Raw genomic sequence first — 108,167 nt, forward strand, 5'->3', positions numbered from 1 at the left:
GAAGGTGCCCCGCCGCGACCGGGGCACGGCGCTGCTGTGCCCGTTCGATCCACTGGTCTTCTTCCGGCCCCGGATGGAGCGCCTGTTCGACGGGTTCCACTATCGGATAGAGATCTACACGCCGGCCCACAAACGCCAATTCGGTTACTACGTGTGGCCTTTCCTGCTCGATGGCGATCTCGTGGGTCGCGTCGACCTCAAGCGCGCCGACGGGGTGCTCAACGTGGTGGGCGCGTTCACCGAGGACGGCCGGGATCGGTCCCGGGTGGCCGCGGGGATGGCCGCCGAACTGCGATCGATGGCCGGGTGGCTGGGCCTGCAGGACGTGGTGGTCGGTGATCGCGGCGATTTGGTGACCGAACTGCGGGCGGCCTTGGTTAGCTGAGCCATGGACGTTCTGCGCACCCCCGACGACCGCTTCGCCGATCTGCCGGACTTTCCGTTCGCGCCGCACTACGTGGAGGTGGACGGGCTGCGGGTGCATCACCTCGACGAGGGTCCCGCCGATGCGCCGGTGGTGCTGTTGCTGCACGGCGAGCCGTCCTGGAGCTATCTGTACCGCTGGATGATCCCGGTGCTCGTCGATGCCGGACTGCGCGCGGTGGCGATCGATCTCATCGGATTCGGGCGCAGCGACAAACCCGCGGCACGGGAGGACTACACCTATCAGTCGCATGTCGACTGGACCTGGGCGGCCGTCGAGGCGATCGGGCTCACCGACATCACCCTGGTCTGCCAGGACTGGGGCGGGCTCATAGGGTTGCGCCTGGTCGGCGAGCACCCGGAGCGCTTCGCCGGGGTGGTGGCCGCCAACACCACCCTGCCGACGGGCGACCAGCATCCCGGCGAGGCGTTCCTGGCCTGGCAGCGCTTCAGCCAGGAGACGCCGGAGTTCCCGGTCGGCGCCATCGTCAACGGCGGCTGCGTATCCGAGCTGTCGGCCGAGGTGATCGCGGCCTACGACGCGCCGTTCCCGGACGACACCTTCAAGGCCGGCGCGCGTCAGTTCCCGACGCTGGTGCCGACCAGCCCCGACGACCCGGCCGCCGGTCCCAACCGGGCTGCCTGGGAGGGGCTGCGGCGGTTCGACCGGCCGTTCCTGTGCGCGTTCTCCGACGCGGACCCGATCACCCGCGGCGCTGATGCGCCGCTGCGAAAACTCATCCCCGGCGCCGCCGGGCAGGCCCATGTCACGATCGGCGGCGGCGGCCACTTCCTGCAGGAGGACAAGGGCCGCGAACTCGCCGGCGTGGTGGCCGACTTCGTCCACCGCGGGGCGCCGGGTACGGGGTGACGGATACGTAAATAACGGGCAGACTGTTCCAGATGGCGGGGCGGGGCGGCCGATGGTGGCAACAGGCCGACCAATTCCATTGGTTCAGCGTCTACCTGCAGGACCGCGGTCTGGACCTGCCGTGGCGGCTGGCCACCTTCGTGTTCACCCTGTTGTTCGCCGCGGTGCCGGTGGTGATGCTGACCAGTCCCTATGGGCCCGACACGGCGCCGACACGTGCCGCGGCGATCGTGGCATCGGTATGTGGCCTGGCGGTGAGCTCCATCTGGTTGGTCGGCTGGCCCACCCGCAGACAGTCGCTGATCTATCACGCGGTGTGCTGCCTGTCGATCGCCGCGGGCACCTTGACGCTGTCGACCTCCTACGGCGCCCTGATGGGCTGCGCGATGTTCGCGGCCATCGGCGGCCTGCTCGCCTACTTCCATGCGCTGGTGCACGTGTTCGCCAACTTCGCCGTGGCGGTGGTCTGCGCGGTGGTCGCGGCCGCCCGGTTGTTCGCCGACACCGGTGACCCCGCGGTCGTGGTGGCGTCGCTGCTGCTGGTGCTGGGGCTCAATCTCGGGGTGCCGTTCGGCATCCATGCGCTCGTGCATTCGTTGCACACGGAGTTGCGGTCATCGGACTTCGACCCGCTGACCGGGCTGCCCAACCGCCGGTCCTTCTACAACTCCGTGCACGAGATGCTCCTGGCGCGCCGCGGCGAACACACCGAGCTGAACGTGACGATGATCGACATCGATGACTTCAAGCGGCTCAACGACACCAGGGGACACGCGGCCGGTGATGAAGCGCTGGTCGGCATCGGTGCGGTGCTGATCCAGAACTGCGGTGCGGAGGCGGTCGTGGGGCGCCTGGGCGGCGAGGAGTTCATCATCGCCGACACGGCGAGTGCTGAGCGCCACGCCGAGACCGTCGAACGGATCCGGCTCGGGATTGCCGCGCTGCCCGTGCACATCACCGCCAGCCTGGGCACCTGCGGCACGGTGATCGGCCCCGGCGCCACGGCGGATCCACCGGAATTCCTAGACCAGCTCATCCGGGCGGCCGATCTGGCGATGTACCGCTCGAAACGCGCAGGTGGAAACCGGATACACCGCAGCGACGCGACCGCTGCCTCACCGTGACCTTAAAGATCTCTTATTTTTCTTAAATTGGGTGTACCGTGAGCCGAGTACGTGACGTGACGGCCTGGTGAAAGGACCCAACATGCACGAACCACAGATCGCCCTGGTGACCAGCGCATCGCGCGGAATCGGCGCGGAGGTCGCACACCAGCTCGCCCATCCGGGCACCCATGTGATCGTCAACTACCGGGAGAAGGCGGGCCGGGCACATGCGGTGGCCGACGCCATCCGGGAGGCCGGGGGACACGCCTCCGCGGTGGCTGCCGACATCTCCGATCAGTCGGCCGCCGAGGCGATGATCGCCGGCATCCGGCAGCGCTTCGGCCGGCTGGACACTTTGGTGCTCAACGCGTCCGGTGGCCTGGAGCGTGACGCCGAGCCCGGTTACGCCATGCGGCTCAACCGCGATGCACAGCGGCGCCTGGTCGCGCTGGCGTTGCCGCTGATGCCGGCCGGTGCCCGCGTCGTGTTCGTCACCAGCCACCAGGCGCACTTCTACCCGCACAAGGCGGTGCCGATGGGGTACGCCCCGATCGCGGCGAGCATGCGTGCGGGCGAAACCGCGATGTACGGCATGCGCTACGAATTCGCCCGACGGGGAATCCATTTCACGGTTGTCTCCGGTGACATGATCGACGGCACGAACGTGCTGACCCGGCTCCATGGCCCGGCGCTCGAACCGCGCCGCAGCACACCGCTGCCGTCGACGGACGAGTTCGCGGCCGCCATCGCCGGGGCTGCCAACTCTCAGTACCACCCGGGCATCGTCTACGTGGGCGGCTCGGAGTACCTGCGCACGGCGTAATCAGACTCCAGCTCGCCGAGTGTGGGGCCCGTGTACGGAATTCCCCCATTGTGCGTGCGCGGGGCCCACAGTCGCGCTGTGCGGGTGGCTCAACTCAACGGAATGTCGCTGTCACCCTTGGTGTCCTGATACCGCTGCGACAATGCGGCGTAGCGCTCGGTGATCCGCTGCTGCTGGGCACGCAAGTCCGGATCGTCCTCGGCGTCGACCAGTTCAGGGATGGAGTACGCCGTCCAGAAGGCGTTGCTGCGGCGGTAGCCGCCGGGCTCCAGTCCGAACACCTCGCGCAGGATGCGCAGATCGTGCGGGATGGCGAAGCTGTCCCGGGAATCCTCGTGGCTGAAAAAGTAGTAGAAGTTGTCGAATCCCGCCCAGGTGATCGCGGACATGCACATGGTGCAGGGCTCATGGGTGGAGAGGAACAGCAGATCCGAGGTCGGCGGGCGCCCGGGGAGTTCGTAGAACTGTGTGAGGGTGTGCACCTCGCCGTGCCACAACGGATTGGTGGTCTCGTCATTGGTGCCGGCGAGCACCAGCGACAGGTCGGATTTGCGCAGGATCGCGGCCCCGAACACCTTGTTGCCCGCGGCCACGCCGGTCTCGGTCAGCGGCAGAATGTCGAGGTCGATGACATCGAGCAGGCGGCGGGGGAGGCTCATGCGGCACCCTAACCCCGCGGCAGGGGCCGCGCAGTGCGGCGGCGATGCATAAACCACTGGTACTACCGGGTAATCTGACGCCCGTGAGCACCGGTGGAATCGACGTGAGCGCGCGCTTGGGCAGCGTGCTGACTGCCATGGTGACGCCGTTCGGCCCGGACGGCTCGGTTGATCTGGCTGCTGCCAAGAAGGTAGCGAAGCATCTGGTCAACTCGGGCTGCGACGGACTGGTGATCTCCGGGACCACCGGGGAATCGCCCACCACCAACGATGACGAGAAGATCGCGCTGCTCGAGGCCGTTCTGGAAGCGGTGGGTGACCGCGCCCGCATCATCGCCGGGGCCGGCAGCTACGACACCGCGCACAGCGTGCACCTGGCCAAGGCCAGCGCCGCCGCCGGCGCGCACGGTCTGCTGGTCGTCACCCCGTACTACTCGCGTCCGTCGCAACGCGGCCTGGAGGCCCACTTCACCGCGGTCGCCGACGCCACCGAGCTCCCCGTGGTGCTCTACGACATCCCGCCGCGCTCGATCATCCCGATCGACTGGGACACCCTGCGGACCCTGTCGGAGCATCCGAACATCGTGGCGGTCAAGGACGCGAAGGGCGACCTGCACGGCGCCGGCCAGTTGATGGCCGAGACCGGCATCACCTACTACTCCGGTGACGATGCGCTCAACCTGCCCTGGCTGGCGATGGGCGCGGCCGGTTTCATCAGCGTCTGGGGCCATGTGGCCGCCGGGCAACTGCGGGAAATGTGGTCGGCGTTCAATTCCGGTGATGTCGCCACCGCCCGCAAGATCAATACCACCCTCGGCCCGCTGTACTACGCGCAGTGCCGGCTCGGAGGCGTCACCATGTCCAAGGAAGGGCTTCGCTTGCTGGGCATCGACGCCGGCGATCCGCGGTTACCGCAGATCCCGGCCACCCCGTCCGAGATCGAAGAACTGGCCGCCGACATGCGGTCGGCCGGCGTGCTGTGAGCACCGACCTGGCAGCTCCGGGGCCGCTGGCCCCCGGCGGTCTGCGGGTGACCGCACTGGGCGGGATCAGCGAAATCGGCCGCAACATGACGGTTTTCGAGCATCTGGGCCGGCTGCTCATCATCGACTGCGGGGTGCTGTTCCCCGGCCACGATGAGCCGGGCGTCGACCTGATCCTGCCGGATCTGCGTCATGTCGAGAACCGCCTGGACGATATCGAGGCGCTGGTGCTCACCCACGCCCACGAGGACCATATCGGCGCCATTCCGCACCTGTTGAAGCTGCGCGCCGACATCCCGGTCGTCGGGTCCCGCTTCACGCTCGCGCTGGTCGCCGAGAAGTGCCGCGAACACCGCATCAAGCCCAAGTTCGTCACCGTTGCCGAAGGCGAGCGCAGCACCCACGGGGTGTTCGAATGCCAGTACTTCGCGGTGAACCACTCCATCCCGGACGCCCTCGCGATCGCGGTGCACACCGGCGCAGGCACCGTCCTGCACACCGGTGACATCAAACTCGACCAGTCGCCGCCCGATGGCCGGCCCACCGATCTGCCCGGGATGTCGCGACTCGGCGACGCCGGGGTGGACCTGTTCCTCTGCGACTCGACCAACGCCGAGCATCCCGGTGTCAGCCCGTCCGAGAGCGAGGTCGGACCGACCCTGCACCGGCTGATCCGCGGTGCCGACGGCCGCGTCATCGTGGCGTGCTTCGCGTCCAATGTGGATCGCGTGCAGCAGATCGTCGACGCCGCCGTGGCACTCGGACGGCGGGTCTCCTTCGTCGGCCGGTCCATGGTGCGCAACATGGGCATCGCCCGCGAACTCGGCTTCCTGAAGGTCGCCGACGAGGACATCCTGGATATCGCCGCCGCGGAGATGATGCCGGCGGACCAGCTGGTGCTGATCACCACCGGCACCCAGGGTGAGCCGATGGCGGCATTGTCGCGGATGTCCCGCGGCGAGCATCGCAGTATCACCTTGACCGCAGGCGATCTGATCATCCTGTCCTCGTCGCTGATCCCCGGCAACGAGGAAGCGGTGTTCGGTGTCATCGACGCGCTGTCCAAGGTCGGTGCCCGGGTCGTTACCAATGCCCAAGCGCGCGTGCATGTTTCGGGACATGCCTATGCCGGTGAACTGCTCTTCCTCTACAACGGGGTCCGTCCCCGCAACGTGATGCCGGTGCACGGCACCTGGCGCCATCTGCGCGCGAACGCCGCACTCGCGGTGCGCACGGGTGTCCCGCCGGAGAACGTGGTGCTCGCCGAGAACGGTGTCAGCGTCGACCTGGTGAACGGGGTGGCCTCGATCGCCGGCGCCGTGCCGGTGGGCAAGATGTTCGTCGACGGACTCGTCACCGGTGATGTCGGTGAGTCCACTCTCGGCGAACGGCTCACGCTGTCCTCGGGCTTCGTGGCCATCACGGTGATCGTCCGCAGGGGCACCGGCAAGTCGGCCGGTCCCGCCCACCTGCACTCACGCGGGTTCTCCGAGGACCCCAAGGCACTGGAACCGGTGGCCGTCAAGGTGGAGGCAGAGCTGGAACGCCTTGCCGCAGATCAGGTCACCGATCCGGCGCGGATCGCACAGGCGGTGCGGCGCACCGTCGGCAAGTGGGTGGGCGAAACCTACCGGCGCCAGCCGATGATCGTGCCGACCGTCATCGAGATCTAGTCCGAACGCACCGCCACAGCGGTCCATTCGATGGGCGAGGCGCTGATCGTGCGCCCCGTGGGCCGGATGTAGAGATCCCGGTAGTAACTGGGGCCGACCTGTTCGACCACCCGCCAGCCGTAGCCGCGCAGGATCTCCTCGACACGTTCGGGTTCCATCCCGGTCTTCCAGACCTGCCGGCGCTTCCGGAACTTCCGGTAGACCGCTTCGGCGCCATGGAGATTCGTGCCGTCGATGAAATCCTGCCGCACGTAGGTGAAGACCAGGCGGCTGCCCGGCACGACGGACCGCAGCTGCTCGAACGTGCCGTGTACCGCTTCCGGGGTGAGGTACTGGGTGACGCCTTCCCAGATGAACAGCGACCGCCCGGTATCGCGAAACCCGTTGTCGGCCAGCACGGTCATCACATCGTCACGCTCGAAATCCACGCCCGCCAGATGCACCGATGCGGGTATGCCGCCCAGGGCGCGTTGCACCGCGGCGGTCTTGCGTTCGATGTTGACGGGCTGATCGACCTCGTAGACGGGCAGATCGCTGTACCGGGCGATCCGGTACGGCCGGGTGTCCAGCCCCGACCCGAGGATGACGACGGTGTCGATCTCACTGGCCGGGTCGGACACCTTGTCGTCGATGAACCGCTTGCGGCAGGCGATGCCGGCCCACAGACCCGGACCGGCGCGTTCGGAGGCCGCGATCATCGCCGCGCGCAGCGGGCCGGACCGGGTCAGCCGCACCAGGGTACGCAGCCGGGCGGGCAGGAACGATTCGGCCAGATCGTCGTCGACCAACCGCCGGCCGGGTGCCTCGTTGTGTTCGACGGCAGCCAGCACCATCGGCCCGAAGGCCGTCTGCGCAGCCGGGTTCGATGCCACTAGCGTTTGTTCACGTACCCGGCGTCCAGCGGCAGCGCGACCCCGGTGACGTAACGGGAGGCATCGGTGACCAGCCAGAGCACCGCGTTGGCGATGTCCTCGACCTTCAGCGTCTGCACCGGCAGGGCGTTGGACATGTCCGGCCCGCGCTGGGACTGCTGGGCCATGCCTTCGAGCCAGCTGCGGGTGAAGTCGTTGTCGATCATCGGGGTGTCCACACCGGCAGGGTGGATCGAATTCACCCGGATGTTGAACTGTGCCAGCACATTCGCATACACCCGCATCAGGCCGACGATGCCGTGTTTGGCGGCGGCGTAGCCGACCGAGCCCGCGATGGGGGAGCCCAGCCCGACCAGTCCGGCCACCGAACTGGTCAGCACGATCGAACCACCGTTGCCGAACTTCACCATCGGTTTCATCGCCACATCCACGGTGTTGTAGACGCCGGTGAGGTTCACATCGATCACGTCCTGCCAGGCGTCCTCACCGGCCATCGGGGCGATCCCGGCGTTGGCGATGACGATGTCCAGACGGTCCCCGAGTAGCTCGGTTCCGGCACGTAGCGCGCTCTTGAGCGAATCACGTTCGCGGACATCGGCTTCAGTGGCATAGATACGCGCCCCCGTTTCCTCGACGAGTTTGACCGTGGCCGCGAGGTCATCGGGGCTCGCCAACGGGTAGGGCACCGAGGCGATCTGGTCGCACAGATCCACGGCGATGATGTCGGCGCCCTCGGATGCCAGCGTCACGGCGTGCGCGCGACCCTGGCCGCGCGCCGCCCCGGTGATGAACGCGACCTTGCCGGATAGGGATCCCATGTCCGCGACTAGCCGCGCAGCTGACCCTTGGCGGGATCCCCGGCGACAACCGGCGTCAGCATCTTGATGTCGGGCGCGCCGTCGAGGTGTTCACCCACCGCGCCGAACAGCTTGCCGATGGCGGGCGCGGTGCTGTGCGTCTTGAGTGCGTCGGCGTCGGCCCACTGTTCGACGAACACGAAGGTGCCGTCGGCCTCGTGCAGCGAGTACAGCTCGCAGCCCGGCTCGCCGTGCACCTCGGCGATGGCATCGGTACAGGCCGCGCGGACGAGGTCCACGGACTCGGGCTTGGCGGTCATGGTGGCGACGACGACAACAGGCATACAGGAGCTCCTCGATGAGTCTGACTGAACACAGTCACCGTACTGTCTGCAGCCGGGGCCCTCACGGGTTACCGGGGTTCGGCCGGCTCGAGGTCCTCGGCGGAGGTGAATTCGACGAACGCATCGGCGCTCACATGGAAGAGCCGCGCGGTGGGCAGGTCGAGGAACAGGCCCACGACCGTCACCGTTCCATCGGCGATGCGGGGTCCCGCCAGTGGATGCCGCTGCAATCGTTCCAGCTGGATCGCCACGTTCACCGCACTGAGGGCGTCTGCCTCCTCCAGTCCGGCGTCGCGGGCGGCCGCGGCAACGGGGTGGCCCTCGCGCAGCGCCGTCAGGCTGGCCTCGCCTTCGTGCAGCCACTCCCGGACGGCGCCGTCGCAGTCACCGCTGAGCAGGTCGTGCATCGCCTCGCACCCCGAGTGGCCGCAGACCACGATCGATGTCACCGCCAGCGGGCCGAGGGCGTATTCCAGCGCCGACTCGACCGACAGGCTGCCGTGGCCGGTGGGTACCAGGTTGCCGACATTGCGGACGTTGAGCACGTCGCCCGGGCCGCCGTCGAGAATCAGGTTGGGCAGGATGCGCGCATCGGAACAGCTCAGCAGCATCGAGTGTGGTTGGTGATCGGCCGCCATCTCGGCCATCTGCCCCCGCACCAGGGGCGCGATTCCGTTCTTGAAGCGTTCTATCCCGCCTGCCAGCTGCGGTGGCCAGATCAGCCGCAACGCCGAGACCGCTCGGCGGCCCTCGGTATCGCGGCGCGGTGGTGCGCTGGACGCGAAGATCATTCGGGCCGTGCCGGTCTCGGTGATATCGATGGTCGCGCCGCCGGCCCGATGCTGGCGGATCCAGTCTTCGAGGGTCTCCATGGCGGCGTGGTCGAGGTAGTCGACATTCAGATCGATCAGGACATCGGCGCCATCGGGCACGCTGGCCAGCGCGGCCGATAGCCGCGGCAGTGCGAGGAAACTGCAGGAGCCGCTGATCGTGACCTGCCAGCGTGCCTGCCTGCCGTTGGGTGCGCGCAGTTCCTCGGCGTCGATGCTGACCCGGATGATGCGCCAGGCGGCGAAACCGATGGCGAGGGCCAGACCGATCGCCACCCCCTCGAGCAGGTTGAGGAACACCACCGACAGCAGCGTGACGAGGTAGATCAGCAGTTCGCCGGTGCGCCGCGCCAGGTTGACGTGCGCGAGTTTGACCAGCTGGATACCGATGACGATGAGCAGGCCGGCCAGCGCGGCCGACGGGATCATCTCCACCACGTTGACGAAGAACACCGAGAAGATCAGTAGCCAGACGCCGTGCAGGGCCGCCGATGCCCGTGTCTTTGCCCCGGCCCCGACGTTGGCGGTGCTGCGCACGATCACACCGGTGACCGGGAGTCCGCCCAGCAGGCCGGACGAGACGTTGGCGGTGCCCTGGCCGAGGAGTTCGCGATTGAAATCGGTGCGCGCACCGGTGTGCATCTTGTCCACCGCGGTCGCCGACAGCAGGCTCTCGACGCTGGCGATCAGCGCGACGGTCAGCACGGCCACGGAGATGGAGGTCCAGCTGCCCGTCGGCATCGTGGGCAGGCCGATGGCGTCGATCACCGAGGCGTCCAGCTGGATACGTTCGACCGAGGAGAACCAGAGGTAGGACATCGCGGTCGCGGTGACCACGGCGGCCAGCGCGCCGGGCACGGCCTGCACCGGCTTGGGCAGGTACTTCCAGCCCAGCATGATGGCGATGACGGTGACACCGATGATCATCGGCGCCACGTGCAGTGAGCCCAGCTGAGCGGGCAGTCCGGTGAGGTTCTGCCAGGCATTGCTGGCCGGGCCGCCGCCGAGCAGCACGTGTACCTGCTGCAGGGCGATGGTGATACCGATGCCCGCCAGCATCGCGTGCACGACGATCGGGGCGATGGCCAGCGCGGCGCGAGCGACGCGACTCAGCCCGAACAGGATCTGCAGCACGCCCGCGGCCGCGGTGATCGCGCAGGTGGCCTTCCATCCGAAGGTGACCACCAGCTCGGCGACGACCACAGTGAGGCCGGCTGCCGGCCCGCTGACCTGCAACGGGGATCCGCCGACGACGGCGCAGACGATGCCGCCGACGATCGCGGCGATCAGGCCCGCCACCACCGGCGCCCCCGAGGCGACCGCGATACCGATGGACAGGGGCAGGGCCACCAGAAACACCACCAGCGAGGCCGGGACGTCATAGCGAAAGACTGTGTGTAACAAAGATTTAACGTCTTGCTGAGGCGCGTTCGGAGGGGTCACCGGCTCCACGGTACCGACGGTTGCGGAATCCGTCGGCGCCAGCGACCGTGACCCTGATTACGTTTCTTTCGCACCAGTTCGTGGGCATGAAAGCAGGCTGCGGATTTCGTTGTCGCGTGTTACAGCACGTTCACCCAGACGGTCGCACCCAGCACGCCCACGGCGACGGCGACCAGCAGCACCTTGTCGATCGCGGTCAGTTGATCCGGGTAGGTGCCACCGGTCCGGAGTTCGCGGGCGATGAGGAACAGCGGGAAGGTGACACTGATGGCTATCAGTAGGCCTCCGGCGATATACGCCCAGACAAACGGGATGCCGTGCTTGCGTGCCTCGATCACCATCAGGATGCTCACGGCGAGAAACAACAGCAGTATGTCCACGGTGATGGAGCGGGTCCCGGCGTTGACCTTCAGATCAGTCAGGAAGTCGCCGAGGAAGGTGGCGGGGGAGTCCAGGTAGGCGATGTTCTGACTCCAGGTCGCGACCAGCGCGATCACGGCGATTGCGGCGTAGATCCCGCATCGGATCCTGCTGACGGTGGTCATTCGGGCAGGTTAGGCCGTAATCGGGCATATTGATGCACTTCTGTGACCCGTGTGGCAGATGGTGAAATTGGGGCGCAAGCGACTAGGCTGACACCCATGGCTAATAAGACCGCCGCCCGGTCCGGAGCCCGTTCGAGCAGGTCAAAGGCCAGTTCCAGCTCGCGGACCGGATCGAAGCCGGCCCGCCCGGCGGCTCCTCGCCGCAAGCCGGCGCCCCGACGTCAAACCTCGCGCTTCGCCTCCGCGGGCTCCGCAGTGGGCCGAGGCACCCGCGCCGGCTGGCTGATGGTGGCCAAGGGCGCCGGTTCCACCGCCCGCTCCGTCGGCCGCGCCCGCGACCTGGAACCCGGCCACCGTCGCGACGGGATAGCGCTGGCGCTGCTCGGCATCGCCGTCGTCGTCGCCGCGAGTTCATGGTTCGACGCGGCGCGACCGGTCGGCGGCTGGATCGACACCGTCGTGCGCACCGTCATCGGTGGTGCGGTGGTGCTGGTGCCGATCATCCTGGGCGTCATCGCCGTGACGCTGATGCGCACCGAACCCGATCTCGACGCCCGGCCGAGGCTCATCCTGGGCTCGGCGATGATCGCTCTGCCGGTGCTCGGTCTGTGGCATATCTGGTCCGGCGCCCCGCTCGATCCGGCGGCGCGGCGCGATGCCGCCGGCTTCATCGGCTTCGTCCTGGGCGGGCCGCTCTCGGACGGGCTGACGGTGTGGATCGCCACCCCGCTGCTCGTCATCGGCGTGCTGTTCGGTCTGCTGTTGTTGACCGGAACGACCATCCGCGAACTGCCCGAGGCGTTGCGCTCGATGTTCAGCACTCGCGGATACGACGATTACGACGACGAGAACGCCGAATACGACGACGAGGCCGCCACCGAGGACTTCTCCGACGGCTACTACGACGATGACTACGGTGACGCCCAGCAGTGGCCGACCCCCGAACTGCCCGCCGGTTCGCCGCTGGACAACTACCCGCTGCCCGAGGTGGCGGATACTCCGACCATCCCGGAACCCGTTGCGGCCAAACCGCGTAAGCCCAAGGCCGACCCGCCGAAGAAGCCGAAGAAGGCCGAGGAGACCCTGGTCATGGACCGGGTGGTCGAGGGCCCCTACGTGCTGCCGTCGCTGGGGCTGTTGGTCGCCGGTGATCCGCCGAAGACGCTCACCGCCGCCAACGAGACCATGAAGGACGCCATCACCTCGGTGCTGCAGCAGTTCAAGGTCGACGCCGCCGTCACCGGTTGCCTCCGCGGGCCGACCGTCACCCGCTACGAGGTCGAACTCGGCCCCGGCGTCAAGGTCGAGAAGATCACTGCCCTGCACCGCAATATCGCCTACGCGGTGGCCACCGAGAGCGTCCGCATGCTGGCGCCCATCCCCGGTAAATCGGCGGTCGGCATCGAGGTGCCCAACACCGACCGCGAGATGGTGCGCCTGGCCGACGTGCTGACCGCGCCGACGACACGGGCCGATCACCACCCGCTGGTGATCGGGCTCGGCAAGGACATCGAGGGCGAGTACGTCAAGGCCAACCTGGCGAAGATGCCGCACCTGCTGGTGGCCGGTTCCACCGGCTCGGGTAAGTCCAGCTTCGTGAACTCGATGCTGGTGTCTCTGCTGGCGCGGGCCACCCCCGAAGAGGTCCGGATGATCCTCATCGACCCGAAGATGGTGGAACTGACGCCGTATGAAGGCATTCCGCACCTGATCACACCGATCATCACCCAGCCAAAGAAGGCCGCCGCGGCGCTGGCCTGGCTGGTCGAGGAGATGGAACAGCGCTACCAGGACATGCAGGCCTCGCGGGTGCGTCATATCGACGTGTTCAACGAGAAGGTGCGTTCAGGGGAGATCACCACACCGCTGGGCAGCGAGCGGGTCTACAAGCCCTACCCCTACATCCTGGCGATCGTCGATGAGCTCGCCGATCTGATGATGACGGCTCCGCGCGAAGTCGAGGAGTCCATCGTGCGGATCACCCAGAAGGCCCGTGCCGCCGGTATCCACCTGGTGCTGGCCACCCAGCGGCCCTCGGTCGATGTCGTCACCGGTCTGATCAAGACGAATGTGCCCTCGCGGCTGGCGTTCGCCACCTCGTCGCTGACCGATTCGCGCGTCATCCTGGACCAGCCCGGTGCCGAGAAGCTCATCGGTATGGGCGACGGGCTGTTCCTGCCGATGGGTGCGAACAAGCCACAGCGCATGCAGGGCGCGTTCATCACCGACGAGGAGATCCAGGCCGTCGTCGAGGCCACCAAGGCGCAGGCCGAACCCGAGTTCGTCGAGGGTGTCACCAAGGCCAAGCCGACCGGCGAACGTACCGACGTGGATCCCGACATCGGCGACGATATGGATGTCTTCCTGCAGGCCGTCGAGCTGGTGGTCTCGAGCCAGTTCGGGTCCACCTCGATGCTGCAGCGCAAGCTGCGGGTCGGCTTCGCCAAGGCGGGCCGGCTGATGGACCTGATGGAGACCCGCCAGATCGTCGGGCCGTCGGAGGGCTCCAAGGCGCGCGAGGTGCTGGTCAAGCCCGACGAACTGGCGGGCACCCTGGCGCTCATCCGCGGCGGCGCGGACGCCAACGGCGCCGACGCGGAGGACGACGACTTTTAGGTCTGGTGCGCCGGGAGGGTGAGCAGCATCCGGGAGTTGCCGAGAATGTTGGGCTTCACGTAGGAGAGGTCCAGGAACTCGGCCACACCGGTGTCATAGGACCGGCACATCTCCTCGTAGACCTCCGCGGTGACCGGGGTGCCCTCGATCTCGGTGAAGCCATGCCTGCCGAAGAAGTCGGTCTCGAAGGTCAGCACGAAGATCCGGCGCAGGTGCAGATCCCGCGCGACCTTCAGCAGCTGGGCCACCACGCGGTAACCGACACCGTGTCCGCGCACCTTGGGATTGACCGCCACGGTGCGCACCTCGCCGAGATCGGCCCACAGCACGTGCAGCGCCCCGCAGCCGACGATCTCGCCGGCCAGCTCGGCCACCCAGAACTCCTGGACCGCCTCGTACAGCGTGACCAGGTTCTTTTCCAGCAGAATCTTGCCCGCATAGATGTCCACGAGCGCCTTGATGGCCGGCACATCGGACGTATTGGCACGACGAACCGTCACCTGTTCAACCACCTCGCTCACAGCAGCGAGAGTATCGGTTCGCGCTACCGATATTCTGTTGCGGTGCCGGGCCAATCAGATACCGATCCAGTGGTGCCCCGGGCGTCCGTCGCGAACGTCGCCAACCTGTTGACCGGCATCCGGTTCCTGCTCGTCCCGGTGTTCGTGGTGGCGCTGTTCGTCGGGGACGGTCATCAGACATTCTGGCGAACAACCGCTTTCGTGGTCTTCGCGGTGGCCGTCATCACCGACCATTTCGACGGGGCCCTGGCGCGGGCCTACGGCATGGTCACCGAGTTCGGGAAACTCGCCGATCCGATCGCGGACAAACTTCTCATCGGGTCCGCGCTGATCGGGCTGTCGATGCTCGGCGATCTGCCCTGGTGGATCACCGGGGTCATCATGGTGCGCGAGATCGGCGTCACCGTGCTGCGGCTGGTGGTGCTGCGGCACGGAGTCATCCCGGCCAGCCGGGGCGGCAAGCTGAAAACGCTGGTCCAGGCCGTGGCGATCGGCCTGTTCATCCTGCCGATATCGGGTGCCTGGCTCACCGTGGCCATGGCGATCATGTTGCTGGCGGTGCTGCTGACGGTGCTCACCGGGGTGGACTACGTCGTCTCGGCGGCGCGTGACTCCCGGACCCGCCCGGCAACCTGAGGGATTCGGGAACCAGCGGCCACCCGGTGGCGTTGATCCTTGTATGACGACACTGATGCGCGAGGTGATCGGCGACGTGCTGCGCGAAGCCCGGACGACTCAGGGTCGCACCCTGCGTGAGGTGTCCGATTCCGCGCGGGTCAGCCTGGGCTACCTGTCCGAAGTGGAACGTGGCCGGAAAGAGGCCTCCAGCGAGCTGCTCAGCGCCATCTGCGACGCCCTCGACATCCCGATGTCGCGCGTGCTCTTCACTGCCGGTGAGCAGATGGCCCGACAAGAGGGCGGCGTCACCGGTATCGACGCCACCACCAAGGTCGTGATTCCGCAGGTTGTGTCCATGGCGGTGGCCTGACCGGGTGCTGAACCGATAGGTTGGCACCCAAAGAAGTTCCCACTGCAGTAGTGCGCACACTCGAACTTATGTAAGGCGGAATGAACCCATGGCCAATCCGTTCGTCAAGGCGTGGAAATACCTCATGGCGCTGTTCAGCTCGAAGGTCGACGAATACGCCGACCCGAAGGTGCAGATTCAGCAGGCCATCGAGGATGCTCAGCGCCAGCACCAGGGGCTGACCCAGCAGGCCGCCCAGGTCATCGGCAACCAGCGTCAGCTGGAGATGCGGCTCAACCGTCAGCTCGCCGATATCGAGAAGCTGCAGGCCAATGTCCGCCAGGCTCTGACGCTGGCAGATCAGGCCGCCGGCACCGGCGACGCCGCCAAGGCCACCGAATACACCAACGCCGCCGAGGCGTTCGCGGCCCAGCTGGTGACCGCCGAGCAGAGTGTCGAAGACCTCAAGTCCCTGCATGACCAGTCGCTGCAAGCCGCCGGACAGGCCAAGAAGGCCGTCGAGCAGAACGCGATGGTGCTGCAGCAGAAGATCGCCGAGCGCACCAAGCTGCTCAGCCAGCTGGAGCAGGCCAAGATGCAGGAGCAGGTCAGCGCCTCGCTGCGGTCGATGAGCGAGATCGCCGCGCCGGGCACCACGCCCAACCTCGACGAGGTGCGCGAGAAGATCGAACGTCGCTACGCCAACGCGATGGGCGCCACCGAGCTGGCGCAGAACTCGGTGCAGGGCCGGATGATGGAAGTCCAGTCCGCCAGTGTGCAGATGGCCGGACACTCCCGCCTCGAGCAGATCCGTGCGTCCATGCGCGGTGACGCGCTGCCGTCCGGTGGGGCCACCACGCCCGCCACGCCGGCCGCCAATCCGCCCGCCGCTGCACCCGAAAACCCCCTCCAGCAATAGGTTTGGACATGGCGACGAATCCGAGAGCAGGGCGCCCGCGCGGCTGGCGAGCGCTGGCCGAGCGTGGCGTGCAGGGCGGTATCGACACCGCTGCCGAGTTCTCCGGTGTGCTCGCCCAGAAGCTCGCCGCCCTGGCCGATCCGCGCGCCAAGTTGCTGCGCAAGCGCCGGTGGGCGCTGCGGCTGGCAGTGTTCTTCGGTGTCAGCAGCCTGTTCTGGATCCTGGTCACCGCGGTGCTGGCGTCCTGGAGCACCCCGGTCTGGGCACTCATCGTCACCGGCGTGATCGCCGCCGGCGCCGCCTTTCCGGCGACGCTGCTGTTCCTGCGCTACCGCTGGCTGCGCGCCGAACCACTGCCGGTCGGGCCGACGGCCCGCCGGATGCCGCCCTTCGGGTCGGCGGCCCGTAAACCGATGGCCGCCCTGGCGTCCTCGGAACGGGGCCTGTTCTCGCTGCTGGGTGTGCTCGAACGCGGCCGGCTGCTGCCCGCCGCGGAACTGCGCGAGATCGCGGACACGGCCGGGCAGACGGCCGCCACCATGGCGGTGACCGCCAACGAGGTGGTCGCGATGGAGCGGGCGGCCGCGGCGTCCCCGCAGTCGCGGGCCCATCTGACACCCACCATCCAGGCGTTCACCGTGCAGCTGCACCAGGGCGCCCGCCAGTACGACGAAATGGTCACCGCTGCAGCGCAGTTGGTGTCCTCGGTGAATGCGGGTGCGAACAATCCGCTGGCCGGCCGGCGCTACCGCGACGAGCTCGTCAATGCGACCGATCGGCTGCAGGGCTGGGCGCAGGCCTACAGCGAGTTGGGACAGCTGCGCGGCGCCTAGACGTCAGATGTCGTGGGTGCCCAGCTCCGCGGAATCCGGGCGGGGCCCGAACCGATCGATATAGGACTGGTGCTTGGCGGCGTCGCGCTTGCGGGCCAGCGCGTCGACCAGCGACGGGTCCAGGCCGTGCACCCGCAACATGTGCCGGCGCCAGATCTTGTTCAGCGCATGCGAGAAGTAGACGAACGGGATCAGGATCGGCACCGTCATGCTCAGGTGCACGTAGAGCGTCGTCGGGATCAGCCAGAACGGCGCGAGGATCAGCACCGCCGGGATCAGCACCCGCAGCATCAGCCGCCGGGTGGCTCCCGGCCCGGCCAGGTCGTTGCGCACCCAATCCAGCATCGAATCGGGCAGCCGCTTACCCAGGCAGTAGCCGACCAGCTGGAAGAAGCTGGGTTTGGTCCTGCTCACAGCGTGGGGCGCAGCGACGGGATGACCGCTCCCACCAGACCTCGCACGATCGCCTTGGCGAAGTCGAACTGGTCGAAGTAGTCGCGCCACAGCGTGATGCGGCCGTCGTGCACCTCGAACACCCCGCACACCCAGAACTGCAGGCGGACCGGGCCGAACGCGAGCACGTCGGTGCGCTCATTGAGGACCACGGCGCCGTCGGCGGCGGTGCGGTGGATCGCCACGTCGAAGGCGAAGCCCGGCCGGTCGAGCGACTTGAACACCTTGAGGGTGCGCTGCCTGCCCCGGATGGTCGGGAATCCGACGTTCTGATAGACGAGGTTCTCGTCGATTAGTTCGCCGGCGGTATCCAGATCGGGTCCGCGCAGCGAGAACAGAAACTTCTCCACCGTCGCGATGTTGTCGGCTTCGGTGCTGGTGGGCGATACCTGGTCGGTCATACCCCACAGGGTAGAGCGTTCGGGCTGTGGCAGGGTGAGCGCGTGCGGGTCGCCTTCTCATGAAAATCGCGGTGGTCGCCGGGCCCGATCCCGGACATGCGTTCCCGGCGATCGCGCTGTGCCTGAAATTCCTGGCGGCCGGCGATACCGCGACGCTGCTGACCGGCCGGAAGTGGCTCGATACCGCCCGGGCGGCCGGCGTGGACGCGGTTCTGCTCGAGGGTCTCGACCTCGAGGTCGGCGATGACGACGGCGATGCCGGGGCCAAGATCCATCAGCGGGCCGCCCGGATGGCGGTCCTGAACGTACCCGTGATCCAAGCGCTGGCAGTCGATCTCGTGTGCTCCGATGTGATCACCGCCTGTGGCGGGATGACCGCCGAACTGCTCGGCCTGCCGTGGATCGAGGTCGTCCCGCACCCGCTGTACCTGCCGTCGAAGGGATTGCCCCCGCTGGGCAGCGGGCTGGCGCCGGGCGTCGGCCTGCGTGGCCGGGCCCGCGACGCGGTGATGCGGGCACTCACCGCACGTTCCATCCGGGCCGGAGACCGGGACCGGGCCGCGGCGCGCCTGAGCATCGGGTTGCCCGCGCGGGATCCGGGACCGCTGCGGCGGCTGATCGCGACTCTGCCCGCACTCGAGGTGCCCCGACCGGACTGGCCGGCCGAGGCCGTCGTCGTCGGGCCGCTGCACTTCGAGCCCACCGAAGCGGTGCTGACACCCCCACCCGGGCCGGGGCCGCTGGTGGTGGTGGCGCCGTCGACGGCGAGCACCGGTACCACCGGCCTGGCCGAACTGGCGCTGACGGCGCTGGGGCCCGGGCGGGGATTGCCCGCCGGGTTGCGGGTGGCGGTGTCGCGGCTGGCCGGTGCGCACATGGAGGTGCCGCACTGGGCGGTCGTCGGCCTCGGGCGTCAGGACGAACTGCTGGACAAGGCGGATGTGCTGGTGTGCGGGGGAGGCCACGGCATCGTGGCCAAATCACTGCTGCACGGTGTGCCACTGGTGACGGTGCCCGGCGGGGGCGATCAATGGGAGATCGCCAATCGCGTTGTGCGGCAAGGAAGTGGAAGGCTGATCCGGCCGTTGACGGCCGAGGCGCTGACCGCCGCGGTGGGCGCGGTGCTGGCGGACCCGGCCTATCGCGCCGCCGCCGGCCGGGCCAGGGCCGGCGCGGGCGAGGTGGCCGATCCGGTACGGGTGTGCCATGACGCGCCGGCGGCGACTCGGTAGGTTGTCGGCGTGCGCATCACCGAGTTCAACGAACGCGTCACCGGTCTGTTCGGTGCCGCCTACGGGGCGTCGGTGCTCGTCGATCACGTGCTGAGCGTGCTGGACGGGCGCACCGCCGCCCAGGCCATCGAGGCCGGGGTCGAGCCACGGACCGTGTGGCGGGCATTGTGTGCAGACTTCGATGTTCCGCGCGACGAGTGGTGAGTCATCCGGACCCGATGATCGTGTTCACCAGATCCAGCGTCGACTGCGTGGCCGCCGTCAGCGCCCGGCGGCCGGAGTCGTCGAGTGTGCCGCACACCCAGTCCCAATGGGCGGTGACGATGTCACCGGGCTCGGGTGCCCCCGATAGCGATGTACCGTCCCTCGTCCACCGCACCCGTTCGGGACGCGCGCTGTCCAGAGCCAGCCTGCCCGCACCGTAACCGACGGGTCGTGAGCTGATCGTCACGTGCTCACCCGCGATGGATTCGACCGTTCCCCAGCGGATACGGCAGTTCTGCATGACGCGAAGGGGGATCACCGGGTCACGGTCCAGGAACCGCACCCACGGGTAGACGGCGAAAACGTGAAAGCTGTGGTGCGCCAGCACACCGCGCTGATCGGTCAGGTCCGGCAGCAGCCCGGTGACCTGGCCACCGAAGGCGATGCGCAGTCGGCGCAACAGTCCGTCGGGATCGACCCGGAGCAGCAGGTCGCTTCCCACCCAGTAGCTGCGGACGACGTCCTCGTCGAGTGGGTCATCGCATCCCGCGGCGTCGGCGATGGCCCGCAGGTACGGCCAGACGCCATCGAAGCCCGTCGCGTGCGCGCTGATGGCGGCGGCGTCGTCGGCGCGCAGCAGCACCGCCGGATCTGTGGGGCCGCAGTAGCCGAGTTCGTTCGGTGGGTAGGCATACCGCGCGAACAACGCGTGTCCGGCCGGCACCTGAGTGGTGGTCATTCAGCAGATCCTGGGCAGTTGCTCACCGACCGGCAGGTCCACCACCCTGGTGCCGCCGAGCGCGGTCCGCGCGACCACGATGCCCGGATGCTCGGGCACGCAGCGGCCTATCACCGCGGCACGTGCGCCGAGCGGATGGTCGCGCATTGCGGCCAGCACCCGATCGGCATCGCCGGGCGGCACGAACGCCAGCAACTTGCCCTCATTGGCCACCTGCAGCGGATCCAGGCCGAGCAACCCGCAGGCGTCGCGTACGTCAGCCGGGATCGGGAAGGTGCGCTCATCGAGTGCGACGCCCACCTGCGCGGCCTTCGCGATTTCGTTCAGCGTCGAGGCCACCCCGCCGCGTGTCGGATCACGCAGGACGTGCAGGTCCGCGCCGGTGTCCAGCATGGTCGCCACCAGACCGTGCAGGGGCGCGGTGTCGCTGGTCACGGTGGTCGCGAACGCCAGCCCTTCGCGGCAGCTCATCACCGCTATCCCGTGCACGCCGATATCGCCGCTGATGATCACCACGTCATCGGGCGCCGCGCGCTGCGGACGGATATCGGCGCGGTCGTCGACGATGCCGATCCCGGCAGTGTTGATGAACACGCCATCACCGTGGCCGGAGTCGACGACCTTGGTGTCACCGGTCACCAGTTTCACGCCGGCCGCCAGCGCGGCGGTACCGAGCGCGTGCGCCACGTGGGCGATGTCCTGCAGGGCGGTGCCCTCCTCCAGGATGAACGCCGTCGACAGGACCAGCGGGCGCGCGCCCGCCATGGCGAGATCGTTCACGGTCCCGTTGACCGCCAGGTCCCCGATGCTTCCACCGGGAAACGTCAGCGGCTTGACGACAAACGAGTCGGTGGAGAATGCCAGCCGGGTACCGCCGACCTCGATCACCGCCGCGTCACCCATCGCGGCGTCGGCGGCGGTTCCGAAGGCCGGCAGGAACAGGTGCTCGATCAACTCGGCCGACATCGCTCCGCCGCCACCGTGCCCCATGACGATGTTCGGTGCGTCGCGCAGCGGTGCCGGGCACACCCACGACTCGAGGTCGATGGACAGGTCAGGCATGGGTCACCTCGAGTCGCCGGTACAGGTAGTACGCGGCACAGGCCCCTTCGGACGAGACCATCGTCGCGCCCAGGGGATTACGCGGGGTGCATTCGCGGCCGAAGGCTGCGCACTCATGCGGTTTGATGAGGCCCTGTAACACCTTGCCGGACTGGCAGATCGCCGACTCGGCAGTGTGGATTCCGGTGACCGAGAACCGGTGCTCGGCATCGAAATCCCGGTAGGCGGGCGCCAGGCGCCAACCGCTGCGCGGAATCATGCCGATTCCGCGCCACGTGCGGTCGGTGACCTCGAAGACGTCTGCCAGCATTGCCTGGGCGGCGACATTGCCCTGGGACTGCACCGCGCGCGGATAGGCGTTCTCCAGTTCGTGGCGACCGGATTCCAGCTGGATCACCGTGCGCCGGATACCTTCCAGGATGTCCAGCGGCTCGAACCCGGTGACCACGATCGGGATCCGGTACTTCTCGGTGAGCGCCGGGTACTCGCCGGTGCCCATCACGCAGCAGACGTGCCCGGCCGCGAGAAACGCCTGCACCCTGCACGTCGGCGATTCCATGATGGCGGCGATGGCGGGGGGAACCAGCACATGTGACACCAGTAGCGAGAAGTTTCTGATGCCGAGCCGATCGGCCTGGTACACCGTCATGGCGTTGGCGGGTGCAGTGGTCTCGAATCCGATACCGAAGAACACCACCTGCCGATCGGGGTTCTCGCGGGCGACGGTCAGCGCGTCCAGCGGGGAGTACACCACCCGGACGTCACCGCCCTCGCTCTTCACTCGGAACAAATCCTTTGCGCTGCCCGGTACCCGCAGCATGTCGCCGAATGAGCAGAAGATCACCTCGGGCCGGGCGGCGATCTCCAGCGCCTTGTCGATCATCTCCAGCGGAGTCACGCACACCGGGCAGCCGGGGCCGTGGATCATCTCGATCTCGTCGGGAAGCAGCTGGTCGATACCGTGTCGAATGATCGAATGTGTCTGCCCGCCACAGACTTCCATGATCGACCAGCGTCGGCTGGTGGCGGTGCGGATCTGCTCGACGAGCTTACCGGCCAGCTCGGGGTTGCTGAATTCATCCAGGTACTTCATGACGTCACTCCCGCCTGTCTTGCCGCGATCTCGAATCCGTCACCGAACTCCTCCTTGAGCACGCCGAGATGCTCGAATTCGGCCAGCGTCCTTTTCGCGGACTCCTCATCGAGGCGCTGGATCGCAAATCCGACATGGACGACGACATACTCACCGACGGCCGCATCGGGGATGTACTGCAGGCACACGTCCTTCTGGATGCCGCCGAAATCGACAAGTGACATCAGGGTGCCGTCCCGGTCGGCCAGACTCAGGATCTTTCCTGGAACCGCCAAACACATGGGTGTCCTCCATCTCTCAAATCGAGTTCCCCACCAGCAGCTGACCGAGGGCGATACCGCCATCGTTCGGCGGCACGTGGCGATGCGTGATGGTGTCGAAACCTTTCGCGGCCAATGCATCCAGGGTGAGCCCCAGCAGGAGCGCGTTCTGGAACACACCTCCGGAGAGCGCGATGGTGGGTGAGGCGCCTGGTGTGCGCAGCGCCAGATCCACGATCAGGTCGGCGACCGACCGGTGGAACCGTGCGCCGATCATGCCGGCGGGGACACCGGCCCGGGTGTCGGCGACGACGGCGGCCAGCACCGGGGCCGGATCGATGACGACAGGGTGGCCTGCCGCGATCGAGAAGCGATAACTGGTTGTGTCGCAGTCGATACCGCGAGAAATTCCCTCGAGTTCGATCGCGGCCTGGGCCTCGTAGTCCACCACCTGGCGCAGCCCGACCAGGGCGGACACCGCATCGAACAGCCGGCCCATGCTGGAGGTCTGAACGCATCCGAGTCCGGTCTGCACCTGATGAGCGAGCACGTCGCGTTCGTCCTGCGGGCAGGCCCGCACCGGGGCCAGGTCGTGGTCCCAGGGCAGGCCTGCAGCCCACAGGTGCGTCATGGCCATCCGGTACGGGCGCAGCACGCTGACATCACCGCCGGCCAGTGGCACGTATCGCAGCTGGGCCACCCGTCGGTAGCCCTTGTAATCGGCGAGGAGCACCTCGCCGCCCCAGATGGCGCCGTCTGGGCCGTAACCGGTTCCGTCGAAGGCGAATCCGAGTACCTGCGCGGTACCGTCCAGGCCGTGCTCGGCCATCACCGCCGCGATGTGGGCATGGTGGTGCTGAACGGTCCGCACCGGCCGTCCCGCGGCGTGGCGGCGCGCCCACGCGGTCGACCGGTAGCCGGGATGCGCATCGGCCACCATGACTTCGGGAGTGACGCCGGTCAACGCCCGCAGATGGCGTTGCGCCGCATCGAATGCGTTCAGCGTCGCCAGATCGTCCATGTCGCCGATGTGCTGACTCAACCAGGCATATCTTCCCTCGGCGACGGCCAATGTGTTCTTCAGATCGGCCCCCACCGCCAGGGTCGGTGGAACGGAGACCGGCAGTGCCACCGGGAGTGGGGCGTAACCGCGGGAGCGGCGCAACGGTATCTGGAGCTCTCCCAGCACCCGGACCACCGAGTCGTCGCAGGGCACCAGGATCGACCGGTCGTGCGCCAGCCAGCCGTCGGCGAGCGGCGCGAGTCGGTTCACGGCATCGTCATCGGTGAAACAGATCGGCTCACCGCCCAGGTTTCCCGATGTCATCACCAGCACGGCGGGTCCCGGCTCGTCATCAGGCAGCCCGAACAACAGTGTATGCAGCGGTGTGTAGGCCAGCATCACGCCGAGGTCGGGGAGATATGGCGCCACGTTGTCGGCGACCGCGGCTGCGGGCCGGCGCGGCAGCAGCACTATCGGGCGTTGCGGACCGGTCAGTATCCGTTCGGCTGCAGTGTTTACGTCGACGATCGTGCGCCCGGCCGCCAGATCGGCGACCATCACCGCGAACGGTTTGTCACCGCGGCGTTTTCGGGTACGCAGGTCGCCCACCGCCGAGCCGTTGGCCGCGTCGCAGGCGAGGTGATAGCCGCCGATACCCTTGACGGCGAGGATCCCGCCACGACGCAACAGCTTTCGCGCCTCCCGCAGACCCACCTCACCGTCTGCGCGATGACCGTCACCGTCGTGAAAGCTCAGCGTCGGTCCGCAGCCTGGGCAGCAGACCGGCTGGGCATGAAAACGACGGTCGCCGGGGTCGGCGTACTCTCGCGCGCATTCGGCACACATCGGGAACGCGGCCATGGTGGTCGCGGCGCGGTCGTAGGGCAGCGACGCGATGATGGTGAATCGCGGGCCGCAGTTGGTGCAGTTGACGAAGGCATGCCGGTACCGCCGGTCGGCGGGATCCCGTTGTTCGGCGGCGCAGTCGGTGCACATCGCCACATCGGGGGACACCAGGGTGCGGCCCCCGTCGGATCGGGACGTGTCCGCGATCGCGAAACCGGTACCCCCGCGCAGCGGAAGGTCCTGCGTCTGAAGCGTTTCGACGACGGCCAGCGGCGGCGGTCGGTCCCGCAGCCGGTCCAGGAACTCCCCGATGTCGTCGGCGTCGCCTTCCACATCGATGACCGCCCCAGAACTGTCGTTGCACACCGATCCGGCCAGGCCCAGTGTGGCCGCGGTGGTGTAGACGAACGGCCGGAATCCGACGCCTTGGACCACGCCGTGCACGCAGACACGCAGCCGCCGGCGGGTCATTCGCCGCTGCCCATCAGTTTCAGGCCGTGCAGCGCCGCGGCAGCCCCTGCCGCGTCGGTCTTCTCGAGCACGAAGCCCATGTGGATGATCACCCAGTCGCCGGGACCGAAGGTTTCCCCGGGCAGCATGCCGATGTTCACCTTGCGCGCCTCACCGGCCACGTCGACGAGTGCAAGCTGATCGCCGTAGCCGTCGAGCATCCCGATGACTCGACCCGGTATCCCCAGACACATCGTTCAGCCCACCAACTCGGCGATGACGCGTTCGACGGCATCGACCGCGGTCGCAACGGCGGCGGCCACCGGTGGGGACAGACCGATACCGTCATCGGTGCTGCCGGCCTCGCAACCGACGACCACCGTGCGCGGTGCGGTGCCGCCGAGCGCAGTGAGGCTGGCGAACACCGTGGCGGGATCCATCGCATGTGCATCCAGACCCACGGCTGCCGAAAGTGATTCGTGATCGGCCTCGAAGACATGCACGGTCCCCGGTGCGCCGCGATTGGGTAGTGCGTCGACAAGGACCACCGCGTCCCATCCGTCGAGCAGGTCATAGGCCAGGTGCATACCCCGGATGCCATAGTCGACCGGACGCACACCCGCGTGGTCGCAGCGGACATGGCGCAGCACCGCGGACCCGAACCCGTCGTCACCGAGAAAGATGTTGCCGATCCCGGCCACCAGAATCTGTGGCGTGACGGCGCCTCCGTCACATCCGCCGTATGCGCACATAGCGTCGTGCATCCGGGATCGAACGAAGTCCGAGCACTGCTCCGGCAATCACCACCACCGCGGCGGCCGCCACGGCCACCCATCCCACTACTTCCATTTCGGGTTCCCTTCGATCAGCGGTTCGACTTCGTCGGGTGCGAAGTACAGATAGCGGCCGTACCAGTCGTGCAGGTCGGCGGCCGGGTCGTCCTCGAGCACGACTCCGATCTGCCGGTCACCGTCCACGGTCTCGTGCACCGAGGTGACGCGCGCGATCCGGTCGGCGAAGAAGATGTCCTGTGCGTCGGCGCGCCGCGACGGCCGCAGCCGGACCCGGCTGTCGCGGCTCAGCCGCACCCCGTTCACCAGTACCGCGTCGTTGCCGGGGTCGACGGCACTGTCCGCCAGGGGATCCCACCAATCCACTCCGTCGGGGACCTCCGGTATCAGACCCGGGGTTTCGGCATGCGGGTCACGGAGCACGCCGTGCAGGTTCAGCAGGGCCTCCGGTGACATCGCGTCGCATCGGTCGATGAGCTGTGCAGCCAGCGGATCGGTGGCTCGGGCCTGGGCCTTCTCGTCGTCGGTCATGGTCATCACCCGCAGTGTCAGGATCTCGTCGATCTCGGTCGAGTCGTAGAGGGCCCCGTGGCTCTGTTCGGCGATCTCGGGGTGGTCGTAGAGGATGATCGGCGACACCAGCACGACGGACGTATCGCCGGGCGGACCGGCCAGCACCGGGAAGCAGCGGTGTTGCCGGCAGCGGCCCACCGCATCGGCGGCCCAGGCCGGCGGCTCCAGTAGCGAGACGAACTCACCGCCGTGGGCCCGTGCGATCAGGTGGGTGCCGATCAGGGAGGTGGCGATGGCGTGTTGCTTGTTGGCCGGAGGCGCGCCGACATTGCGAACGGACAGCATGATTCGCCGCAGGCCGTCCGCCGGTTCGGTCCGCACCGTCAGTTCGGCGCGCAACTCCTCGCGGGTCCGGACCAACCGGCCGCCGGGAACCCGCTCGGTGTCACGGCCGCCGGCCACGACGAGCGGAACCGTCTGGGTGGCGGCGAGTGCGTCGAACGGTCCCGACGACACCTCGCACTCGACCGCCTCGTCCCAGGTGAGCCAGGTCCGGTCGGCCACGGTCAGCTCACCGACCGGCGTGAACCCGCCGTCCACCTCACGCTGGACCGCACGGTGCTGCAACTGCAGGAACCGCACCACGATGCTGAACGACGCATCAGGCGCGGGCCGCATCAGCAGCTCGGTGGCGAGCGTGTCGTCCTCGCCGACGCCGCGGTCTGCGGCCTGCGGCGGGCCAACCACCCCGAACTGCCAGCGGGACTGGTTCTTTCCCGATGTCGCCCGATAGGGGTAGAGCAGGTAACCCTCGTAGAGCACCGCGTCGGCGATGGCCCTGACCCGGTCGCTGACGGCGTTCATCGGTAGTCCTCGGCGGGGTCCAGCAGCGCGGTCACCGCGTCGTCCAATCCCAGCATGCCGTGCGCGGACTTGTAGGCGACGAGGGCATCGACGGTGTCATGGTTCAGCCGCACCCAGCCGGTGTTCGGGAAGTGAAGCTCGATGAGGTGACGCCATACCGAGACGGGCATGTCGTAGCGGTCCTCGCGGTCCCACGGGATCTGCTGGACGGCGAAATTGTTGCGGCCCTTCGTGAAGACCGTCCCGCTGAACAGGAACTGCAGTGGGATGCTGCCGTCCCGCAGGGCGTGGAGATACTTGGCCGCTGTGACCTCGAAATCGTAGGTGCAGACCAGCGGCAGCTCCACCTGCGTGGCGCCCACGAATCCGGGCACCATGGCGCTGGTGTGCTGCCACAGGAAGGTGTGCTGGGTCGTGCTCCACCGCTCCCTGCTGCCGAACAGGTCCAGCAGGGCGGCCGCCTCGTCGTCGGTATAGCCGCGGCGCAGCGGTTCGATACGCACCTGGCAGCGCAGCGCGATGGCGTGCACCGGCTCGTCACCGATGGCCGCGATCCCGAGCCGTGCCATCAGCAGCGGTGTGACCGCGTAGGGCTCGGGAGCCACCGCGAGCACCGCGAACGTCACGTCACTCACGGCACGACCACCTTGCTGCGGGTGCCGATGCGGTCGAAGAACTCGTCGAGAAATCGGCGCACCTGCTGGCCACCGTCGAATCCGTGCCACAGCAGCCGTAATCGGCCGACGAACTCATAGCAGGCGTCGACGGGCACCAGGAAACACTCGGGCGGTCCGTCGTGCTCGTCCGGCACCCGCATGATGAGCGCCTCGGTGTCGTCGCAGAGCAGGTCGACCCGCGGGTCCGCGGCGCGGATCTGCTCCCAGGAGGTCAGGTCCAGTTCGGATTCCGTGGCGCCGGCCGGACCGGGATAGAACGCCACAGTCCGGCCGAGAGCGGAGTTGCAGAAGAAGAACGCCAGCCCCACCGGGATCTGCAACAGGTCCCATTCGCGCCGGCCGAGCGCGAAGTCCGGGAAGGCGAGGTACCGGTCCGGCACCGCGCGGTAGCGCAGTGTGGCCCGGTCATCGGTGAACAACAGGTAGCAGCCGCGGCACACACACATCAGTTGCCGGCCTTCGAGATTGACCACATGCTGATGTTCGTCGGCGATCTGTTCCGAGCACATCTCGCAGCGTTCGCCGGCCGCGGCGGGCTCCGAGCGGTTGGCGCGGATCCGCGCCAGCACATCGTAGGCGCCGGTCATGGCACACCCGCGATGGACAGCACGCCGTCGCGTACCAGCAGCGGTACCGGCTCGAGATGCACTGCCGTGTCGATACCTGCCCCGGCATGAACGATGTCGAAGTGCGCATGGCAGAGGGGGCAGCGCAACACGGGGCCGGCGGAACCCAACCGGCGGTGCAGTGCGGCGCCCGCCAGCGAGTCGCCACAGTGCCCGCATCGGTCCCGGTAGGCGAACAACTCGTCACCGACCCGGCAGACCAACAGGTTCGCGGTGCCGATCCGGAAGCCACCGACCTCACCCGGCATGAGGTCGGCGAGCCCGGGCGCCGGATGCCAGACGGTCGCTGGCTGGCCGTTGCGGTGGATGCGGCTCAGCAGTGACTCCGCCGGGATCACCCCGGCTGCCGGTGCGGCGTCGGCGGGCACCACGTCGATTCGGGTGACTTCCGGGGCTGCCGCGCCGATGGCGTCCTCGACGGTGAGTTCCAGTGTGATCGCCGAGGAGGGGCAACTTTTGCAGCTGCCCGCGAACTGTAACCGGACAGTCGCACCGTCGGGACCGTCGTCGATGCCGAGCAGGGTGACGTCGCCACCGTGGGAGCCGAGATAAGGCCGGACCCCGGCCAGGGCATCCTCGACGCGTCGGGTGATGTCATGTGGATGGAGCCCATGCACGAGCAGCAGGCTGGCGATCAGGTCGTCGGCGGCGAAATCCTCGGTGAGCGTGGGGTGCGCGGCGGTGGTCAATGTCAGGATATGTTGCAGTGCAACACCGTACAGGTCGGTCACCTCACCGACCAACTGTTCCGCGCGGGTGCGTGCCGTGGTTCCGCCGGCCGCGCTGGCGTCGAGCAACGTCTGTATCCGGTCGCCCGCCGTGCGCCAATGCGCGTCGTCCTGGGTTACCTCGGGGTGTGACAATCCAGGCGGACCCATCGGTTAGTCCCCGGTGGCGGACTGGGTGGGGGAGTGCAACCGCTCCAAGGATTTTCCGTTGCCCAGGTACATGTGCACACCGCAGGGCAGGCACGGGTCGAAGCTTCGCACCGTGCGCATGATGTCGATGCCCTTGAAATGCTCCCGGTCGTTCTCCTCGAAGATGGGCTGACCCTGTACCGCGTCCTCGTAGGGGCCCGGGGTGCCGTAGCTGTCCCGGGGATTGGCGTTCCACGGTGTCGGTGGATACGGATGGTAGTTGGCGATCTTGCCGTCGCGGATCACCATGTGATGGCTCAGCACGCCGCGCACGGCCTCGGTGAACCCGCAGCCGATGGCTTCATCGGGCACGTCGAACTTTTCCCAGGTCTTGGTGCGGCCTGCGCGGATCTCGACGAGGGCCTTCTCGGCGAAATGCAGTGCGGCGGCGGCCGCGTAGGCCTGGAAGTAGGTACGGGCACGGTTGCGTTCGATGGTGTTGCTGCCGTGCCGGGGGATCTTCCATTCCAGCTCGACCGGTCCCTTGAGGATGGTCTTGGGCAGGTTGATCTGCACGCTGTGCCCGGTCGACTTGACGTAGCCGATGTCGACCAGTCCGGCCAGCGCGGTCGACCACAGCCTGGCCAGCGGACCGCCTCCGGTGTCCAGTGCGAGGTGGTCCTTGCCGTCGAACCAGCGCGGTGACATCACCCAGCTGTACTTGTCTTCCATGTCCCGCTTCTGCGGGTGCGGGTTGGTGTGCTGGTTCCATGGGTGCCGGCGGTCCACCGGGTTACCCAGCGGATCGTTGTGCACGAACGTCTCCTGGTCGGTCCAGTCGTCGTAATACGAACTGCCCAAGAGGATCCGGATTCCGAGATTGATGTCCACCAGCGAGTGGGTGACCAGCTTGCCGTCGACCACCACACCCGGGGTCACGAACATCGCGTCGCCCCAGCGCTCCATGTCCTTGTAGGCGAAGTTGCACACCTCGGGGTCCTGGAAGGAACCCCAGCAGCCGAGCAGCGTGCGGCGTAGCCCGACCTGCTCGTACCCGGGTAGTGCCTCATAGAAGAAGTCGAACAGGTCGTCGTGCATGGGGACGACCTTCTTCATGAACTCGACATAGCGCATCAGCCGGGTCATGTAGTCGGTCATCAACTGGATGGTGGCGACGGTGCCGACACCGCCGGGGTACAGCGTGGACGGATGGACGTGCCGGCCTTCCATCAGGCAGAACATCTCTCGTGTCCAGCGGCTGACCTGCAGCGCCTCGCGGTAGAACTCTCCGGTGAACGGGTTGAGTGAGCGCATGATGTCGGCGATGGTCCGATAGCCGTGTGCATCCGAGTTCGGCGCGCGCGTGTTCTCGGCCTTGGCCAGTACGCTCGGATTGGTCTCGGCGACCATCTTCTCGCAGTAGTCGACCCCGACCAGATTCTCCTGAAAGATGTTGTGGTCGAACATGTATTCGGCCGCCTCGCCGAGGTTGACGATCCATTCACCGAGATGTGGCGGCTTCACGCCGTAGGCCATGTTCTGGCAGTAGCACGAACAGGTGGCGTGGTTGTCACCGCAGATCCCGCAGATGCGGCTGGTGATGAAGTGGGCGTCGCGCGGATCCTTGCCCTTCATGAAGATCGAGTAGCCGCGGAAGATCGACGACGTGCTGTGGCATTCCACCACCTCACGGTTCTCGAAATCGATCTTGGTGTAGATGCCCAGGCTGCCGACGATCCGGGTGATCGGGTCCCAGGCCATCTCCACCAGCTGGCCGGGTTCGCGCTTCACCTGTGACGGTTCCGGAATGGTCGTTGTCATGGACTTCGCTCCCTAGACGGCACCTACCAGGTGCGGGTCGCTCCCGTTTCGAGCGTTGTGCCCCGGTGCCGCCAGCGTGGTTCCCGGTCCAGGGTGTGTTCGGTGATATGTCGCAGGCTGCGGACGACCGACCCGTACACGCCCGACGCCGCGGTGGAGACCTTGCCGCCCGGGGGCTCGTCCATGAACGGCATGAACTTGTCCGGGAACCCCGGCATGGTGCAGCCGATGCAGATTCCGCCGACGTTCGGGCAGCCGCCGATACCGTTGATCCAGCCTCGCTTCGGCACGTTGCATTTCACGACCGGGCCCCAACAGCCAAGTTTGACAATGCATTTGGGTGAACCGTATTCGTGGGCGAAGTCGCCCTGTTCGTAGTATCCGGCCCGATCACAGCCCTCGTGCACCGTGGCGCCGAACAGCCATTTGGGCCGCAGTGCCTCGTCGAGCGGAATCATCGGTGCCTGGTCGGTGGCCATGTACAGCAGATAGGTCAGCGTCTCCGACAGGTTGTCCGGCTGGATCGGGCAGCCCGGGACGCAGACGATGGGGATACCGGCCTTGCTCTTCCACTCCCAGCCGAGGTAGTCGGGTACTCCCATTGCCCCGGTGGGGTTACCGGCCATCGCATGGATACCCCCGTAGGTCGCGCAGGTGCCCACGGCGACCACTGCGGTCGCCTTGGGGGCCAACCGATCCAGCCATTCGCTGGTCGTCATCGGTTGTCCGGTTGCGGGGTCGTTGCCGAACCCGCACCAATAGCCGTCGGCATGCAGTTGTTCGTTGGGGATCGATCCCTCCACGACCAGCACGAACGGCTCCAGTTCACCCCGGTCGGCGCGGAAGAACCATTCGAGGAAGTCGTCGGCGCCGCCGTTGGGTCCGCACTCGAAGTCGATCAGGGGCCAGTGCACGGCGATCTTGGGCAGACCGGGAAGCGCGCCGAGCGCGATCTCCTCGATGCTGGGTTGGGTGGCGGCAGTCAACGCCACGGAATCGCCGTCGCAACTCAGGCCGGCGTTGATCCAGAGCACGTGAATCAGCGTCTCTTCTGCTTTGACTGCTGCCGAAGTGGGCATGGCGCAGTTCTTTCCGGGACGGGCTGGGTCCCTGCGTCGAACTTCTGAGGGGATGAGCTGGGTCCCCTCCGCCGCAGGAGTCGACGTCCGGCCCGTTGTGCGGCGCTGTTATTCGGTCTACTCCGAGGGGTTTGCCTTGTCAATGGATCCGGTGACCCATTGGCAGCTGTGCGCTCAAGCTGTCCCGGGCCGAGTCGATCCACCCATACCAGGACGCCATACCCGCACCCGTGGCCGCCGACAGCAGCAGCACATCCACATCCGGGTTAACCGAGCGGACCGCGTGCTGAAACACATCCAGGTCGAAGTCCACATGGGGCAGTAGATCCAGCTTGTTGACGATGACCAGACCTGCAGCAGCGAACATGTGCGGATACTTCAGCGGCTTGTCCGCACCTTCGGTGACCGATATGACCACCACCATGGTGCGTTCGCCGAGGTCGAACAATGCCGGGCAGACCAGATTGCCCACATTCTCGATGAACAGCAGCGAATTCGGCTCGGGTTCCAGGGAATTCAGCGCATCATGGACCATCTGCGCGTCGAGATGGCAGCCCGCCCCGGTGTTGATCTGCACCGCACGTGCGCCCGCGGCCCGAATGCGCTCGGCGTCGAGCAGGGTTTCCTGATCGCCTTCGATCACGGTGATCGCCCGGCCTGTGGTCAGCAGCTCACGGATGGTGCGCTCCAAGAGCGTCGTCTTGCCGGCACCCGGCGAACTGGTCACATTGAGTGCCACGATGCCGCGTTCGGCAAGCCGGCCCCGGTTCTGCCCGGCGAGCTGATCGTTCTTCGCCAGCACCTTCTGTTCGAGTGAGACGGTCTCGGTATGTGGATGGTCGTGCGGGTGGTCGTGGGGATGGGGGTGGCCGTGACCGGGCATCGTGATGGTGGCCGTGTCTTCGCCGCAGCCGCAGGTAGCGCACATATCAGCTCACTTCCATCGAGAGGATCTTCAGTTCGCGTCCGGCCAGTACCTCGACATCGGCGCTGCCGCAGCGGCACAGCAGGATGGGATCGACCACCGCGAAGTGCGTGCCGCAGGCGCGGCAATGGGCTGCGCCGGGTGGGATGGCGAGATCCAGGCGGGCGCCATCGGCGACGGTGCCTTCGGTGGCCAGGTCGAAACAGAACCGCATCGAGTCGGGCACCACCGCGCACAGCGCACCGATCTCGACCTTGACACTGAGCACCCGTCGGCCTGCGGCGTGTTCACACACCGCGTCGACGACGCTCTGGGTGATTGCCATCTCGTGCATGTCTGCCCCGATTCGGGCCGGATGACCCCACGATATGCCCGCACCTGCCGGGATACAACGGCGTGTCTGCTTGCGTTCGAACACCTGTTCGCTAATCTGGTGAGCGTTCGACCGAGAATTACTTGTCGGTGGCTCGTCCTAACCTGACAGCCAACCGACCGGAACCCCGGTCAACCGCACGACTACCGGAGAGGTACTCCCATGGCGCCACAGGCTCCTGATCGCGACAAAGCACTCGAACTGGCGATGGCCCAGATCGAAAAGAATTACGGCAAGGGTTCGGTGATGCGACTCGGCGACGAGGTGCGCCAGCCCATCGCGGTCATCCCGACCGGCTCCATTGCTCTCGACGTCGCGCTCGGCATCGGTGGGTTGCCGCGCGGCCGCGTCGTCGAGATCTACGGCCCGGAATCCTCGGGTAAGACCACCGTCGCACTGCACGCGGTGGCCAATGCCCAGGCCGCCGGCGGCATCGCCGCGTTCATCGACGCCGAGCATGCACTGGACCCGGACTACGCCAAGAAGCTCGGTGTGGATACCGATGCGCTGCTGGTCAGTCAGCCCGACACCGGTGAGCAGGCACTGGAGATCGCCGACATGCTGGTGCGGTCCGGCGCCATCGACCTCATCGTCATCGACTCGGTGGCCGCGCTGGTGCCCCGCGCCGAGATCGAGGGCGAGATGGGCGACAGCCACGTCGGCCTGCAGGCCCGCCTGATGAGCCAGGCGCTGCGCAAGATGACCGGTGCGCTGAGCAACTCGAACACCACCGCGATCTTCATCAACCAGTTGCGCGAGAAGATCGGCGTGATGTTCGGCTCGCCCGAGACCACCACGGGCGGTAAGGCACTGAAGTTCTACGCCTCCGTGCGTCTGGACGTTCGGCGGATCGAGACCCTCAAGGACGGAACCGACGCCGTCGGTAACCGCACCCGCGTCAAGGTCGTCAAGAACAAGGTGTCGCCGCCGTTCAAGCAGGCCGAGTTCGACATCCTGTACGGCCACGGCATCAGCCGCGAGGGCTCGCTCATCGACATGGGCGTCGAGCACGGGTTCATCCGCAAGTCCGGCTCGTGGTTCACCTACGAGGGCGAGCAGCTCGGCCAGGGCAAGGAGAATGCCCGGAAGTTCTTGCTGGAGAACCCCGATGTGGGCAACGAGGTGGAGAAGAAGATCAAGGAGAAGCTCGGCATCGGTGCCGTGCTGACTGCCGAAGATGACATTCTGCCCGCCCCCGTCGACTTCTGAGAAGCCGGCTGAGCCCAAACGGGAGGAGCAGGCGCGGGACGTGTGCCTTCGCCTGCTCACCGTTCGGGCGCGCACGCGTGCCGAGCTGGAAGCCCAGCTGACCAAGCGCGGTTTCCCCGACGACGTCAGTGCCCGGGTGCTCGACCGGCTCGTCGAGGTCGGGTTGCTCGATGACGCGGCGTTTGCCGAACAATGGGTGCACACCCGTCGCGCCAATGCTGGAAAAGGTAAGCGCGCGTTGGCTTCTGAGTTGCGGACCAAGGGGGTTGATCCCGAGCTCATCGCCGAAACGCTCGACAGCGTGGACGCCGGGGAGTGGCGGGTGCGGGCCGAGGAGTTGGTGGCCGCCAGGCTGCGCCGCGAGAAGCTCGATGACGAGGTGAAGGTGACCCGGCGGCTGGTGGGCATGCTGGCCCGGCGCGGATACAACCAGGGGATGGCCTTCGACGTCGTCAGCACGCAACTCGCCCAGGAGCGCGAACGCCGTTCGGTCTAGGCCATCCCTGGGCTGTCAGATCAGGAAGCCACCGTCGACGTTCAACGCGATGCCGGTGATGTAGCCGGAGTCCGGTGAGGCCAGGAACGCGACGGCGCTGGCGACGTCGCTGGTGTGGCCGTAGTGGCCGACGGCCAGCAGCGGAGTCATCTGGTCGGCCAGTGGGCCTTCGGCGGGATTCATGTCGGTGGCGATCGGCCCCGGCTGAATGTTGTTCACGGTGATACCGCGCGGGCCCAGTTCACGGGCCAGGCCGCGGGTGAAGCCGGCGACGGCCGCCTTGGACAACGCGTACACCGAGAAGGCGGGCACCGGAACACGGTCGGCGTTCACGCTGCCGATGTTGATGATGCGGCCGCCCTTGCCCAGGTGCGGCACCGCGGCCTTGGTGGCGGCGAATACGCCGCGCACGTTGATGTTCACGATCCGGTCGAACTCTTCGAGTGCGAAGTCCTCGATCAGCGCGCCGGAGGCCACGCCCGCATTGTTGACCAGGATGTCGAGACCGCCCAGTTCGGCGACCGTGGTGTCGACGGCGGCCGCGGTGGCCGTTGCGTCGGCGCTGTCGGCCTGGATGGCCACCACCTTCGCGCCGGCGGCGGTCAGTTCGGCGGCCAGGGCTTCCGCGGGTGCCGGTGACGAGTTGTAGGTGAACGCCACGGCGGCGCCGTCGGCGGCCAGCCGGCGCACGATCTCGGCTCCGATACCGCGGGAGGCTCCGGTGACCAGGGCCCGGCGGCCGGCCAGTACTGGAGTGTGGGTGGTGTCGGTCATGGCGTCCTCCGAAGGCTGGGAAGGTTCTTTCGAACCGATCGGTTACATACTGTGTACAGGTCAAGCGTCACGGCAGGAAGATCATTCCGCACTGTGGCCCGCATCACACAGGAGAGGTCAATGGCGATCGGTCGGCCCAGGGGATTCGAACCGCAGCAGGTGCTCGACACCGCCACCCGGCTGTTCTGGGAGCACGGCTTCGATGGCGTCTCCATCAGTGACCTCACCGACGCCACCGGGATCAACCGGCGCAGCCTCTACGACACCTTCGGTTCCAAGGACGACCTGTTCCAGCGAGCGGTCGAGCATTACGTGGCGGGCCACGGCGGCTATGCCGCCGACGCGCTCGGCCTACCGACGGCCCGCGAGGTCGCCCACGCGATGGTGCACGGGGCGGCCGACGCAACCTCGACGCCGGGCCGTCCGTCGGGATGTCTGCTGGTGCAGGGGGGTTCCGATCTGGCCGAACTGCGCGATGCCGGGGTAACGGTGCTCGCCGAGCGGTTCGCCGCGGCGCAGTCGGCGGGCGAGATCGCCGGTGAGGACCCCGTTTCGCTGGCCCGTTGGATCGCCGCCACCTGTCAGGGCATCGCCGTGCAGGCCAGAAGCGGCGCCACCCGCGAGGAACTGCACGCCATCGCCGACCGGTCGTTGCGGGCCTGGCCCGACTAGTGCAGGCCGCGCTCCAGCGTGCCGAGAAGTTCGAGCGCGGCGGTGATGTCGTGATCGCCGGTGTCCGCGAGCGCATCGCGGAGCAGGCCGGACCAGATCGCCCTGATGTGCCTCAGGTTCTCGGCGGCCGGCTCGGTGGACCGCAACAGTGATTGACGGTTGTCGGAGGGGTCGGCGGCCCGCCGCACCAGGTGTTTGGCCTCCAGGTCGCGCAACGCCCGGCTCAGATTGCTGCGCTGCAGGCCGGTTCCGCTGGCGACCGCGCTGGGGCTGACGCCGGGGTGGTGGTCGATATAGCGCAGCACCGTCACCTCGGTGGTCGAGAGGTCGAGCACCGAAGGGTCTGCGGCGGTACGCAGTTTGATGGCGCGGGACACCGCCATGACGACGTCGGCCAGGTCGGCGAGCTGCTCGGTGTGACGCGATCGCGCTTGCATGCGGCCACCCTACCTGATAGTTATAGATATATAACTATCAAATGATAACTACTTGGAGATGTTGAATGCCGACGTCCGTCGACACCCCCGCGCGTACCGAGCGCGCGCCGCGCATCACCGCCGGCCTGCTGGTCACCCTCGCGCTGCTGTCCGCGGTGGCTCCCTTCGCCACCGACCTGTACCTGCCCGCCTTTCCCGAGATGGTCTCCGACCTGCACACCTCGCCCACGAATGTGCAGCTGACCCTGACCACCTTCCTCATCGGTCTTGCCCTGGGGCAGTTGATCTTCGGCCCGCTGTCCGACCGCTACGGGCGGGTCCGGCCACTGCTGATCGGCGCCGCCATCTGCGTAGCCGCCAGCGTGGTGGCGGTGCTGGCGCCGACCATCGAGGTGCTCATCGGCGCCCGGCTGGCCCAGGGCCTCACGGGTGCGGCAGGCATGGTGATCGGCCGCGCGATCATCTCCGACCTGGCGACCGGTCGCGCCGCCGCCCGGGCGTTCAGCCTGATGATGATCGTGGGCGGCGTGGCCCCGATCGCCGCGCCGCTGGCCGGTGGTTTCCTGGTGGGTCCGCTGGGCTGGCGCGGCGCGCTGGCCGTCATCCTGGCGCTGGTCGTGCTGATGCTCATCGCCGCGCTGGTGGTGATCCGCGAAACCCATACCGAGGAGCGGCGCACCGCGTTGCGCGACGAAAAGGCCACCACCGGTTCGCCTCTGCGCCAGCTTCTCGGCCGGCGATACGTCGGCAACGTCGTCGCCTTCGGCTTCGCGTTCGCCGTGATGATGGCCTACATCTCGGCCTCGCCGTTCATCTACCAGACGATGATGGGGCTGAGCGCGGCCCAGTACGGTGCGGTGTTCGGGGTGAATGCGTTCGGTCTGCTGCTGATGAGTGCGCTGAGCGCCCGGTTGTCCGCGCGCAGTGAACCGCACGTCCTGGCCGCCGTCGGCTTGGCGGTGATCACGGTGTCCAGCATCGCCGTGCTGGCGCTGTCCTGGTCGGGAGCCGCGGCCGGCTGGCTGGCGCTCCCGCTGTTCACCGCCGTCGCCGGGATGGGCCTCATCTTCGGCAACGCGACCGCCCTGGCGCTGTCGGCCGCCCCGGGTGCGGCAGGCACTGCCTCGGCCGCGTTGGGCGCCACCCAGTTCCTGCTGGCCGCCGCCGTCTCACCGCTGGTGAGTCTGGCCGGCGAGCGCACCGCGGGCCCGCTGGGCATCGTGATGGTCTGCGCGTCGGCGATCGCCTGTGCGGGTCTGGTGCTGGCCCGGAATCAGACCGCCGGACCGTCCTGAACAACCGGCCTGGCCGCCAACGGTTCCGGCCCCTTCTTGGACCGGCGCAGCCGGGCCTCGAGTCGGTTGGCCGCCGATGACAGCGCGAAATTCAGCGCGATCATCAGCGCCGCGATGACGATGAGCGCGGGAATGTAGTTGCCGTAGGCCGATCCGATGCTCTGGCCCTGCCGGACCATCTCCAGGAACGTGATCTGGTACCCGATCGCGGTGTCCTTGAGCACCACCACCATCTGGGACACCAGTACCGGAAGCATCGAGGTGATGGCCTGCGGCAGCTGGATGGAACCCATCGTCTGGCGCCAGGTCATGCCCAGCGCCGAGGCCGCCTCGGCCTGTCCGCGCGGTAGGGCGTGCACGCCGGTGCGCACGATCTCGGCGATCACCGCCGAGTTGTACAGGGTCAGACCGGTGATGACACCGGCCAGCGCCAGGTATTCCGACGGGAACATGTCGTAGAACGCGAACAGTGCATACGAGAACAGCATCATGATGAGCACCGGGACCGCACGGAAGAACTCCACGAAGGTCGCACACGCCCAACTCACCGCCGATATCGGGGACAGCCGGCCGACACCGAGCAGGCAGCCGAGCACCAGCGCCAGCACGATGGACGCCGCCGCCGCGGTCAGCGTGCCCTTGATGCCGGGCAGCACGTAGGTGATCCACAGATCCCCGGTGAGGAAGGGCTCCCATTTGGCCGCGGTGAACTGATCCGCGGCGGCGAACTTCCAGATCACCCAACCGAACGCCGCGGCGAAGAGCACCACCGTCAGCACGGTGAAGATCCGGTTGCGGGCCCGGGCGCGGGGACCGGGTACGTCGTAGAGGACGGAGGCAGCAGCTTTCACCTCAGCACCGCCAGCCGCTTGCCCAGCCAGCCGAACAGCAGCCCCATCGGCAGCGTCAGGATGACGAACCCGATGGCGAAGATGCCACCGACCACCAGCAGCGCCGAGGTGTTCTCCACCATCTCCTTCATCAACAACGCCGCCTCGGCCACCCCGATCGCCGAGGCGATGGTGGTGTTCTTGGTCAACGCGATCAGCACCGAACCGAGCGGAATGATCACCGCCCGAAACGCCTGCGGCAACATGATGATCCGCAGGTTCTGGGCGAAGGTCAGGCCGAGCGAACGTGCCGCCTCGGCCTGACCCACCGGCACCGTGTTGACGCCGGACCGGATCGCCTCACAGACGAAAGCCGCTGTGTAGACGGTCAATCCGAACACCGAGAGCCGGAAACCGCTGTCCACGATCGAGGTCGGTGAGTTGGGGTCGGTCAGCGTGATGTGCAGCGTGTTACCGAGACCCAGCGAGCAGAACACCAGGATCAGGGTCAACGGCGTGTTGCGCACCACGTTGACGTAGCTGGTGCCCAGCCCACGCATCACCGGAACCGGGGACAGTCGCATCCCGGCCAGGATGGTGCCCAGCACCAGCGCGCCGATGGCGGCGTACACCGTGAGCTGAATGGTGACCCAGAACGCCGCGTAGATCCGGTCCTGGTACTCGGTGAAGATCTCCACGTGACCGCGCGCGGTTTACTTGTCGACGGTCGGCGGTGCGGGCGCGGTGATGCCTGCGGGGCCGAGGTTCTTGTCGAAGGCCTCTTTCCACGCGCCGTCGGCGATCATCTTGGTGATGGCATCGTTGATCTTGGTACGGAGTTCGGTGTCGTCCTTCTTCAGGCCGATGCCGTAACGCTCCTCGGAGAACGGTTCGCCGACGATCTTGAACGTTCCGGGGGACTGGGCGGCGTAGCCGGCCAGGATGACCTCATCGGTGGTCACCGCGTCGATCGCGCCGGTCTTGAGCGCCTCCACGCAGGCCGAGTAGGTGTCGTACTGCTGCAACTGCACGCCCGGGTACTTGTCCTTGATGCGCTGGGCCGGCGTGGAACCGGTCACCGAGCACAGCTTCTTGTTGTTCTCCAGCGACTCCGCACCGGTGATGTCGCTGTTGTCGGCGCGCACCAGCAGGCTCTGCCCGGTGATCAGGTACGGCCCGGCGAAGCTCACCTTCTCCTTGCGGGCGTCGGTGATCGAGTACGTCGCGGCGATGAAGTCCACCTGCCCGTTCTGGATCAGCGTCTCGCGCTGCCCCGACGGGGATTCCTTCCACTCGATGTCCTCGGGCTTGTAGCCCAGCTGCTCGGCGACATAGGTCGCCACGTCGACGTCGAACCCGCTCATGGTGCCGTCGGGGTTCTTCAGACCCAGACCGGGCTGATCGATCTTGGTGCCGATGGTCACCTTGTTGCTGTCGCCCTCACCGCCGCCGCACGCGGCGAGGGTCAACGGCAGCGCTGCGGCCAGAACGGCGGCGGCAGCCACCCGGAAACGCAGAGACGGCATGTCATGGTCCTTTCGGAGGTGGACGATCAGTGGTTGAGAATTTTGCCGAGGAAATCCTTGGCACGGTCGGACTTGGGGTTGTTGAAGAACTCCTCGGGCTCGGCGTCCTCGACGATCGCACCGTCGGACATGAACACCACCCGATGTGACGCGCGCCGCGCGAAACCCATCTCGTGGGTGACGACCAGCATGGTCATCCCGTCGGTGGCCAGCGAGGTCATCACCGCCAGCACCTCGTTGATCATCTCCGGATCGAGCGCACTGGTCGGCTCGTCGAACAGCATCACCTTCGGGCTCATCGCCAGTGACCGGGCGATCGCGACCCGTTGCTGCTGCCCGCCGGACAGCTGAGCCGGGTACTTGTCGGCCTGATTGGAGATGCCGACCCGGTCCAGCAGGGCCATCGCCTCGGTACGGGCCTTGTCCTTGGCCAGCTTTCGCACCTTGACCGGCGCCAGCATCACGTTCTCGACAATTGTCTTGTGCGCGAACAGGTTGAACGACTGGAACACCATGCCGACATCTGAGCGCAACTCGGCGAGTTTGCGGCCCTCCTCGGGCAGCACCGCACCGTCGATGGAGATGGTGCCGGTATCGATCGGCTCGAGCCGATTGATGGTGCGGCACAACGTTGATTTGCCCGAACCCGACGGGCCCAGCACCACCACGACCTGACCGCGCGGAACATCGAGATCGATGTCCCGGAGCACGTGCAGATCGCCGAAGTGCTTGTTCACACCCTGTAGCGAGATCATCGGGACCGAAGCCGCGGTGGTCATGGACTGGAACCCTACCCAGGTAATGCTCAGGATGGGGCGTATCGACACCCCCGTAACATGAACGTCGTGACTTCCGTGTTGGCCTCGACTGTGGGGGCGGGTGCTGGCCGCCCGGCCCCCGTGCGCACCTATCAGGTGCGTACCTACGGCTGCCAGATGAACGTGCACGACTCCGAGCGGTTGTCCGGGCTGCTGGAGGCCGCCGGCTACGAGCGGGCCGCCGAGGGCACCGACGCCGATATCGTGGTGTTCAACACCTGCGCCGTGCGCGAGAACGCGGACAACAAGCTGTACGGCAATCTCAGCCATCTGGCCCCGCGCAAGAACGCCGAACCCGACATGCAGATCGCCGTCGGGGGCTGCCTGGCCCAGAAGGACCGCGACGCCGTCCTGAAGAAGGCGCCCTGGGTCGACGTGGTGTTCGGCACCCACAACATCGGCTCGCTGCCGGTGCTGCTGGAGCGGGCACGTCACCAGCGGGTCGCCCAGGTCGAGATCGCCGAGTCGCTGCAGGAGTTCCCGTCGGCGCTGCCCGCTGCCCGTGAATCCGCCTACGCCGCTTGGGTTTCCATCTCCGTGGGATGTAACAACACCTGCACGTTCTGCATCGTTCCCGCGCTGCGCGGCAAAGAGGTGGACCGTCGCCCCGGTGACGTGCTGGCCGAGGTGCAGACCCTGGTGGACCAGGGTGTGCTCGAGGTCACCCTGCTGGGGCAGAACGTGAACGCCTACGGGGTGTCCTTCGCCGACTCCGACACCCCGCGCAACCGCGGCGCCTTCGCCGACCTGCTGAGGGCCTGCGGGACCATCGACGGGCTGGAGCGCGTCCGGTTCACCTCCCCGCACCCCGCCGAGTTCACCGACGACGTCATCGAGGCCATGGCAGCCACGCCAAATGTGTGCCCGACGCTGCACATGCCGCTGCAGTCGGGCTCGGATCGCGTGCTCAAGGCGATGCGGCGGTCCTACCGCGCCGAGCGATACCTGGGCATCATCGACCGGGTGCGCACCGCGATACCGCACGCCGCCATCACCACCGACATCATCGTCGGCTTCCCGGGCGAGACCGAGCAGGATTTCCAGGCCACCCTGGATGTGGTGGCGCAGTCCCGCTTTGCGAACGCGTACACGTTCCAGTACTCGAAGCGCCCCGGCACCCCAGCCGCCACGCTCGCCGACCAACTGCCCAAAGAGGTTGTCAGCGAACGCTATCAGCGACTCATCGAGCTACAGGAGCAGATTTCTTTGCAGGAGAACCAGGCTCAGGTCGGCGCGCACGTCGAACTGCTGGTGGCCGCGGGGGAGGGACGCAAGGACGCCGCCACCGCGCGGATGTCCGGGCGCGCCCGCGACGGCCGGCTGGTGCACTTCGCCTCCGGCGGCGCCGACATCCGCCCCGGCGACATCGTCACCACGACCGTGACGCGCGCCGCCCCGCACTTCCTGGTCGCCGACGGAGTCGTGTCCACGCACCGCCGCACCCGCGCCGGGGACGCGCACGCGGCGGGGCTTCGTCCGGTCACCGGGGTGGGCCTCGGTATGCCGGGTATCGGCGTTCCGCCCGCCGTCCCCGTCACCGGAGGATGCGCGCTGTGAGCGGCCAGGACCCCAAGGACTTCGACGCGTTCAAGGGCGATATCGAAGCCGCCGAACGCCGGGTGGCCTCCGAGATCGACCCCGGTGCCCGCGCCCTGGTGGTGGCGATCCTGGTGTTCGTCGTGCTGGTGTCGTTGCTGCTCCCGCACACCGGATCCTCCCGCGGCATCGACGTGCTGATCGCCAGCGACACCGCGATCGCAGACGGCCTCTCGCTGCCGTCGCGGGTGTTCGTCTGGCTGGCGCTGGTCTTCAGCATCGGGTTCTCCGTCCTGGCGCTGCTGACCCGGCGCTGGACGCTGGCCTGGATCGCGCTGGCCGGCACCACCGTGGCCTGCCCGGCGGGCATGCTCGCGGTGTGGTCCCGCCAGACCGCCGGTGCGGGGCTGCCCGGCCCCGGATTCGGGCTCATCATCGGTTGGCTGGCCGTGCTGCTGCTGGCCTTCCACTGGGCGCGGGTGGTGTGGTCACGCACTGCGGTGCAGCTGGCCGCCGAGGCGGAGCGCCGTCAGGCCGTCGCCGAGCGTCAGCACAAGACGCTGCTCGACGATCTCGGTGACGATCCCGACAAGCCCTAACGCTTCTTGGTGACCGCTTCCGCAGCGGTCCCCGCCCACTCCCGCCACTGCGCGGCGCTGGCCCGGGCCGCCTCGGCATCCTTGGTCTTGCCTGCCGCCTCGGCCTTCTCCGCCTGGCGCTCGAACTGCTCGGCGCGCTCGCGGAACTGATCGGCCCGCGCCTGGGCCTCGGCATCGGGTTGGCTCGCGGTGGTCGCGTCGCGGACCTTCTTCTCCACCGCGCGCAGTCGGCGCTCCAGATCCGCCGACTTCTCCCGCGGCACCTTGCCGATGGCGTCCCACTTGTCGCCGATCGCACGCAGCGCGGCCTGGGCGGCCTTGGCGTCGGAGATGTCGATGCGTTCGGCCTCGGCCAGCAGCTTCTCCTTGGCGACCGCGTTCGCGCCGAACTCGGCATCTCGCTCGGCGTTGATGGCGTTGCGGGCCTCGAAGAAGGTGTCCTGGGCGGCCTTGAACCGCGCCCACAGCGCGTCGTCGACATCCTTGGCGGCGCGACCGGCGGCCTTCCACTGCGCGAGCAGATCCCGGAAGGTCGCCGCGGTGCCTGCCCAGTCGGTGGAATCGCTGAGCTTCTCCGCCTTCTCGCAGAGGGCTTCCTTGGCCTGCCGGGCCCCGACACGCTCGCGGTCCAGCTCGGCGAAGTGCGAACCCCGGCGCCGGTTGAAGGTCTCCCGGGCCGCCGAGTACCGCTTCCACAGCGCGTCGTCGGTCTTGCGGTCCAGGCCGGTGATGGTGCGCCACTCGTCGAGGATCGCGCGCAGCCGGTCGCCGGCGGACTTCCACTGGCCGGTGGCGTTGGCGATCTCCTCGGCCTCGGCGGCCAGCGCCTCCTTGCGGGCGGTCTGGGCGGCGCGGTGCTCATCGCGCCGGGCGCGTTCCTCGGCGGCGGCCCCGTCGGCGTGTTCGAGGATGGACTTGAGCCGCTGCTCGACGGCGTCGACATCGCCGAGGACCGCGGCGGTCGACAGGGTTTCCAGCAGTGCGGAGGCCGCGGACTTGATCTTGCGGGCATCTCCGCTGCCGGAGGCCAGCCGGGCCTCCAGGAGGACGACCTCGGTGTGCAGATCGTCGTAGCGGCGGCCGAAATGTGCGAACGCGGCCTCGGTCTCACCGGCCTGCCAGGAGCCGATGACGCGTTCTCCCGCGGCGGTGATCAGGACGACGGTGCCGTCGTCCTCGACGCGACCGAATCGGTGGGGATCCACCGATGCCGGTGCCGAGACGACGGGCGCGGCTGCCACGGCCGCGGCCGGGCGGGGGTGCGGTGTCGGACGCGGTCCCGGCCTGGGCGTGGGTTTGGGAGTGGGCTTGGGGGCCGCAGCTGCCGATTCCCCGGTGGTCTCGCCGGAACCTGAGTCGTTGGTTGTCATATCCATTCCTCGCACTCCGCGTGGTCTGACCCACGCACCTGCCGCGCGACGCGGCGCCCGATAGCTTCCGTCGCTATTCAAGCAGGTCGGGTCGAGCCGCGGTTGCGATCGGCATGTGTTTACCGGCACCCTCAGTGCCCTGACCTGTTGGGAGGCCTCCGTTGGACAAGGCGGATATCGCCGCACTGCTGGCACTCGGCGCTGCGCTGTTCATCGCCATCGGCGATGTCATCCACCAGCGTTCCGCGCACGAGGTGACCGATGAGCAGGTCAGTCATCTGCAACTGTTCCTGCGACTGCTCAAGGACCGCGCCTGGTGGATCGGCAGTCTCGTCTCGGCGGTCGGGTTCGGACTGCAGGCGGCGGCGCTGGGGCTGGGTTCGGTGCTGCTGGTGCAGGCCCTGCTGGTCACCTCGCTGCTGTTCGCGCTACCGCTGAACGCCCGCGCGAACCAGCACCGGGTGAGTCGGTTCGAGTGGACCTGGGCGGTGCTGCTGGCGGTGTCGGTGGTGGTGATCGTCACGGTCGGCAACCCGACGGCCGGCCATGAGCGGGCCGGCGCGGACACCTGGCTGGCCGTCGGTGCGGTGCTGGCACCGGCGATCGTGCTGTGTGTGCTGGGCGCGCGGGTCTGGTCCGGCCGCACGATCAGCGCGATCCTGCTGGCGTGCGTCTCCGGCGCGCTGTGGGGACTTTTCGCGATCCTCACCAAGGGCGTGGTCGACCGCATCGGCGACGGGGTGTGGGAGCTGCTGCGCACCCCGGAGCTCTATGCCTGGGTGCTGGTGGCGGTGGCGGGCACCGCCTACCAGCAGGCCGCGTTCCGGGCCGGGTCGATCACGGCGTCGCTGCCGACGATGACGGTGACCGAGCCGATCGTCGCCTCGGTGCTGGGTGTGGTGGTGCTCGGGGAGACCCTGCGCCCCGGAGAGGCCGGCTGGATCACCCTGATCGCCGCGGTGGCGGTGATGATGGTCGCCACCGCCGCCCTGGCCCGCGGGGAGGCCGGCTGGGCCGATCAGTCCGACACCGCCAAGGCGATAACGTGATGGCGTGTTGGCGGCCATTGCTCTGATCCCCTCGGCGCCGGTCCTGGTGCCCGAACTCGCCGGTGCCGCGGCGGCCGAAGTGGCAGATCTGCGTACCGCGGTGCTGACGGCGGCCGCCGAACTGCCGCCGCGCTGGATCGCCATCGGCGCGGGTGGCGACGATCAGCTGATCGCGGCGTCCGCGGTGGGCACCTTCGCCGGGTACGGCGCCGACATCCGGGTCGCATTGTCGCCGGATGCCGACGACCCGGTGACCGAGCTGCCGCTGGCCGCGCTGATCGCCGGCTGGGTGCGCGGGCAGGTGAACGCCGGCCGCACCGCCGAGGTGCGGGTCTACGCCGACGCCGGCGAGGCGGCCGTGTACCGCGGTAGGACGCTGCGGACCGAGCTCGAGGAACTCCCGGAACCCGTCGGCGTGCTGGTGGTCGCCGACGGCGCGAACACGCTGACCCAGTCCGCGCCCGGGGGGTTCGACCCGGATTCGGTGGCCGCCCAGGCCGCGCTGGATGACGCGCTGGCCGCCGGCGATGTCGACGCCGTGATCAGGTGTGCCGGCGGCGCGGTCGGGCAGGGCGCCTATCAGGTGCTGGCCGGCCTGGTCGGCGCGCGGCCGGTGCAGGCCCGTGAGCTCTACCGCGGGGCACCATTCGGCGTCGGCTACTTCGCGGGCACCTGGCTCCCATGAGTAGCGAGATCCGTCCCGTCGCGGTCATCGGGCCGACCGGGACCGGAAAGTCCGCGCTCGGGCTGGCCCTGGCGGAGCGGCTCGGCGGCGAGATCGTGAACGCCGATGCCATGCAGTTCTACCGCGGCATGGACATCGGCACCGCCAAACTGCCCGTGGCGCAGCGTCGCGGCATCGTGCATCACCAACTCGACGTCCTCGACGTCACCGAGAACGCCTCGGTCGCGCGGTACCAGGAGAACGCGGCGGCCGATATCGAGGCGATCATGGCCCGCGGCGCGGTGCCGGTGATCGTCGGCGGATCCATGCTCTACATCCAGTCGCTGCTGGACCAGTGGTCGTTCCCGGCGACCGATCCGGCGGTGCGGGCCCGCTGGGAGGCCCGCCTCGCCGAGGTCGGGGTGGGCGCGCTGCACGCCGAACTGACCCGGGTCGACCCGGCGGCCGGTGCCGCCATCCTGGACACCGACGGCCGCCGCATCGTGCGCGCACTCGAGGTGGTCGAACTGACCGGCAAACCCTTCGCGGCGTCGGCGCCGCGCATCGGCACCCCGCGCTGGGGTACGGCGATCATCGGGCTGGATTGGGACACAAGCATTCTGGATGAACGGCTGCAGCAGCGCACCGACACGATGTTCGCCGAAGGTCTGGTCGCCGAGGTGTCCGGCCTGATCGAGCGTGGCCTGCGCGACGGGGTGACGGCATCGCGGGCCCTCGGTTACGCGCAGGTGCTCGCCGACCTGGACGCCCTGGGCGACGGCTCCGCCGCGGCCGAGCCCACCTTCGTGGGCACCCGTCGCTATGTGCGCAGGCAGCGCTCCTGGTTCCGCCGCGATCACCGGGTGAACTGGCTCGACGGTTCGGCGCCGGACCTGATGGACGCGGCGCTGCGTATCCTGGACAAATGAGGTTCGCCAAAGGTCACGGCACACAGAACGACTTCGTCGTGCTGCCCGACCTCGACGCCGCGCTGGCGCTGACGCCCGACGCGGTGGCTGCGCTGTGCGACCGGCGCCGCGGACTGGGCGCCGACGGCGTGCTGCGGGTGACCACGGCCGGCGCCGCGGCTGCCGCCGGGGTCTTCGCGACGTTGCCCGAGGGGGTGTCGGCCCAGGACTGGTACATGGACTACCGCAACGCCGACGGTTCCATCGCGCAGATGTGCGGGAACGGGGTGCGGGTCTTCGCGCACTACCTGCGGGCCTCCGGACTGGAGACCCGTGACGAATTCGTGGTCGGTTCGCTGGCCGGGGCGCGACCGGTGGTGATCGAGCAGTTCAGCCCCACGCACGCCGAGGTCACCGTCGACATGGGCAAGGTCAACCGGCTGGGCGCCGGGTCGGCCGTGGTCGGCGGGCAGCGCTTCACCGGGCTGGGCGTCGATGTCGGCAACCCGCACCTGGCCTGCGTGACGGACCTGAGCGCGGCCGCGCTGGCCGCCCTCGACGTCGGTGCACCCGTGTCCTTCGACACCGCGCAATTCCCCGACGGGGTGAACGTGGAGATCCTGACGAGCCCGACCGACGGCTCGGTGAACATGCGGGTCCACGAGCGCGGAGTGGGCGAAACCCGTTCCTGCGGAACAGGAACCGTGGCCGCGGCGCTGGCGGCGCTGAACCACCTGGGGGAGGAGACCGGCACCCTGGTGGTCCGCGTCCCCGGCGGTGAGGTGAGCGTCACCATCACCGAGGCGACCAGCTACCTGCGTGGCCCGTCGGTGCTCGTTGCGCACGGCGAATATTCAGGTGCGTGAACCCCGGCCACCGTGCCACCATCGAAAGAACATATGACTGAATCTGACTTCACGCGCAATCCCGTTCCGAGCACCGGCGAACTGGCCCTCGAGGACCGCGCGGCACTGCGCCGCGTGGCCGGGCTGTCGACCGAACTCACCGACATCTCCGAGGTCGAATACCGTCAGCTGCGCCTGGAGCGGGTGGTGCTCGTCGGGGTGTGGACCGAAGGCACCGCAGCCGACGTGGACGCCAGCATGGCCGAACTCGCCGCGCTGGCCGAGACGGCGGGCTCGGAGGTCCTCGAGGCTCTCGTGCAGCGCCGCGACAAACCCGATGCGTCGACCTATATCGGCTCCGGCAAGGCCATCGAACTGCGCGATATCGTCACCGCCACCGGCGCGGACACCGTCATCTGCGACGGTGAGCTCAGTCCCGCCCAGCTGAACTCGCTGGAGAAGGTGGTCAAGGTCAAGGTCATCGACCGGACCGCGCTGATCCTGGACATCTTCGCCCAGCACGCCACGTCCGCCGAGGGCAAGGCGCAGGTGGCGTTCGCGCAGATGGAGTACATGCTGCCCCGGCTGCGCGGCTGGGGTGAGTCGATGTCCCGGCAGGGCGGCGGCGCCGGCGGCAGCGGTGGCGGCGTGGGCACCCGCGGCCCCGGTGAGACCAAGATCGAGACCGACCGCCGCCGTATCCGCGAGCGGATGTCGAAGTTGCGCCGCGAGATCAAGGACATGAAGAAGATCCGCGACACCCAGCGTGGTAAGCGCCGGGCCGCCGATCTGCCCGCCGTCGCGATCGTCGGCTACACCAACGCCGGAAAGTCCAGTCTGCTCAACGCGTTGACCGGCGCCGGGGTGCTGGTCGAGAACGCGCTGTTCGCCACGCTGGAGCCGACCACCCGCCGCGGCGAACTCGACGACGGCCGGCCCTTCGTGCTGACCGACACCGTCGGCTTCGTCCGGCACCTGCCCACCCAGTTGGTGGAGGCGTTCCGCTCCACCCTGGAGGAGGTTGTCGACGCCGATCTGCTGGTGCATGTGGTCGACGGCTCCGATGCCACCCCGCTGGCGCAGATCAACGCGGTCCGCCAGGTGGTGCGCGACGTCTACTCCGACCACGACGGCTCGCCGGCCCCGGAACTGTTGGTGGTCAACAAGATCGACGCGGCCGACGATCTCGCGCTGGCCCAGCTGCGCCGCGCCCTACCGGACGCGGTGTTCGTGTCCGCGCACACCGGCGAGGGGCTCGATCAGCTGCGTGCCCGGCTGGTGGAGCTGGTGGAACCGACCGACGCCTTCGTCGACGTGACGGTGCCCTATGACCGCGGCGACCTGGTGGCCCGGGTACACACCGAGGGCCGGATCGATACCACCGAACACACCGAATCGGGCACGAAAATCACTGCGCGCGTCCCGGTTCCGCTCGCGGCCAGCCTGCGCGAGTTCAGCAACTGGTAGTCGCACGGGCAGGCACACCGTCCTGAGGGATCCCCCGGATTCCAGGGGCCGGTGCGCCTGCCCGCGCCGCTCAGGCCGCCTTGTCGGCGGTGTCGGCAGGTTCGCTCTGATCGCTCGAGGCGTCGTTGTCCTCAGCTGCCGCGTCGGTGTCTTTGTCGTTGTCTACGTCGTCGCTGTGGGCGTCGATGTCGTTGTCTGGCTTGTCCTGCGGGACGTCCTCGATGTCCTGCTCATCGGCGTCGTGTGCCGAGGTCAACGGTGCGTCGGCGGATCGCACGCCGGACAGGGCTCGCCGCGCGGCGCGCGGTGTGGTCCTGGCGTCGGTGAGCCGGGCACGCTCGACCTTCTCGTCTCCTGCGTCGGCCTCCACCGTGTCCGTGGGCGCTTCGGTGACAGCGGCCGGCACGGACTCGGGCGCAGCGGCCGCGGCCGTGCTCGCCGGCGCCGGCTTCTGCACCGCGGGCTTGGTCGTGGTGCCGCCGCCGAACACATCGTGGATGCCCTCGCCGAGCGCGTCGACGACATCGCGGGCCAGCACGAACGGGTTGATCCGCGGGATGAGCCGGAAGGGCGCGGGCGCGCCGTAGCTCAGCGAGCGGTCGTAGCCGGCCTCGATCAGCACCTCCAGCACGGGGGTGAACAGCGTGACGAGTGGCTTGATGATGAACCCGGTCCCGGTGAATCCGGCGAAGTCCAGGAACGGCCGCACGATCGGCAGGGTCTTGGTCGGGATGGTGATGTAGCGGGTGTCGCCGTGTTCGTCCCAGTTGTCCTCGTTGGCGAGTTGCTCGGCCAGTTCTTCCGGCGTGTACCCGTCGGGGAGTTCGCCGACATCACTGTCCGCATTGGGGGACAGGTAGGTGCCGTGGATGTACCAGAACCCGGCGATCGCGTTGAACACGGCCAGTGCGTTGAGCGGGTAGAGCGGGAAGTCGGCGACACCGTCGTAGCGGAACGCGATATCGGTGGCGCAGATGTGATCGCAGGTGTCGGTCGGCGCGGGCAGGCCGAACGTCGCGTCCAGGATGGGCACATGTCCCAGGAAGGCCAGCCGCTCGAACAGTCCGCCGTTGGGCCGGTTGGTGTTTCCGATCATCACGAAGGACAGGTAGGTCTGATCCTTGGGCAGCCCGGCCAGGTTGCGCTTCTCCCGGCTGACGATGTTGCCGCCCTGCGAGTAACCGAAGATGACGACAGGTGTGTTCGGCGGATCCTGGGCCAGGGTGTCCACCAGCGTGGAGTTCAGCTTGGACAGTCCCTCGCCGGTGGACACATCCCACTTGGCACCCTGCAGCCCGCCCCAGCCCGGTAGCGGGATCGGCCAGAACTGCGCGGGATAGTCGATGCCCTGCAGCGCGCAGTCGTCGTCCGCGGTGCATGCCGGGTTGAACGGTGAGATGTAGTAATCGCGGGCGTTCTCCAGGTAGTCGCCGACGATGTTGGCGTTCGGTGTCCCGGTGCCCGGCACGATGAGCGCCGTCGCAGCCAGTGCCACGGCCATCGTCAGGGTCGAGGCGACGGTGATGAGAACCGCAGTCAGCAACGTCAGCAGGGTTGTGAGCACGCGTCGTGCAGTAGGCATGTGGCACCCCCGGGTATGCGCTCTTCGGATCGTCGCACCCCGGGCGCCGTGACGTTGTCGTTACCGAAAACAGCCCCCGAATTGAAAGTAGAATCTCATTCTAATATCGTCGTTTCTGAATGATCGAAGGGAGATCACATGGGTTTGCGGGGCGACGCCGCGATCGTCGGGTTCCACGAGCTGCCCGCGACGCGCAAGCCGACCGGCGCGCCGGAGTTCATCCTGGAGCAGTGGGCACGGCTGGCCGCCGCCGCGGTCGCCGACGCCGGGCTGACGGTGGACCAGGTCGACGGGCTGGTGACCTGCGGGGTGATGGAATCCCAACTGTTCGTCCCGTCCACCGTCGCGGAATACCTGGGGCTGGCGGTCAACTACGCCGAGCTGGTCGACCTCGGCGGCGCGTCGGGCGCGGCCATGGTGTGGCGGGCCGCGGCGGCCATCGAACTGGGGATCTGCCAGGCGGTGCTGTGCGCCATCCCGGCCAACTACCTCACCCCGATGTCGCCACAGCGCCCGTATGACCCCGGCGATGCGCTGTACTACGGCGCCTCCAGCTACCGTTACGGCTCGCCGCAGGCCGAGTTCGAGATCCCCTACGGCTACCTCGGCCAGAACGGGCCCTACGCCCAGGTCGCCCAGATGTACGCCGCCGCATACGGTTACGACGAGGCCGCGATGGCCAAGATCGTCGTCGACCAACGGGTCAACGCCAACCACACCCCGGGCGCGGTGTTCAAGGACAAACCGCTGAGCATCGCCGACGTGCTGGACAGCCCCATCATCGCCTCGCCGCTGCACATGCTGGAGATCGTGATGCCCTGTATGGGTGGTTCGGCGGTGCTGGTGACGAACGCCGATCTGGCGCGTAGGAGCCGCAACCGGCCGGTGTGGATCAAGGGTTTCGGCGAACGCGTGCCCTACAAGTCGCCGGTGTACGCCGCCGATCCGCTGCAGACGCCGATGGTCAAGGTCGCCGAGTCCGCGTTCGGCATGGCCGGCGCGACGCCGGCCGACATGGACATGGTGTCGATCTATGACTGCTACACCATCACCGCGCTGCTCACCCTGGAAGATGCCGGGTTCTGCGAGAAGGGCAAGGGCATGCAGTTCGTCACCGACCATGACCTCACCTTCCGCGGCGACTTCCCGATGAACACCGCGGGCGGACAACTCGGCTACGGGCAGCCCGGCAACGCCGGGGGCATGCATCACGTCTGCGATGCCACCCGGCAGCTGATGGGCCGCGCCGAGGCGACCCAGATCGCCGACTGTGACCGCGCTTTCGTGTCCGGCAACGGCGGCGTGCTCAGTGAACAAGAAGCACTCGTGCTGGAGGGGGACTAGCCGTGAACGACGCACTGGCGCGCCCGATGCCGCTGCCCACCCCGACGTCGGCCCCGTTCTGGGATGGCCTGCGCCGCCACGAGATATGGGTCCAGTTCTCGCCGTCGCTGGACGCCTACGTCTTCTACCCCCGCGTGCTCGCCCCCGGCACGCTCGCCGACGACCTGCAGTGGCGCCAGATCTCGGGCGCGGGAACACTCGTCAGCTTCGCCGTCGCGCAGCGGCCGGTCGCACCGCAGTTCGCCGACGCGGTGCCGCATCTGCTCGGCGTGGTGCAGTGGGACGAAGGCCCGCGGCTGGCCACCGAACTCGTCGACGTCGAGGCGGCACAGCTACGGGTCGGCATGGCAGTGTCCCCGGTGTTCGCCGATCGCCCCGAGGCCGACATCACCCTGCTGCATTACACCGCGGCGCGATAGGAGACTGGCGTGGTTGTCGCCCTGACCGATGAACAGATCCAGCTCACCGACTCGATGGCCGGCTTCGCGCAGCGCCACGGCGGACGGGAACTCACCAGATCGCAGTTCGACGCGATCGCGGCGGGAACCCGGCCCGACTTCTGGGCGACCCTGGTCGCCCAGGGTCTGCACGCCGTGCACCTGCCCGAGGAGTTCGGCGGACAGGGCGGCACACTGGCCGAGGCCGCGTGTGTCATCGACGCCGCCGGTTACGGACTGCTGCCGGGACCGCTGTTGCCCACCGTCATCGCCGGTGCCGCGGTGGCCGCCGCCGATACCGACGGGCCCGCCGCCCGTGCGCTGCTGCAGGCCATCGCGGCCGGCGCCACGGCGGCGCTGCTGCTGCCCGGCGACGGCGAGATCCGGGCCACCGCCGGGGACGGGGGATGGCAGCTGGATGGCTCGGCCGGGCCGCAACTCGGGTCGAGTTCCGCCGAGCACCTCGTGGTCGGCGCCAGAACCGAAGCGGGCGAGACACTCTGGTTCGTCGTGGACGCCGGTGCGCCGGGCGTCACGGTGCAGGCGCACCCGCCGACCGACCTGACCCGCGATGTCGGCACCCTGCACTGCCATGGTGTGCGCGGCGGTGACGCCCTCACCGGGATGGACGAGCAGACCGCGCAGGGTATCGCCGTGGGCCTCATCGCCGCCGAAGCCGCGGGCATCGCGCGCTGGTGTGTGGACAATGTGGTCGCCTACCTGAAGGTGCGCGAGCAGTTCGGCCGCCCGATCGGCACCTTCCAGGCCCTGCAGCACAAGGCGGCGACGCTGTTCATCAACAGCGAACTCGCCGCGGCCTCGGCCTGGGATGCGATTCGCGGCGCGGATCAGTCCGCGGTGCAGCATCGCATCGCCGCCGCCGGTGCCGCGGTCTGCGTCATCGGCCGGCTTCCGGAACTCGTGGTCGACGCGCTGACCATGTTCGGCGCGATCGGCTACACCTGGGAACACGACCTGCACCTGTACTGGAAGCGTGCCATCAGCCTGGCCGCCGCCGTCGGTCCGGTGACGGATTGGGCACGCGCCCTTGGTGATCCGGACCTGCCCGGACGTGACTTCGCCATCGAGCTCACCGAGGTCGAGCCGGACTTCCGCGCCGGTGTGGCCGCCGCCCTCGACGCTGCGGCAGCGTTGCGCAACGAGAAGCCGGGCAGGCAGAACCCCGAATATGCGGAGTACTGGACCGGCCCGCAGCGCGCCGCGCTCGCCGATGCCGGTCTGGTTGCGCCGTACCTGCCCGCGCCCTGGGGGCTCGATGCCTCACCGGCGCAGCAGCTCATCATCGACGAGGAGTACGACAAGCGGCCCTATCTGACCCGGCCGTCGCTGGGGATCGCGCAGTGGATCCTGCCGACGGTGCTCACCGCCGGCTCCGATGCGCAGCGTGACCGCTTCGCGGTGCCCACCATGCGTGGTCAGATCGGCTGGTGCCAGCTCTTTTCCGAACCCGGTGCCGGATCGGACCTGGCCGCGCTGTCGACCAGGGCGACCAAGGTGGACGGTGGCTGGCGGATCAACGGACAGAAGGTCTGGACCTCCTCGGCGCAACGTGCCGACTGGGGCGCGCTGCTGGCCCGCACCGATCCGGATGTCAAGAAGCACAAGGGTATCGGGTACTTCCTGGTCGATATGACGTCCCCGGGCATCCGGGTCCGGCCGCTGCGCACGGCCAGCGGCGACGAGCATTTCAACGAGGTGTTCTTCGACGATGTGTTCGTGCCCGACGAGATGCTGGTGGGTGAGCCCACCGCCGGCTGGTCCCATGCGCTGGCCACCATGGCCAATGAGCGGGTGGCCATCGGCGCCTATGTGAAGCTGGACAAGGAAAGTGAGCTGCGCACCCTGGCCCGCCGGGCCGGCCCGCAGGATGGGGCGGTGCGCGGGGCGCTCGGTGAGGTTCGGGCGGCCACCAACGCGATCGGCGCACTCGCGGTGCGGGACACCCTGGGCAGGCTCGCCGGGCACGGTCCGGGCCCGGCGAGCAGCGTCGGCAAGGTCGGCACCGCACTGCTGGTGCGCCGGGTGACCGCGGACGCACTGGCCTTCAGCGGCCGCGCGGCCATGGTCGGCGGTGGCGAACAGCCTGCGGTGGGGCAGAGCCTGATGATGCCCGCCGAGGTCATCGGCGGCGGCACCATCGAGATCCAGCTGAACATCATCGCCACGATGATCCTCGGGCTGCCGAGGAATTGAGGCCGCCATGACCGACATGCCGGGCTACAAGCAGGCCCGCCGGTCGCAGATCGTGGCGGCCGCGCAGGCACTGCTCAAGGCGCAGGAGTACGACCAGATCCAGATGCGTGATGTCGCCGACGCCGCGGATGTGGCGCTGGGCACGCTGTACCGCTACTTCAGCTCCAAGGAGCATGTGTACGCCGCGGTGCTGATGGATTGGGCGCAGCCGGTTTTCGCGCCCGCCGCCCCGGACACCCGACCGGCGGAGCGCCGGGTGCGGGAGAAGGTGCGCGGCATCATCGCCACCTTCGAGCGTCGTCCTGCCTTCTTCAAGGTCTGCATGCTGTTGCAGAACACCGCCGACGCCAACGCGGCGGCCCTGATGGAAGAGTTCGGCGCCGTCGCCCAGCAGACGCTGTCCGAGGATTTCGCCTCACTGGGGGCCCAGGAATCGGCCGACACCGCAATCATGGTGTGGGGCATCATCAACACGATGCTGTCCGGTGCGCTGCTGCACGGCCATCCGATCGCCGACGCCTACCGGGTGGTCGATGCCTTCGTCGACCTGGTGGCGCCCCGGCTGCCCGCCGACCAGCGCGCCTAGCGGATCACCGGCGGCTCGTGGGCTCGCACCGGCGGCAGCTCGGCCGGACCCTCCCCGTCGCTGCGCTCGCCCCAGACGAACTTCTCCAGCTGCACCAGCACATGGGCGCCGGTGCATCCGCGGGCCAGTGCCGAGGTGCCGACATCGTCGGTCAGCACATTCGGATTGCCGTGCACACACAGTGAGTCCGGGTCGGCGGGATCGAGCGGGTCGAACCAGGCGCCTGTGGACAGCTGGACCACCTGGGGTCGCAGCCGGTCATCGATCACCACGCCGGCCAGGCAGGCGCCGCGGTCGTTGAACACCCGCACCACGTCGCCGTCGGCCAGGCCGCGGTCCGCGGCATCGGCGGGATGGATCCGGATCGGCTCGCGCCCGTGAACTTTGGACTTCTGACTGGTGGCACCGCCGTCGAGCTGGCTGTGCAGCCGGCTGGCCGGCTGGTTGGCGATGAGGTGCAGCGGGTAGGTCTGCGCGCGCTCACCGCCCAGCCATTCGGTGGGTTCGAACCAGGCGGGGTGTCCCGCACAATCGTCGTAACCGAAGCCGTCGATATCGGCGGAGAAGATCTCGATCCGCCCGCTCGGGGTGTTCAACCGGTTCGTGTACGGGTCGGCGCGGAAGTCGGCCAGCAGGGTCAGCCCGGGTTCGGTGGGCAACCGCAACTGCCCGTCGGCCCAGAACTGATCGAAGGACGGCGCGGCGAAATCCACACCGGCCGACCACGTGTCATACATGTGCACCAGCCACTCCCGGGCCGTGCGGCCCTCGGTGAACGCTTCGGCCACCCCGAAGCGCTGCGCGAGTTCGGCGAAGGTCGTGTAGTCGTCCCGCGACTGGGCGTAGGGCTCGGTCAGCGCGGGCATCGCGGTCAGCATCGGGTCGTTGCGCGAGCCCGAATAGTCCTCGCGTTCATAGGCGGTGGTCGATGGCACCACGATGTCGGCGTGCTTGGCCATCGCCGTCCAGTACGGATCGTGCACGACGATGGTGTCCGGACGGGCCAGTGCGCGGCGCAGCCGCGGGATGTTCTGGTGGTGGTGGAACGGATTCCCGCCGGCCCAGTAGACCAGCCGGATATCGGGAAACGTCAGGCGCAGGCCGTTGTAGTCGTACTCACGGCCGGGGTGCAGCAGCATATCGCTGACGGCGGCCACCGGGATGAAGGTGGACACCGGGTTGTGGCCCTGTGGCAGCACCGGCAGCCGGAAGCGCAGCGGCGCCAGGCCCGGCTCGTTCATCGACCCGTAGCCGTGCCCGAAACCTCCTCCCGGCAGGCCGATCTGGCCGAGCATCGCGGCCAGTGTCAGGCCCATCCACGGGGCCTGCTCGCCGTGGCGGATCCGTTGCAGCGACCAGCTGACGGTGACCAGGGTGCGGCCCGCGGCCATCCGACGGGCCAGTGCGGTGAGATCCTCGGCCGCCAGCCCGCTGATGGCCGACGCCCACGCGGGGGATTTCGGCACTCCGTCGTCGGTGCCCAGCAGGTACCGCTCGAACCGCTCGTACCCGATGCAGTAGGTGTCCAGGAACTCGCGGTCGACGAGGCCCTCGGTGGCCAGCACGTGGGCCAGCGCCAGCATGACGGCCACATCGGTGCCGGGCACCGGTGCGTGCCACTCGTGATCGCCGTCGACATCGTCGCGCAGCGGCGAGAACGACACGATGCGACCGCCCCGCTCGCGGAACTGCTGCAGCGCCGCGCGCGCCGGGTGTGCGGTGGTGCCGCCGTGATTGATGCCGGTGTTCTTCAGCGCGATACCGCCGAACGCCACCAGCAGGTCGGTGTGCTCGACGATCACCTCCCACTGGGTGGAACGCTTGAACAGGTCGTCGTGCGTGCCGACCACCCGGGGCATGATCGCCCCGGTCGCCCCGAGGCTGTAGGAGTGCCGCGACGAGGTGTATCCGCCGATGAGTTTCAGGAACCGGTGCACCTGGCTCTGCGCATGGTGGAACCGGCCGGCGCTGGCCCAGCCGTAGGAGCCGCCGTAGATGGCCTCATTGCCGTGCGTGTCGATCACCCTGCGCAGTTCGCCGGCCAGCAGGTCGGTCAGCTCGTCCCAGGACACCGCCACGAACTCGTCGTCGCCGCGGCGCTCGCTGGGTCCGGGGCCGTCGCGCAACCATCCGCGGCGTACCGCGGGGCCGGTGACCCGCGAGCGGTGCCGGATCGACCCGGGCAGGTTGTGCAGCAGGGGAGAGGGATCGGCGTCACCGGTGCGCGGTGTCACCGCCGCGATATCGCCGTCGCTGACCTCGGCGGTGAAGGCACCCCAGTGGGCGAGGCTGGCTCGTGACACGCACCAATCCTAGGGCGCTGGACTCACCGCTCGACCAACCATCCGGTTGGTATATGTTGGGCGCCACACACCCTGATACCAGTACCGGAGGTCACGCATGGGCGCCGTCAAATTCGACCGCACGCTGTTCGAGCCGGAGCACGATCTGTTCCGCGAGTCCTACCGCGCCTTCCTGGAACGCCACGCCGCGCCGTTCCAGGAAGAGTGGGAGAAGGCCAAGATCGTCGACCGCCAGGTCTGGCGCGAGGCGGGCAAGCAGGGATTTCTGGGCATGGCCGTGCCCGAGGAGTACGGCGGCGGCGGCAACCCGGACTTCCGCTACAACGTCGTCATCACCGAGGAGACCAGTGCCGGCCGTCACAGCGGACTGGGCTTCACGCTGCAGAACGATGTCATCGCGCCGTACCTGATCGAACTGGGCACCGAGGAGCAGAAGCAGCGCTGGCTGCCCGGATTCTGCAGCGGCGAATTGATCACGGCGATCGCAATGACCGAGCCCGGCACCGGCAGCGACCTGCAGGGCATCAAGGCCCGCGCGGTCCGCGACGGTGACCACTACATCCTCAACGGGTCGAAGACCTTCATCACCAACGGCATTCACGCCGACCTGGTGATCGTCGTCGCCTGCACCGACCCCGAGAAGGGCGCCCAGGGCTTCTCATTGCTGGTCGTCGAGCGTGGCATGGAGGGCTTCGAGCGCGGGCGCCACCTCGACAAGATCGGCCTCGATGCGCAGGACACCGCTGAACTGTCCTTCACCGACGTCAAGGTTCCGGTCGAGAACCTGCTCGGCCAGGAGGGCATGGGCTTCCTGTACCTGATGCAGAACCTGCCCCAGGAGCGCATCAGCATCGCCGTCATGGCCGCCGCGGCCATGGAGTCCGCACTCGAGCAGACCCTGCAGTACACCAAGGAACGCAAGGCCTTCGGCAAGCCCATCGGCAGCTTCCAGAACAGCCGGTTCGTGCTCGCCGAACTGGCGACCGAGGCCACCGCGATCCGGATCATGGTCGACGAGTTCATCCGGCTGCACCTGGACCGCAAGCTCACTGTCGAGCAGGCGGCGATGGCGAAGTGGTACAGCACCGAGGCGCAGGTTCGGTTGGTGGATCGCTGCCTGCAACTGCACGGCGGCTACGGTTACATGCGGGAATACCCGATCGCGCGGGCGTTCCTGGACTCACGGATCCAGACGATCTACGGCGGTACGACGGAGATCATGAAGGAGATCATCGGTCGCGGCCTCGGGGTCTGAGTGTCCCGACACGTTTCGGCGCAGGTGGCGATATCCCACGAGTTCTCGGTCAACTGACGCAAAGTTGACGAACGCGATACTTTCGTGTGGTTTTGCGCTACTTCGGGGAGGACCGAATGACCAGGCAGCGGACCCGGCTGGGCAGGCTTGCCGGCCGGGCAGCGACAGGGCTGGTGAGTGCCGCACTGATTGCGGGCATGGTGCTGCTGGCGCCACCGGCCGCGGCGACACCGGAAGGTGACGCCGATGCGGCGATCACCGCTGCCTGGGAGACCGGCGGCGGTGACGGGGGCCCACTGGGTCCCAAGGACGGTGGGGTCTACCCGGCCGGTGACGGCTTCGGGCAGAACTTCGCGTCGGGCAAGATCTTCTTCACCCCCGACACCGGTGCGCATATCGTCTCGGGCGCCATCCTGGAGAAGTACGAATCTCTCGGTGGCCCCGCGGACAGCGATCTGGGCTTCCCGACGATCGATGAGGGCGCGGGCCGGGCGGCCAACAGCCGTAACTCGACGTTCAGCGCGCCGGACAAGCCGGTCATCTTCTGGACGCCGGACACCGGCGCCCGGGTCGTTCGTGGCGCCGTCAACCAGGCGTGGGACGCCCTCGGCGGTTCGGCCGGGGTGCTCGGAGTGCCCAGCGAGGACGAGACCACAAACGGCGACACCGTCACCCAGAAGTTCACCGGCGGCGAGATCTCGTGGGACCGCAAGACCAAGGCCTTCACCACGGTGCCGCCCGAGTTGGCGGGTCAGCTCGGGGCCATCGAGGTCCCCTCGGACGCCACATCGGCGATTGCCGCCGCCCGCCGGGCGGCCGGCGGTGCGCTGGGTCCGCTGGGTGCCGAAGAGGGTGCGCAGTACGCGATCGGCGCCGACGGGGTCGGGCAGAACTACGCCGGGGGCAAGATCTTCTATAGCCCGGACACCGGCGCCAATGTGGTCACCGGCCAGGTCCTGGCCAAGTACGAAACCGTCGGCGGACCGACGGGGGATCTCGGATTCCCCACCACCAGTGAGGCCGACGGCGGTCTGACACCGCAGAGCCGCGTCGTCGCCTTCGCCGCCGCGGACAAACCGGTGATCTTCTGGACCCCCGACTTCGGTGCGGTGATCGTGCGCGGCGCGATGAACGCGGCCTGGGACAAGCTCGGCGGCGCGACCGGCGAGCTCGGCGCCCCGAAGGCCGATCAGACCGAGAATGGCACCGTCGTCAGCCAGCAGTTCAACGGCGGTTCGATCTCGTGGGACAAGGCGACAAACAAGTTCAGTACCGAACCTGCCGGCCTGCAGTCTCAACTCGCCGGCCTGGAGGTCCCCGGTGCGGACGCACCGCAGGCACCGGCCGATGCGCCGGCGGCCACCGGCGGCTCGGACAGCGGCGACAAGTGGTACTCCTCGCCGTGGTGGTGGCTGCTGGGCCTGATCCCGCTGGTGGGTGTGATCGCGCTGATCGCCATCGCCGTGCTGCGCAACCGGCGGCCCCGCGAGGACGACGAGTTCAGCGATGACCCCTACGAGCGCGGCTATGACGGCGGATACGAGGACCGTTACGAGTCCGGCTATCCCAGCCGTCCCGAACCGGCCGTCTACCCGCCGCAGAGCCCGTGGGCGTCGGGGACCCCGGCCGAATCCGACTCCGCCGATGACGAAACCGGTGACGACGACTACGAGTACAACGAGGAACCCGGCGACTACGAGTCCGACGAGTACGGCTCCGATGATCATGACGTCGAGGGCGATGAGCTCGAGGAATTGGGCGCCACCGAGGAGCCGTTGAGTTTCGATCACGATCCGGATGCGGTCGACACCGCGCCGACGCGGATCGAAGCGCCGCCCGAGACCGGTGCGGAGGAGTTCGATCCACCGACCACGGTCGTGCCGCTGACCTCCGGTCTTGCGCAGCCCGAGTACGAACCGGATTTCCCCAGTGGCCGTCACGCCGCGATCCAGATCGAGGAACCCGAGGACGCCGGCTGGACTTCGATGCGTCTTGCCACCGGTGATCGCTACCGGGCCCCCGAGGGCTATCCGATCAAGGCTGACACGAAAACCGGGCTCTACTGGGCTCCGGGTAGCCCGGGATATCGCGACACCGAGGCTGAAATCTGGTTTGCCAGCGAGGAATTCGCCCGGACGAACGGATTCGTCCGGGCGGACTGAGCGTCCTCAGATCTTGCGGATGACGGTGACGACCTTGCCGAGCACGACCGCGTCGTTACCGTCGATGGGGTCGAACGCCGGGTTGTGCGGCATCAGCCACACCTGACCGCGGGTGCGCTTGAAGGTCTTGACGGTGGCTTCGCCGTCGATCATCGCCGCGACGATGTCACCGTTGTCGGCGACGTTCTGCTGGCGGATGACCACCCAGTCCCCGTCGCAGATGGCGGCGTCGATCATCGACTCGCCGACCACCTTCAGCAGGAACAGCGAACCCTCACCGACGAGCTCGCGGGGGAGCGGGAAGACCTCTTCGACAGCCTCCTCCGCGAGGATCGGCCCGCCCGCCGCGATCCGGCCGAGGACCGGGACGAAGGTGGGTTCGGGCAGTGCGTCCGAGCCCGCGACATCGGTGGCCACGATCGGGGTCACCATCTCGTCGGAGCCGCGGACGTCCACGGCGCGTGGGCGGTTGGGGTCCCTGCGCAGATAGCCCTTGCGCTCCAGGGTGCGCAGCTGATGGGCCACCGACGATGTCGACGTCAGACCGACGGCATCGCCGATCTCGCGGATGCTGGGCGGATAGCCGCGACTGGTCACGGAGGTGCGGATGACCTCCAGGATGGTGCGCTGACGCTCGGTCAGGCTGGAGCGTGCCTCAGGGGTTTCGGTGCTGTCGCTCATGGCGCCGAATGTAGTCGCCGTGGCACAGATAATCAAACATGTGTTCGAGGCGTGTCGGATTTGGTGGCGCCGCGCGGGACCGCGGTCGACCACAGCGCCCATGCGATCAGTGCGGGCTGGAACAGCAGCCGGACGAACCTGCTGGTGTCGCTGTTGAGGCCGAAACCGTCGGCATGATTGGCGAATTGAGCGATGTTGCCGGGAAAGATCAGCACGAAGAAGGCCGCGAGCAGCCGGCCGACCAGCACCCGGTCGCGCCGCAGCAGGGCCAGTCCGACGCCGAGGGTGATCTCGACGCCGCCCGAGGCCATCACCACGCCGTCCGCGTCCATCGGCACCCATTTGGGGACCTGGGCCTGGAACTCCTCGCGAGCCCAGAACAGGTGACTGAACCCGGCGAAGATCATGGCGCCGGCGAGTGCCAGCCGTGCGATCGTGCGGGCCCGGGTGGTCGGCGGCGGGGCGGGAAGCTCACTCATCGGCCACCGTCAGGGTGACCTCGATGTTGCCGCGGGTGGCATTGGAGTACGGGCACACCTGGTGGGCGGCCTCGGCAAGCTGTTGCGCCGTCGCGTGATCCACGTTCGGCAGGGTGATCTCGAGTTCGACGGCCAGGCCGAAGGCGCCGTCATCGCCGGATCCGAGTGTCACCCGGGCGCCGACCGCGGAATCGGAGACGTCGGCCTTCTGCTGGCGCGCGACCAGGCGCAGTGCGGAATGGAAGCATGCGGCGTAGCCGACGGCGAACAGTTGCTCGGGGTTGGTGCCCGCGCCCGACCCGCCCATCTCCTTCGGGATGCTCAGCGCCACATTGACTTTTCCGTCCGATGTGCGTCCGTGCCCGTCGCGTCCCTCGCCGGTGGCGAGCGCCTCCGCGGTGTAGAGCGTCTTCATATCCGATCCTTTCGTGTCGTCACTGCGAGGAATTCAGGTGATGCACCAGTCCGCGTAGCACGTCTCGCAGCGCGGCGATGTCGGCCTCGGCGGCGTCCGTCGACGCCAACAGGCGTTCCGGCACACACGCCGCACGCGACTCCAGCGCCCGCCCGGCCGGCGTCAGCGACACCTCGACACGGCGTTCGTCGTCGGCGGCGCGCTGCCTGACCACCAGGCCACTGTTCTCGAGCCGCTTCAGCAGCGGCGACAGCGTCCCGGAATCGAGGTGCAGGCGGTGGCCCAGATGCCCGACCGAACAGTCCTGCTCCTCCCACAGCACCAGCAGCACGAGGTACTGCGGATAGGTGATACCGAGTTCGTCGAGGAGTGGGCGGTAGGCCGCGGTCATGGCCCGGGAGGCCGAGTACAGCGCAAAGCACAGCTGGTCATCGAGTCGGGCTGCGTGCACCGCACAACCATATTGCACAACTAAATTGTGCGCAATTGATGTACGGGCCGGAGGCGCGACCGACTCCCGCCTACTTGTCGGTGGTCCCGTCTATCGTTTCGCAACAGTTCGATCACATGTTCTATTCATCGAACACATGATCGACTAGCATTCGAACACAGAAGCGAACGCCACCTACTCGGAGAGGCAGTCAGATGACAATTCTCGAAGCTCGCCCGGTCAGCCGGAACAGTGCATTTGCCCCGGCCCCCACGGCCCAGCCGTCGACGGCCGCCGAGGTGTGGCCGCTGCCCCGCGATGTGGTGGTGCGCCGCCGCCGCGTGCAGCCGACCCGCCGTCCGGGTGGTGCGCCGCTGGGCCACCGCGGCACCGGGGTGCTGATGTCGCGTGCCTCGCACCGGCGCCGCCCGATCACCCCGGCCGCCACGGTGCTGATGGCCCTGCTGGCCGGTGGAATCACCTTGTGGCTCGGGCTGGTTGCGCAGCTGGGTGGCCCGACCGAGGAGCCCGTGCAGCTGCCCACCCGGTTGTCGGTGGTGTACGTGCAGGACGGCGAGACCCTGCAGCACATCGCGCACCGGGTGGCACCCGATGCGCCTACGGAGCCGGTGGTCGAACGCATCCGCGAGCTCAACAAGCTGAACTCCAGCACGGTGCAGGCCGGGCAGACCCTTATCGCGCCGATCGGCTGAGACGTGCTCGTCGGCGCGGGAGTGCGACTGCCACGCGTCACCCAGGTAGGCTCGAAGACATTCGAACTGGTCGACCTGCGGTGCGGCAAAGGAGCGGTGATGCACTGTCCTTTCTGTCGCCATCCTGATTCGCGTGTCGTCGACTCCCGGGAAACCGATGAGGGTCAGGCCATCCGGCGTCGCCGCTCCTGCCCGGAATGCGGGCGCCGATTCACCACTGTGGAAACCGCGGTACTCGCGGTCGTCAAACGCAGCGGTGTCACCGAACCGTTCAGCAGAGAGAAAGTCATCAAGGGTGTGCGCCGGGCGTGCCAGGGCCGCCAAGTCGATGACGATGCCCTCAACCTGCTGGCCCAACAGGTCGAAGATGCGGTGCGTGCCGCCGGATCGCCCGAGATCCCCAGCAACGAAGTGGGTTTGGCCATCCTCGGCCCGCTGCGCGATCTCGATGAGGTCGCCTACCTGAGGTTCGCCTCGGTGTACCGGTCATTCACCTCGGCCGCCGATTTCGAGCGCGAGATCGAGGCGCTGCGCGCCCATCGCGTCTCCACCTCCGGCTGAATCAGTCCAGCCGGACGCCGGTGTCCTCGACGACCCGGCCGGCGATCTTCACCCAGCCCGCCGGATCCCACCACGAGCGGATCTCGGATCCCTTGCCCTGCGTGACGAGCAGATCCCGGCTCAGATAGTCGGTCATCCGGACCGCCGCCGAACCGGTCGCCTCGTCCTCGGCGATCCCCAGGTGGGGGGCGAACATCCGTGCGCGCAGCGCACCCTGTTCGCGGTCGGTCCATGCCCAGACATAGTGCTCGACGTCATCGCTGTAGTCGGCTGGGTCGGCGGCCAGCACATCGTCGGGCGTGTGCAGGTCGTAGATCGCCAGTTCCGGCGCCCAGTCCGAACGCGCGCTGATCGCGGTCCACTCGCCGTCGGGTTCTGACAGGTAGTCCACCCGCACCAGGCCGGCCGGGACGTGCAACGTCCGGACGGGGGTGCCGCGGTTCTTGAGCCACCACGCGGTGCCCACCGTCGGGTGCCCGGCAAACGGCAGCTCGGTGACCGGTGTGAAAATCCGGATGTGCGCGCTCGCCGCACCGGACTCCGGGATGTCGACGAATACGGTCTCGCTGTAGCCCAATTCGGCGGCGACGCGCTGGCGGTCGGACGGATCCACGGTCGACGCATCGATCACGCCGAGCGGATTGCCGAACTCGCCGTGTGCATCGGTGAACACCCGCAGGACAGTGACATCGACGGCCATACCCCGATGGTAGTCAGGTGGCGCTGCGCTCGTCGGCCCCCATTGCATCGAGCACGGCGACCCTCGTGCCCAGCGAACCGGTGATGGCGCCTTCGCTGATGCCGGTGCGCAACAACCCGCGCAGCATCTCGTGGTCGTACTCGGCCGGAATCGTGGTGTCGATGAAGCGTTGCACCACGTCGACGAATCGATCGGCATCGTCATGGAACGGGAAATGCCCGGAGCCCTCGAAGATCTCGAGTTCCGAGCCCGGCATCGCCGCGTGCGCGAGCCAGGCGTGGCTGACCGGGATGACCGAATCGTGGGAGCCCCAAACCAGTTGCACAGGAACCGATTCGGTCAAATAACAGCGGTCCAGCATGGTGACCACCTGGCCGCGCCAGTCGACCACCGCGCGCAGGGTGCGGGCGAACGCCGAGGACGCGGTGGGTTCGGGGAGGTCGGCGAGCACCCGCAGCGCGTCGGGCAGGTCGCGGCCCAGCCCGGTGGAACCGAGCATCGCCCCGCCGAAGCGTCCGGCGGCCTGCAGGGCAGGCAGCACCAGTGGCAACCGCAGCAGTGCCAGCGCCTCGGTGGCCATCGGCAGCGCCGCCAGACGCAGCACCACGTTCACGTCCTTGCTGACACCGCCCGCGCCGACCAGTACGAGCCGGTCGACCAATTGCGGGAACTGATAGGCGAACTGCATCGCCACCCCGCCGCCGAGGGAGTGGCCGACGACCGTGACCCGGTCGATGTCCAGCACGCTGAGCAGATCACGCATGCCGTTGGCGTAGGCGGCCACCGAGTAGTCCGCACGCGGCTTGTCGGACTGGCCGTGGCCCAGCAGATCCGGTGCGATCACCGTATACCGCCGGGCCAGCATCGACTGCACGGTGTGCCAGGTCGTCGAGTTGTCACCGATACCGTGGATCAGCAGGATCGCCGGGCCCGAGCCGGCCACCCGGAACGCCCGCCGGTAGCCGTGGATGGTGCGGAACTGCAAGGTGGGAGAGATCTCCCGCACGCTGCGCAGCTTGGGCTTGCGATCGGTCATCTCGGTCACTCCTCGCAATCCGGTAGCGGAGCTCGGTCAGGTGGTCTCGTCGCCGTCGGTGAAGCCTTCGCCGAACTTGCCGTCCGCCTGCTGAGCGAGGAAACGTTCGAACTCCGCACCCAGTTCGTCACCGCTGGGAAGCTCCTCGTCACGTGCCAGCAACGAGCGATTTTCCTGAGCGGCAACGAACGCATCGTACTGACGCTCCAGCTGAGTCACCACCTGAGCGACTTCGGCGCTGGCCTCGACCTGTTCGTTGATCTTGGTGTGCACCTCGGCGGCGGCCTCACCCAGTGCGTTCAGCGGGATCTGCAGCGAGCCGGCCCTCGCCGCCTCGGTGAGCAGGCTCTCGGCGGCCGGCGGGTACGCGGTCTGGGCCAGGTAGTGCGGCACATGCACGGTGAAACCGACGGCGTCGTGCCCGTGCTGGCTCATCCGGAACTCCAGCAGGCTGGAGACGCTGGCAGGCACCTGCACCTCGCCCACCCACGGGGTGTACTCGGCGATGAGCTCGGTGTTCGCGGAGTGCGCGGTCAGCGTGACCGGACGTGTGTGCGGCACCGCCATCGGGATGGTGCCCAGTCCGATGGTCTGACGCACGCCCAGGCGCTCGGCCAGCAGCCGGACGGCCGTCACGAAACGCTCCCAGCGCAGGTCGGGCTCCATGCCTGCCAGCAGCAGGAACGGGGTGCCGACGCTGTCGTGCAGCGCGTACAGGTTCAGTTCGGGCTGGTCGTAGCTGCTGAAGTGATCGGTCTTGAACGTCATCATCGGCCGCCGCGACCGGTAGTCCAGCAGCTCATCGATGGCGAAGGACGCGACCAACTCGGTGTCGAGGGTGTCCTTCAGATGTTGCGCCGCCAGCTTGATGGCGTGACCGGCATCGGAGAACCCCTCCAGCGCGTGGATCATCACGGGCCCGCGTCCGTCCGTGGTGGACAGTTGCGGGGCGGGGAACTCCAGCTCGTACATACCGTTCTGGTCGGGCTGGTAGTGCTGTTCCTGATTTTCGGCCATGTGGTTCACCTCCTGTTCACTAGTGTCTCGCACTTTGCCGTCGTCGCAGTGTGCGACCCCGGACATCTGTGCCAACACGGGGGAGGCTGCCGGAAGTCCCGTCAGCGCCTGAACTGGCTCAGCGCCCGCAGTTTGTTCATCACATCGAGCGCGGCGACCTTATAGGCCTCGGAGAATGTCGGGTAGTTGAAAACCGCGTCCACCAGGTATTCCACCGTCCCACCGCACCCCATCACGGCCTGGCCGATGTGCACCATCTCGGTGGCGTTCGTCCCGAAGATGTGCACGCCCAGCAGCCGCAGATCCTCCGTCGAGACCAGCAGCTTGAGCATGCCGTACGAATCGCCGGCGATCTGCCCGCGGGCCAACTCCCGGTACCGGGACACCCCGACCTCATACGGCACCGAATCCTTGGTCAGGTCGACCTCGGTGGCCCCGACGTAGGACACCTCGGGGATCGAATAGATACCGATGGGCTGGAGCTCGGTGATCGAGTGCGTCGGCTCACCGAATGCGTGATAGGCGGCCAGCCGGCCCTGCTCCATCGAGGTCGCGGCCAGGGCGGGAAAGCCGATGACATCGCCGACGGCATAGATGTGGTCGACCTTGGTCTGATAGTTGTCGTCGACGAAAATCCTCCCCCGGTTGTCGGCCTCCAGGCCGGCGCTGGGCAGGTCGAGGTGATCGGTCTGGCCCTGCCGCCCCGCCGAATACATCACCGTCTCGGCAGGGATCTGCTTGCCGCTGGCCAGCGTCGTCACGGTGCCTGCGGAGCCGACGTCGACGGCGGTCACCTCTTCGCCGAAGCGGAAGGTGACCGCCTGATCGCGCAGGTGGAACTTCAGCGCCTCGATGATCTCCGGATCGCAGAACTCCAGCATGTTGGGGCGCTTCTCGACGACGGTGACCTTGGTGCCCAGGGCGGCGAACATCGACGCGTACTCGATGCCGATGACGCCGGCACCCACGACGACCATGGAGCTCGGGATGGACTTGAGGTCGAGGATGCCGTCGGAGTCGAGCACCCGGTGCTCGTCGAATTCGACGCCGGCCGGGCGGGCCGGTTTGGTGCCGGTGGCGATCACGATATTGCGGCCGCTGACCGTCACCCGCTCGGCGCGGTTGGGGTCATCGACGTGCACGGTGTGCGCATCGAGGAAGCGGGCGTGCCCGACGTAGAGCTCGATGCGGTTGCGCATCAGCTGCGAGCGCACCACGTCGATCTCCTTGCCGATGACGTGCTGGGTGCGCGCCAGCAGATCAGCGGGGGTGATCTTCTCCTTGACCCGGTAACTGGCGCCGTACAGCTCGCGCTGGTTCATCCCGGTGAGATAGACGACCGCCTCGCGCAACGTCTTACTCGGGATGGTGCCGGTGTTGACGCAGACGCCGCCGAGCATCAGTCCCCGTTCGATCACCGCGACCGTCTTACCGAGCTTGGCGGCGGCGATCGCGGCCTTCTGGCCGCCGGGGCCGGAACCGATGACGACGAGGTCGTACTCCTGCATGGAACCCATGGCTGAAGTCCTACGCCGGTCACGGCCGAACCGTATGTCTGCGCGGCTAATTGCGTGTGAACAATTTCAGCACAGTCGGTTCGGGAACTTCGGCGCGGTGTCGTTCGTATGTATCCATGTGAGACGCGCCAAGCGCAAACGCCGAAGACCCTGCCCCGGCACGCCATGCTGACCGCCCTGGGAATCCTTGCCGGTATCGCGGTCGTGCTGGCGATCACCGCGCTGACCGGGTACTTCGTGGCCCAGGAATTCGCCTTCATGGCCGTGGACCGGTCCCGGCTGAAGGCGCGGGCCCAGGCCGGCGACGCCGCGGCCGCCCGCGCACTGGCGGTGACTCGGCGCACCTCGTTCATGTTGTCGGGCGCCCAACTCGGTATCACCGTGACCGGACTGCTGGTCGGCTATGTCGCCGAGCCGCTCATCGGTGCGGGCCTGGGTGAGCTGCTCGGTGATGTGGGTGTGCCCATCGCGGTCGGCGTCGCGATCGGCACGGTGCTCGCGGTGCTGTTCTCCACGGTGGTGCAGATGGTCTTCGGTGAGCTGTTCCCGAAGAACCTCGCCATCGCCCGGCCCGAAGCCGTGGCCGACAAGCTGGCACTGTCCACCACCATCTATCTTGCGGTGTTCGGTTGGCTCATCAAGCTTTTCGACGCCTCGTCGAATCTGCTGCTGAAAGCACTGCGCATCGAACCGGTGCACGATGTCGAACACTCGGCCACGCCGCGCGATCTGGAGCACATCGTCGCCGACTCGCGGCAGACCGGTGAACTTCCCGAGGATCTGTCCACCCTGCTGGATCGCATCCTCGATTTCCCCACCCGCAGCACCGAACACGCGATGATCCCGCGCGCCCGCGTCGACGTGGTGCTCGCCGACGAGCCTGTGCGCGCGGTCCTGGACAAGATGGCCACCGGTCACACCCGCTACCCGGTCATCGGCGGATCCGCCGATGATCTGATCGGCGTCGTGCATCTGCACGACCTGCTCGGTGCCACTGATCCGGACGCCACCGCAGCCTCGATGAGCCGGAAGGCGGTCATCCTGCCGACCACGCTGCCACTGCCCTCGGCGTTGCGCACCCTCAATGAGGCGCGTGACGAAATGGCCCTGGTGATCGACGAATACGGCGGTTTCGCCGGGGTGCTCACCATGGAGGATCTGGCCGAGGAACTCGTCGGTGAGATCGACGACGAGCACGACGGGGACGGGGCGGACGAGGATATCGTCGCGACGCCGCAGGGCTGGCTGGTCCGCGGGGATGTCGCGCTGGACGAGGTCAGCCGCGCCGTCGGCCACGATCTGCCCGAGGGCGACTATGAGACGCTGGCCGGTCTGATCATCGCCGAGTTCGGTGGTCTGCCCGCTGTCGGCGACAGCATCACCGTCGACCTCGGCGTCGAACCCGCCGACCTGATCGCCGAGGAGCCGGCGGCCGCGCGGCAATTGCACGCCACCGTGCGCGGCGTCGACAAGCACGTTCCGGCAAGCGTTCTGGTGGAGGTGCGATGAGCAGCCCATGGGGCGTCGCGTTGGTCACCGCCCTGCTGATCGCGGCGAGCGCCTTCTTCGTCGCGGTGGAATTCGCACTGATCGCCGCGCGGCGGCACCGGCTCGAGGACGCCGCCCCGCGCAGCCGGTCAGCGCGTGCGGCCCTGCGTTCGGCCTCGGAGCTCTCGGTGCTGCTGGCCGGATCCCAGCTCGGTATCACCGTCTGCACGCTGGCTCTGGGTGCCATCACCAAACCCGCTGTGCACCACTGGATCACACCCGCGATCGCGGGCTGGGGCGCTCCGGCGTGGCTGGCCGATGTGGGCGGCTTCGTGCTCGCGCTGATCATCGTCACCTTCCTGCACCTGGTGGTCGGTGAGATGGCCCCGAAGTCCTGGGCGATCGCGCATCCCGAGCGCTCGGCGACCCTGCTGGCACTGCCGATGCGTGCGTTCATGTGGGTGACCCGCCCGCTGATCGGCGCGCTGAACCGGCTGGCCAACTGGTGCCTGAAGAAGGTCGGTGTCGATCCGGTCGATCAGGTGGCCACCGGCCAGGACCCGGATGCGCTGCGCCACCTGGTCGAGCACTCGGCGACGGTCGGGACCCTCGATGAGCGCTATCACGGCCATCTGGTCAGCGCGCTGGAACTGCAGGCGCTGACGATCGGTGACATGGTCCGCGACGGCGCCCCGCCCAGCAGCGTGGCCCTCGACGCGACGCCCGCCCAGATCCAGGCCGAGTCGCGGGTCACCGGCCATCTGCGGCTGCTGGTGGCGGGCGACGGCGTTGTGCACGTGCGCGACACGGTGAACGCGCCGGGCACGATCACCGCCGCCGATCTCATGCGGCCGGCGTTGAAACTGGCGGCCGACACCCCGGTGTACGCCGCACTGCGCATCATGCGGGAGACCCGCAATCACCTGGTGGTGGTGGTCGACGACGGCCGGGTGCGCGGACTGATCACGCTGGCGGATGTCCTGGAAAGGCTGCTGCCGACCGCGGATTCGGTGACTTGATCGGGGTTGTCCACAGTCGCGGATTCGTCCACAGCCGGATGCCGCACGGCGGCAATGACCCATTTCCTGTGGGCGACTGCCGTCACCGTGGAACGCATGACAACGCAATCTCGTGGTTTCGATATCGGCCGGCCCGCCTCGCTGATCGCCGCTTTGCCCGCCGTGCTGGGCTTCGTTCCTGAGCACTCGCTGGTGGTGGTGACCGTCGACGGTGCCGAACTGGGCTGTGTCATGCGGGTCGATCTGTCACCGGGACTGGCCGACAACACCGGCCAGCTGGCCGAGGTGGTCGGCGCGGCGGCCCCCGATCAGGCAATCGCGGTGATCGTCGATGAGTTCGGCGCCGACTGCGAGGCCTGCGGCACCGACCACGAGCAGCTGGCCGACGCGCTGTCGCGCTCGCTGGCCGACGAAGGGGTCGAGTTGCTCGCCGTGCTGGTGGTCGACCGGGTGGCCGCGGGCGGGCGCTGGTTCTGCGCCGACGGGTGCGGTGCGCACGGTGACGTCGACGACCCGGAGGCCTCACCGCTGGCGGCGGCTGCGGTGCTGGACGGCCGGCGGCTCTACCGGCGCCGCGCCGATCTGCAACAGGTCATCGCGGTCACTGACACCGATCGCTGCGAGCGTCTCGCTGAGGCCATTGCGAGCCACCGCGTGGTCAACCTGACCACCCGGACTGCGCGCGAGGCCGTGCACGCGGCGATGGCCACCGCGGCCCGGCTCGCGGACGGCACCGAACCCGCCGATGCGGAGCTGGTGGCGCTGGTCTGCGCGCTGGCCGATCCGCGGGTGCGCGACACCCTGTACGCGCTGGCGGTGGGGGATTGCGCCGCCGAGGCCGAGTCGTTGTGGGCGCTGATGGCCCGGGTACTGCCGCAGCGCCGGCGTCCGGACGCGTTGTCCCTGCTGGCCTTCTCGGCCTATGCGCGCGGGGACGGCCCATTGGCCGGTATCGCCTTGGAGGAGGCGGTGCGGATCGATCCGGCCCACCGGATGGCGGGCATGCTGGACAGCGCTCTGCAGTCGGGCATGCGTCCGGAACAGATCCGCGGGATGGCACTGTCGGGCTATCGCACTGCGGGCAAACTCGGTGTGCGGCTACCGCCGCGGCTCGCATTCGGTCAGCGAGCCGGCTGAAAACAGGCCTCGCTCAGACCTTTTCGACCTTCACGGCGTGCGCCATGTGATGGGGCAGTTCGACTTCCTGGTGCCCGGGGATCAGGATCAGGACACCGCCCTGCTCGGCGGGATCGTCGGTGACCTGCACCGTGACGCGCGCGTTAGGGACCACGCCGGCCTCCTTGAGGCGGCCGATCAGCTCGACGTCGCCCTGCACGTGCTCGGTGAGTTGGCGCACCACCACCGCGACCGGGGAACCGGCGGGCAGTTCGGTGAGGCGGACCAGGCTGGCGTCCTCGCCGTTACCGGCGCCGCCGAAGCCGAGCTCGGACAGACCCGGGATCGGGTTGCCGAACGGCGAGGTGGTGGGATTGTCGAGCACCTGGACCAGCCGGCGCTCCACGTCCTCGCTCATGACGTGCTCCCAGCGGCATGCCTCGGCGTGGACTTCCTCCCAGGGCAGGCCGATGACGTCGACCAGCAGCCGTTCGGCGAGGCGATGCTTGCGCATCACCGAGACCGCGAGATAGCGGCCCTTCTCGGTCAATTCGAGATGGCGGTCGCCGGCGACGTGCAGCAGCCCGTCACGCTCCATCCGGGACACGGTCTGGCTGACCGTCGGACCGCTCTGCTCGAGCCGTTCGGCGATCCGTGCACGCAGCGGAACCACGCCCTCTTCTTCGAGGTCGTAGATGGTCCGCAGGTACATCTCGGTGGTATCGATGAGATCGTTCATGCCCTACCTTCCAGGCCCTGCCATCAGCTTCTCAGTCTAGCCGTCCGGCTGCCTGAACAGGGGTGCAACATCCCCTACGACGATGTGATGCCCGCCGCGGATCGCGGCGGGCATCACTGTGGTGCACGTTTGCGCTGGTGGACCCAGCTCTACTCGATCAGCTGGCGTAGGAACGCAGGCGCTCGGCCCGGTCCCCGTTGCGCAGCTTAGACATGACCTCACGCTCGATCTGGCGGACCCGCTCGCGGGACAGACCGAACAGCTTGCCGATCTGGTCCAGGGTGCGGGGCTGGCCGTCGTCGAGGCCGAAGCGCAACCGGATGACCTGCTGCTCACGCTCATCCAAGGTGGCCAGCACGTAGCGGATATCGGTGTGCAGCAGCTCGGAGATGACCGCGTTCTCCGCCGACATCGCGTTCTCGTCCTCGATGAAGTCGCCCAGCGGGGCTTCCTCGTCGCTGCCGACCGGCATGTCCAGGCTCACCGGATCGCGGCTGTGCTCCAGCAGGTCGGCGATCTTCTCGGCGGGGATGCCCGACTCTTCGGCCAGTTCCTCATCGGTGGCCTCCCGGCCGAGGTTCTGATGCATCTCGCGCTTGATCCTGGCCAGCTTGTTGACCTGCTCGACGAGGTGGACGGGCAGCCGGATGGTGCGGCTCTGATCAGCCATACCGCGGGTGATGGCCTGCCGGATCCACCAGGTGGCGTAGGTCGAGAATTTGAAACCCTTGGCGTAGTCGAACTTCTCCATCGCGCGGATGAGTCCGAGGTTGCCCTCCTGGATCAGGTCCAGCAGCGGCATGCCACGACCGGTGTACCGCTTGGCCAGCGACACCACGAGGCGCAGGTTGGCCTCCAGCAGGTGCCGGCGGGCCGCGTCACCGTCGCGGACGACGGCGGCCAGGTCGCGCTTGCGAGCGTCACCGAGACGCTTCTTGGTGTTCAGTACGTGCTGGGCGAACAGGCCGGCTTCGATGCGCTTGGCGAGCTCGACTTCGTCGGCGGCGGTCAGCAGCGCGGTCTTACCGATGCCGTTGAGATACACACGGACAAGGTCGGCAGCTGGGCTCTGGGCGTCCAGATCGGAATCGAAGCGGCTTGCGGTGGCGATCGCCATTTACGGCCTCCTGCTCGGTTGAACTGTCATGACGTACAACGCCCGAGGGTGCCTCAGAGTTCCCGCCCGGTCTCAGTGGCGTACCACTTGACCTGCGGTTTTAAACCTCTGACCTGAGAATGTCCTGAGAAGTGGAAAAGATGCTGCTCAGCTGGGAACGCCGGGTTCGCCACCGGCGCTCGGGGTCGGCCGCACCGGTGGTTGCAGCGCCGGGCGTTCCGCCGTGGGGAACAACGGGGTGCGTTTGGGGCCGGCGTCCTGGTAGCGGCGCGGCTCGCTGGCGCTGCGCGGCGGACGGTCATTGGCGATCAGCACGGCGATCCAGGGCAGCGGGATCGAGACCACGATGATCGCCAGCGAGATCAGTCCGTTGTGCCAGATCCCGTAGGCCCCGGCGGCGAGGATCAGGCACGGGATACGGAAGGCCATGATCGTCAGATACTTACGGACACGCTCGCGGTGCTGCTCGTCCTGGGGGAGTGCAGCGCGGGTGATGAGGACCGGGCGACCTTCGTCGTCGAAACTCAGCTCGGGGCCGTGTTTCATACCTCCACTGTTCCACATCTGCGGGCGCGTGGGGCGGCCGGTGTCGGGCACAATGGAGCAATGCAGACCGAGACCATCGAGCGGCCGGATACCGACGAGCGCGTCGACGACGGGACCGACGACGACAGCCCCAAGTTCTTCCATTATGTGAAGAAGGAAAAGATCACCGAGAGTGCCGTCATGGGCACCCACGTCGTCGCGCTGTGCGGTGAGGTCTTCCCGGTGACGAAGTCGGCCAAGCCGGGTTCCCCGGTCTGCCCGGACTGCAAGCGGATCTACGAGCAGCTCAAGAAGTAGGACTCTTCTCGGCCTTCCCGGCGACCCAGGCGCGTAACCGACGCGCGTGGGTGTCCGGGGCGGGCCACTCCTCCTGGATCGCGGCGTTGAGTTCCGCGCCGATCATGACGGCGAAGCCGGCCAGGAACGCGAACAGCAGGAACGCGATCGGCGTCGCGAGCGCGCCGTAGGTATAGCCGGTCGCGGTGATCCAGCTCAGATAGAACCGCAGACTGAAGGTGGCGATCAGGAACACCGCCGTCGCGAGCACCGCACCGACCACCAGCCGATGGGTGGGCAACGGGCTGGGCAGCGACACCCGGTACAGCACGGTCACCACCAGGATCAGCGCGATCACCAGCACCGGGTAGTACCCGTTCTGCAGGACATGCGACCAGCTGTCCGGGATGAACTCGGTGATCTTGCGCGGGCCCAACGCGACGAACGGCGCCGCCAGCACGGCGCTGACCAACATCACCACGTACAGCCCGAGGGCGAAGAACCGCTGCCGCACCGGGTGCCGCAAAGGTGTCTGGTCATGCGCCTCGACCACCGAGTCGACGAACGCCGACACCGCCGAAGATCCCGCCCACAGCGAGATCACGAAACCCAACGACACCACTTCACCGCGGGCGGACCGCACGATGTCGTAGATGGTCGGCGCGATGATCTCGTTGACGACATTCTGCGAGAAGAAGCGCTCGGAGGTTCCGATGAGCTGGTTCTCGATGGTCGGCAGCGTATCGGGGCCGAACAGCGGCGCGAGATACGCCAGACTGCCGAGCATCCCCAGCAGCAGCGGTGGCAGCGACAGCGCACACCAGAAGGCGGCCTGAGCGGACTCGGAGAAAATCGAGTCATCCCAGGATTTGCTCAGGGTGCGTTTGGTGATGGGCCAGACGTGATGACGTGATGGTTTCGCCGGGAGCTGATCGGTCATCACCAGACCAGCATTCCCGACGATGGACTCCGCCGCCCGGTATCACCGTACGGGCGGGTCGCTAAGCGTCGACTGCGCCGACCTCGATCACGGCAGCCAGCTCGATCAGCTTGGCTTCGTGTTCGTTGGCATGGTGTTGGCAGAACAACAGCTCGGCGCCTGACGGCAGCTTCGCGCGTACACGCGCGGCAGCACCACAGCGGTCGCAGCGATCGGCCCGGGTCAGTTCCGGACTTGTCAGAGTTGCGTTCACGGCACTTCCTCCGTTCAGCTTTGGTGCGTATGTCTACTGTGTCAGACGTTTTCGGTTCTGGCCTTGTTCCCTCGGGGTTCACCGGTGTGTCGTGTCTCACTGCGTGTGCGTTACCGGGGGAGCAAGCTGGAAATCATGGGTACCCAGAACGCCGTCCTTGTGCACCTGTGCGCCGACCACGAATGGCAGCGCGCGCTGGAGAGCGGTGCGCATCGCCCCGCGTCCCTGGCCGAAGCCGGTTTCATTCATCTTTCGTCCCCTGAACAGGTCCATCTGCCGGCCAACCGCCTGTACGCGGGGCGCACTGATCTTGTGTTGCTGAACATCGATGCCACGCGGCTGTCCGATCCGGTTCGCTGGGAGCCGGGTGTGCCGACCGATCCCGAATCGATGCTGTTCCCACACCTGTACGGGCCGTTGCCCGCTGAGGCTGTGACAAGTGTCACGCGTTATCTGCCCGCCGCGGACGGCTCGTTCGCTGAGTTGCCGGCGACTCCCGAATAGACCACGGCCGCCTCGAAATCCACGCCGCCATCGTAGACGCGAAAGCTGGGACGTTAGGTTGGGGGAGTGAGTGCATCCGGGCGCGTCGCGGTGGTGACCGGCGCCAGCCGCGGCGCCGGTCGGGGTATCGCGGTGGCACTCGGGGCCCACGGCTGGCGGGTCTATGTGACCGGTCGCTCCATCGCGGATTCCGGCACGGCCGAACTGGTCAGCGCGGCCGGCGGCGTCGGTGTGGCGGTGCCCGTCGACCATGCCGACGACGACGCGGTGGCGCGGTTGTTCGCCCGCGTGCGTGACGAGGACGGCGGGCTGGATCTGCTCGTCAACAACGCGGCCGTGATCCACGACGAGCTCACCGGTGCGAAACCGTTCTGGGAGAAGCCGGTCGAGCTGGGCGATGTGCTCGACGTCGGGCTGCGCTCGGCCTATGTGGCGTCCTGGCACGCGGCGCCGCTGCTGATCACCCGGCCCCGCGCACTGATCGCCTTCACCTCGTCACCGGGTTCGGTCTGCTACATGCATGGCCCGCCGTGTATGTCTGTTTGCAGAATGGGTGTAAGCTCCTGCTATGCCCCGCCTTTCAGCACAAAAGCCCACGTCACAGCTTCGCGTACTCGGAAGGCTCAGGCTCTCAGTCTCTTCGGATGAGTCGACTTCGATCGACCGTCAGATGGAGATCATCACCAACTGGGCTGACGCGAACGACCACAAGGTCGTCGGTTGGGCCGAGGACGTGGACGTGTCTGGATCCATCGATCCGTTCGACACACCCCGCTTCGGAGACTGGCTGAACAACCGGGCGCCTGAGTTCGATGTCATCGCCACCTGGAAGCTCGATCGTCTGAGCCGCAACTCGATCAAGCTCAACAAGCTCTTCGGCTGGTGCATCGATCACGACAAGACTGTCGTCTCCTGCTCGGAGGCGATCGACCTCGGGACGCCGGTCGGCCGGCTCATCGCCAACGTCATCGCGTTCCTCGCCGAGGGTGAGCTGGAGGCTATGCGTGAGCGCCAGCTCTCGTCGCGACGGAAGCTCCGGGAGACAGCTCGCTGGCCAGGCGGCAAGCCACCGTACGGCTACAAGGTGGTCGAGGCAGCCGAGGGATACGGGAAGGTGCTCGCTATCGATCCGCTGGCTCACAAGGTGGTGCGGAGGATCGTGGACTCGGTGCTCGACGGTGAGTCGGTGGCGAAGGTCTGCAACGAGCTGAACGCCGACGGAGTCGTCTCTCCCGCTGACTACTACCGCGTCTGCGCGGGGCAAGAGGACACAGGGTCGCCGTGGCGCACCTGGCCGATGAAGCACATGCTCACCTCACCGACTCTGGTCGGGCACGTCCACCTCGGTGGCGTGACGGTGCGAGATGACAAGGGAGCCCCGGTGCTGATGTGCTCGGAGCCTCTGGTGACCGACGAAGAGCGTGAGCTGATCATCGCCGAGCTGGCTCGGGCAGAAGGCGGTCCCCGCGAGCGCGGTGACGCTGGCGCCCTCGTCGGAGTCGCAGCGTGCTGGTTCTGTGAGACCCCGCTGACCACGACTCGTCAGACCAAGAAGCTGGCCACCGGCACGAAGGAATACGGCTACTACCGTTGCCCGAACAACTGCACTCCGCTGCTACCGCTGGAGTCGGCCGAGGAGTTCGCCGAGAAGACGTTGCTGGACGCCCTAGGCGATGAGGCTGTGTCCGAGCGAGTGTGGGTGCCCGGAGACTCTTCAGAGAGCGAGCTGAGAGCCGCTGTGGCGGCGTTTGACGAACTGTCCCTGACTGCGGGGAGGATGACCTCGAAGACGGCGGCTGAGCGCTTGCAGCGCCAGCTAGCAGCTCTCGACGCGAAGATCGCAGAGCTGGAGACCTCACCTGTGCGGGAGGGTGGATACGCAGATCGACCTACCGGACAGACATACCGGGAAGCCTGGGAGGCTGCAGGCGACGCAGGGGCCAGGCGTGAGATGTTGCAGCGCATCGGGTTTGGACTTCGGATGGGAATCATCGACGGTAATCTCCACGCCCATCCCACGAAGCTGGGAGATCGCCTCAACGCAAAAATCCCCCCAAGCTGAGTGATTCTCAGCAAGGGGGGAGTTCTTACGGGTCGATAGGCTCTTCAGGCTCCTCGGGAAGAGGATCGTCCACGATGACGATGTCGCCTCCGCGCCAGATGTCGATAGCCGCTGAGCGGTAGACGCCGTTGTTCCAACTCGCAGCGGTGTGGCCGAATCCGATGCGGCGCCAGGCCGCGCCGACGCTCACGATGTTCGTGCTGTCGACCCACACTGCGTCAGTGAGGGGTTCACCGTTCCGGTAGACCGTGTAGGTGTTACCTACGGCCTCAAGCCGGTACTGGTCGGTCGGCAGAGCATCGAAGATCTCGGTGGAGATGGTCTGCTCAGTGGAGACCCCCGCCGTCATCGAGCTGATCGTGACGAACGCGCTCTGGTTGTTGTTGCCGATCTGAGCGACACGAGCCGCACATCCGTTCAGGCCGTCCTGGCTCATGCGGACGAACAGGTTGATCGCCTGACCGAACTGCTGGTTAGACCAGGCGCCTCCGATAATTGCCTCGGAGTACATGTCGTTCGTTGCCATCGCCTGGATCGCGAACGCGTGCTTCCAGTAGTCGTGGGCGAACAACTGAGCGTTGCCGTCACAGACGAGATCGCCTCCGGTGATACGGAAGTTGGCGTTGCCTCGGTATGAGTACGCCGGGGACACCCAGTTGGCCGTGTCGCTGTACGCGTCGAACGACGACAGGACAGAGATCGGTGTGATCGTCTCGGGGACAACCTGTCCGATCGAACCCCACATGCGGAACGAAGCATCGTGGGTCAGCGCCGACTGCAGGATCGTGCTGGGCATGGCTGTCTGCCCCGTCAGCAGCTCAGTGGCTGCCTGGGGGTAGATGACTACCGACGGGACGATCTGAGAGCGGGAGACGCCCGCTACGGTGAACGATCCACCGAGGGGGAGAATGCCGAGCGCCAGAATGGATCCCTCGGTCGCGATGATCTCAGCCGTGTCGAACTCCAGCCCGACCTCATACAGCAGCGGACCCGTCGGGATCTCGCTGCGGATGTTGCCGAAGTCGTAGAGCCGGGTCATGTTGCCGGTAGCTCGATCGATCTCGTAGATCGCTGCCCACACACTCGTCGGCGGAGTGTCGCCGCCAGCGATGAACCGTGCGGAGTTGACGATCCGGTTGGAGGTCATACGAATCGCGGACAGAGCCAGCACGCCGGGGGCGATGCTGAACCGAGGACGCTCGTAGGAGGCCGTCAGTGCGTGCAGGTGGCTGTTGTACTGGTTGCGGGTCGTGACGTTCCACGTAGTCGACGTGGTGGCCATCTGCGGGTTAGCAGCACCGCCTGAGTAGGCGATCACCGACTCAAGCTGCGAGCGGGGGAATGCCACCTCCTCGAACGGGTTCGGGCTCACCCAGAGCGGGACGTTCGTCGGGGCGTTCGCCAGATCGGCCAGGGTGATCAGGCCGTACTTAACCTGACGCGCTTCGCCGAAGACGACCTCGAGATCCTCCACCGAGCCAGTGGCGGTCTTATCTTCCCGCCATCCCTTCAGGATGTTGTTGATCGTGCTCTGCGCCTTGACGGCGGTAGCCTGGGCGTTAGCGACGAAGCTCCCGAACCAGTCCTTGACGCCCTGGATGGCGTCGTTGATCGGGGTGATGATCAGGCCGGTGAAGATGTCGATGATCTGTTTGACCATGCGCTCCAACGTGTTCCACGTACCGATCAGCCAGTCATCCCACTTGTCGACCTGGAGGAAGACGGGGATGTTGCGGATGGCACCGAGGATCGCGTTGACCGCTCCGGTGATGGTGTTGAACGCACCCTCGATCGCGTTGGGGATCAGATCCTTGAAGAACTGCAGGGCCTCTAGCGGCATCGCTCGAAGCTGAGCTGCCAAGAGCCCGAGGGCATTTCCCGGTGTGGGAACCTTCGGGGTGAACATCGATCGGATGATCGTCTCGTTGTAGTCCTGGCCGAAGGCCAGTGTGCCTCCACCGATCTCGAAGGCACCCCTGGCGTCGATCGCTTCGACAGAAGCGCCTGGGTATTCCATCTGTGCTCCTACTCGGGGGTGACGGTGATCGAACCTGTGACGCGGACGCTGTCGCCTTCGATGCGCTCACGGCGCTCGAGGTTCATGTTTTCGTGGATGATCCGAAGCTCGGACTGGATCTCGCGGAACCCTCGGGTGATCTCGTCACGGAGGTTCTCGTCGTGGGAATTGGACACCTGGGAGTCAATCTTCTTGACCTTGAACCAGACTGGGAGGACGACGGTCAGGAGGCCGCACAGCGCGATGAACGCGAGGAGCGCGACCTCCCAGTTGTTGTCGGGGTTGAAGAGACTCACTCGTCGAAGACCTCGGCGAGCGGTGGGCCGGCCAATCCGCTGGGGATGTCACCGGACTCTCGGAACTGCTGGAGCATGGCTTGCCTCTCCTGATCAGTCATCTGCTTGATGTTGGGGATACGCACTGGGGGAGGGGCTTCTTCGTCGGAGCCAACCCACCGAGCTGCGTTGTTCATGTCGTGTCGCTGCCCACGGAAGGCAGGCTGGAACTTGATGACCTGCTCGGGGAGCTGACTGATGTGGATGTTTCCGTCCTCATCAGCCAGCGCCGCCAAGTAGTCCCGATGGCTGAAGCCGCACTTCCACAGATGCTCAGACCAGTCGGCCAGGTAACCGGGGTGCGTGATCGCTCCGACGCCCGCAACCATCGGTAGGTTGCGGAGCGCCCAGATCACATGCTGCCGTGGGTCTTCCGGGTCGTGGGTCTCTTGAGATGGGATGCTCACAGGGCATCCCCTTCAAGCTGGATCTCTCCGACGTAGAACTCAACGATCAGACTGTTGATGTCGTCTTCGCCACGATGGACGACGTGGACGCCATCCTTGGCGATGTAGGACAGAGCAGCGAGATCTATTCCACCTAAGAGGACTTGGGTCGGAGTGATGCGAACATCGTTCATGCGGCGAGCCTTTCGGGTTAGAGGATTCCCGCTGTGCCCATAGCTCCGTTGAACATCTTGATCTGCTCAAGGATGTGCAGCGCGGGGCTACGCTCTTCGCGGTATCCGATTTCGACCTGCCAGCCCGTAGGGCCGTCTTTGTCGATGCGGTACTTCAACTTCTTGATGCGCTCAACGAAGAGCTGGTGCTCGATCGGGTATCCGAGCACTGACGTACCGACGCGGTGGCCGATCCAGCAGTGCCCATATCCCTTCTCTCCGAACAGATACGGACTCGCGTCCGACACCTGGATGGTGTGAGCCGTCCGGGTCCGGGTTCGATGGATCTCGGCAGCCACGGCTGCGAACGCCGACAGGGTGAACGCCTTGAGCGTTCCCTCGGCCATGCCCTCGTAGTAGTGGAAGTCGCCCAGACTGGTCTGGATGTCCTCGAGCCCTGCGATCGGTAGTGAGATCGAACTTGCACGGAGAGTGGGGATCTCCATGAACGCTCCGAACACGTCGGAGTAGATCGGGTTCAGCACCGCATCCATCAACCCGCCGAGAGGCGGGAGGTCGATTGCCCCACCGACGATGGCGACAGATGCCAACGCGGAGTTGATGTATGACGTGAGAACATCGCCTCCGATGTTCACCAGAGCACTGATGCCCTCGTTAATCCCAGGGGCGCTCGCCCCTCCTGCTAAAAATGACGTGTCAGTCGCCTCGTAGTACGAGAACTCCGACGCCGTGATCCCAGTGAGCGGACCCTCTTCGAACACGACCCACGGTGCCTTCGGGCTGGTGCCAAGGTAATTCGGGGTGTAGTACTCGCCTGGGAACGTGTAGTCCCCGGTGAACACCTCCATACCTTCGACCTGTCCGTCGGCCGTGAGGACGGCCAGAGCACGGACGAATCCGGTCAGCCACGAGCCGCCGAAGGCGGTCTCGGTTCCCCAGCCTGAGTTGTCTTCGATGTCCCACACCAGGCAGCCATTCCGCAGGGGGATCTTGGCCGAGATGTTCTCGAAGAGCGGGATGTTCCACTCGCCCTTGAGATCTTCGAACGGGTGCGGGTCGCGATCCTTCAGGTAGCGACGGCAGGTCAGCGTGAGCTGGTGCTCTTCGAGCAGGCGCTTGGCCGTGTCGTAGAACGTGCCGAACCGGCTGAAGACCATCGCCACCGGCGAGTTGTCCAGCAGGAACGGGAACGGCTTCACGATGTTGCGCCAGGTGCTCGGGTTGAAGCTTGGGCCCATCCACTCCGTGAGGTCCGTAGGGTCGTCTGGGAGAGTCCACAGCGAAGTTTCTAGGCGCAGTAGGTTCACAAAAAGCGTGACCAGCAGGCACCATTTTGCCGGCCCAAAAATGATCCAGATCTTGGGAAACTGCAGCTCAGGGCGTAGGAACGGATTGCACCAGACGCGGATGTGCTTGGTCTGCTCGAAGTCGTGCATGAACACGACCTCCAGGTAGCAAACTCCACCCTTCTCCTTGACCACGCGGTAGTGGTCCATGCAGCCCGACCAGCGGGCGCCCTGCTTCTCGATGACGACGTGGACGTTGCGCTTGGCACGACCACGGTGGTTCATCACCCACTTGGCCAGGTAGTGATCCAGGGGGAGATGCAGAGTCGCTACGCCGGTCTCGTTCTCGATGAACTCGAACTCCAGCATCAGCTCGCCAGCGACCTCGCCACGGAGGCGGTAGTCTCCGTCGAACAGCTCGCACGTAGGCGGCTTGAGACGCAGCAGCTCTCGCTTCGCGTGGCGCTGTTGGATCAGGTTCCAGAGATCTCGGGACTGCTGCGAGGTAGTCAGCCCGCTCATTCGAGGCCCCAGCAGCGCGACCACGGTCGTGGCAGCATCAGCGAGATGATCTGTCCGGGAGCACAACCGGAGGCTGTGATCTCGAACGTCTTCTCCTCGGTGTACGGGGGGATCATGTTGCGGAAGCGGACGCCGTTCATACGAGCCCACACCTGGGAGCCAGACTCCGAAGAGATCTGCTCCACGCGGCGGTCGGTGTCGATGACGCAGTTCTCGCCGTAGATCAGACCCGGCAGCTTGAGCCGCCGGTTCGCGAACTCCTCATCCTCGAACGAGTAGTCCGGGATGACGAACTGCGTGAACGGTGCCTTCTCCCAGGGGATATCGATACCCGGAGGGAACGGCCAGGGAAGATCTGGGATGCCTTCGGTGGAACCGGGGACGGTCCACTTCGGTGCGATGTACTGGTCGGTGGGGTTGAGCCCCCCGGCGCCGCGACCCACTCGGATCTGCAGCGTCTCTTTCGGCAGCTTCTCCCACGGCCAGTAGCCAGGAACGTCAACCGGATTCGGCTTGAACCGGGTGTCCGTCTTCGTCTTGACCGAGAACACTCGGTCGTCCTCGTACCAGAACGGGTCGTAGGAGATGCACGACATCAACGTCTCGTTGATCGTGTTGCCCCGAGGATCTGTCTTCATCAGCAGAGTCGGGGATTCGAACAGCCGGATCTTCAGGTAGCGAGTACCGGAGTCCGGGGTGGTGACGTACAGCTTGCAGTCCCGGTGGAACGCCCATTCCTTGCGCCACTGCGAGTCCCGGCTGAGCCAGGAGCGAGAGCCGGACTTTGCGTCGTTCAGGATCTGTACGCCAAAGATGATGTCCCGCTTGAGGATGCGGTGGTTCAGGTAGCGAGCGCCGGGGTAGTTACCCGGCTCTTCATAGACGACCTTGACGGGAGGGTCATAGAAAGCACCCTCCACGTCTTCGGCCAGGAACACGCCCCGGTCGCCGGTCGTCAGATTGAAGATCTCACCGTTCACGCCCTCGAGTTCGATGACTGTGTCGGTGATCAAGTGTTACCTCCTGGTGGGTGTCAAGTTAGCGGCCAGCGGAAGCGCGGGTGCGCTTCGAGTCCTCGCGGTCCTTGATGGACAGCGCCTCGTCTACAGAGCCGATCTGGAACAGGTACTGGATGCCTTCGGTGATGCCCTTCGAGATCAGTCCGTCACCGGAGATCCCGAGGTCCGACATGAACTGTCCTGCAGTCGCCTTCGCGAAGTCGACAGGTGCGCTCATCAGACCGGAGGCTGCCTTGACGAGAGGATCGTCTCCACCGGAGATGGAGCCGTACTCGTCTGCGTAGTCCTGCGTAAGTCCCAGCATGTCCTGCTGCAACCCGATCTGATCCTTCTGCAACCGCAGCTCGTCAGCACGCGCCTTCAGCGCGTCGTTACCGGTGGCCTTCGCCTGGTAGTCGAGCGCCTTAGCCTGGTTCGCCAGACGCTTCTCTTCAAGCGCCAGAACCTTTTCCATGCGATCGATCTCGCCCTTGTCCAGCCCGTTGAGCAGGGAGGTGGGGTCACCACCGTTGCTGAACGCTTCAGCGATCTGACCAGCGAGGCCCTTGGCCTGGTCGAGGACGGGAGCGAATCCTTCCTCCATACCCTTGCCGAGACCCTGCATGAGAGCTTCACCGGCAGGCTTCAGGACGACGCGGTCGTACGGGAGCGGACCCTTCACAGCTGCGATCCGATCAGCGATGCCAGAGGCATACGAGATCACGCCAGCTTCGCCAGCCTGCAGCCCGTTCAGGATGCCGGTCATCAGAGCGGTGCCTGCGGCGGTGCCGATACCATCCATCCCCGAGAGGCCGTTCGCGATCCCCTGCGGGATCTTCGCGGACTCGTTGACCATCGTTTGGCCGGCCGTGGTGACCATCTCAGGAAGCTCTTCCCACGCTGCCTTGAACGCGGAGAAGTCAGGAGCCGGGAGGCTCTGACCTGAGGTGGCCTGCTCCAGCGACCCTCGGACGTTCTGGGAGACGCTGTCAACGAACGACTGGTACTCAGTGACCTTGGCCTCTGCAGCAGCAGTGTCGATCTCAGGAACGGCGATCTGAGCGCCTGCGGCATCAGCCGGGGCGCCTGCCTGGGCGCCACCGAGAAGATCTCCCAGCGGGCTGCCTGTAGGCGATGGCACGTTCTCTACGGCGGTTGCCACCTGACCGATAGCGTCGGCTGCGCCCTGAGCTCCCGATGCGATCTCGGGGAACATGTCGTTCAGTCCCTTGATCCGCTCTTCGGAGGTTGCCTGTACGGGCTGATCGCCTCCGGTCCAGAAGTCACGGAACGCCTTGTCGGCTTTGTACAGCGCGTCGGAGAACTCGACCACCTTGACGAAGATGCCTGCGAGCTTCTCGAATGCGCCGACTACCTTCTCGACGTTCTCGGGGTTCTTCAGGAACTCGATCGACTTACCCGCCATGTCGCCGACAGCTTCAGCGATCGCCTTGAGCGACCGGCCGAGCGCATCGAACGACGACGACAGAGAACCGTCGGTGGAGATCTTGTCGACCCAGTTGGTGAACGACTGCCCAGCCCCGTTGAACCACTGAGCTACTGCGGGCATCTTCTCAGAGAACGCGGTAGCCAGATCGATCATGCCCTCGGTGAAGTCACGCACGCCGGGGGCGGCGATCGTCATCGAGTCGCCGATGTTCTTGATGGTCTGCTGGATGCCAGCGATGCTGTCGGGGTCTACGACCGCGTCAGTGAATCCCTTGAACATGTCGGAGAGCCCTTGGGCCACACCGTCCATCGGTCCAAGGATCTGGGGGATGGCGTTCTTGATATTCTCGAAGGACGGCTTGAGCCCCTTCTCGAACACGTCGGACACGCTCTTCTGAATCTCCTTGAGATTCTCGCCCAGCGTCGTCTTGCCGTCGCCGCCCTCACCGATCAGGCCAGCGTCAGTCGCTGCCTTCTTGATCCCGTCCAAGCCCAGCGCGATCGCACCTACCGGTGTGACGACTGCTGAGATCAGACCTGGGAGAGCGAGGATGCCTGCGGTCAGCAGGCCCATGAGCGGAGCTGCGACAGCCAGGATGCCGACGATCGCAGTGAGCCCTGCTGTGGCGTTGATCCCGGACCCGAACGACGGGGTCAGCTTCTCCAGCTTGTCTGAGATCCGGGAGAAGATGTTCTTCTCCGAAGCCCCTGCGCCATTGGACTTTCGGTTATCGGTGTCGTCGTCAACGCTCAGCTCGGCGTTGATCCGAACACCCTTGGCGCCCTCTCGGCGCATCTGCGCCAGCAGTCGACGGAAGTCGGCCATCGCCTGGCCTGCGCCTAGGTGGACCTTGACCTCTACGTCGCCGCTGACGCTGCGTTCGATCTCCTCAAGATCGCTCTTGAGATCCCGGCGAAACTGCCGGGTGTCAGGGGACACCTTCACCGAGATCCGTGCGACCTCGGTTCCGGTGGACATCCCTGGCTTACGTGCTCCCTTGGCCATTGGCCTCTGCCTCTTCCCTCTTTCGTTTGGCTGCCTTCGCAGCGACAACCATCGCGGCGAACGAGCCCGGCTTGTGAACGACCTTCGCCTTCGCGAAATCTGGCCGGTAGTAAGGCTTTGGCGCCTTCGGCTTCGGCTTGCTCGGGTCGCGGTTGGCTAGGAGGAAGTAGTGATTGCTCTTCTGCATCTCGTCAACGAGATCGGCTAGGGCGTAACGATCTTCGTCCCAGCCCCGGAAATCAGGTCCACCCCGGCGAGATGCGTAGAACGCACCTTGCTTCGGGAGGTTGATGATCAGGGCCAGGGCGTATCGCGGCGAAAGCGGATCCTCATCGTTGAACAGATCTCGGAGGTCAACTCCGTAGTAGTGCAGGAGATCCGAGAGGATCGCCCCGCCGTGCTCATCGATCAGCTCGGCGAGGACTCGGCTTCCCCCACCTGGGTATCGCCCGTCCAACGACGGAGCACACCGGTGTAGAGCTCAGAGCGGATGCGGACATCCTCTTCGGCGTCGAGCTGCGCGAGCAGCTTCCGGGGAGACGATGCGACCGACCGGATGATCTTGGTGACGGCTTCGCAGACGCGCTCGGCGATCTCGTCAGCCAGTTCGTCTTCCTCGTCGTCATCGAGATCGTCACGGGCTTCGATCTTGGTGATCTCCCGGATGGTGGCGATGACCGATGCGCGGGCCTTGGATCCCAAGCGAATCAACGGCTTCAGTTCGACGGTGCTCTCGTCGGAGAGCACGATCTTCACCGGCTCGTAGCGGCGCTTGGTCTCGGTGTGCAGGGCGTCAAGAGTGAACGTGTTGGACATGGCGAACCTTTCGTAGGCGGCGGGCAATGAATGTGAGGCGGGCAAAGAGGGGGAGGCAGGCCCGCCAAGGAAACCTCCCCCTCCGTGGTCTTACGGAGTCAGATCGACGTTGAACAGGTCTTCGTTGATCCACTTGAACAGCGAGGTCTCGTCCTCGTAGTCGAGGTAGGTGAACCGCACCGGCAGCGCAGCCAGGTCATCGATCGGAAGCTCGATGGCTTCGTCCCGCTTGACGCTGGACTTCAGAGCGTGATGGCCCAGTCGCAGGTCGCCGTCTTCGATCACGACGAACACCGACTTCTCGTTGAGCTGGCCGATCTTCACGCCGAACTCACCTTCGACATCGGAGTCGTTCGGGCCGTAGTACAGCTCGAGCGACTTCTCATCGAACTGGTGGAGGACCACGGTGACGTAGTCGATCGGATCCTCGGTGGAGATCTCCCGCAGCTTCTTCTTCTGCCAGGAGCCCTTGATCTCGGAGCCGTCTCCCTCAAAGCCGAACTCGGGCAACGTGCCTCGGCTGGTGTGGCCGACGCTCGTCCAGCCGGTGAACCCGGTCCAAGTCGAGGGGTCACGCAGGTTGATCGTCTTGAGTAGAGCAGCGGAAGGTGCAGCGGAGCCGACGGCGTTGGTGTAGACGTAGCCGACCGCAGCGGTCAACACTGCATCATCATTTTCGGACATGTGATTCCCTTCAGGGATTAGGTGGATCGGGGAAGGCGCAAGCCGAGCCGGATCAGTCCCTGGACCCGCCAGGAGTCCTGGTAGAGCGAGCTGAACTGAGTGGCGCCCATCGTTTCGTAGAGCGACTGGATATAGCCTGCAGCCGTTACGGTTTGGTTATCGCGTGCGTCGAAGAGCGCGTCTAGTGCTTCCTCGTAGAGATTCTCGGCGGCGATGAGGCCGCCTGTGTTCGTGTAAGCCGACATCTCGATGACCGGCAGTGTGTGGATCCTTGGCGCGTCGGGATTCCTGATCCCTCCGATGCGTCGGACGTTGATCATGGGGAAGTCGCGGTAGTCGATGTCTGGAACCCAGGTCGTGATAGCGACATTCGGCAGAGCCGCCTGTAGGAGCGGCACCACGATCTTCTGAGGGCGAATCATGGAACCTCCTACATGGTGTGACCGCCGTAGGCGGCTTTCGTCAGGATGTACGTGGGGGCAGGGGGTTTCGTGTCTGTGCCAGCGAAGAACCCAGAAGGGGAGTGGCCGAACTCCAACGCCATCGCGTTGGGGGCGATCAGGATCGTGAAGCAGTCCACGTCGTGCTCGAAGGTCGCGATGTCAGCCTCGAAGTGTCCGATCTTGCTGATACGCCTCGTCGTGTTCTGAGCTGCGAGGTTGGCTCTAGCTCGGCCGGCCACATCTCTGTTGACTCGACGTACTGCTTTCTGGGTGTCCTTGTGCCTCGCGACGATCCCGTTGATCTTCGGCGAGACCCACGCCACTAGAACCGCTTGATGGTGTAGTCGACTCGGGCCAGAGCTTCAGACGAGTCGTACTCGCTGGCGTCTCCGAAGAGCGCCCAGCGCGTGCCCTTCCACTCGATCTGAGTCTGAGCCCCGAGGATCCCGTGCGTCTTGGTGAACGAACGCGGGAACCGCATCCGATAGACCTTCTCGGTCGAGAACCCCTCGTTGTCCTGCTCAGCGCGCCTGGCGCTGGTACCTGACTGGTTGGCGATCTGGAACCGGGCGATCGTTGGTCCGGGGAGCGGAGTCTCGGAAGGCTGGGTGAACTTGTTGCCGTCCTCGTCGATGACCATGACTTCGGGGTAGACGAGCACCGGCTGATACCGGGCGCCTGTATCGAGGAGGCTCATAGGACAGCCGTCCGAGGACGGGTCGAACGCTTCTCGACGTTGCCCCAGAAGATGCGCCAGTCGTGGACGCAGCCGCAAGCTGCGGGATCCTCTTCGTGCTCACAGAGAGCAGTCGTGACCTCACCGGGCTTCACCGCCAGGGCGAAGTCCAGAGGGTACGGATCTGCTTCCTGATGCTCCGCACCGTCGGGCGCGGTCACGTCGGCATCACGATGTTCGGGACGATCACCGACATACGCTTGATCGAGTTGACCCCGAGGATCTCCCACTCGCTGTCACGCACCTCCAGCGTCCCCGCTGTGAGGTCTGCAGAGAGCTGGTAGGTGTAAGACCCATCGGTCTCACTCTGATAGCCCTCAGGGTTACGTACGAGGCGCAGAACGGCATCGGCTTCGATGTCGATCAGGTCTTCACGGAACGACTCTGACGCTAGGACTCGAAGCTCGAGGTCTGGGATACGGCGCAGGATCATTCGCTCGACCTGCTTCAGACGACGCTCGATGAGCGCCAGCACCTCGGGCTCGGGCTCCTTGGCCCAGAGCACGACTACGTCTGCGGAGGTTGCGAATGCCATTGCTACTCCTGGTTCTTGGCTGCAGCTTCAGCGGCGTTGTCGGCCGCGATCTGCGCTTGGGTGCGCCGGATGCGCTTCGGCTTGATCGGGGTATCGCCTGATACCCACTGGCCGGTTTCGATCAGCTTCTCGGCGAACTCATCGCTCACTTCGGCTGTGCCACCGTTGAGGGTGGATCGGATCTGCATGGTGTCCTTTCGCAAGACACCCGGAGAGGGGCGCCCAGAGACCACGCGAAAGCGCGTCCACTGAGCACCCCAAACCGGTGGGTGTCAAGGTTGAATCAGGCAGTGACGACGTTGGTCAGCTTGACGAACGCGTCCTTGTCGTTCACGAGCAGGCCGTACTCGGCCTCCACACGAACCGCCACCAAGTTGTGCTGCCAGAGCGACACGAAGTTGGGGCTGGCGAACGTGCCGAGGTTCAGGGTCGCCTGATCGGAAACGTCGAAGGAAAGACCACCGACCTGGCCCCACAGCACCTGGGAGAAGTCGCCCATGAAGCCGACCGTGGTGCCGTTGTGAACGTGGTCGCTCAGAACGGTCGGCCGGCTCAGGATGCGTCCCTCGCGGTACGGGGAGTTGAGGCCCTCGTAGGTGCTCTCGACGAACAGCGGGCGACCGCTGGCGTCCTTGGCGCCGTTGAGGATCGGCTCAGCCAGATCATCCAGCAGGGTGCTGTTCCACTTCTTGCCATCGGCAAGCAGCAGATTCAGGCCGTTGACGCCGAGGGCGTCGTAGGCGGTCAGCGTGCTGTTGCCAGCGCCACCCGGATCAGCGATGGAGACCGACTTCGTGGTCTGGCCGATGTACGCACCGAACGGGCTGTCAGTGCCCCACAGCGCGGCGTTGTCGAACGCCATCGCGATAGCGGTGGCCACCTTGGTCCGCATGGTGCCGAGGTAGTTGGCGGGGTTCGCACGCACGGTCTCAGCGGACGCGACGAAGATGGTCGCGATCTTGTGAGGCGCAACGCTCTGCGAGCTCATGTCGCCCTTGGTGATGGGCTTCATGTCGCCCTCACCGATCCACGCGGCCGACACGTCGCCGGTCCAGTGGGGGATCTTCACGCCGGTCGCGCCCATGGGGATCTTGGTGGCGACCTTCTGAACGATCGAGGTCTTCTCGGCCTCGGCGAAGTAGTCCTGGGCCTGTTCCGGCTCCAGGTAACCCGCGAACATGGTGTCGCCGGTCTGTGCGATCTTGGTGTTGTTAACGGCGAAGTTCGCCATGTGAATCTCCTTGGGTAGGAAGGGGTTTAGGAAACTGCCTTGATGAGCGCCTGCATGATCGGGTCACCGTTGAGAGCCAGAGTGGGCTTCCCTCCGGTGGACTGCGAAGGGTCGTACGCGGGACTCTTCGGTGCAGGGGTGTCGAACCCGTCGAACAGCTCGTAGGTCGACTTGGCCGATGCGAAGATCGAATCGTGGTCGTTGCCCTGCAGGATGGCCGTGAACGCACGGACCTTCGTGCTCGGAATCTCAGCGTCGATCGAGACGTACAGCTTCTCCAGCTCGACCCAGGCTGCGCCCAGCTCGTTCTGCAGTTCGGTGTAGGCCACGTCCTTGGCCGCAAGAGCAGCTTCATGCTCGGCCTTGGCAGCCGCCACGGCAGAAGCGACTGCTTCGTTCTTCGAAACTCGTGCAGCCGCAGCTTCATCACGGAGCCCGGTGACGTAAGCCTGGTCGTAGACCTTCTCGGCTGGCTTCAGTGGATCAACCACGGGAGCCGGGTCGACAACGGGAGTGACTGCGGGGGTGACGATTTCGGTCATTGATGCCTCCTGGGCGTTGCTACGCCGCCAGGGCGTAGTTGGTCATACTGATTTCGCCTCGGGAGAGGCGGCGTCGGAGCGCGTTGAGCGTCTCCGTGTGGGTGCTGCTGGAGCGGGCCGTTCCATCTGAGATGCGTTGGCTTGCTTCCTTACCGGCCTCAATCCACAGTTCCTGTGCTCGTTGAGCACTGTCCCTGCCAGGCCAGTTCGCGATGTCAAAGACCGGGACCACCAGGCAGTCGCAACCGACGTGCCACTCTTCGATGTCCTCTTTGGTCTCTTCGCGGAACTTCATGAGATCCCCACCTGCCTCGTTGAAGAGGTCGATGAGTGTCTCGTTGTCGAGCTTGGAACCTGCGTTAGATGCGGACAGGTACCACTGCGTGTCCTTGCCGGGGAACTCAGCTCCCCGCGAGATGAGCATCAAGCACCAGGCGCATGTTTCGCGTCCGGTCGCTACCCGAGCCCATCCCTGTACAACCTGGGGAGCCGGGTCGTTCTTGACGGCGCCGATGATCTGTCGACGCCCTGCCATCTCCACTTCACGAACTGCCGTCATGGCCAGGCGAGTCACCGCAATGTTGGGAGAGTCGGCCTGCGACATACCCTTTCGTGCGGGCTGCATGTTCTTGACGAACCACTCGTACTTCAGCTCGCTCAGGAACCTCTCGTTCCTGGCGACATCAGGGTGGTTCAGTCCGCGCTGTGAGTCGTAGAAGTCCCGGCCCAGGGCGGCAGATTGCTCATACCGCCGCTGGACCTCTGGGAATAGCACCTGCAGAAGCTGCAGCCAGTCTCTAGTTGCTAGGACCGGGCCTGTGAAGAGCGAGCCAAACTTCTTGACGTAGGACGCAAGCCCCGCAGTGATAGCGGCCTGAGCCGCCGCATACTGCTCGGGCGTCAGGCTGCATCACCTGCTGACTTGTTCGGGTCGATCGGCTTCGCCGGGGCTGTCGGGTCAGGAGAACCTGGCACCGTCGGGTCAGGGTCGACCATCGTGCCCATGAGACCGAGGCCCAGTGCAGCCTCTTCCTCGTCCCATCGACGCATCTCGGTGCGCTCTTGGATCGAGTAACCCATGTCGACTCGAGCCCGCTCACGCGGGATCACTCCGACACCACCCGCGTAGAGCTTGGTGGCTGCGTCTGCCTGTGCGGCCCACGTCGGAGTCGAGGGCTCTCGCCATATCGTCTCCATGCGGAGCATGTCGGGTGGAACGTCGCCGCCCTTCGCCATGCGGTAGGCGATTCGGAAAGCCTCTTCCCATGCGCCACCGAAGATCTGGTTCTTGCGTTCGACCTTCTTCACCAGACGGCTCTCAGCGGCCCTGATTGCCTCAGCAGAGGCCGGATTGTCCGCAGCGGTGGAAAGGTACTGGGGAGGCAGTCCTGTGAACGCAGCGACCTGCTTAGCGATCTGATCCAACGCGTTGGTGAAGTTGGCCAGCTCGGCTGCAGAGAACTGCTGGATCTTGCCCTCGGCATCTTCGAACGCGAGGATGCGTGCCATGTACGCGTCGAAGAGCGTCTCGCCAGTCTCCTGATCGACGCCGATCTCTTCGGGCTTGATGCCGAAGATCAGTCGCTGTGGCACTCCCATCAGCTCTGCAGTTGCCTGCATGAGCATCATGATTCGTGACGCCGCGTCGGTCATGGAGCGGAGCTCGGGGGTGATCTCGCTGGTGCCGTAAAGATCCGAGAGCCGGGTTCGGTTCGGCAGCGGTACGACCGGCACAGCCATCAGGCCGTGCGGGACGTTGAACCAGTCAGCCCATTCGCCGTTCTCGTCCTTGAACCAGCCGATCGTCTCGTTCAGCGTGTACAGCGTGGCTGCCTGGATCGTGTCGCCCTTGGTGTTGTAGGCGACTCGGATTGCCTTGGAGACCTTGTTGATCCGTGGATCGATCTCCGCGTACATTCGCGTAGGCGGTTCGACCCGGATGATCGGGATAGCGGGATCTCGGAACGGATCCAGCGTCGGGTCAGGCATCGACAGCGTGATGTAGGACCGGCCGTGGATATACGCGTCGGTGTAACCGAGAGGCGCCTCGATGTCGAGGTCGTTGGCCTGCCACCACTGCCACAGATCCTGATCGGCTTCGTCCTGGTCTCCGAGCCGGAATCCCTCGAGCACCTGTCGCTCAGCGATCGAGTCGACGTAGAGCCGGGGGTAACCGACGTGAGCCAGGAGCTTCTGCATCTGGATCGGAACCGTCACGCCGATGGCCTCTGGCCGGCGCTCTGCTTCGTAGTAGGAGGTGTTGCTGGTCAGGTCACGCAGGGAATCTTCAAAGGCTGAGATCATCGAATCGCGTTCTGCGACTGGGTCAGCGATCTCTTCCTGGCCTGGGAGTGGGGCTGTCACTTCACAACCGTCACTCGGCCGCTACGGGCCTTTTTGGACATCAAATACTCCTGTCGGGCTCCGAAAGCGAGGACCGCGCAGACCGCAGCGTCGATCTTCTTGCTGGAGTCCTTGGTGACCTTGCGAATCGAAATCGCGTCGTATTGGGTGGGGTGGCGCATGGCGTTCGTGACGTGTTGCTTCAGCACCGGGTCGTTGTCGTGCCAGACCTCGCGCTCAAAGACCGCGTCCTGCAACCGTTCACAGTCGAAGGCGAACTTCTTCTGCTGGCCACGCATGTCGAATGCGATGGGGTTCGCCGGGGAGGCGTTGACCTTGATCTTCTTTTTGTAGGTCCGTCCCCACGCGTCCACGTAGCTCTCGAACTCCTTGAGGTCGGCCCGGAAGGCGACCACGTCGTATCGCTTGAACGTGGAATGCACTGTGGCGTCTACCTCTTCGCGAGGAACCTGTCCGCCGAACTTCTTCGGATCCCAGATCTTGATGACGAATAGGAACCCGTCGGAGATCCGGCAGCCCACCAGGGCTGTCCAGTCGTTGGACTTCGAACCGTCGAACCCGAGCGCGATCTTCTGACCACGGTCGAGCGGGACGAACTCGTTGTAGGTAGCGGCGAAGTACTTCACCGGATCGGCGAAGCAGCGATCCCATTCCTGCGGGGACAGCCACGAATCCTCAGATGCGTTGACCTGGTTGAGGAACTTGCGCCGGGACTCGGTGATGACGTTCTTCGTCGAGAGGACCGACTTGATGATGTCTTCGATCGGCAGCCAGGTGGAATCACCACGGGCGATGATCAGACCTTCGCGGAGCTTCGCGATGCCCTCGGCGAAGCCGATGGGATCTTCGAGCTCGGAGGGGATCTCTGAGATCGGGGTGTCGGCCGGTGCCTCCAGAGCGTCGTACATGGAGCCCACGTCCACGCTCTTGCCCGCCATCACGTCCAGGTGCTCGACGTACGCCTTCTCGGCTACAGACTCTGTGCCGGGGATGTGGGCGTTGCAGATGGACAGCGTGCGGGCGCCGTCGACCTTGGTCATGTTGCCCTCGATCACCGAGGCCATCGAGTGGCCTTCGTTGACCTTGCCGTCAGGCCCGGAGCCCCACCACTGCGTTTCGTTCTGGATGACGAACGTCGGGCGGTTACCCTCCATCGACGCGGGGCTCGAGGTCGCAGCTTCGATGCGGCCACCGGCTGCGGAGTAGATGATGAACCGGTTCACGTCCAGGCCGTACTCGGCCTTTAGGCGCTTGGAGATCATCACCGGGAAGAGGGTGAAGGTGTTCTTGGTCTGATCCTGGGAGACCGCCGCGACCGTGATCCACGCTGAGTGGCGGGTTCGACCGACCGGGTTACCTTCCCAGTCGAAGTGTGAAAACGCTACTGGGCCACAGAGTTCGGCGAGTGCCATAGCTGCGGCGAACGGGTCTTTTCCCCAGCCCTTCAGCCGGCGAATCGTGCCCTCGCGATAGAAGTACTTGCCCTCTTCGTCTACCGCGTACCACCAGAGGATCAGACGGATCTGCTCGTTGGTGGGGATGAACATGTTCTCGTTGACTTCGATGCCCATCTCGGACATCTCGATCAGGAATCGAAGGCGAGCCGGATCATCGTGTCCACCAGGGGTGTTGACGAACTCCGACATCCATTCGAGGACGCCCCACCCGAGGGTCTTCTCAGGTAGGTGCCACTCGCCCTCGATCGTGTGCTGCCACGTCGGGCCGCTGATGTGAGGGGGAGACGGGGCAAGCTCTACTGTGTGCATAACCCCGCCTCCTCTCTGTCAGAACTTGGGTAGGGAATTGATGAAGTCGGCTGCTTCCTTGCCGTAAACCGGGACGGTGCCGACGATCTCGGCGGTAGCCACCTTGAGCTTCTCCAGCTCAGCAGCGGCGTCGGCCGCAGCCTGGACAACCAGCGGGGCGTTGGCGATGACCGCTTCGAGCGGGGTGATCGCTTCGGCGCCGACGGTGCCGTCAGCACGCTGGCGAGACAGGATCACACCGGCAGTGATGGCAGCACCGCCACCGAGCAGGCTGCCGAGGTTGTCGGTCAGGCTGGCGATGGTGACTGCCTGTTCAGAGCTGATCAGCTTGACCAGGGTCAGGATCGGCAGGAGCGAACCGACGAGGCCGGATGCGAGGTAGAAGTACTGGCGAATCTTGGTCACTTGGTGACTCCTGTCTGAGCGGCGAGATTCGCCTGGATGAGACGGATGATGTTCTGCGCCTGTCCGACCTTCCATTTGTCGGTGGCGCCGGGGCCTTCGCCCCGAGCGAGCTTGGCCACGTCCGCGATAGCGGGGACATAGCCCTGAAGAGCCGCCTGCTCAATGAGATTGGCGTGAACCATCCCGTTGATCTGGCGCATCGTCTCCCGCGTGGTCAGCACCGCCTTGTCGTCCAGGCGGTACGGAGAGGGCGAGGGGTAGAGGGTGTTGTCGGCCATCAGGGCCTCCCATTCGTCTTGTTCGTTGATGAGGGCGAGGAGCGAATCCCCGAGGGACAGAGCACGATTGAATCGGTCGCGTCGATGACTCAGACCGTTCGTGCCGCCGTTGATGAGGCGCGTGACCGCTTCAACATCGCGAGCATCGCTGCGCGCGTTGATAGTTGGGCGTGCGACGGTCCAGTACCAGGCAGCTCCGATGCCAGCCCACTTCAGCTCAGACAGCTCCAGAGGGCGGACCACGAAGTAGTCGGGCGTCGGGACGAGTCCCTTGCCGTGAGCCCAGGACGAGAACAAGCCGAAGTTGTGCTTGCCGGTGATCTGGATCCACGACCGGCCCTTGTAGAGGCGTCCGTCTCCGTCGACCTCCGGGGTGTTGCCGAGGTCGGTGCGGGTGTCGTACGCGTCTCCCGAGGCGTACTCGGCGGTGGCGTTGAAGTCGTCGGACTCGTGACCGACCTGAGCCAGCCACATCGCGATGCGATTCGGGTTGTTGGCCTGGCTCTGGATCAGGCCGTTGGCCACAGCGGGCAGAAGCGTCTGCGCTCGCGAGTAGGAGATGCCTGTAGCGCGGGCCAGGATGTCCGCTGGATCGACAACGCCAGCTCCGAGGATGGGGCCAGGCAGATAGGCCCACGCGTGTGCGTACGGGTCGCTGATGGCCTTGGCCTTGTCGACGTGGAGACCGCCGCCGTTGACGACCTTGCCTCCACGGGATTCGAACTTCATCCCGTCGACTTCGCCCCACATGTGAGAGGCGGCACCACCGCCAGGGCCGTGATGGAACGCCAGCTTCACCACCGCGTCAGCGGGGATGTCCTGCCAGCGAGCGACTCGGATCGTCCCGAACGGGCCGACGGCGCCGATGTCGATGTAGCGGTAGCTCTCGGTGGTAGCGCCTTCAGACTGGCGACCCTGCCGCCAGCGGCCGAGCACCATCTCGAGGACCGTCTGTGCGATCTCCGAACAGTCGGTGCCTTGCTTCACGTTCAGCGACAGAGCGCCACCGTAGACGTACTCGTTGCCGACTCGGACTCGGATGAATGACTTTGTGTCCTCGACGTTTTGACGTAGAGCGGGCATCGGTACCCCTTTCGGTGGGTGTCAAGGTTGTGGGTGCGGCAGGACTCGAACCTGCGACTTTCCGATTAAGAGTCGGAAGCTCTACCAACTGAGCTACACACCCGAACACCCAAGCCCCTCGTGGAGGCGAGCCTGGGTCTATGCACGCGAGGAGGGATTTGAACCCCCAACCGACGGCTTTGGAGACCGTTGCTCTGCCATTGAGCTACTCGCGCATCTCCCAAGCTGGCCGATCCTAATCGGCCACTTAATCCCTACGGCAGCAGGGAACTTGGGGTAGCTGGCATAGGAGGACTCGAACCTCCAACCGGCGCATTAACAGTGCGCTGCTCTGCCGATTGAGCTATATGCCATTGCGAGGGGTTCCGATGCTGTGAAGGGAACCGCCTCAACCCGTCCAGTAGGTGGGTCAGTCCTATGCCATCGCAGCTGCGATAGCTGCGTCGACATATGCTTTTGTCGCTGCGTCGTTCGGATTAACCGGGGTAGCGACAGACGTGATGGAATTGCCGTCCATGTCCAGATCCTGCTCCATCCAGTTCGTCCCGGCGCCGAGCGTCAGCGCGCCGTCGACTGCTTCCGCGTAGACCCGGAATGGGCCGACTCCGTCGGTGGAGTTCCAGACCGACCAGACGCCTCCGGTGTTCACACCGAACTCGTAAGCCTGGGCGGCATCGGAGTTGAAGAGCACGATCCGGGCGGTGTCGCCTGGGTTGTTCTGCACCTGCAGATCTCGTGTGCTCATCCACCCGGTGAAGTACTTCTGGCCGGTGATCGTTTGGTTGGTGTCGAGCCTGACCGTCTTGGTCACTACCTCGGTGAGGTCTGCCAAGCTGGCCTTGCCTTGTATGTCCTGTCCCATCGTGGATAGGACTTCGAAGATCCCCATTTGTAGGGAGATCATGTTTTCCTCGACATCACCGAGATCTAGGAAGTACTGGGAGTTGCCTCGTAGCAGAGCTGCAAGTCCTTCCAGCTCAGTGGCCAGCTCCTCGGCGCTGACGCCTCCTGAGCCGCCTCCGGGACCGGAGATGAGGTAACCATGCTCGTCGAAGCCGGAAGTGACCTGTCCGACGCCCTCAGAGGTCGTGACGAGGGTTCCAACGCCCCCTTCAGGGGAGCTGCCTTCGAGGATCATCGCTGGACCCGCGTAACGCCGTGGGTGATCGGTTCTCCACCGGCCGGCTCACCGTCCGGGAGGAACACGAGCTGCCACTCGGTGCGGTTGCCGATGAGATCGACATCCTCGCTCTCGACCTTAAGGACAGCCTCGCTGCCGGTGATGTCGAACGTCCACAAGGTCGTGGCTCGCTGACCGCGCTCGACGTATGAGGTGCGGATCTGCGGGACCACGGTGACCTCGGTGATGTCGCTGGTCAAGCCAGAAGCGTCACCCACCAGAAGCGGGTGCGGCCGGTTGCCCATCGCGTTGATGAACTCGACCGTGTAGCTGTGGTTCCAGTACTGGTCGACGGTCACCGTGGTGATGGCGCCGACGAGCAGGATCTGGTTGTTGAAGAACGTCGTCAGCATCGCTGCGGAGAAGATCACGTCGAACGTCAGCAGGTCGACTTCGGCGTAGCCCTTCACCGACCGGCACACGATCGTGAAGTCCGTGTTGCTGGTGATGATGAACTCGAGCTGGAGGGTCTGCTTGTCATCGAACAGGTCGAAGAACTCGTTGATCTTCCGGGTCAGCAGATCCATCATCCGGCCGTCGAGCACAGCTCGGCGCCCGTTCTGGATCGTCTTCGTGCTGAAGCGGGTGAGTAGGTTACCGGTGGTGCCGCCACCGAAGAAGTCGCCAGCGTTACGGGCGTAGGCCCGGACCTCGATCAGGTCGATGTCCCGAGAGGACAGCAGGCCGACGTACTCGATTCGGAACCTCTCGCCTTGGCTGCCCGCCACGTCGGTGACGGTGACGTTGCCGACGCCGAGCTGGGGGATGCCTTCCAGGGCTGCCTGGATCTGGGCTGCGTTGGATTCGAACGAGATCGGCTCAGAGTCGTTCTCCCGGTAGGAGAGGATCATGTCGCCCTCGCCGAGCTGCTCTCCGAGCCAGCCCAGCAGGTTGTAGACGTTCAGCTCTTGGATCTCGTTACGGCTGACACCGGAGAGGTTGAAGTTCAAGTTCCACACCGGATTTAGGCCGGTGCGGGAAACAGCGACGTTACCGGCGCCGATGGCCGGTACGTTCTCCAGCGCGGAGCGGATGTCGATGGTCAGGTCGTAGGGCGTCTCGGTCGCGTCGTAGTACTCGATCGGGTCGGATGCGACACCGTTGTAGCCGAGCGTGTACTCGCCGTCGTCGGACTGGAGGATCTCGACCTGCTGGATGCAGTTGTGCTCGCCGCCTGTGTACAGCTCGAAGAACAGGTCGCCGGGCGGGTAGTCGACCGGGTTCTTCTGCAGGTCAACGTTTTTGAACGTCCACCGAAAGTCCCGGCCAGTCTGAAGAACAAGGTCGTCGCGTTCAAGAATGCGGCCGATGTCGGGCATGGGAACCTTTCGTGGGGAGAGTGTCTAACCCCGGAGGAGGGAGCACCTGGTAGCGGCAGGTCTCAGAACCCCCTCCGGGGGACCATTTACCCTCCGTGCCCGCCTGCGGCGAGTCGCTGCTTCAACACGTCGGTGAGTCCAATGACCTTGGCCCCATTAGCGATTGGGACACGCTCGATCTCGATCCGAGCGCGTCGTCGGTCACCTTCGGTGAGCATCAGTGCGGAGAGCATCTGGATGATTGCGGTGAGCTTCATGGCGCCGATCGGCTTGCCGTTGTGTCGGGCAGCGATCAGCTCTTCGTTCAAGGCGAACAGGGTGATTCGTGCGAACTGCCAGTCAGTCGGCTCGTAGAACTGCGTGATGGCAGAGTCCTTGATGGACTGGTACATCTCAGCGATAAGCTCGTGAGTCTCGCCGTTGTGGCTCAGATCGCCCATCTCGGGGATCCGAACAGCACCGATCGCGGTGACCGTGGCGGTCTCCTGATCCGGCTTGTTACGGCGGGCGCGCTCATCGTCCCGCTTCGGGGGTGGACCTGGCATTTCGTTGAGCCTCCTGGGCTGAGCGAGCACCAGGCTCGCTATCTATCGGCGCCCAGGATGGCGTTCTGCTGGTCGCTTCCTTCGGGCTTTGAGTTCCGCTCGGCGAGAGACGCCTTCAGCGGATGATTTCTTGTCGTGGCAGAACGAACACGCAGCCCTCAGGTTGTGACGGCTGTGGTCGTTGCCTCGTTTGACGTGGTCAACATCGGTGGCCACCCGGATGCAACCTGGCATCTCGATCTGGCACAGATAGTTGGCGTCACGCAGAACTGGGAGACGGTATTTCGTCTCCCAGTCCGGGGGTAGTTCTTGCCGACGTGTCGAGTCGGCCCAGCTCACAGCGGAGGGAACAGTTGGTCGAACCTCGCCCACAGCGCCGCTTCGGCGCCGTCGACATCTCCACCGGTGGTCACCGCGTGCCAGATCTCGTGCTGCTCCATGTCGCAGGGGATCCCAGAGCCGACGGGGAGGATGTCCCCGCCTTCGCGATAGTGAGCGACCCGCTTCTCGAGGGTCTCGCGGATGCGGTCTTCCGAGAACGATCCGTATTCGGACTTCACTAGGTCACTCCCTTCACTTTCTTGGCTTCTGCGAGCACCAGTTGGTGGATCAGCTTGGACATTGCCTCGGCCTTGTCTCCGCGCATCTCTACGTCGGCGAACGCTTCAGCGATTGCCTCAACGATATATGGACCCTTGTCCCGGTCGCTGTTCTCGTACGAGTACGCAGAGACGAGCTTGGTGGACATCCACTTGTTGTACTGCTGCCGGAACTGACCAGGGGTCGGATTGTTGCCGCTCCACAGGTCATCGATCATGTCCGCGTACTCCGGGCTCGTGCGGAACTTCGACTCCAGCGCCGCCTCGATCTTGCGCTGCGAGCCGCCCTTGCCGTTGATGTCCATGACGTGACCCATCTCGTGGATCATCGTGTAGTAGACCGGTCGAGCCGCGTAGTCGTCGTTGTACTGGGCGTACTTGTTGTCGTAGTACGACCGCTTGGACGCGCTCGCGGCGCGGGCACGGTCAGCGTCAGAGGCCAACGGGGCGTTGATCGCCACGTAGTGGCCGATGCCGTCTCCGTGGATGCTGAACACACCAGACGCGTGAGCGTAGGAGCTGGTCTCTTCACCGCGAACCGGGTAGTACTCGCCTCGAAGCGCCTTCAGCTTGACGAACGGGTACTTCGTCAGGATGTCATCGACCGCCTGGGCGAACTGGCGAGTCGACTCGAGGCTGAGTTCCTTCGGGGTAATCCCGGCGCCGATGCGGCCGGGAGGCTGCACGGAGGAGAACTCGGGGTTAACCAGCGAGTGAACGTCGATGCCCCACTTGTTGCGGATGTGGAGCGCGATCTCCTGGCGAGTCTTTGCGGTCTTCAGAACGTCGTCTTGAGTGCTCGGTTGCCCGATGACACCACTTCCAGAGCCTGAGCCGTTACCGCCACCGGTCTGAATGCCGCCAGTGCTGGTGCTGCCAGTTCCACCGGAGCTTGAGCCCCCGCCTGAACCGCCACCACCGCCGGCCGATCCTCCACCAGGAGAACCGGCGCCTGCGCCGCCGTTGCCTCTATTGCCGCGACCCTTTCCGGTGCCAGGGCCGGAACCGCCTCTACCCTGTCCCATCGGTGATCTGCTTTCGTCGTCGGTCCCAGAAGGTCGGATATTCACGAACCTCGGGGAGATCCAGGCCATCGCTATAGCGGAGCTGGCCGTAAGACAGCAGCAGCTTCGGTTGAGTGCGATCGACGAGCTCTTGGAGCCCGTCTCTAAATAGAGCCTGGTCGGATTTATATTTATGGGCGCCCATAGAGCTGGTCGCCACGATGGAATTAAGCGGAATCCCATCGAAACAGAAGTTATACGTATCCGGCGTGCCCCAATGGGCGGTCGGAATGACGTTTATGCCGTGCGATTGCCAATAAGCGCCACACCAGCGGTTGCGATATACGTTCCAGACCTGTGCGGCCATCGGCATATCGACCCATATGCTGAAATCGGGCGTCAATGACGCTCCGACCGCTTTTACGCGGTCGAGGAGACGCTCGGGGGACGACCAAACCGTCTCGAAACGGTAGTCGTCAAGGAAGAAGTGCAGGGCGCCATCGTTCTCAGCGGAGAACTCACGCTGTCGCGGCATGTTCCACGCCGCCAGGTTCTCTGGCTCGAACTCAGTCGGTGCTAGATCGGGGATCTGGTACGGAGACGAGGAGTCGAAGACCTGTCGCAGGTTGAGGACATCGAACTTCCCCGGTTGCGAGTTCCAGAAGGCGCTGGTTCGGGTGCCGAACAATTGGCACCCCTTCTTTTAAGCCGCCTCAGGGCGGCGCTAAACCCGCAGTTGCGGGTTGACTGATGACCGGCCGAAAGCCGGTCTGATCAGGAGCGACCCTTGGAGGTCGCTCTTCATGAGCGAGACGCCTGAAGCGTCTCTTAAGAGGGGCTCTTGCCCCTCTATATATAAGTAGGTGTATGCACTTGACACCCACCACCGGAGGTGGTACAGCTCACACTTCTAATACGAGCGCCCTGAGAGGCGCTCTAATGAATGGCCCTTACGGTGACACGCGGATGCGTGGAAAATGCGCCAGCGTCGAGCTGGGCGCTCCTGACTAGCCTCTCAGTGCGAGCTCAGTGCGAGTTTGGGCTTCGGAACCCGTACAGGATGTCTCGTCCGCATTACCGACCGGTCAGTGAGGGGGCCATGGGGGACTCCCCCCTGGGGGTCTGACCTGCGAAGACACGCTCACGAGCAAACTCGTGTCACTCGATGCCATGTGTCACTCGATGTCATCTCTCATCTCAGCAACCCCTCATTCTCACTCGATATGCACTCTGACATGCGCTTATGTCTCGTGCCGGCCAACGCGCTAGCTAACACATGCACACGCTCACCCATGCGTGACCAGGGGATATGCGACTGACCAGCGTGTGACCAGCGACCGGGGCATGTGTACCGGGCACGTAGTGAGCGGCATATCAGCGTGGATATCAGCCGCGGATTCACCGGCTGACCAGCGGGTTAGGGGATAAGCGGATTAGTGCGACCGAATGCAGCCCGAGGAATGCGAGTGACCGGCCGTCTGCGGCCGCATCGAATGACCGGGGGGATACCGGGTCGATAGTGAGCGGCATATCGGGCTGGCGAGCTGGCAGGACGTGTCCTCTCAGGAGGTGAGTAGGGGACCGACCACCGAACGGTGCCGATAAACCGGCTGTGAGCTGCTGAGAGTGCCGATACTGGCCACTGTGGGGGGAACGTCCTGGGCAGACGGTTCTGAGGGGCTGGCAGGGCGCCTAGGGCGCCAGGAGGTCAACGGGTGAATAGCGAGCTGACCTGCGGGAATTGCGTCGACTTGACACACACCGTCTCGGGGGTCTAGCTTAGTGATTGTTCAACCAGCGTCCCGGAAACGGGGTCGCAGCCACCGGTGAGAATCCGGTTCCGAGAATCACTCGCTTGACACTCGCCGGGCATTCATGCTAGGTTTTTGTCACAACTTCAAAGCGGGATTCACCGGGTACCAGATCGGCGCATAGTCGATCGGCCTAGGGGATAGGGAGAACTAGGGTCTCCCGATCGCCAGCCACCCGAACTTGACTCCCACCACCGAAGCTGATAGAGTGAGAATCGAACAAAGAGCTTGACGGAAAGCCCCCGAACTGCCAGTCGGGATGTCGCTACCGGACTAAGGTGACTAGACCTTAGGTGCAAGCAATATCAGACCTCCCCTTGCAGGGGGCATAGTCTTGGGGCCACGATTAGGTCCGACAAAGAGCAAGCGTCGAGCTCGCTGAGAGAGGTCTCTCAGTAAGGCGCTTAGCAATACATAGACGAACACGGTAACCGGGTTAAGCGACACTGACAGTGATCTCCGGGCCGAACGTCATAAAACATATTTCGGGTAGCGATTCGACTTAAGGGTTGATTCGGGAACCTAACGGCAGAACCTAAGGGTTGATGCTTATTCGGTGAGGGTTCAATTCCCTCCTGCCCACTATGCCTGAGCTTTGATCTCAGGCTTGACTCACACCACGAAGGGACTAGGCATGGACGTGATCAGCAACAAGATGCGAGACGTGCGAGTGACTGAGCGAGTGTCCATCGGCCGCGACTTCATTGCTCCTGAGCTTTCACCCGTTCGGTTGGTTGACCAGGAGATGGTCAAGGGACTGCGCGGCTGGACCTCCGAAGACAAGGTCACAGATCTGACCGGTGAGCACCTGCCGAAAGGGTTCGCTGAGCGCCAGCTCGAAGAGTTGACCATCGGTATCGCACCACGACGGGCTGCCGTCAAGCGTTCACCTCGCCGGGTCCGCAAGGGTCCGTCTGCCCTCAAGCTCGCTGCTCGCTAACTTGACACCCACCAGGAGACTAGACATGAACGTCCGCAAGGTTTACATCGCCGGTATCGGTTGGGTTGCCTCACGAGGCAACAGCGTCTACCGGGTGAGTGGCAAGTGAACGGCCATTACGAGATCACCACACCTGACGGGGTTGTGATCGTGATCGTAGGTATCCACGAAGTCTTCGACCATGTGTCTGAAGTGTGGCCTGAAGCCGTCATCCACGGCACCTCGATCAACGACGGCAAACAAGAGTTCGCCAAAATCCGCTACTACTCGAACTAGGGATAGCCATGCTCACCATCGCTGCAAGTGATCTCCGTCCGGGAGACATCATCGAAACCACCGCCACGGTCAAGGTCCATGACGTGCGCCGCGACGGTCGCAAGGTGTGGGTCAACGGTCGCGAATACAGCGACACCACGAGGGTTCGCATCCATGGAAGAAAGTTCTAGGCATCTCGACGGCTCCGGTAGGCGTGGTTTGAGGGTTCGAATCCCTCTCGGAGCACTCATCAACTTGACACCCACCGAAGGGATAGCTATGGCTACCGAACGTATGGTCATCTGGCAAGGCAAGAGTGAGCTCGACGGGTCCGACATCATCGTGCTGGCCACGGGTGTGCCGAAGGCATCGAAGCGCGTCAGCAAGGCACGGTCCTCGGCGAACGTCAAGACCGGCAACATGATTCAGATCCACATCGTGGTCGACGGCATCCTGCCGCTGGAAGCGTTGAAGCAGGGTCTCGATCAAGCTGTGTGCGGTATCTGCCCGCATCGTGGCAAGGCATCGGGTGGCACCAACGCGTGCTACGTGAACCTAGGCAAGGGTCAGAACAGCATGATGCGCTCTCACCTGACACGAGGCTCCGCACCCTTCCGGGTTGAAGCATTCGCCGGCCAAAAGGTGCGGTTCGGCGCCTACGGCGACCCGGCCGCAGTGCCCTTCGAGGTGTGGTCCCAGATCCAAGCTGTCGCTGACAGCACAACGGGTTACACACATCAGTGGCGCATCGCTGACCCTAGGTTTGCTGAGATCTGCATGGCATCGGCTGACTCGGTCGAAGATCGCCGTGAGGCACGGCTCAAGGGTTACCGGACCTTCCGTGTCCGCACCAAGGCATCGGCACGTCTCAAGGGTGAGGTTGTCTGCCCAGCGAGCAAGGAGGCCGGTTACAAGACCGTCTGCGCCACCTGCATGGCTTGCGGAGGTACCGACACCGGTCGGGCACAAGACATCACCATCATCGCTCACGGCCCGACGGCGAAGCGCTTCGCTCCGCTCTCGCTCACTGTCATCTAGGAGGCAAGGCATGTACGACGCCGACGACTACTACCAGCGTGAGTACTTCGAGATCGAACTCAACAGCGGGGCACGGCTTTCCGTGAACCGTAACGGCCGGTGCGAAGACGCGCCGTGCTGCGGCTGCTGCAGCTAAGGAGACAAGACATGCCCGAACCGACCATCGTCACCGGATACGACGCCATCGACGCGCTGGCGTACTACCGACTAGGTAAGGATGCCGAGGTCATCCGTGAGCACGACTGCGGTATAGACATCGACAACGCTGCGCGGTTCTATGACCGCGAGCGAGAGACAGACATCGAGCAAGTCATGTGGCAGACGCTGCTGTACAGCGATCTCCGCAAGCTCGAAGGTACCGGCTACACCATCGAAGATCTGTTCACCGCCAAGGTGATTCAGGGACCACAGTTCGGCAACACCGACTCCCAGTTGGTGGAGTTCTCCATCCATGAAGACATCTTCGACGGTGAGTCACGAGGTACTCACTTCGAGTTCTACTACGGCGACAACTACATGGGAGACGAATAGATATGACCACCACCGAGACTCGCAAGCTGTCCGCCATCGCCGCTGAGATCAACGAGGTGTGGCCGAAGGTGTACTTCGCTGCGCTGCCGTACCTGGAAGCGATGAGCGAGCTGACCAGCATCACCGACAGCTACTACCAGGACAGCGCCGAAGACATCGTCCGTCGCTTCGTGCTGAACGCCGCCACCTGGCGCGGCGAGGATGCACGCCGGATCAAGGCAGAACTGAAAGGCATGTACCGATGAGCAATCCCCCGAATGACTGCTACCGCAAGAGCTTCAATCCTGAGGCTGACCGCGTGCTCACCGCTGACGGTGTGCGGATCACGCAAGGTATGCGGGTCTGGACGAACAACCTCGACCACGGCACGGTCGACCTGAGTCGTGCT

Annotated in this window: 121 protein-coding genes and 3 tRNA genes (2 of these 124 cut by a window edge); 46 read left to right on the forward strand and 78 right to left on the reverse strand. The window is 66.1% G+C overall.

Annotation, left to right across the window (positions count from 1 at the left end):
- From ASE48_RS19135 to ASE48_RS19150, 4 genes are all read left to right on the forward strand, one after another.
- Positions 1–385, forward strand: partial view of a winged helix-turn-helix domain-containing protein gene (locus tag ASE48_RS19135; protein WP_057168730.1) — the 3' end only. The gene continues 824 nt to the left of window position 1, outside the view; 385 of the gene's 1,209 nt are visible here — the last part of the coding sequence; the start codon falls outside the window, past its left edge; its stop codon occupies positions 383–385.
- Positions 386–388: 3 nt separating this feature from the next.
- Positions 389–1,294 (forward strand): haloalkane dehalogenase, encoded by a 906-nt coding sequence (locus ASE48_RS19140; RefSeq protein ID WP_057168731.1) that lies wholly within the window; start codon positions 389–391, stop codon positions 1,292–1,294.
- 32 nt (positions 1,295–1,326) lie between these two features.
- Positions 1,327–2,418 (forward strand): GGDEF domain-containing protein, encoded by a 1,092-nt coding sequence (locus ASE48_RS19145; RefSeq protein ID WP_057168732.1) that lies wholly within the window; start codon positions 1,327–1,329, stop codon positions 2,416–2,418.
- 82 nt (positions 2,419–2,500) lie between these two features.
- Entirely contained in the window at positions 2,501–3,223 is a 723-nt protein-coding gene (locus ASE48_RS19150) for an SDR family oxidoreductase (protein ID WP_057168995.1), read from the forward strand.
- An 89-nt stretch (positions 3,224–3,312) separates the two neighbouring features.
- Here the strand turns inward: ASE48_RS19150 and ASE48_RS19155 are convergent, their stop codons facing one another.
- Complete coding sequence (locus tag ASE48_RS19155) at positions 3,313–3,882, reverse strand: nucleoside deaminase (protein WP_057168733.1); 570 nt, start codon at positions 3,880–3,882, stop codon at positions 3,313–3,315.
- Positions 3,883–3,965: 83 nt separating this feature from the next.
- Here ASE48_RS19155 and dapA point away from each other — a divergent pair, with 83 nt between their 5' ends.
- Positions 3,966–4,865: a 4-hydroxy-tetrahydrodipicolinate synthase gene (dapA, locus tag ASE48_RS19160; protein WP_057168734.1), complete on the forward strand. Its 900-nt coding sequence runs from the start codon at positions 3,966–3,968 to the stop codon at positions 4,863–4,865.
- Entirely contained in the window at positions 4,862–6,538 is a 1,677-nt protein-coding gene (locus ASE48_RS19165; protein WP_057168735.1) for a ribonuclease J, read from the forward strand. The genes dapA and ASE48_RS19165 overlap by 4 nt, the downstream gene beginning before the upstream one ends.
- Here ASE48_RS19165 and ASE48_RS19170 read toward each other — a convergent pair.
- From ASE48_RS19170 to ASE48_RS19190, 5 genes are all read right to left on the reverse strand, one after another.
- Positions 6,535–7,410, reverse strand: coding sequence for an SAM-dependent methyltransferase (locus ASE48_RS19170; RefSeq protein WP_082614291.1), 876 nt, complete (start codon positions 7,408–7,410; stop codon positions 6,535–6,537). The two genes, ASE48_RS19165 and ASE48_RS19170, sit on opposite strands and share 4 nt — an antisense overlap.
- Positions 7,410–8,228: a mycofactocin-coupled SDR family oxidoreductase gene (locus ASE48_RS19175; RefSeq protein WP_057168737.1), complete on the reverse strand. Its 819-nt coding sequence runs from the start codon at positions 8,226–8,228 to the stop codon at positions 7,410–7,412. The genes ASE48_RS19170 and ASE48_RS19175 overlap by 1 nt, the downstream gene beginning before the upstream one ends.
- A gap of 8 nt (positions 8,229–8,236) precedes the next feature.
- The gene (locus ASE48_RS19180) at positions 8,237–8,551 is read right to left on the reverse strand and encodes a putative quinol monooxygenase (protein WP_057168738.1); all 315 of its coding nucleotides are present in this window, start codon (positions 8,549–8,551) and stop codon (positions 8,237–8,239) included.
- A 68-nt stretch (positions 8,552–8,619) separates the two neighbouring features.
- A complete protein-coding gene (locus tag ASE48_RS19185; protein ID WP_327049654.1) occupies positions 8,620–10,833 on the reverse strand; it encodes a bifunctional SulP family inorganic anion transporter/carbonic anhydrase in 2,214 nt (737 codons plus the stop codon).
- 110 nt (positions 10,834–10,943) lie between these two features.
- Complete coding sequence (locus tag ASE48_RS19190; RefSeq protein WP_057168740.1) at positions 10,944–11,369, reverse strand: DUF2834 domain-containing protein; 426 nt, start codon at positions 11,367–11,369, stop codon at positions 10,944–10,946.
- Between the two features lie 96 nt (positions 11,370–11,465).
- On the opposite strand from ASE48_RS19190, the gene ASE48_RS19195 reads away from it, so the two are divergent.
- Complete coding sequence (locus ASE48_RS19195) at positions 11,466–13,985, forward strand: FtsK/SpoIIIE family DNA translocase (RefSeq protein ID WP_200962210.1); 2,520 nt, start codon at positions 11,466–11,468, stop codon at positions 13,983–13,985.
- On the opposite strand, the gene ASE48_RS19200 is transcribed toward ASE48_RS19195, so the two are convergent.
- A complete protein-coding gene (locus ASE48_RS19200) occupies positions 13,982–14,506 on the reverse strand; it encodes an amino-acid N-acetyltransferase (RefSeq protein WP_057168742.1) in 525 nt (174 codons plus the stop codon). The two genes, ASE48_RS19195 and ASE48_RS19200, sit on opposite strands and share 4 nt — an antisense overlap.
- Positions 14,507–14,548: 42 nt before the next feature.
- Here ASE48_RS19200 and pgsA point away from each other — a divergent pair, with 42 nt between their 5' ends.
- The 4 genes from pgsA (at position 14,549) to pspM (ending at position 17,225) form a co-directional block, all read left to right on the forward strand.
- Positions 14,549–15,142, forward strand: coding sequence for a CDP-diacylglycerol--glycerol-3-phosphate 3-phosphatidyltransferase (pgsA, locus tag ASE48_RS19205; protein WP_057168743.1), 594 nt, complete (start codon positions 14,549–14,551; stop codon positions 15,140–15,142).
- A 43-nt stretch (positions 15,143–15,185) separates the two neighbouring features.
- A complete protein-coding gene (gene clgR, locus ASE48_RS19210; protein WP_057168744.1) occupies positions 15,186–15,494 on the forward strand; it encodes a transcriptional regulator ClgR in 309 nt (102 codons plus the stop codon).
- Between the two features lie 88 nt (positions 15,495–15,582).
- Entirely contained in the window at positions 15,583–16,392 is an 810-nt protein-coding gene (gene pspA, locus ASE48_RS19215) for a phage shock protein PspA (protein ID WP_057168745.1), read from the forward strand.
- 8 nt (positions 16,393–16,400) lie between these two features.
- On the forward strand, positions 16,401–17,225 hold the full coding sequence (pspM, locus tag ASE48_RS19220; protein WP_057168746.1) for a phage shock envelope stress response protein PspM: 825 nt from the start codon (positions 16,401–16,403) through the stop codon (positions 17,223–17,225).
- Positions 17,226–17,228: 3 nt separating this feature from the next.
- Here pspM and ASE48_RS19225 read toward each other — a convergent pair whose 3' ends face one another.
- Positions 17,229–17,639, reverse strand: a complete 411-nt coding sequence (locus ASE48_RS19225; protein WP_057168747.1) for a DUF5313 domain-containing protein — start codon at positions 17,637–17,639, stop codon at positions 17,229–17,231.
- Complete coding sequence (locus tag ASE48_RS19230; RefSeq protein ID WP_057168748.1) at positions 17,636–18,079, reverse strand: limonene-1,2-epoxide hydrolase family protein; 444 nt, start codon at positions 18,077–18,079, stop codon at positions 17,636–17,638. The genes ASE48_RS19225 and ASE48_RS19230 overlap by 4 nt, the downstream gene beginning before the upstream one ends.
- A gap of 59 nt (positions 18,080–18,138) precedes the next feature.
- Between ASE48_RS19230 and ASE48_RS19235 the strand changes: the two genes are divergently transcribed.
- Together ASE48_RS19235 and ASE48_RS19240 are read left to right on the forward strand one after the other, a co-directional pair.
- Positions 18,139–19,311: a glycosyltransferase gene (locus ASE48_RS19235; RefSeq protein WP_057168749.1), complete on the forward strand. Its 1,173-nt coding sequence runs from the start codon at positions 18,139–18,141 to the stop codon at positions 19,309–19,311.
- A 9-nt stretch (positions 19,312–19,320) separates the two neighbouring features.
- Positions 19,321–19,515 carry a DUF3046 domain-containing protein gene (locus ASE48_RS19240; protein WP_057168750.1) on the forward strand — a complete coding sequence of 65 codons (195 nt, stop codon included), beginning with the start codon at positions 19,321–19,323 and terminating at the stop codon, positions 19,513–19,515.
- A gap of 1 nt (position 19,516) precedes the next feature.
- Here the strand turns inward: ASE48_RS19240 and ASE48_RS19245 are convergent, their stop codons facing one another.
- The 16 genes from ASE48_RS19245 to ASE48_RS19315 form a co-directional block, all read right to left on the reverse strand.
- The gene (locus tag ASE48_RS19245; protein WP_057168751.1) at positions 19,517–20,254 is read right to left on the reverse strand and encodes a DUF6390 family protein; all 738 of its coding nucleotides are present in this window, start codon (positions 20,252–20,254) and stop codon (positions 19,517–19,519) included.
- On the reverse strand, positions 20,255–21,316 hold the full coding sequence (gene hypE / locus ASE48_RS19250) for a hydrogenase expression/formation protein HypE (protein ID WP_057168752.1): 1,062 nt from the start codon (positions 21,314–21,316) through the stop codon (positions 20,255–20,257). It lies immediately after the preceding gene.
- Positions 21,309–22,409, reverse strand: coding sequence for a hydrogenase formation protein HypD (gene hypD, locus ASE48_RS19255; RefSeq protein ID WP_057168753.1), 1,101 nt, complete (start codon positions 22,407–22,409; stop codon positions 21,309–21,311). The genes hypE and hypD overlap by 8 nt, the downstream gene beginning before the upstream one ends.
- On the reverse strand, positions 22,406–22,690 hold the full coding sequence (locus tag ASE48_RS19260; RefSeq protein WP_057168754.1) for a HypC/HybG/HupF family hydrogenase formation chaperone: 285 nt from the start codon (positions 22,688–22,690) through the stop codon (positions 22,406–22,408). The genes hypD and ASE48_RS19260 overlap by 4 nt, the downstream gene beginning before the upstream one ends.
- A gap of 16 nt (positions 22,691–22,706) precedes the next feature.
- Positions 22,707–24,989 (reverse strand): carbamoyltransferase HypF, encoded by a 2,283-nt coding sequence (hypF, locus tag ASE48_RS19265; RefSeq protein ID WP_057168755.1) that lies wholly within the window; start codon positions 24,987–24,989, stop codon positions 22,707–22,709.
- Positions 24,986–25,222, reverse strand: coding sequence for a HypC/HybG/HupF family hydrogenase formation chaperone (locus ASE48_RS19270; RefSeq protein ID WP_057168756.1), 237 nt, complete (start codon positions 25,220–25,222; stop codon positions 24,986–24,988). Before ASE48_RS19270 ends, hypF begins: the two co-directional genes overlap by 4 nt.
- Before the next feature lie 3 nt (positions 25,223–25,225).
- Complete coding sequence (locus ASE48_RS19275; RefSeq protein WP_057168757.1) at positions 25,226–25,720, reverse strand: hydrogenase maturation protease; 495 nt, start codon at positions 25,718–25,720, stop codon at positions 25,226–25,228.
- Positions 25,698–25,817 carry a DUF6893 family small protein gene (locus tag ASE48_RS33840; RefSeq protein ID WP_442928739.1) on the reverse strand — a complete coding sequence of 40 codons (120 nt, stop codon included), beginning with the start codon at positions 25,815–25,817 and terminating at the stop codon, positions 25,698–25,700. The genes ASE48_RS19275 and ASE48_RS33840 overlap by 23 nt, the downstream gene beginning before the upstream one ends.
- Entirely contained in the window at positions 25,808–27,136 is a 1,329-nt protein-coding gene (locus tag ASE48_RS19280) for a hypothetical protein (RefSeq protein ID WP_057168758.1), read from the reverse strand. Before ASE48_RS19280 ends, ASE48_RS33840 begins: the two co-directional genes overlap by 10 nt.
- A complete protein-coding gene (locus ASE48_RS19285) occupies positions 27,133–27,771 on the reverse strand; it encodes a DUF6084 family protein (protein ID WP_057168759.1) in 639 nt (212 codons plus the stop codon). Before ASE48_RS19285 ends, ASE48_RS19280 begins: the two co-directional genes overlap by 4 nt.
- A complete protein-coding gene (locus ASE48_RS19290; protein ID WP_057168760.1) occupies positions 27,768–28,400 on the reverse strand; it encodes a DUF5947 family protein in 633 nt (210 codons plus the stop codon). The genes ASE48_RS19285 and ASE48_RS19290 overlap by 4 nt, the downstream gene beginning before the upstream one ends.
- The gene (locus ASE48_RS19295; protein WP_057168761.1) at positions 28,397–29,317 is read right to left on the reverse strand and encodes a NifU family protein; all 921 of its coding nucleotides are present in this window, start codon (positions 29,315–29,317) and stop codon (positions 28,397–28,399) included. The genes ASE48_RS19290 and ASE48_RS19295 overlap by 4 nt, the downstream gene beginning before the upstream one ends.
- Before the next feature lie 3 nt (positions 29,318–29,320).
- Positions 29,321–31,117: a nickel-dependent hydrogenase large subunit gene (locus ASE48_RS19300; protein WP_057168762.1), complete on the reverse strand. Its 1,797-nt coding sequence runs from the start codon at positions 31,115–31,117 to the stop codon at positions 29,321–29,323.
- 23 nt (positions 31,118–31,140) lie between these two features.
- Complete coding sequence (locus ASE48_RS19305; protein ID WP_057168763.1) at positions 31,141–32,196, reverse strand: hydrogenase expression protein HypE; 1,056 nt, start codon at positions 32,194–32,196, stop codon at positions 31,141–31,143.
- Positions 32,197–32,335: 139 nt separating this feature from the next.
- Complete coding sequence (gene hypB, locus ASE48_RS19310) at positions 32,336–33,124, reverse strand: hydrogenase nickel incorporation protein HypB (RefSeq protein WP_057168764.1); 789 nt, start codon at positions 33,122–33,124, stop codon at positions 32,336–32,338.
- A gap of 1 nt (position 33,125) precedes the next feature.
- Positions 33,126–33,455 carry a hydrogenase maturation nickel metallochaperone HypA/HybF gene (locus ASE48_RS19315; RefSeq protein WP_057168765.1) on the reverse strand — a complete coding sequence of 110 codons (330 nt, stop codon included), beginning with the start codon at positions 33,453–33,455 and terminating at the stop codon, positions 33,126–33,128.
- Between the two features lie 201 nt (positions 33,456–33,656).
- Between ASE48_RS19315 and recA the strand changes: the two genes are divergently transcribed.
- Both recA and recX read left to right on the forward strand, forming a co-directional pair.
- Positions 33,657–34,703, forward strand: coding sequence for a recombinase RecA (gene recA, locus ASE48_RS19320; RefSeq protein ID WP_057168766.1), 1,047 nt, complete (start codon positions 33,657–33,659; stop codon positions 34,701–34,703).
- Positions 34,672–35,199 carry a recombination regulator RecX gene (recX, locus tag ASE48_RS19325; protein WP_057168767.1) on the forward strand — a complete coding sequence of 176 codons (528 nt, stop codon included), beginning with the start codon at positions 34,672–34,674 and terminating at the stop codon, positions 35,197–35,199. Before recA ends, recX begins: the two co-directional genes overlap by 32 nt.
- Before the next feature lie 15 nt (positions 35,200–35,214).
- Here the strand turns inward: recX and ASE48_RS19330 are convergent, their stop codons facing one another.
- On the reverse strand, positions 35,215–35,973 hold the full coding sequence (locus ASE48_RS19330; RefSeq protein WP_057168768.1) for an SDR family oxidoreductase: 759 nt from the start codon (positions 35,971–35,973) through the stop codon (positions 35,215–35,217).
- Between the two features lie 120 nt (positions 35,974–36,093).
- Here ASE48_RS19330 and ASE48_RS19335 point away from each other — a divergent pair, with 120 nt between their 5' ends.
- Positions 36,094–36,645, forward strand: coding sequence for a TetR/AcrR family transcriptional regulator (locus ASE48_RS19335; RefSeq protein WP_057168769.1), 552 nt, complete (start codon positions 36,094–36,096; stop codon positions 36,643–36,645).
- Here ASE48_RS19335 and ASE48_RS19340 read toward each other — a convergent pair.
- The gene (locus tag ASE48_RS19340; RefSeq protein ID WP_057168770.1) at positions 36,642–37,082 is read right to left on the reverse strand and encodes a MarR family winged helix-turn-helix transcriptional regulator; all 441 of its coding nucleotides are present in this window, start codon (positions 37,080–37,082) and stop codon (positions 36,642–36,644) included. The two genes, ASE48_RS19335 and ASE48_RS19340, sit on opposite strands and share 4 nt — an antisense overlap.
- A gap of 65 nt (positions 37,083–37,147) precedes the next feature.
- Here ASE48_RS19340 and ASE48_RS19345 point away from each other — a divergent pair, with 65 nt between their 5' ends.
- The gene (locus ASE48_RS19345; RefSeq protein ID WP_057168771.1) at positions 37,148–38,377 is read left to right on the forward strand and encodes a multidrug effflux MFS transporter; all 1,230 of its coding nucleotides are present in this window, start codon (positions 37,148–37,150) and stop codon (positions 38,375–38,377) included.
- On the opposite strand, the gene ASE48_RS19350 is transcribed toward ASE48_RS19345, so the two are convergent.
- From ASE48_RS19350 to ASE48_RS19365, 4 genes are read right to left on the reverse strand one after another with little or no spacing between them, the layout of a single operon-like run.
- Positions 38,356–39,228: an amino acid ABC transporter permease gene (locus ASE48_RS19350; RefSeq protein WP_057168772.1), complete on the reverse strand. Its 873-nt coding sequence runs from the start codon at positions 39,226–39,228 to the stop codon at positions 38,356–38,358. The two genes, ASE48_RS19345 and ASE48_RS19350, sit on opposite strands and share 22 nt — an antisense overlap.
- The gene (locus ASE48_RS19355) at positions 39,225–39,905 is read right to left on the reverse strand and encodes an amino acid ABC transporter permease (RefSeq protein ID WP_057168773.1); all 681 of its coding nucleotides are present in this window, start codon (positions 39,903–39,905) and stop codon (positions 39,225–39,227) included. The genes ASE48_RS19350 and ASE48_RS19355 overlap by 4 nt, the downstream gene beginning before the upstream one ends.
- 15 nt (positions 39,906–39,920) lie before the next feature.
- The gene (locus ASE48_RS19360; RefSeq protein WP_057168774.1) at positions 39,921–40,733 is read right to left on the reverse strand and encodes a glutamate ABC transporter substrate-binding protein; all 813 of its coding nucleotides are present in this window, start codon (positions 40,731–40,733) and stop codon (positions 39,921–39,923) included.
- Positions 40,734–40,759: 26 nt separating this feature from the next.
- Positions 40,760–41,488 (reverse strand): amino acid ABC transporter ATP-binding protein, encoded by a 729-nt coding sequence (locus ASE48_RS19365; RefSeq protein ID WP_057168996.1) that lies wholly within the window; start codon positions 41,486–41,488, stop codon positions 40,760–40,762.
- Between the two features lie 81 nt (positions 41,489–41,569).
- Between ASE48_RS19365 and miaB the strand changes: the two genes are divergently transcribed.
- Positions 41,570–43,108, forward strand: a complete 1,539-nt coding sequence (gene miaB, locus ASE48_RS19370) for a tRNA (N6-isopentenyl adenosine(37)-C2)-methylthiotransferase MiaB (RefSeq protein WP_082614292.1) — start codon at positions 41,570–41,572, stop codon at positions 43,106–43,108.
- The gene (locus tag ASE48_RS19375) at positions 43,096–43,686 is read left to right on the forward strand and encodes an Rv2732c family membrane protein (protein WP_057168775.1); all 591 of its coding nucleotides are present in this window, start codon (positions 43,096–43,098) and stop codon (positions 43,684–43,686) included. The genes miaB and ASE48_RS19375 overlap by 13 nt, the downstream gene beginning before the upstream one ends.
- Here ASE48_RS19375 and ASE48_RS19380 read toward each other — a convergent pair.
- Entirely contained in the window at positions 43,683–45,056 is a 1,374-nt protein-coding gene (locus tag ASE48_RS19380) for a DUF349 domain-containing protein (RefSeq protein ID WP_082614293.1), read from the reverse strand. The genes ASE48_RS19375 and ASE48_RS19380 overlap by 4 nt on opposite strands.
- 161 nt (positions 45,057–45,217) lie before the next feature.
- Between ASE48_RS19380 and ASE48_RS19385 the strand changes: the two genes are divergently transcribed.
- Genes ASE48_RS19385 through hflX form a run of 5 tightly spaced genes read left to right on the forward strand, consistent with a single transcriptional unit; the run spans position 45,218 to position 49,989 of the window.
- A complete protein-coding gene (locus ASE48_RS19385) occupies positions 45,218–46,105 on the forward strand; it encodes a DMT family transporter (RefSeq protein WP_057168777.1) in 888 nt (295 codons plus the stop codon).
- 4 nt (positions 46,106–46,109) lie between these two features.
- The gene (locus ASE48_RS19390; protein WP_057168778.1) at positions 46,110–46,790 is read left to right on the forward strand and encodes a hypothetical protein; all 681 of its coding nucleotides are present in this window, start codon (positions 46,110–46,112) and stop codon (positions 46,788–46,790) included.
- Positions 46,791–46,798: 8 nt separating this feature from the next.
- Positions 46,799–47,698 (forward strand): tRNA (adenosine(37)-N6)-dimethylallyltransferase MiaA, encoded by a 900-nt coding sequence (gene miaA / locus ASE48_RS19395; RefSeq protein WP_162264253.1) that lies wholly within the window; start codon positions 46,799–46,801, stop codon positions 47,696–47,698.
- Positions 47,695–48,543, forward strand: coding sequence for a diaminopimelate epimerase (gene dapF / locus ASE48_RS19400; RefSeq protein WP_057168780.1), 849 nt, complete (start codon positions 47,695–47,697; stop codon positions 48,541–48,543). The genes miaA and dapF overlap by 4 nt, the downstream gene beginning before the upstream one ends.
- A gap of 33 nt (positions 48,544–48,576) precedes the next feature.
- The gene (gene hflX / locus ASE48_RS19405; RefSeq protein WP_057168781.1) at positions 48,577–49,989 is read left to right on the forward strand and encodes a GTPase HflX; all 1,413 of its coding nucleotides are present in this window, start codon (positions 48,577–48,579) and stop codon (positions 49,987–49,989) included.
- A gap of 70 nt (positions 49,990–50,059) precedes the next feature.
- Here hflX and ASE48_RS19410 read toward each other — a convergent pair whose 3' ends face one another.
- The gene (locus tag ASE48_RS19410; RefSeq protein ID WP_057168782.1) at positions 50,060–51,553 is read right to left on the reverse strand and encodes a PE-PPE domain-containing protein; all 1,494 of its coding nucleotides are present in this window, start codon (positions 51,551–51,553) and stop codon (positions 50,060–50,062) included.
- 156 nt (positions 51,554–51,709) lie between these two features.
- On the opposite strand from ASE48_RS19410, the gene ASE48_RS19415 reads away from it, so the two are divergent.
- Genes ASE48_RS19415 through ASE48_RS19430 form a run of 4 tightly spaced genes read left to right on the forward strand, consistent with a single transcriptional unit; the run spans position 51,710 to position 56,152 of the window.
- On the forward strand, positions 51,710–52,915 hold the full coding sequence (locus ASE48_RS19415) for a thiolase family protein (protein WP_057168783.1): 1,206 nt from the start codon (positions 51,710–51,712) through the stop codon (positions 52,913–52,915).
- Positions 52,916–52,941: 26 nt separating this feature from the next.
- Entirely contained in the window at positions 52,942–53,334 is a 393-nt protein-coding gene (locus ASE48_RS19420) for a Zn-ribbon domain-containing OB-fold protein (protein WP_057168998.1), read from the forward strand.
- 9 nt (positions 53,335–53,343) lie between these two features.
- Positions 53,344–55,566 (forward strand): acyl-CoA dehydrogenase, encoded by a 2,223-nt coding sequence (locus ASE48_RS19425; RefSeq protein WP_057168784.1) that lies wholly within the window; start codon positions 53,344–53,346, stop codon positions 55,564–55,566.
- A gap of 7 nt (positions 55,567–55,573) precedes the next feature.
- Positions 55,574–56,152 (forward strand): TetR/AcrR family transcriptional regulator, encoded by a 579-nt coding sequence (locus ASE48_RS19430; protein ID WP_057168785.1) that lies wholly within the window; start codon positions 55,574–55,576, stop codon positions 56,150–56,152.
- On the opposite strand, the gene ASE48_RS19435 is transcribed toward ASE48_RS19430, so the two are convergent.
- A complete protein-coding gene (locus tag ASE48_RS19435) occupies positions 56,149–58,455 on the reverse strand; it encodes a molybdopterin guanine dinucleotide-containing S/N-oxide reductase (protein ID WP_057168786.1) in 2,307 nt (768 codons plus the stop codon). The two genes, ASE48_RS19430 and ASE48_RS19435, sit on opposite strands and share 4 nt — an antisense overlap.
- 97 nt (positions 58,456–58,552) lie before the next feature.
- On the opposite strand from ASE48_RS19435, the gene ASE48_RS19440 reads away from it, so the two are divergent.
- Both ASE48_RS19440 and ASE48_RS19445 read left to right on the forward strand, forming a co-directional pair.
- The gene (locus ASE48_RS19440) at positions 58,553–59,710 is read left to right on the forward strand and encodes an acyl-CoA dehydrogenase family protein (RefSeq protein WP_057168787.1); all 1,158 of its coding nucleotides are present in this window, start codon (positions 58,553–58,555) and stop codon (positions 59,708–59,710) included.
- A gap of 116 nt (positions 59,711–59,826) precedes the next feature.
- Positions 59,827–61,872: a sunset domain-containing protein gene (locus ASE48_RS19445; RefSeq protein WP_057168999.1), complete on the forward strand. Its 2,046-nt coding sequence runs from the start codon at positions 59,827–59,829 to the stop codon at positions 61,870–61,872.
- Positions 61,873–61,878: 6 nt separating this feature from the next.
- Here the strand turns inward: ASE48_RS19445 and lexA are convergent, their stop codons facing one another.
- The 4 genes from lexA to ASE48_RS19465 are packed head-to-tail and all read right to left on the reverse strand — an operon-like array spanning position 61,879 to position 63,898.
- Entirely contained in the window at positions 61,879–62,553 is a 675-nt protein-coding gene (lexA, locus tag ASE48_RS19450) for a transcriptional repressor LexA (RefSeq protein ID WP_057168788.1), read from the reverse strand.
- Positions 62,554–62,585: 32 nt separating this feature from the next.
- Positions 62,586–63,032 (reverse strand): DoxX family protein, encoded by a 447-nt coding sequence (locus ASE48_RS19455; protein ID WP_057168789.1) that lies wholly within the window; start codon positions 63,030–63,032, stop codon positions 62,586–62,588.
- Positions 63,025–63,447 (reverse strand): organic hydroperoxide resistance protein, encoded by a 423-nt coding sequence (locus ASE48_RS19460; RefSeq protein WP_057168790.1) that lies wholly within the window; start codon positions 63,445–63,447, stop codon positions 63,025–63,027. The genes ASE48_RS19455 and ASE48_RS19460 overlap by 8 nt, the downstream gene beginning before the upstream one ends.
- Positions 63,448–63,466: 19 nt before the next feature.
- Complete coding sequence (locus ASE48_RS19465; protein ID WP_162264249.1) at positions 63,467–63,898, reverse strand: MarR family winged helix-turn-helix transcriptional regulator; 432 nt, start codon at positions 63,896–63,898, stop codon at positions 63,467–63,469.
- Positions 63,899–64,092: 194 nt separating this feature from the next.
- Here ASE48_RS19465 and ASE48_RS19470 point away from each other — a divergent pair, with 194 nt between their 5' ends.
- Both ASE48_RS19470 and nrdR read left to right on the forward strand, forming a co-directional pair.
- A complete protein-coding gene (locus tag ASE48_RS19470) occupies positions 64,093–64,590 on the forward strand; it encodes a LysM peptidoglycan-binding domain-containing protein (RefSeq protein WP_082614295.1) in 498 nt (165 codons plus the stop codon).
- A 99-nt stretch (positions 64,591–64,689) separates the two neighbouring features.
- On the forward strand, positions 64,690–65,151 hold the full coding sequence (nrdR, locus tag ASE48_RS19475) for a transcriptional regulator NrdR (RefSeq protein WP_057169001.1): 462 nt from the start codon (positions 64,690–64,692) through the stop codon (positions 65,149–65,151).
- Position 65,152: 1 nt separating this feature from the next.
- Here the strand turns inward: nrdR and ASE48_RS19480 are convergent, their stop codons facing one another.
- The 4 genes from ASE48_RS19480 to sthA form a co-directional block, all read right to left on the reverse strand.
- A complete protein-coding gene (locus ASE48_RS19480; protein WP_057168791.1) occupies positions 65,153–65,851 on the reverse strand; it encodes a PhzF family phenazine biosynthesis protein in 699 nt (232 codons plus the stop codon).
- Between the two features lie 13 nt (positions 65,852–65,864).
- Positions 65,865–66,887, reverse strand: a complete 1,023-nt coding sequence (locus ASE48_RS19485; protein WP_057169002.1) for an alpha/beta fold hydrolase — start codon at positions 66,885–66,887, stop codon at positions 65,865–65,867.
- Between the two features lie 36 nt (positions 66,888–66,923).
- On the reverse strand, positions 66,924–67,904 hold the full coding sequence (locus ASE48_RS19490; RefSeq protein WP_057169003.1) for a proteasome assembly chaperone family protein: 981 nt from the start codon (positions 67,902–67,904) through the stop codon (positions 66,924–66,926).
- A 101-nt stretch (positions 67,905–68,005) separates the two neighbouring features.
- On the reverse strand, positions 68,006–69,412 hold the full coding sequence (gene sthA, locus ASE48_RS19495) for a Si-specific NAD(P)(+) transhydrogenase (protein WP_156409301.1): 1,407 nt from the start codon (positions 69,410–69,412) through the stop codon (positions 68,006–68,008).
- A 174-nt stretch (positions 69,413–69,586) separates the two neighbouring features.
- Here sthA and ASE48_RS19500 point away from each other — a divergent pair, with 174 nt between their 5' ends.
- The 3 genes from ASE48_RS19500 (at position 69,587) to ASE48_RS19510 (ending at position 73,065) form a co-directional block, all read left to right on the forward strand.
- Positions 69,587–70,930 (forward strand): hemolysin family protein, encoded by a 1,344-nt coding sequence (locus tag ASE48_RS19500; RefSeq protein ID WP_057168793.1) that lies wholly within the window; start codon positions 69,587–69,589, stop codon positions 70,928–70,930.
- Positions 70,927–71,928, forward strand: a complete 1,002-nt coding sequence (locus ASE48_RS19505) for a hemolysin family protein (protein ID WP_057168794.1) — start codon at positions 70,927–70,929, stop codon at positions 71,926–71,928. Before ASE48_RS19500 ends, ASE48_RS19505 begins: the two co-directional genes overlap by 4 nt.
- A 96-nt stretch (positions 71,929–72,024) precedes the next feature.
- Positions 72,025–73,065 (forward strand): DUF4192 domain-containing protein, encoded by a 1,041-nt coding sequence (locus tag ASE48_RS19510; protein ID WP_057169004.1) that lies wholly within the window; start codon positions 72,025–72,027, stop codon positions 73,063–73,065.
- 13 nt (positions 73,066–73,078) lie between these two features.
- Here the strand turns inward: ASE48_RS19510 and ASE48_RS19515 are convergent, their stop codons facing one another.
- The 3 genes from ASE48_RS19515 to ASE48_RS19525 all read right to left on the reverse strand — a co-directional run bounded on the left by ASE48_RS19515 (position 73,079) and on the right by ASE48_RS19525 (position 75,464).
- Positions 73,079–73,783 carry a metal-dependent transcriptional regulator gene (locus ASE48_RS19515; protein WP_057168795.1) on the reverse strand — a complete coding sequence of 235 codons (705 nt, stop codon included), beginning with the start codon at positions 73,781–73,783 and terminating at the stop codon, positions 73,079–73,081.
- A gap of 157 nt (positions 73,784–73,940) precedes the next feature.
- Positions 73,941–74,900 (reverse strand): sigma-70 family RNA polymerase sigma factor, encoded by a 960-nt coding sequence (locus ASE48_RS19520; protein ID WP_057168796.1) that lies wholly within the window; start codon positions 74,898–74,900, stop codon positions 73,941–73,943.
- Between the two features lie 147 nt (positions 74,901–75,047).
- On the reverse strand, positions 75,048–75,464 hold the full coding sequence (locus ASE48_RS19525) for a DUF3099 domain-containing protein (protein ID WP_057169005.1): 417 nt from the start codon (positions 75,462–75,464) through the stop codon (positions 75,048–75,050).
- Positions 75,465–75,506: 42 nt separating this feature from the next.
- Here ASE48_RS19525 and ASE48_RS19530 point away from each other — a divergent pair, with 42 nt between their 5' ends.
- On the forward strand, positions 75,507–75,743 hold the full coding sequence (locus ASE48_RS19530; protein WP_057168797.1) for a DUF3039 domain-containing protein: 237 nt from the start codon (positions 75,507–75,509) through the stop codon (positions 75,741–75,743).
- On the opposite strand, the gene ASE48_RS19535 is transcribed toward ASE48_RS19530, so the two are convergent.
- Positions 75,733–76,662, reverse strand: coding sequence for a YihY/virulence factor BrkB family protein (locus ASE48_RS19535; RefSeq protein ID WP_057168798.1), 930 nt, complete (start codon positions 76,660–76,662; stop codon positions 75,733–75,735). The two genes, ASE48_RS19530 and ASE48_RS19535, sit on opposite strands and share 11 nt — an antisense overlap.
- 61 nt (positions 76,663–76,723) lie before the next feature.
- Positions 76,724–76,915, reverse strand: a complete 192-nt coding sequence (locus ASE48_RS32255; protein ID WP_082614296.1) for a DUF7455 domain-containing protein — start codon at positions 76,913–76,915, stop codon at positions 76,724–76,726.
- A 135-nt stretch (positions 76,916–77,050) separates the two neighbouring features.
- On the opposite strand from ASE48_RS32255, the gene ASE48_RS19540 reads away from it, so the two are divergent.
- The 3 genes from ASE48_RS19540 to ASE48_RS19550 all read left to right on the forward strand — a co-directional run bounded on the left by ASE48_RS19540 (position 77,051) and on the right by ASE48_RS19550 (position 79,481).
- The gene (locus ASE48_RS19540; RefSeq protein WP_057169006.1) at positions 77,051–77,419 is read left to right on the forward strand and encodes a DUF952 domain-containing protein; all 369 of its coding nucleotides are present in this window, start codon (positions 77,051–77,053) and stop codon (positions 77,417–77,419) included.
- 66 nt (positions 77,420–77,485) lie between these two features.
- Positions 77,486–78,067, forward strand: a complete 582-nt coding sequence (locus tag ASE48_RS19545) for an SDR family NAD(P)-dependent oxidoreductase (protein WP_082614297.1) — start codon at positions 77,486–77,488, stop codon at positions 78,065–78,067.
- A 22-nt stretch (positions 78,068–78,089) separates the two neighbouring features.
- On the forward strand, positions 78,090–79,481 hold the full coding sequence (locus ASE48_RS19550; protein WP_162264250.1) for a recombinase family protein: 1,392 nt from the start codon (positions 78,090–78,092) through the stop codon (positions 79,479–79,481).
- A 25-nt stretch (positions 79,482–79,506) separates the two neighbouring features.
- Here ASE48_RS19550 and ASE48_RS19555 read toward each other — a convergent pair whose 3' ends face one another.
- The 31 genes from ASE48_RS19555 to ASE48_RS19705 all read right to left on the reverse strand — a co-directional run bounded on the left by ASE48_RS19555 (position 79,507) and on the right by ASE48_RS19705 (position 103,892).
- Positions 79,507–81,498: a DUF7257 domain-containing protein gene (locus ASE48_RS19555; protein ID WP_057168800.1), complete on the reverse strand. Its 1,992-nt coding sequence runs from the start codon at positions 81,496–81,498 to the stop codon at positions 79,507–79,509.
- 8 nt (positions 81,499–81,506) lie between these two features.
- Positions 81,507–81,794, reverse strand: coding sequence for a DUF2746 domain-containing protein (locus ASE48_RS19560; protein WP_057168801.1), 288 nt, complete (start codon positions 81,792–81,794; stop codon positions 81,507–81,509).
- Positions 81,791–82,240, reverse strand: a complete 450-nt coding sequence (locus ASE48_RS19565; protein ID WP_057168802.1) for a phage gene 29 protein family protein — start codon at positions 82,238–82,240, stop codon at positions 81,791–81,793. Before ASE48_RS19565 ends, ASE48_RS19560 begins: the two co-directional genes overlap by 4 nt.
- Entirely contained in the window at positions 82,237–82,413 is a 177-nt protein-coding gene (locus ASE48_RS32755; protein WP_156409280.1) for a hypothetical protein, read from the reverse strand. Before ASE48_RS32755 ends, ASE48_RS19565 begins: the two co-directional genes overlap by 4 nt.
- Before the next feature lie 17 nt (positions 82,414–82,430).
- Positions 82,431–84,245 (reverse strand): Gp37-like protein, encoded by a 1,815-nt coding sequence (locus ASE48_RS19570; protein ID WP_327049655.1) that lies wholly within the window; start codon positions 84,243–84,245, stop codon positions 82,431–82,433.
- On the reverse strand, positions 84,218–85,234 hold the full coding sequence (locus ASE48_RS19575; RefSeq protein ID WP_057168803.1) for a hypothetical protein: 1,017 nt from the start codon (positions 85,232–85,234) through the stop codon (positions 84,218–84,220). Before ASE48_RS19575 ends, ASE48_RS19570 begins: the two co-directional genes overlap by 28 nt.
- A 25-nt stretch (positions 85,235–85,259) precedes the next feature.
- Positions 85,260–87,647, reverse strand: a complete 2,388-nt coding sequence (locus ASE48_RS19580; protein ID WP_057168804.1) for a hypothetical protein — start codon at positions 87,645–87,647, stop codon at positions 85,260–85,262.
- A gap of 7 nt (positions 87,648–87,654) precedes the next feature.
- Positions 87,655–88,131, reverse strand: coding sequence for a hypothetical protein (locus tag ASE48_RS19585; RefSeq protein ID WP_235571343.1), 477 nt, complete (start codon positions 88,129–88,131; stop codon positions 87,655–87,657).
- On the reverse strand, positions 88,083–88,490 hold the full coding sequence (locus ASE48_RS19590) for a phage tail assembly protein (RefSeq protein WP_057168805.1): 408 nt from the start codon (positions 88,488–88,490) through the stop codon (positions 88,083–88,085). The genes ASE48_RS19585 and ASE48_RS19590 overlap by 49 nt, the downstream gene beginning before the upstream one ends.
- A gap of 90 nt (positions 88,491–88,580) precedes the next feature.
- Complete coding sequence (locus tag ASE48_RS19595) at positions 88,581–89,174, reverse strand: phage tail tube protein (RefSeq protein WP_057168806.1); 594 nt, start codon at positions 89,172–89,174, stop codon at positions 88,581–88,583.
- Positions 89,175–89,191: 17 nt separating this feature from the next.
- A complete protein-coding gene (locus ASE48_RS19600) occupies positions 89,192–89,596 on the reverse strand; it encodes a hypothetical protein (protein WP_057168807.1) in 405 nt (134 codons plus the stop codon).
- 8 nt (positions 89,597–89,604) lie between these two features.
- Positions 89,605–89,940, reverse strand: coding sequence for a DUF5403 family protein (locus ASE48_RS19605; RefSeq protein ID WP_057168808.1), 336 nt, complete (start codon positions 89,938–89,940; stop codon positions 89,605–89,607).
- Positions 89,940–90,314, reverse strand: coding sequence for a hypothetical protein (locus ASE48_RS19610; RefSeq protein ID WP_057168809.1), 375 nt, complete (start codon positions 90,312–90,314; stop codon positions 89,940–89,942). Before ASE48_RS19610 ends, ASE48_RS19605 begins: the two co-directional genes overlap by 1 nt.
- A 196-nt stretch (positions 90,315–90,510) precedes the next feature.
- Positions 90,511–90,888, reverse strand: coding sequence for a Gp19/Gp15/Gp42 family protein (locus ASE48_RS19620; protein WP_057168811.1), 378 nt, complete (start codon positions 90,886–90,888; stop codon positions 90,511–90,513).
- Positions 90,889–90,890: 2 nt separating this feature from the next.
- Positions 90,891–91,076: a DUF7302 family protein gene (locus ASE48_RS19625; RefSeq protein ID WP_057168812.1), complete on the reverse strand. Its 186-nt coding sequence runs from the start codon at positions 91,074–91,076 to the stop codon at positions 90,891–90,893.
- 95 nt (positions 91,077–91,171) lie between these two features.
- Positions 91,172–92,119 carry a phage major capsid protein gene (locus ASE48_RS19630; RefSeq protein WP_057168813.1) on the reverse strand — a complete coding sequence of 316 codons (948 nt, stop codon included), beginning with the start codon at positions 92,117–92,119 and terminating at the stop codon, positions 91,172–91,174.
- A gap of 26 nt (positions 92,120–92,145) precedes the next feature.
- Positions 92,146–92,661: a hypothetical protein gene (locus ASE48_RS19635; RefSeq protein WP_057168814.1), complete on the reverse strand. Its 516-nt coding sequence runs from the start codon at positions 92,659–92,661 to the stop codon at positions 92,146–92,148.
- A gap of 19 nt (positions 92,662–92,680) precedes the next feature.
- Positions 92,681–93,565: a VG15 protein gene (locus tag ASE48_RS19640; protein WP_057168815.1), complete on the reverse strand. Its 885-nt coding sequence runs from the start codon at positions 93,563–93,565 to the stop codon at positions 92,681–92,683.
- A complete protein-coding gene (locus tag ASE48_RS19645) occupies positions 93,562–95,025 on the reverse strand; it encodes a phage portal protein (RefSeq protein ID WP_235571348.1) in 1,464 nt (487 codons plus the stop codon). The genes ASE48_RS19640 and ASE48_RS19645 overlap by 4 nt, the downstream gene beginning before the upstream one ends.
- Entirely contained in the window at positions 95,022–96,791 is a 1,770-nt protein-coding gene (locus ASE48_RS19650) for a hypothetical protein (protein WP_057168817.1), read from the reverse strand. The genes ASE48_RS19645 and ASE48_RS19650 overlap by 4 nt, the downstream gene beginning before the upstream one ends.
- Positions 96,792–96,809: 18 nt before the next feature.
- Positions 96,810–97,196: a hypothetical protein gene (locus tag ASE48_RS19655; protein ID WP_057168818.1), complete on the reverse strand. Its 387-nt coding sequence runs from the start codon at positions 97,194–97,196 to the stop codon at positions 96,810–96,812.
- A complete protein-coding gene (locus ASE48_RS33160) occupies positions 97,193–98,557 on the reverse strand; it encodes a glycoside hydrolase family 19 protein (RefSeq protein WP_057168819.1) in 1,365 nt (454 codons plus the stop codon). The genes ASE48_RS19655 and ASE48_RS33160 overlap by 4 nt, the downstream gene beginning before the upstream one ends.
- Before the next feature lie 30 nt (positions 98,558–98,587).
- Positions 98,588–98,660 (reverse strand) — tRNA-Lys (locus ASE48_RS19665).
- Between the two features lie 40 nt (positions 98,661–98,700).
- Positions 98,701–98,772: transfer RNA gene (locus ASE48_RS19670), tRNA-Trp, on the reverse strand.
- Between the two features lie 65 nt (positions 98,773–98,837).
- Positions 98,838–98,910, reverse strand: a tRNA-Asn gene (locus ASE48_RS19675).
- Positions 98,911–98,972: 62 nt separating this feature from the next.
- A complete protein-coding gene (locus ASE48_RS19680; protein ID WP_057168820.1) occupies positions 98,973–99,695 on the reverse strand; it encodes a hypothetical protein in 723 nt (240 codons plus the stop codon).
- A complete protein-coding gene (locus tag ASE48_RS19685) occupies positions 99,692–101,056 on the reverse strand; it encodes a hypothetical protein (protein ID WP_057168821.1) in 1,365 nt (454 codons plus the stop codon). Before ASE48_RS19685 ends, ASE48_RS19680 begins: the two co-directional genes overlap by 4 nt.
- Before the next feature lie 86 nt (positions 101,057–101,142).
- Positions 101,143–101,601 (reverse strand): phage terminase small subunit, encoded by a 459-nt coding sequence (locus ASE48_RS19690; RefSeq protein WP_057168822.1) that lies wholly within the window; start codon positions 101,599–101,601, stop codon positions 101,143–101,145.
- A gap of 335 nt (positions 101,602–101,936) precedes the next feature.
- The gene (locus ASE48_RS19695) at positions 101,937–102,161 is read right to left on the reverse strand and encodes a hypothetical protein (protein ID WP_057168823.1); all 225 of its coding nucleotides are present in this window, start codon (positions 102,159–102,161) and stop codon (positions 101,937–101,939) included.
- Positions 102,161–103,225 carry a hypothetical protein gene (locus ASE48_RS19700; RefSeq protein WP_156409282.1) on the reverse strand — a complete coding sequence of 355 codons (1,065 nt, stop codon included), beginning with the start codon at positions 103,223–103,225 and terminating at the stop codon, positions 102,161–102,163. Before ASE48_RS19700 ends, ASE48_RS19695 begins: the two co-directional genes overlap by 1 nt.
- A complete protein-coding gene (locus tag ASE48_RS19705; RefSeq protein ID WP_057168825.1) occupies positions 103,212–103,892 on the reverse strand; it encodes a DUF4417 domain-containing protein in 681 nt (226 codons plus the stop codon). The genes ASE48_RS19700 and ASE48_RS19705 overlap by 14 nt, the downstream gene beginning before the upstream one ends.
- A 1,757-nt stretch (positions 103,893–105,649) precedes the next feature.
- Here ASE48_RS19705 and ASE48_RS19710 point away from each other — a divergent pair.
- From ASE48_RS19710 to ASE48_RS19730, 7 genes are all read left to right on the forward strand, one after another.
- Complete coding sequence (locus tag ASE48_RS19710; protein WP_057168826.1) at positions 105,650–105,955, forward strand: hypothetical protein; 306 nt, start codon at positions 105,650–105,652, stop codon at positions 105,953–105,955.
- Between the two features lie 105 nt (positions 105,956–106,060).
- Entirely contained in the window at positions 106,061–106,231 is a 171-nt protein-coding gene (locus ASE48_RS32765; protein ID WP_156409283.1) for a hypothetical protein, read from the forward strand.
- Positions 106,232–106,239: 8 nt separating this feature from the next.
- Positions 106,240–106,401 (forward strand): hypothetical protein, encoded by a 162-nt coding sequence (locus ASE48_RS32770; protein WP_156409284.1) that lies wholly within the window; start codon positions 106,240–106,242, stop codon positions 106,399–106,401.
- A 64-nt stretch (positions 106,402–106,465) separates the two neighbouring features.
- Positions 106,466–107,248, forward strand: a complete 783-nt coding sequence (locus ASE48_RS19715) for a hypothetical protein (protein ID WP_235571350.1) — start codon at positions 106,466–106,468, stop codon at positions 107,246–107,248.
- A gap of 147 nt (positions 107,249–107,395) precedes the next feature.
- Positions 107,396–107,779 (forward strand): hypothetical protein, encoded by a 384-nt coding sequence (locus tag ASE48_RS19720; RefSeq protein WP_057168828.1) that lies wholly within the window; start codon positions 107,396–107,398, stop codon positions 107,777–107,779.
- Between the two features lie 2 nt (positions 107,780–107,781).
- Complete coding sequence (locus tag ASE48_RS19725; protein WP_057168829.1) at positions 107,782–108,024, forward strand: hypothetical protein; 243 nt, start codon at positions 107,782–107,784, stop codon at positions 108,022–108,024.
- Positions 108,021–108,167, forward strand: partial view of a hypothetical protein gene (locus ASE48_RS19730; protein WP_057168830.1) — the start only. Its footprint extends 153 nt past the window's final position; only the first 147 of its 300 coding nucleotides appear in the window; its start codon is at positions 108,021–108,023; the stop codon falls past the right edge of the window. The genes ASE48_RS19725 and ASE48_RS19730 overlap by 4 nt, the downstream gene beginning before the upstream one ends.

Source organism: Mycobacterium sp. Root265 (assembly GCF_001428895.1).
GTDB lineage: Bacteria > Actinomycetota > Actinomycetes > Mycobacteriales > Mycobacteriaceae > Mycobacterium.

What these genes read in the sequence shown, in the direction of transcription:
- ASE48_RS19140 (WP_057168731.1), top strand. Translation starts at nt 389, where the DNA reads ATGGACGTTCTGCGCACCCCCGACGACCGCTTCGCCGATCTGCCGGAC.
- ASE48_RS19145 (WP_057168732.1), top strand. Translation starts at nt 1,327, where the DNA reads ATGGCGGGGCGGGGCGGCCGATGGTGGCAACAGGCCGACCAATTCCAT.
- ASE48_RS19150 (WP_057168995.1), top strand. Translation starts at nt 2,501, where the DNA reads ATGCACGAACCACAGATCGCCCTGGTGACCAGCGCATCGCGCGGAATC.
- ASE48_RS19155 (WP_057168733.1), bottom strand. Translation starts at nt 3,882, where the DNA reads ATGAGCCTCCCCCGCCGCCTGCTCGATGTCATCGACCTCGACATTCTG.
- ASE48_RS19175 (WP_057168737.1), bottom strand. Translation starts at nt 8,228, where the DNA reads ATGGGATCCCTATCCGGCAAGGTCGCGTTCATCACCGGGGCGGCGCGC.
- ASE48_RS19180 (WP_057168738.1), bottom strand. Translation starts at nt 8,551, where the DNA reads ATGCCTGTTGTCGTCGTCGCCACCATGACCGCCAAGCCCGAGTCCGTG.
- ASE48_RS19190 (WP_057168740.1), bottom strand. Translation starts at nt 11,369, where the DNA reads ATGACCACCGTCAGCAGGATCCGATGCGGGATCTACGCCGCAATCGCC.
- ASE48_RS19195 (WP_200962210.1), top strand. Translation starts at nt 11,466, where the DNA reads ATGGCTAATAAGACCGCCGCCCGGTCCGGAGCCCGTTCGAGCAGGTCA.
- clgR (WP_057168744.1), top strand. Translation starts at nt 15,186, where the DNA reads ATGACGACACTGATGCGCGAGGTGATCGGCGACGTGCTGCGCGAAGCC.
- pspA (WP_057168745.1), top strand. Translation starts at nt 15,583, where the DNA reads ATGGCCAATCCGTTCGTCAAGGCGTGGAAATACCTCATGGCGCTGTTC.
- pspM (WP_057168746.1), top strand. Translation starts at nt 16,401, where the DNA reads ATGGCGACGAATCCGAGAGCAGGGCGCCCGCGCGGCTGGCGAGCGCTG.
- ASE48_RS19230 (WP_057168748.1), bottom strand. Translation starts at nt 18,079, where the DNA reads ATGACCGACCAGGTATCGCCCACCAGCACCGAAGCCGACAACATCGCG.
- ASE48_RS19235 (WP_057168749.1), top strand. Translation starts at nt 18,139, where the DNA reads ATGAAAATCGCGGTGGTCGCCGGGCCCGATCCCGGACATGCGTTCCCG.
- ASE48_RS19245 (WP_057168751.1), bottom strand. Translation starts at nt 20,254, where the DNA reads ATGACCACCACTCAGGTGCCGGCCGGACACGCGTTGTTCGCGCGGTAT.
- hypE (WP_057168752.1), bottom strand. Translation starts at nt 21,316, where the DNA reads ATGCCTGACCTGTCCATCGACCTCGAGTCGTGGGTGTGCCCGGCACCG.
- hypD (WP_057168753.1), bottom strand. Translation starts at nt 22,409, where the DNA reads ATGAAGTACCTGGATGAATTCAGCAACCCCGAGCTGGCCGGTAAGCTC.
- ASE48_RS19260 (WP_057168754.1), bottom strand. Translation starts at nt 22,690, where the DNA reads ATGTGTTTGGCGGTTCCAGGAAAGATCCTGAGTCTGGCCGACCGGGAC.
- hypF (WP_057168755.1), bottom strand. Translation starts at nt 24,989, where the DNA reads ATGACCCGCCGGCGGCTGCGTGTCTGCGTGCACGGCGTGGTCCAAGGC.
- ASE48_RS19270 (WP_057168756.1), bottom strand. Translation starts at nt 25,222, where the DNA reads ATGTGTCTGGGGATACCGGGTCGAGTCATCGGGATGCTCGACGGCTAC.
- ASE48_RS19275 (WP_057168757.1), bottom strand. Translation starts at nt 25,720, where the DNA reads ATGTGCGCATACGGCGGATGTGACGGAGGCGCCGTCACGCCACAGATT.
- ASE48_RS33840 (WP_442928739.1), bottom strand. Translation starts at nt 25,817, where the DNA reads ATGGAAGTAGTGGGATGGGTGGCCGTGGCGGCCGCCGCGGTGGTGGTG.
- ASE48_RS19280 (WP_057168758.1), bottom strand. Translation starts at nt 27,136, where the DNA reads ATGAACGCCGTCAGCGACCGGGTCAGGGCCATCGCCGACGCGGTGCTC.
- ASE48_RS19290 (WP_057168760.1), bottom strand. Translation starts at nt 28,400, where the DNA reads ATGACCGGCGCCTACGATGTGCTGGCGCGGATCCGCGCCAACCGCTCG.
- ASE48_RS19295 (WP_057168761.1), bottom strand. Translation starts at nt 29,317, where the DNA reads ATGGGTCCGCCTGGATTGTCACACCCCGAGGTAACCCAGGACGACGCG.
- ASE48_RS19300 (WP_057168762.1), bottom strand. Translation starts at nt 31,117, where the DNA reads ATGACAACGACCATTCCGGAACCGTCACAGGTGAAGCGCGAACCCGGC.
- ASE48_RS19305 (WP_057168763.1), bottom strand. Translation starts at nt 32,196, where the DNA reads ATGCCCACTTCGGCAGCAGTCAAAGCAGAAGAGACGCTGATTCACGTG.
- hypB (WP_057168764.1), bottom strand. Translation starts at nt 33,124, where the DNA reads ATGTGCGCTACCTGCGGCTGCGGCGAAGACACGGCCACCATCACGATG.
- ASE48_RS19315 (WP_057168765.1), bottom strand. Translation starts at nt 33,455, where the DNA reads ATGCACGAGATGGCAATCACCCAGAGCGTCGTCGACGCGGTGTGTGAA.
- recA (WP_057168766.1), top strand. Translation starts at nt 33,657, where the DNA reads ATGGCGCCACAGGCTCCTGATCGCGACAAAGCACTCGAACTGGCGATG.
- recX (WP_057168767.1), top strand. Translation starts at nt 34,672, where the DNA reads ATGACATTCTGCCCGCCCCCGTCGACTTCTGAGAAGCCGGCTGAGCCC.
- ASE48_RS19330 (WP_057168768.1), bottom strand. Translation starts at nt 35,973, where the DNA reads ATGACCGACACCACCCACACTCCAGTACTGGCCGGCCGCCGGGCCCTG.
- ASE48_RS19335 (WP_057168769.1), top strand. Translation starts at nt 36,094, where the DNA reads ATGGCGATCGGTCGGCCCAGGGGATTCGAACCGCAGCAGGTGCTCGAC.
- ASE48_RS19340 (WP_057168770.1), bottom strand. Translation starts at nt 37,082, where the DNA reads ATGCAAGCGCGATCGCGTCACACCGAGCAGCTCGCCGACCTGGCCGAC.
- ASE48_RS19345 (WP_057168771.1), top strand. Translation starts at nt 37,148, where the DNA reads ATGCCGACGTCCGTCGACACCCCCGCGCGTACCGAGCGCGCGCCGCGC.
- ASE48_RS19360 (WP_057168774.1), bottom strand. Translation starts at nt 40,733, where the DNA reads ATGCCGTCTCTGCGTTTCCGGGTGGCTGCCGCCGCCGTTCTGGCCGCA.
- ASE48_RS19365 (WP_057168996.1), bottom strand. Translation starts at nt 41,488, where the DNA reads ATGATCTCGCTACAGGGTGTGAACAAGCACTTCGGCGATCTGCACGTG.
- miaB (WP_082614292.1), top strand. Translation starts at nt 41,570, where the DNA reads ATGAACGTCGTGACTTCCGTGTTGGCCTCGACTGTGGGGGCGGGTGCT.
- ASE48_RS19375 (WP_057168775.1), top strand. Translation starts at nt 43,096, where the DNA reads ATGCGCGCTGTGAGCGGCCAGGACCCCAAGGACTTCGACGCGTTCAAG.
- ASE48_RS19380 (WP_082614293.1), bottom strand. Translation starts at nt 45,056, where the DNA reads ATGACAACCAACGACTCAGGTTCCGGCGAGACCACCGGGGAATCGGCA.
- dapF (WP_057168780.1), top strand. Translation starts at nt 47,695, where the DNA reads ATGAGGTTCGCCAAAGGTCACGGCACACAGAACGACTTCGTCGTGCTG.
- hflX (WP_057168781.1), top strand. Translation starts at nt 48,577, where the DNA reads ATGACTGAATCTGACTTCACGCGCAATCCCGTTCCGAGCACCGGCGAA.
- ASE48_RS19415 (WP_057168783.1), top strand. Translation starts at nt 51,710, where the DNA reads ATGGGTTTGCGGGGCGACGCCGCGATCGTCGGGTTCCACGAGCTGCCC.
- ASE48_RS19420 (WP_057168998.1), top strand. Translation starts at nt 52,942, where the DNA reads ATGCCGCTGCCCACCCCGACGTCGGCCCCGTTCTGGGATGGCCTGCGC.
- ASE48_RS19430 (WP_057168785.1), top strand. Translation starts at nt 55,574, where the DNA reads ATGACCGACATGCCGGGCTACAAGCAGGCCCGCCGGTCGCAGATCGTG.
- ASE48_RS19440 (WP_057168787.1), top strand. Translation starts at nt 58,553, where the DNA reads ATGGGCGCCGTCAAATTCGACCGCACGCTGTTCGAGCCGGAGCACGAT.
- ASE48_RS19445 (WP_057168999.1), top strand. Translation starts at nt 59,827, where the DNA reads ATGACCAGGCAGCGGACCCGGCTGGGCAGGCTTGCCGGCCGGGCAGCG.
- lexA (WP_057168788.1), bottom strand. Translation starts at nt 62,553, where the DNA reads ATGAGCGACAGCACCGAAACCCCTGAGGCACGCTCCAGCCTGACCGAG.
- ASE48_RS19455 (WP_057168789.1), bottom strand. Translation starts at nt 63,032, where the DNA reads ATGAGTGAGCTTCCCGCCCCGCCGCCGACCACCCGGGCCCGCACGATC.
- ASE48_RS19460 (WP_057168790.1), bottom strand. Translation starts at nt 63,447, where the DNA reads ATGAAGACGCTCTACACCGCGGAGGCGCTCGCCACCGGCGAGGGACGC.
- ASE48_RS19470 (WP_082614295.1), top strand. Translation starts at nt 64,093, where the DNA reads ATGACAATTCTCGAAGCTCGCCCGGTCAGCCGGAACAGTGCATTTGCC.
- nrdR (WP_057169001.1), top strand. Translation starts at nt 64,690, where the DNA reads ATGCACTGTCCTTTCTGTCGCCATCCTGATTCGCGTGTCGTCGACTCC.
- ASE48_RS19480 (WP_057168791.1), bottom strand. Translation starts at nt 65,851, where the DNA reads ATGGCCGTCGATGTCACTGTCCTGCGGGTGTTCACCGATGCACACGGC.
- ASE48_RS19485 (WP_057169002.1), bottom strand. Translation starts at nt 66,887, where the DNA reads ATGACCGATCGCAAGCCCAAGCTGCGCAGCGTGCGGGAGATCTCTCCC.
- ASE48_RS19490 (WP_057169003.1), bottom strand. Translation starts at nt 67,904, where the DNA reads ATGGCCGAAAATCAGGAACAGCACTACCAGCCCGACCAGAACGGTATG.
- sthA (WP_156409301.1), bottom strand. Translation starts at nt 69,412, where the DNA reads ATGCAGGAGTACGACCTCGTCGTCATCGGTTCCGGCCCCGGCGGCCAG.
- ASE48_RS19500 (WP_057168793.1), top strand. Translation starts at nt 69,587, where the DNA reads ATGCTGACCGCCCTGGGAATCCTTGCCGGTATCGCGGTCGTGCTGGCG.
- ASE48_RS19505 (WP_057168794.1), top strand. Translation starts at nt 70,927, where the DNA reads ATGAGCAGCCCATGGGGCGTCGCGTTGGTCACCGCCCTGCTGATCGCG.
- ASE48_RS19510 (WP_057169004.1), top strand. Translation starts at nt 72,025, where the DNA reads ATGACAACGCAATCTCGTGGTTTCGATATCGGCCGGCCCGCCTCGCTG.
- ASE48_RS19515 (WP_057168795.1), bottom strand. Translation starts at nt 73,783, where the DNA reads ATGAACGATCTCATCGATACCACCGAGATGTACCTGCGGACCATCTAC.
- ASE48_RS19520 (WP_057168796.1), bottom strand. Translation starts at nt 74,900, where the DNA reads ATGGCGATCGCCACCGCAAGCCGCTTCGATTCCGATCTGGACGCCCAG.
- ASE48_RS19525 (WP_057169005.1), bottom strand. Translation starts at nt 75,464, where the DNA reads ATGTGGAACAGTGGAGGTATGAAACACGGCCCCGAGCTGAGTTTCGAC.
- ASE48_RS19530 (WP_057168797.1), top strand. Translation starts at nt 75,507, where the DNA reads ATGCAGACCGAGACCATCGAGCGGCCGGATACCGACGAGCGCGTCGAC.
- ASE48_RS19535 (WP_057168798.1), bottom strand. Translation starts at nt 76,662, where the DNA reads ATGACCGATCAGCTCCCGGCGAAACCATCACGTCATCACGTCTGGCCC.
- ASE48_RS19540 (WP_057169006.1), top strand. Translation starts at nt 77,051, where the DNA reads ATGGGTACCCAGAACGCCGTCCTTGTGCACCTGTGCGCCGACCACGAA.
- ASE48_RS19550 (WP_162264250.1), top strand. Translation starts at nt 78,090, where the DNA reads ATGGAGATCATCACCAACTGGGCTGACGCGAACGACCACAAGGTCGTC.
- ASE48_RS19555 (WP_057168800.1), bottom strand. Translation starts at nt 81,498, where the DNA reads ATGGAATACCCAGGCGCTTCTGTCGAAGCGATCGACGCCAGGGGTGCC.
- ASE48_RS32755 (WP_156409280.1), bottom strand. Translation starts at nt 82,413, where the DNA reads ATGAACGATGTTCGCATCACTCCGACCCAAGTCCTCTTAGGTGGAATA.
- ASE48_RS19580 (WP_057168804.1), bottom strand. Translation starts at nt 87,647, where the DNA reads ATGTCCACCGGAACCGAGGTCGCACGGATCTCGGTGAAGGTGTCCCCT.
- ASE48_RS19590 (WP_057168805.1), bottom strand. Translation starts at nt 88,490, where the DNA reads ATGTCCAACACGTTCACTCTTGACGCCCTGCACACCGAGACCAAGCGC.
- ASE48_RS19595 (WP_057168806.1), bottom strand. Translation starts at nt 89,174, where the DNA reads ATGTCCGAAAATGATGATGCAGTGTTGACCGCTGCGGTCGGCTACGTC.
- ASE48_RS19600 (WP_057168807.1), bottom strand. Translation starts at nt 89,596, where the DNA reads ATGATTCGCCCTCAGAAGATCGTGGTGCCGCTCCTACAGGCGGCTCTG.
- ASE48_RS19610 (WP_057168809.1), bottom strand. Translation starts at nt 90,314, where the DNA reads ATGAGCCTCCTCGATACAGGCGCCCGGTATCAGCCGGTGCTCGTCTAC.
- ASE48_RS19620 (WP_057168811.1), bottom strand. Translation starts at nt 90,888, where the DNA reads ATGGCATTCGCAACCTCCGCAGACGTAGTCGTGCTCTGGGCCAAGGAG.
- ASE48_RS19625 (WP_057168812.1), bottom strand. Translation starts at nt 91,076, where the DNA reads ATGCAGATCCGATCCACCCTCAACGGTGGCACAGCCGAAGTGAGCGAT.
- ASE48_RS19630 (WP_057168813.1), bottom strand. Translation starts at nt 92,119, where the DNA reads ATGGCGAACTTCGCCGTTAACAACACCAAGATCGCACAGACCGGCGAC.
- ASE48_RS19635 (WP_057168814.1), bottom strand. Translation starts at nt 92,661, where the DNA reads ATGACCGAAATCGTCACCCCCGCAGTCACTCCCGTTGTCGACCCGGCT.
- ASE48_RS19650 (WP_057168817.1), bottom strand. Translation starts at nt 96,791, where the DNA reads ATGCACACAGTAGAGCTTGCCCCGTCTCCCCCTCACATCAGCGGCCCG.
- ASE48_RS33160 (WP_057168819.1), bottom strand. Translation starts at nt 98,557, where the DNA reads ATGCCCGCTCTACGTCAAAACGTCGAGGACACAAAGTCATTCATCCGA.
- ASE48_RS19680 (WP_057168820.1), bottom strand. Translation starts at nt 99,695, where the DNA reads ATGATCCTCGAAGGCAGCTCCCCTGAAGGGGGCGTTGGAACCCTCGTC.
- ASE48_RS19685 (WP_057168821.1), bottom strand. Translation starts at nt 101,056, where the DNA reads ATGCCCGACATCGGCCGCATTCTTGAACGCGACGACCTTGTTCTTCAG.
- ASE48_RS19690 (WP_057168822.1), bottom strand. Translation starts at nt 101,601, where the DNA reads ATGCCAGGTCCACCCCCGAAGCGGGACGATGAGCGCGCCCGCCGTAAC.
- ASE48_RS19700 (WP_156409282.1), bottom strand. Translation starts at nt 103,225, where the DNA reads ATGGGACAGGGTAGAGGCGGTTCCGGCCCTGGCACCGGAAAGGGTCGC.
- ASE48_RS19710 (WP_057168826.1), top strand. Translation starts at nt 105,650, where the DNA reads ATGGACGTGATCAGCAACAAGATGCGAGACGTGCGAGTGACTGAGCGA.
- ASE48_RS32770 (WP_156409284.1), top strand. Translation starts at nt 106,240, where the DNA reads ATGCTCACCATCGCTGCAAGTGATCTCCGTCCGGGAGACATCATCGAA.
- ASE48_RS19720 (WP_057168828.1), top strand. Translation starts at nt 107,396, where the DNA reads ATGCCCGAACCGACCATCGTCACCGGATACGACGCCATCGACGCGCTG.
- ASE48_RS19725 (WP_057168829.1), top strand. Translation starts at nt 107,782, where the DNA reads ATGACCACCACCGAGACTCGCAAGCTGTCCGCCATCGCCGCTGAGATC.